This window comes from Pseudomonas spirodelae (genome assembly GCF_034653255.1).
In the GTDB taxonomy this organism is placed as follows: domain Bacteria; phylum Pseudomonadota; class Gammaproteobacteria; order Pseudomonadales; family Pseudomonadaceae; genus Aquipseudomonas; species Aquipseudomonas spirodelae.
Genome location: NZ_JAYEET010000036.1, coordinates 56,434 through 170,907 on the forward strand (window position 1 = coordinate 56,434; position 114,474 = coordinate 170,907).

At 60.2% G+C, this 114,474-nt stretch carries 100 protein-coding genes and 2 riboswitches; of the genes, 41 read left to right on the forward strand and 59 right to left on the reverse strand.

Annotated elements, in window-relative coordinates; translation table 11 throughout:
* Window positions 1-170: 170 nt before the first annotated feature.
* The gene (locus SOP97_RS11060) at window positions 171-1,526 is read left to right on the forward strand and encodes an 8-oxoguanine deaminase (RefSeq protein WP_322949219.1); all 1,356 of its coding nucleotides are present in this window, start codon (window positions 171-173) and stop codon (window positions 1,524-1,526) included.
* Between the two features lie 204 nt (window positions 1,527-1,730).
* Here SOP97_RS11060 and glsB read toward each other — a convergent pair whose 3' ends face one another.
* The 5 genes from glsB to SOP97_RS11085 form a co-directional block, all read right to left on the reverse strand.
* A complete protein-coding gene (glsB, locus tag SOP97_RS11065; RefSeq protein ID WP_322949220.1) occupies window positions 1,731-2,639 on the reverse strand; it encodes a glutaminase B in 909 nt (302 codons plus the stop codon).
* Window positions 2,640-2,717: 78 nt separating this feature from the next.
* Window positions 2,718-3,020: a P-II family nitrogen regulator gene (locus SOP97_RS11070; protein WP_322949221.1), complete on the reverse strand. Its 303-nt coding sequence runs from the start codon at window positions 3,018-3,020 to the stop codon at window positions 2,718-2,720.
* Between the two features lies 1 nt (window position 3,021).
* On the reverse strand, window positions 3,022-3,963 hold the full coding sequence (locus SOP97_RS11075) for a sodium-dependent bicarbonate transport family permease (protein ID WP_322949222.1): 942 nt from the start codon (window positions 3,961-3,963) through the stop codon (window positions 3,022-3,024).
* Window positions 3,964-4,263: 300 nt separating this feature from the next.
* Window positions 4,264-6,087 (reverse strand): sodium-extruding oxaloacetate decarboxylase subunit alpha, encoded by a 1,824-nt coding sequence (gene oadA, locus SOP97_RS11080; protein ID WP_322949223.1) that lies wholly within the window; start codon window positions 6,085-6,087, stop codon window positions 4,264-4,266.
* Between the two features lie 15 nt (window positions 6,088-6,102).
* Window positions 6,103-7,518, reverse strand: coding sequence for an acetyl-CoA carboxylase biotin carboxylase subunit (locus SOP97_RS11085; protein ID WP_322949224.1), 1,416 nt, complete (start codon window positions 7,516-7,518; stop codon window positions 6,103-6,105).
* A 188-nt stretch (window positions 7,519-7,706) separates the two neighbouring features.
* Here SOP97_RS11085 and SOP97_RS11090 point away from each other — a divergent pair, with 188 nt between their 5' ends.
* Complete coding sequence (locus tag SOP97_RS11090) at window positions 7,707-8,669, forward strand: LysR family transcriptional regulator (protein ID WP_322949225.1); 963 nt, start codon at window positions 7,707-7,709, stop codon at window positions 8,667-8,669.
* Here SOP97_RS11090 and SOP97_RS11095 read toward each other — a convergent pair.
* From SOP97_RS11095 to hexR, 3 genes are all read right to left on the reverse strand, one after another.
* Window positions 8,611-8,835 carry a PA3496 family putative envelope integrity protein gene (locus tag SOP97_RS11095; protein WP_322949226.1) on the reverse strand — a complete coding sequence of 75 codons (225 nt, stop codon included), beginning with the start codon at window positions 8,833-8,835 and terminating at the stop codon, window positions 8,611-8,613. The genes SOP97_RS11090 and SOP97_RS11095 overlap by 59 nt on opposite strands.
* Before the next feature lie 150 nt (window positions 8,836-8,985).
* On the reverse strand, window positions 8,986-9,300 hold the full coding sequence (locus SOP97_RS11100; RefSeq protein ID WP_322949227.1) for a hypothetical protein: 315 nt from the start codon (window positions 9,298-9,300) through the stop codon (window positions 8,986-8,988).
* 80 nt (window positions 9,301-9,380) lie between these two features.
* Window positions 9,381-10,247, reverse strand: a complete 867-nt coding sequence (gene hexR, locus SOP97_RS11105) for a transcriptional regulator HexR (protein ID WP_322949228.1) — start codon at window positions 10,245-10,247, stop codon at window positions 9,381-9,383.
* Between the two features lie 110 nt (window positions 10,248-10,357).
* Between hexR and zwf the strand changes: the two genes are divergently transcribed.
* Window positions 10,358-11,845, forward strand: a complete 1,488-nt coding sequence (zwf, locus tag SOP97_RS11110) for a glucose-6-phosphate dehydrogenase (RefSeq protein ID WP_322949229.1) — start codon at window positions 10,358-10,360, stop codon at window positions 11,843-11,845.
* Between the two features lie 77 nt (window positions 11,846-11,922).
* Here the strand turns inward: zwf and SOP97_RS11115 are convergent, their stop codons facing one another.
* A complete protein-coding gene (locus SOP97_RS11115) occupies window positions 11,923-13,179 on the reverse strand; it encodes an MFS transporter (protein WP_322949230.1) in 1,257 nt (418 codons plus the stop codon).
* 414 nt (window positions 13,180-13,593) lie between these two features.
* On the opposite strand from SOP97_RS11115, the gene SOP97_RS11120 reads away from it, so the two are divergent.
* From SOP97_RS11120 to SOP97_RS11130, 3 genes are read left to right on the forward strand one after another with little or no spacing between them, the layout of a single operon-like run.
* Entirely contained in the window at window positions 13,594-14,484 is an 891-nt protein-coding gene (locus SOP97_RS11120) for an SH3 domain-containing protein (protein ID WP_322949231.1), read from the forward strand.
* Between the two features lie 11 nt (window positions 14,485-14,495).
* Window positions 14,496-16,376: a hypothetical protein gene (locus tag SOP97_RS11125; RefSeq protein ID WP_322949232.1), complete on the forward strand. Its 1,881-nt coding sequence runs from the start codon at window positions 14,496-14,498 to the stop codon at window positions 16,374-16,376.
* Window positions 16,373-17,419 carry a hypothetical protein gene (locus SOP97_RS11130; protein WP_322949233.1) on the forward strand — a complete coding sequence of 349 codons (1,047 nt, stop codon included), beginning with the start codon at window positions 16,373-16,375 and terminating at the stop codon, window positions 17,417-17,419. The genes SOP97_RS11125 and SOP97_RS11130 overlap by 4 nt, the downstream gene beginning before the upstream one ends.
* 220 nt (window positions 17,420-17,639) lie before the next feature.
* On the opposite strand, the gene SOP97_RS11135 is transcribed toward SOP97_RS11130, so the two are convergent.
* Window positions 17,640-20,522: an EAL domain-containing protein gene (locus tag SOP97_RS11135; RefSeq protein WP_322949234.1), complete on the reverse strand. Its 2,883-nt coding sequence runs from the start codon at window positions 20,520-20,522 to the stop codon at window positions 17,640-17,642.
* Between the two features lie 222 nt (window positions 20,523-20,744).
* Between SOP97_RS11135 and uvrD the strand changes: the two genes are divergently transcribed.
* The 4 genes from uvrD to SOP97_RS11155 all read left to right on the forward strand — a co-directional run bounded on the left by uvrD (window position 20,745) and on the right by SOP97_RS11155 (window position 25,605).
* On the forward strand, window positions 20,745-22,934 hold the full coding sequence (gene uvrD, locus SOP97_RS11140) for a DNA helicase II (RefSeq protein ID WP_322949235.1): 2,190 nt from the start codon (window positions 20,745-20,747) through the stop codon (window positions 22,932-22,934).
* Between the two features lie 32 nt (window positions 22,935-22,966).
* A complete protein-coding gene (locus tag SOP97_RS11145; protein ID WP_274088074.1) occupies window positions 22,967-24,076 on the forward strand; it encodes a TRAP transporter substrate-binding protein in 1,110 nt (369 codons plus the stop codon).
* Window positions 24,077-24,254: 178 nt separating this feature from the next.
* Window positions 24,255-25,097, forward strand: coding sequence for a Tim44 domain-containing protein (locus SOP97_RS11150; protein ID WP_322949236.1), 843 nt, complete (start codon window positions 24,255-24,257; stop codon window positions 25,095-25,097).
* Window positions 25,098-25,236: 139 nt separating this feature from the next.
* Complete coding sequence (locus SOP97_RS11155) at window positions 25,237-25,605, forward strand: VOC family protein (protein WP_322949237.1); 369 nt, start codon at window positions 25,237-25,239, stop codon at window positions 25,603-25,605.
* 3 nt (window positions 25,606-25,608) lie between these two features.
* Here the strand turns inward: SOP97_RS11155 and SOP97_RS11160 are convergent, their stop codons facing one another.
* Window positions 25,609-26,202: a hypothetical protein gene (locus tag SOP97_RS11160; RefSeq protein ID WP_322949238.1), complete on the reverse strand. Its 594-nt coding sequence runs from the start codon at window positions 26,200-26,202 to the stop codon at window positions 25,609-25,611.
* A gap of 130 nt (window positions 26,203-26,332) precedes the next feature.
* Here SOP97_RS11160 and SOP97_RS11165 point away from each other — a divergent pair, with 130 nt between their 5' ends.
* Entirely contained in the window at window positions 26,333-26,743 is a 411-nt protein-coding gene (locus SOP97_RS11165; RefSeq protein WP_322949240.1) for an SMI1/KNR4 family protein, read from the forward strand.
* A 16-nt stretch (window positions 26,744-26,759) separates the two neighbouring features.
* Here the strand turns inward: SOP97_RS11165 and SOP97_RS11170 are convergent, their stop codons facing one another.
* Window positions 26,760-27,428 (reverse strand): GntR family transcriptional regulator, encoded by a 669-nt coding sequence (locus SOP97_RS11170; RefSeq protein ID WP_322949241.1) that lies wholly within the window; start codon window positions 27,426-27,428, stop codon window positions 26,760-26,762.
* 210 nt (window positions 27,429-27,638) lie between these two features.
* The gene (locus tag SOP97_RS11175) at window positions 27,639-28,409 is read right to left on the reverse strand and encodes an SDR family NAD(P)-dependent oxidoreductase (RefSeq protein ID WP_322949242.1); all 771 of its coding nucleotides are present in this window, start codon (window positions 28,407-28,409) and stop codon (window positions 27,639-27,641) included.
* Between the two features lie 122 nt (window positions 28,410-28,531).
* On the opposite strand from SOP97_RS11175, the gene SOP97_RS11180 reads away from it, so the two are divergent.
* The 4 genes from SOP97_RS11180 to SOP97_RS11195 all read left to right on the forward strand — a co-directional run bounded on the left by SOP97_RS11180 (window position 28,532) and on the right by SOP97_RS11195 (window position 32,700).
* The gene (locus SOP97_RS11180; protein WP_322949243.1) at window positions 28,532-29,923 is read left to right on the forward strand and encodes an aspartate aminotransferase family protein; all 1,392 of its coding nucleotides are present in this window, start codon (window positions 28,532-28,534) and stop codon (window positions 29,921-29,923) included.
* Between the two features lie 107 nt (window positions 29,924-30,030).
* Window positions 30,031-31,398, forward strand: a complete 1,368-nt coding sequence (locus SOP97_RS11185; RefSeq protein WP_322949277.1) for a glutamine synthetase family protein — start codon at window positions 30,031-30,033, stop codon at window positions 31,396-31,398.
* 382 nt (window positions 31,399-31,780) lie between these two features.
* Window positions 31,781-32,266 (forward strand): acyl-CoA thioesterase, encoded by a 486-nt coding sequence (locus SOP97_RS11190; protein WP_274088086.1) that lies wholly within the window; start codon window positions 31,781-31,783, stop codon window positions 32,264-32,266.
* Window positions 32,267-32,295: 29 nt separating this feature from the next.
* Window positions 32,296-32,700 carry a DUF3301 domain-containing protein gene (locus SOP97_RS11195; RefSeq protein WP_322949244.1) on the forward strand — a complete coding sequence of 135 codons (405 nt, stop codon included), beginning with the start codon at window positions 32,296-32,298 and terminating at the stop codon, window positions 32,698-32,700.
* Window positions 32,701-32,728: 28 nt separating this feature from the next.
* Here SOP97_RS11195 and SOP97_RS11200 read toward each other — a convergent pair whose 3' ends face one another.
* Window positions 32,729-33,607, reverse strand: coding sequence for an alpha/beta fold hydrolase (locus tag SOP97_RS11200; protein ID WP_322949245.1), 879 nt, complete (start codon window positions 33,605-33,607; stop codon window positions 32,729-32,731).
* Between the two features lie 56 nt (window positions 33,608-33,663).
* A complete protein-coding gene (locus SOP97_RS11205) occupies window positions 33,664-34,629 on the reverse strand; it encodes a CobW family GTP-binding protein (RefSeq protein WP_322949246.1) in 966 nt (321 codons plus the stop codon).
* Window positions 34,630-34,773: 144 nt separating this feature from the next.
* On the opposite strand from SOP97_RS11205, the gene SOP97_RS11210 reads away from it, so the two are divergent.
* Complete coding sequence (locus SOP97_RS11210) at window positions 34,774-35,127, forward strand: NADH:ubiquinone oxidoreductase (RefSeq protein WP_322949247.1); 354 nt, start codon at window positions 34,774-34,776, stop codon at window positions 35,125-35,127.
* A gap of 133 nt (window positions 35,128-35,260) precedes the next feature.
* On the opposite strand, the gene SOP97_RS11215 is transcribed toward SOP97_RS11210, so the two are convergent.
* From SOP97_RS11215 to dksA, 3 genes are read right to left on the reverse strand one after another with little or no spacing between them, the layout of a single operon-like run.
* The gene (locus SOP97_RS11215) at window positions 35,261-35,905 is read right to left on the reverse strand and encodes a DUF1826 domain-containing protein (protein ID WP_322949248.1); all 645 of its coding nucleotides are present in this window, start codon (window positions 35,903-35,905) and stop codon (window positions 35,261-35,263) included.
* Window positions 35,905-37,110, reverse strand: coding sequence for a zinc metallochaperone GTPase ZigA (gene zigA, locus SOP97_RS11220; RefSeq protein ID WP_322949249.1), 1,206 nt, complete (start codon window positions 37,108-37,110; stop codon window positions 35,905-35,907). Before zigA ends, SOP97_RS11215 begins: the two co-directional genes overlap by 1 nt.
* Window positions 37,111-37,124: 14 nt before the next feature.
* Window positions 37,125-37,550, reverse strand: coding sequence for an RNA polymerase-binding protein DksA (gene dksA, locus SOP97_RS11225; RefSeq protein ID WP_322949250.1), 426 nt, complete (start codon window positions 37,548-37,550; stop codon window positions 37,125-37,127).
* 76 nt (window positions 37,551-37,626) lie between these two features.
* Here dksA and folE2 point away from each other — a divergent pair, with 76 nt between their 5' ends.
* The 3 genes from folE2 to SOP97_RS11240 all read left to right on the forward strand — a co-directional run bounded on the left by folE2 (window position 37,627) and on the right by SOP97_RS11240 (window position 39,307).
* The gene (folE2, locus tag SOP97_RS11230) at window positions 37,627-38,517 is read left to right on the forward strand and encodes a GTP cyclohydrolase FolE2 (protein ID WP_322949251.1); all 891 of its coding nucleotides are present in this window, start codon (window positions 37,627-37,629) and stop codon (window positions 38,515-38,517) included.
* Window positions 38,518-38,579: 62 nt separating this feature from the next.
* Entirely contained in the window at window positions 38,580-39,074 is a 495-nt protein-coding gene (locus SOP97_RS11235; RefSeq protein ID WP_322949252.1) for a GNAT family N-acetyltransferase, read from the forward strand.
* Window positions 39,071-39,307, forward strand: a complete 237-nt coding sequence (locus tag SOP97_RS11240) for a hypothetical protein (protein ID WP_322949253.1) — start codon at window positions 39,071-39,073, stop codon at window positions 39,305-39,307. Before SOP97_RS11235 ends, SOP97_RS11240 begins: the two co-directional genes overlap by 4 nt.
* Before the next feature lie 113 nt (window positions 39,308-39,420).
* Here SOP97_RS11240 and SOP97_RS11245 read toward each other — a convergent pair whose 3' ends face one another.
* Window positions 39,421-41,349 (reverse strand): DUF2207 domain-containing protein, encoded by a 1,929-nt coding sequence (locus SOP97_RS11245; protein WP_322949254.1) that lies wholly within the window; start codon window positions 41,347-41,349, stop codon window positions 39,421-39,423.
* Between the two features lies 1 nt (window position 41,350).
* Window positions 41,351-41,917, reverse strand: a complete 567-nt coding sequence (locus SOP97_RS11250; RefSeq protein WP_322949255.1) for a LemA family protein — start codon at window positions 41,915-41,917, stop codon at window positions 41,351-41,353.
* A 143-nt stretch (window positions 41,918-42,060) separates the two neighbouring features.
* Here SOP97_RS11250 and SOP97_RS11255 point away from each other — a divergent pair, with 143 nt between their 5' ends.
* The 3 genes from SOP97_RS11255 (at window position 42,061) to SOP97_RS11265 (ending at window position 45,144) form a co-directional block, all read left to right on the forward strand.
* On the forward strand, window positions 42,061-43,935 hold the full coding sequence (locus tag SOP97_RS11255; RefSeq protein WP_274088098.1) for a DUF294 nucleotidyltransferase-like domain-containing protein: 1,875 nt from the start codon (window positions 42,061-42,063) through the stop codon (window positions 43,933-43,935).
* Entirely contained in the window at window positions 43,932-44,636 is a 705-nt protein-coding gene (locus SOP97_RS11260) for a 3'-5' exonuclease (protein ID WP_274088099.1), read from the forward strand. The genes SOP97_RS11255 and SOP97_RS11260 overlap by 4 nt, the downstream gene beginning before the upstream one ends.
* Window positions 44,637-44,982: 346 nt before the next feature.
* The gene (locus SOP97_RS11265; protein WP_274088100.1) at window positions 44,983-45,144 is read left to right on the forward strand and encodes a DUF2986 domain-containing protein; all 162 of its coding nucleotides are present in this window, start codon (window positions 44,983-44,985) and stop codon (window positions 45,142-45,144) included.
* An 82-nt stretch (window positions 45,145-45,226) separates the two neighbouring features.
* On the opposite strand, the gene SOP97_RS11270 is transcribed toward SOP97_RS11265, so the two are convergent.
* Window positions 45,227-46,894: a BCCT family transporter gene (locus SOP97_RS11270; protein WP_274088557.1), complete on the reverse strand. Its 1,668-nt coding sequence runs from the start codon at window positions 46,892-46,894 to the stop codon at window positions 45,227-45,229.
* A 270-nt stretch (window positions 46,895-47,164) separates the two neighbouring features.
* On the opposite strand from SOP97_RS11270, the gene SOP97_RS11275 reads away from it, so the two are divergent.
* Window positions 47,165-47,914 carry a substrate-binding periplasmic protein gene (locus tag SOP97_RS11275; protein WP_274088556.1) on the forward strand — a complete coding sequence of 250 codons (750 nt, stop codon included), beginning with the start codon at window positions 47,165-47,167 and terminating at the stop codon, window positions 47,912-47,914.
* A gap of 138 nt (window positions 47,915-48,052) precedes the next feature.
* Here SOP97_RS11275 and SOP97_RS11280 read toward each other — a convergent pair whose 3' ends face one another.
* The 10 genes from SOP97_RS11280 to cbiE all read right to left on the reverse strand — a co-directional run bounded on the left by SOP97_RS11280 (window position 48,053) and on the right by cbiE (window position 59,892).
* Window positions 48,053-48,475 carry a DUF1850 domain-containing protein gene (locus tag SOP97_RS11280; RefSeq protein ID WP_274088555.1) on the reverse strand — a complete coding sequence of 141 codons (423 nt, stop codon included), beginning with the start codon at window positions 48,473-48,475 and terminating at the stop codon, window positions 48,053-48,055.
* A complete protein-coding gene (locus tag SOP97_RS11285; RefSeq protein ID WP_274088554.1) occupies window positions 48,472-50,499 on the reverse strand; it encodes a TRAP transporter permease in 2,028 nt (675 codons plus the stop codon). Before SOP97_RS11285 ends, SOP97_RS11280 begins: the two co-directional genes overlap by 4 nt.
* A gap of 248 nt (window positions 50,500-50,747) precedes the next feature.
* A complete protein-coding gene (locus SOP97_RS11290; RefSeq protein ID WP_274088553.1) occupies window positions 50,748-51,701 on the reverse strand; it encodes a TAXI family TRAP transporter solute-binding subunit in 954 nt (317 codons plus the stop codon).
* A gap of 449 nt (window positions 51,702-52,150) precedes the next feature.
* Complete coding sequence (locus tag SOP97_RS11295; protein ID WP_274088552.1) at window positions 52,151-53,503, reverse strand: sigma-54-dependent transcriptional regulator; 1,353 nt, start codon at window positions 53,501-53,503, stop codon at window positions 52,151-52,153.
* Window positions 53,504-53,734: 231 nt separating this feature from the next.
* A complete protein-coding gene (locus tag SOP97_RS11300) occupies window positions 53,735-55,507 on the reverse strand; it encodes an ATP-binding protein (RefSeq protein WP_274088551.1) in 1,773 nt (590 codons plus the stop codon).
* Between the two features lie 78 nt (window positions 55,508-55,585).
* Window positions 55,586-56,773: a C17 cyclopropane fatty acid synthase CfaB gene (cfaB, locus tag SOP97_RS11305; protein WP_274088550.1), complete on the reverse strand. Its 1,188-nt coding sequence runs from the start codon at window positions 56,771-56,773 to the stop codon at window positions 55,586-55,588.
* A gap of 79 nt (window positions 56,774-56,852) precedes the next feature.
* Window positions 56,853-57,113, reverse strand: a complete 261-nt coding sequence (locus SOP97_RS11310) for a hypothetical protein (protein ID WP_411912052.1) — start codon at window positions 57,111-57,113, stop codon at window positions 56,853-56,855.
* Window positions 57,114-57,141: 28 nt separating this feature from the next.
* Window positions 57,142-57,837 carry a (2Fe-2S) ferredoxin domain-containing protein gene (locus SOP97_RS11315; protein WP_274088549.1) on the reverse strand — a complete coding sequence of 232 codons (696 nt, stop codon included), beginning with the start codon at window positions 57,835-57,837 and terminating at the stop codon, window positions 57,142-57,144.
* Between the two features lie 127 nt (window positions 57,838-57,964).
* On the reverse strand, window positions 57,965-58,693 hold the full coding sequence (locus SOP97_RS11320; protein ID WP_274088548.1) for a cobalt-precorrin-6A reductase: 729 nt from the start codon (window positions 58,691-58,693) through the stop codon (window positions 57,965-57,967).
* Window positions 58,690-59,892 (reverse strand): precorrin-6y C5,15-methyltransferase (decarboxylating) subunit CbiE, encoded by a 1,203-nt coding sequence (cbiE, locus tag SOP97_RS11325; RefSeq protein WP_274088547.1) that lies wholly within the window; start codon window positions 59,890-59,892, stop codon window positions 58,690-58,692. Before cbiE ends, SOP97_RS11320 begins: the two co-directional genes overlap by 4 nt.
* Window positions 59,893-59,950: 58 nt before the next feature.
* A riboswitch (cobalamin riboswitch) is annotated at window positions 59,951-60,126 on the forward strand.
* Between the two features lie 100 nt (window positions 60,127-60,226).
* Between cbiE and cobG the strand changes: the two genes are divergently transcribed.
* Genes cobG through cobJ form a run of 4 tightly spaced genes read left to right on the forward strand, consistent with a single transcriptional unit; the run spans window position 60,227 to window position 64,636 of the window.
* A complete protein-coding gene (gene cobG, locus SOP97_RS11330; protein ID WP_322949256.1) occupies window positions 60,227-61,570 on the forward strand; it encodes a precorrin-3B synthase in 1,344 nt (447 codons plus the stop codon).
* A complete protein-coding gene (locus SOP97_RS11335; protein ID WP_274088545.1) occupies window positions 61,563-62,189 on the forward strand; it encodes a precorrin-8X methylmutase in 627 nt (208 codons plus the stop codon). Before cobG ends, SOP97_RS11335 begins: the two co-directional genes overlap by 8 nt.
* Window positions 62,186-62,938: a precorrin-2 C(20)-methyltransferase gene (locus tag SOP97_RS11340; RefSeq protein WP_274088544.1), complete on the forward strand. Its 753-nt coding sequence runs from the start codon at window positions 62,186-62,188 to the stop codon at window positions 62,936-62,938. Before SOP97_RS11335 ends, SOP97_RS11340 begins: the two co-directional genes overlap by 4 nt.
* 36 nt (window positions 62,939-62,974) lie before the next feature.
* Window positions 62,975-64,636, forward strand: coding sequence for a precorrin-3B C(17)-methyltransferase (cobJ, locus tag SOP97_RS11345; RefSeq protein WP_322949257.1), 1,662 nt, complete (start codon window positions 62,975-62,977; stop codon window positions 64,634-64,636).
* 111 nt (window positions 64,637-64,747) lie between these two features.
* On the opposite strand, the gene SOP97_RS11350 is transcribed toward cobJ, so the two are convergent.
* From SOP97_RS11350 to SOP97_RS11365, 4 genes are all read right to left on the reverse strand, one after another.
* Window positions 64,748-66,193 (reverse strand): SulP family inorganic anion transporter, encoded by a 1,446-nt coding sequence (locus SOP97_RS11350; protein ID WP_274088542.1) that lies wholly within the window; start codon window positions 66,191-66,193, stop codon window positions 64,748-64,750.
* Window positions 66,194-66,320: 127 nt separating this feature from the next.
* A complete protein-coding gene (gene cobF, locus SOP97_RS11355; RefSeq protein ID WP_274088541.1) occupies window positions 66,321-67,085 on the reverse strand; it encodes a precorrin-6A synthase (deacetylating) in 765 nt (254 codons plus the stop codon).
* The gene (locus SOP97_RS11360) at window positions 67,082-67,768 is read right to left on the reverse strand and encodes a vWA domain-containing protein (protein WP_274088558.1); all 687 of its coding nucleotides are present in this window, start codon (window positions 67,766-67,768) and stop codon (window positions 67,082-67,084) included. Before SOP97_RS11360 ends, cobF begins: the two co-directional genes overlap by 4 nt.
* 2 nt (window positions 67,769-67,770) lie before the next feature.
* Window positions 67,771-68,796 carry an ATP-binding protein gene (locus tag SOP97_RS11365; protein WP_274088540.1) on the reverse strand — a complete coding sequence of 342 codons (1,026 nt, stop codon included), beginning with the start codon at window positions 68,794-68,796 and terminating at the stop codon, window positions 67,771-67,773.
* A gap of 709 nt (window positions 68,797-69,505) precedes the next feature.
* Here SOP97_RS11365 and SOP97_RS11370 point away from each other — a divergent pair.
* Window positions 69,506-70,582 (forward strand): 3-deoxy-7-phosphoheptulonate synthase, encoded by a 1,077-nt coding sequence (locus SOP97_RS11370; RefSeq protein ID WP_411912054.1) that lies wholly within the window; start codon window positions 69,506-69,508, stop codon window positions 70,580-70,582.
* 75 nt (window positions 70,583-70,657) lie between these two features.
* Here the strand turns inward: SOP97_RS11370 and cobN are convergent, their stop codons facing one another.
* Both cobN and cobW read right to left on the reverse strand, forming a co-directional pair.
* Window positions 70,658-74,392, reverse strand: a complete 3,735-nt coding sequence (cobN, locus tag SOP97_RS11375; RefSeq protein ID WP_274088537.1) for a cobaltochelatase subunit CobN — start codon at window positions 74,390-74,392, stop codon at window positions 70,658-70,660.
* 6 nt (window positions 74,393-74,398) lie between these two features.
* Window positions 74,399-75,454: a cobalamin biosynthesis protein CobW gene (gene cobW, locus SOP97_RS11380; protein ID WP_274088536.1), complete on the reverse strand. Its 1,056-nt coding sequence runs from the start codon at window positions 75,452-75,454 to the stop codon at window positions 74,399-74,401.
* Window positions 75,455-75,555: 101 nt separating this feature from the next.
* A riboswitch (cobalamin riboswitch) is annotated at window positions 75,556-75,749 on the reverse strand.
* A gap of 89 nt (window positions 75,750-75,838) precedes the next feature.
* On the opposite strand from cobW, the gene SOP97_RS11385 reads away from it, so the two are divergent.
* Both SOP97_RS11385 and cobM read left to right on the forward strand, forming a co-directional pair.
* Complete coding sequence (locus SOP97_RS11385; protein ID WP_274088535.1) at window positions 75,839-76,276, forward strand: cobalamin biosynthesis protein; 438 nt, start codon at window positions 75,839-75,841, stop codon at window positions 76,274-76,276.
* On the forward strand, window positions 76,273-77,028 hold the full coding sequence (gene cobM, locus SOP97_RS11390) for a precorrin-4 C(11)-methyltransferase (RefSeq protein WP_322949258.1): 756 nt from the start codon (window positions 76,273-76,275) through the stop codon (window positions 77,026-77,028). Before SOP97_RS11385 ends, cobM begins: the two co-directional genes overlap by 4 nt.
* A gap of 7 nt (window positions 77,029-77,035) precedes the next feature.
* On the opposite strand, the gene SOP97_RS11395 is transcribed toward cobM, so the two are convergent.
* The 22 genes from SOP97_RS11395 to rpmH form a co-directional block, all read right to left on the reverse strand.
* On the reverse strand, window positions 77,036-77,266 hold the full coding sequence (locus SOP97_RS11395; RefSeq protein ID WP_274088533.1) for a hypothetical protein: 231 nt from the start codon (window positions 77,264-77,266) through the stop codon (window positions 77,036-77,038).
* 14 nt (window positions 77,267-77,280) lie between these two features.
* Window positions 77,281-79,131 (reverse strand): glutamine--fructose-6-phosphate transaminase (isomerizing), encoded by a 1,851-nt coding sequence (gene glmS, locus SOP97_RS11400; protein ID WP_322949259.1) that lies wholly within the window; start codon window positions 79,129-79,131, stop codon window positions 77,281-77,283.
* Window positions 79,132-79,141: 10 nt separating this feature from the next.
* Window positions 79,142-79,909, reverse strand: a complete 768-nt coding sequence (locus SOP97_RS11405; RefSeq protein WP_322949260.1) for a DeoR/GlpR family DNA-binding transcription regulator — start codon at window positions 79,907-79,909, stop codon at window positions 79,142-79,144.
* Between the two features lie 175 nt (window positions 79,910-80,084).
* Complete coding sequence (gene glmU, locus SOP97_RS11410) at window positions 80,085-81,443, reverse strand: bifunctional UDP-N-acetylglucosamine diphosphorylase/glucosamine-1-phosphate N-acetyltransferase GlmU (protein WP_322949261.1); 1,359 nt, start codon at window positions 81,441-81,443, stop codon at window positions 80,085-80,087.
* 137 nt (window positions 81,444-81,580) lie between these two features.
* Complete coding sequence (locus SOP97_RS11415; RefSeq protein WP_274088529.1) at window positions 81,581-82,006, reverse strand: F0F1 ATP synthase subunit epsilon; 426 nt, start codon at window positions 82,004-82,006, stop codon at window positions 81,581-81,583.
* A gap of 82 nt (window positions 82,007-82,088) precedes the next feature.
* Window positions 82,089-83,465: a F0F1 ATP synthase subunit beta gene (gene atpD / locus SOP97_RS11420; protein WP_274088528.1), complete on the reverse strand. Its 1,377-nt coding sequence runs from the start codon at window positions 83,463-83,465 to the stop codon at window positions 82,089-82,091.
* Between the two features lie 30 nt (window positions 83,466-83,495).
* Window positions 83,496-84,356, reverse strand: a complete 861-nt coding sequence (atpG, locus tag SOP97_RS11425) for a F0F1 ATP synthase subunit gamma (protein WP_274088527.1) — start codon at window positions 84,354-84,356, stop codon at window positions 83,496-83,498.
* A 50-nt stretch (window positions 84,357-84,406) separates the two neighbouring features.
* A complete protein-coding gene (gene atpA / locus SOP97_RS11430; protein ID WP_274088526.1) occupies window positions 84,407-85,951 on the reverse strand; it encodes a F0F1 ATP synthase subunit alpha in 1,545 nt (514 codons plus the stop codon).
* Window positions 85,952-85,972: 21 nt separating this feature from the next.
* Window positions 85,973-86,509, reverse strand: a complete 537-nt coding sequence (locus SOP97_RS11435; RefSeq protein WP_274088525.1) for a F0F1 ATP synthase subunit delta — start codon at window positions 86,507-86,509, stop codon at window positions 85,973-85,975.
* Window positions 86,510-86,523: 14 nt separating this feature from the next.
* Complete coding sequence (locus SOP97_RS11440) at window positions 86,524-86,994, reverse strand: F0F1 ATP synthase subunit B (RefSeq protein ID WP_090240971.1); 471 nt, start codon at window positions 86,992-86,994, stop codon at window positions 86,524-86,526.
* Window positions 86,995-87,064: 70 nt separating this feature from the next.
* The gene (atpE, locus tag SOP97_RS11445; protein ID WP_002555987.1) at window positions 87,065-87,322 is read right to left on the reverse strand and encodes a F0F1 ATP synthase subunit C; all 258 of its coding nucleotides are present in this window, start codon (window positions 87,320-87,322) and stop codon (window positions 87,065-87,067) included.
* A 115-nt stretch (window positions 87,323-87,437) separates the two neighbouring features.
* Entirely contained in the window at window positions 87,438-88,307 is an 870-nt protein-coding gene (atpB, locus tag SOP97_RS11450) for a F0F1 ATP synthase subunit A (RefSeq protein WP_274088524.1), read from the reverse strand.
* A gap of 16 nt (window positions 88,308-88,323) precedes the next feature.
* Window positions 88,324-88,731, reverse strand: coding sequence for a F0F1 ATP synthase subunit I (locus SOP97_RS11455; protein WP_274088523.1), 408 nt, complete (start codon window positions 88,729-88,731; stop codon window positions 88,324-88,326).
* Between the two features lie 157 nt (window positions 88,732-88,888).
* A complete protein-coding gene (locus SOP97_RS11460) occupies window positions 88,889-89,761 on the reverse strand; it encodes a ParB/RepB/Spo0J family partition protein (protein ID WP_274088522.1) in 873 nt (290 codons plus the stop codon).
* A 10-nt stretch (window positions 89,762-89,771) separates the two neighbouring features.
* The gene (locus tag SOP97_RS11465) at window positions 89,772-90,560 is read right to left on the reverse strand and encodes a ParA family protein (protein WP_274088521.1); all 789 of its coding nucleotides are present in this window, start codon (window positions 90,558-90,560) and stop codon (window positions 89,772-89,774) included.
* A gap of 13 nt (window positions 90,561-90,573) precedes the next feature.
* Window positions 90,574-91,221, reverse strand: a complete 648-nt coding sequence (rsmG, locus tag SOP97_RS11470) for a 16S rRNA (guanine(527)-N(7))-methyltransferase RsmG (RefSeq protein ID WP_322949262.1) — start codon at window positions 91,219-91,221, stop codon at window positions 90,574-90,576.
* Complete coding sequence (gene mnmG / locus SOP97_RS11475) at window positions 91,221-93,113, reverse strand: tRNA uridine-5-carboxymethylaminomethyl(34) synthesis enzyme MnmG (protein ID WP_322949263.1); 1,893 nt, start codon at window positions 93,111-93,113, stop codon at window positions 91,221-91,223. Before mnmG ends, rsmG begins: the two co-directional genes overlap by 1 nt.
* A 661-nt stretch (window positions 93,114-93,774) precedes the next feature.
* Window positions 93,775-95,142, reverse strand: a complete 1,368-nt coding sequence (mnmE, locus tag SOP97_RS11480) for a tRNA uridine-5-carboxymethylaminomethyl(34) synthesis GTPase MnmE (protein ID WP_322949264.1) — start codon at window positions 95,140-95,142, stop codon at window positions 93,775-93,777.
* Window positions 95,143-95,216: 74 nt separating this feature from the next.
* Window positions 95,217-96,968 carry a membrane protein insertase YidC gene (gene yidC, locus SOP97_RS11485; protein WP_322949265.1) on the reverse strand — a complete coding sequence of 584 codons (1,752 nt, stop codon included), beginning with the start codon at window positions 96,966-96,968 and terminating at the stop codon, window positions 95,217-95,219.
* Between the two features lie 2 nt (window positions 96,969-96,970).
* Entirely contained in the window at window positions 96,971-97,216 is a 246-nt protein-coding gene (gene yidD, locus SOP97_RS11490; protein ID WP_322949266.1) for a membrane protein insertion efficiency factor YidD, read from the reverse strand.
* On the reverse strand, window positions 97,209-97,610 hold the full coding sequence (gene rnpA / locus SOP97_RS11495; RefSeq protein WP_322949267.1) for a ribonuclease P protein component: 402 nt from the start codon (window positions 97,608-97,610) through the stop codon (window positions 97,209-97,211). The genes yidD and rnpA overlap by 8 nt, the downstream gene beginning before the upstream one ends.
* Window positions 97,611-97,624: 14 nt before the next feature.
* Entirely contained in the window at window positions 97,625-97,759 is a 135-nt protein-coding gene (rpmH, locus tag SOP97_RS11500; protein WP_090240950.1) for a 50S ribosomal protein L34, read from the reverse strand.
* A 522-nt stretch (window positions 97,760-98,281) separates the two neighbouring features.
* Here rpmH and dnaA point away from each other — a divergent pair.
* The 11 genes from dnaA to SOP97_RS11555 all read left to right on the forward strand — a co-directional run.
* A complete protein-coding gene (gene dnaA, locus SOP97_RS11505) occupies window positions 98,282-99,763 on the forward strand; it encodes a chromosomal replication initiator protein DnaA (RefSeq protein ID WP_322949268.1) in 1,482 nt (493 codons plus the stop codon).
* A 32-nt stretch (window positions 99,764-99,795) separates the two neighbouring features.
* Window positions 99,796-100,899: a DNA polymerase III subunit beta gene (gene dnaN / locus SOP97_RS11510; protein ID WP_090240948.1), complete on the forward strand. Its 1,104-nt coding sequence runs from the start codon at window positions 99,796-99,798 to the stop codon at window positions 100,897-100,899.
* 7 nt (window positions 100,900-100,906) lie between these two features.
* Entirely contained in the window at window positions 100,907-102,010 is a 1,104-nt protein-coding gene (gene recF / locus SOP97_RS11515) for a DNA replication/repair protein RecF (RefSeq protein WP_322949269.1), read from the forward strand.
* Between the two features lie 4 nt (window positions 102,011-102,014).
* Window positions 102,015-104,432, forward strand: a complete 2,418-nt coding sequence (gene gyrB, locus SOP97_RS11520; RefSeq protein WP_274088511.1) for a DNA topoisomerase (ATP-hydrolyzing) subunit B — start codon at window positions 102,015-102,017, stop codon at window positions 104,430-104,432.
* Between the two features lie 628 nt (window positions 104,433-105,060).
* The gene (locus SOP97_RS11525; RefSeq protein WP_170050583.1) at window positions 105,061-106,671 is read left to right on the forward strand and encodes a type I restriction-modification system subunit M; all 1,611 of its coding nucleotides are present in this window, start codon (window positions 105,061-105,063) and stop codon (window positions 106,669-106,671) included.
* Entirely contained in the window at window positions 106,668-107,972 is a 1,305-nt protein-coding gene (locus SOP97_RS11530; RefSeq protein ID WP_170050584.1) for a restriction endonuclease subunit S, read from the forward strand. The genes SOP97_RS11525 and SOP97_RS11530 overlap by 4 nt, the downstream gene beginning before the upstream one ends.
* 10 nt (window positions 107,973-107,982) lie before the next feature.
* Window positions 107,983-108,867, forward strand: coding sequence for an OST-HTH/LOTUS domain-containing protein (locus SOP97_RS11535; RefSeq protein ID WP_322949270.1), 885 nt, complete (start codon window positions 107,983-107,985; stop codon window positions 108,865-108,867).
* A 3-nt stretch (window positions 108,868-108,870) separates the two neighbouring features.
* Window positions 108,871-112,155 carry a type I restriction endonuclease subunit R gene (locus SOP97_RS11540; protein WP_322949271.1) on the forward strand — a complete coding sequence of 1,095 codons (3,285 nt, stop codon included), beginning with the start codon at window positions 108,871-108,873 and terminating at the stop codon, window positions 112,153-112,155.
* Between the two features lie 13 nt (window positions 112,156-112,168).
* Window positions 112,169-112,879: a YgjP family zinc-dependent metalloprotease gene (locus tag SOP97_RS11545; RefSeq protein ID WP_322949272.1), complete on the forward strand. Its 711-nt coding sequence runs from the start codon at window positions 112,169-112,171 to the stop codon at window positions 112,877-112,879.
* Window positions 112,880-112,956: 77 nt separating this feature from the next.
* The gene (locus SOP97_RS11550; protein ID WP_322949273.1) at window positions 112,957-114,105 is read left to right on the forward strand and encodes a hypothetical protein; all 1,149 of its coding nucleotides are present in this window, start codon (window positions 112,957-112,959) and stop codon (window positions 114,103-114,105) included.
* A gap of 57 nt (window positions 114,106-114,162) precedes the next feature.
* Window positions 114,163-114,474: transposase (locus SOP97_RS11555; RefSeq protein WP_322949274.1), on the forward strand; the 312-nt coding region annotated here is incomplete at its 3' end.

Below are 114,474 nucleotides of genomic sequence, written 5' to 3' on the forward strand. Positions count from 1 at the left end.
TCGCTCGCTGACCTTCTGGTCAGAAATTCTGAGCCTGGTCTTGCCGCCGATAAATGATGGCGCTATCGTCTGCGCCACGCCGGCCGATGAGCCACGCGCGCACCTGGATCAGCAGACAGGGTAAACACTGAGCTGGCTAACCTGAACCCACCTTCAGAGGAGCCAACTCAATGGCTGCTACCCGTATCTGGATCAAAAACCCCCTCGCGATTTTCACCGCCAACACCCTCGACGCCGCCGGCGGCCTGGTGATTGAAAACGGCGTCATCAGTGAACTGCTTAAAGCAGGCCAACAGCCGAGCAAGCCCTGCGATCAGACCTTCGATGCCCGTGAGCATGTGGTCCTGCCGGGGTTGATCAACACCCACCATCACTTCTACCAAACCCTGACCCGCGCCTGGGGCCCGGTGGTCAACCAGCCGTTGTTCCCCTGGCTGAAAACCCTGTATCCGGTGTGGGCGCGCTTGACTCCCGAGAAGCTCGCACTGGCCAGTAAGGTCGCGCTGGCCGAACTGCTGCTGTCCGGTTGCAGCACGGCGGCGGATCACCATTACCTGTTCCCCGGCGGCCTGGAAAACGCCATCGACGTGCAAGTCGAAGCCGTGCGCGAACTGGGCATGCGCGCCATGCTCACCCGCGGCTCGATGAGTTTGGGCGAAGCCGATGGCGGCCTACCGCCGCAGCAAACCGTGCAGCAGGGCGAGGTGATCTTGGCCGACAGCCAACGGCTGATTCATCAGTACCACCAGCGCGGCGACGGCGCGCAAATCCAGATCGCCCTGGCGCCCTGCTCACCGTTCTCGGTGACCCAGGACATCATGCGCCAGAGCGCTGAACTGGCCGAAGAGCTGGACGTGCGCCTGCACACCCACCTGGCCGAAACCTTGGACGAAGAAGACTTCTGCCTGCAGCGCTTCGGCCTGCGCACCGTGGATTACCTGGACAGCGTCGGCTGGCTCAGTTCGCGCACCTGGCTGGCCCACGGCATCCACTTCAACCCGGATGAAATCGAGCGCCTCGGCGCGGCCGGCACCGGCATCTGCCATTGCCCCAGCTCGAACATGCGCCTGGCCTCCGGCATCTGCCCGACCCTCGACCTGCAAGCGGCCGGCGCGCCCATCGGCCTCGGCGTCGACGGTTCGGCGTCCAACGATGCCTCGAATATGATTCTCGAAGCGCGCCAGGCTCTGTATATCCAGCGCCTGCGTTACGGGGCCGAGAAGATCACCCCGGAACTGGTCCTGGGCTGGGCCAGCAAGGATTCAGCCAAGCTGCTGGGGCGCAGCGATATCGGTGAATTGGCGGTGGGCAAGCAGGCTGACCTGGCCTTCTTCAAGCTGGATGAGCTGCGCTTCTCCGGCAGCCACGATCCAATCTCGGCATTGCTGCTGTGCGGCGCTGATAAGGCAGATCGAATGATGATCGGCGGCCAGTGGCGGGTAATCGACGGACAGATCGAAGGCCTGGACGTGGCGCAGCTGATCGCCGACCACCGTCAGGCGGCCAAGGAACTGATCGCCGGCTAGCACTCAGAGAAACGTAGGGTGGGTTAGGCGCTGATGCATCACTGTCGGTTAACTCAACTTTGACAGCGCCGTAACCCACCAGAGAGGCTGATACCGCCTGGTGGGTTACGCGGCGCACAAGCATCAAGCGTCGACCTGACAGTGGTTGCGCCGCTAACCCACCCTACGATTTGCACACTCGCAGCAGATCCGAGTCAGCCCCGCCTAGAACACCGACCAACCAATCCGCTCGCTGAGCAACTCCAGCGCTTTAATGCCTGCAAGCGAGTTACCGGCGGCATTCAGTTCCGGCGACCACACGCACACGCTAAAACGCCCCGGCACCACCGCGACGATACCGCCGCCAACGCCACTTTTGCCCGGCAAGCCGACGCGGTAAGCAAAGTTACCCGCCTCGTCATACAGGCCACTGGTGGCCATGATCGCGTTGACCTGTTTGCTCTGCCGCGCCGTAATAATCTGCGCGCCACTGTGTTTGCAAAAGCCACCGTTGGCCAGAAAACCGAACGCCCGCGCCAAATCAGCACAACTCATGCGCAGCGCGCAGTAACTGAAATAGCTGCGCAGCACTGCCTCCACATCGTTATGGAAGTTGCCGAAGGATTGCATCAGGTATGCCGCCGCGGCGTTGCGCGCACGGTGCTGGTATTCCGAGTCGGCGACCCGACTGTCCACCAGCACCTCAGGGTTACCGGCCAGACGCCGAACAAAATCACACATCGACGGCACGGGCGCGGCAAAGCGCGACTGGTTGATATCGCAAATCACCAGCGCACCAGCATTGATAAACGGATTGCGCGGGCGACCCCGCTCAAGCTCCAGCTGCACCAACGAGTTAAACGGCTGACCCGAGGGCTCATGGCCCAGGCGCTGCCAAATAGCCTCGCCGGAATGCTGAATGGCCTGCACCAGGCTGAAGACTTTGGAGATGCTCTGCACAGAAAACGCCGTATCCGCATCGCCGGCGCAATACAGCTCGCCGTCATTGCTGTACACCGCGATACCGAGTTGCTGTGCAGGCACATCGGCCAGCGCCGGAATGTAGTCGGCTACTTTGCCCTGACCAATCAGTGGGCGGACTTGCTCAAGAATTTCATTCAACAGCGCTTGCATGCTCAGGCTCACCACAAGGCCCGAGCGCACCTCGGACGATGGCAGGTAGACGCTTGCCTGAGGCGGCTGATCACACCGCTAGAATTTTTCCGGGCGCAGCACTTCAACCTGAGTGAGGTAGCAGACCATGGCGAAATTCTTGTAGTAGCGAGCCTGCAGATGGTCGGCAATACGCTCAGCCACATCCCGCGCACAGATGACCTCCAGGCGGATATTGCCCTCGGCTTCCCAGCCCGCACTGCGCACGCCACGGCCACCGCGGCCACGCGCATCGGAAATGGTCCAGCCGGGCGCCCCAAGAGCAGGCAGGTCAGCCTCCAGTTTTTTCTCCAGCGCCGCTTCACAAATCACGGTCAGCAGGGTGCGCACATGTGCGTTCATATCAGAACCCCCAGGCAATAAGCTGTTCGGCCAGCATCAGGTACAGCGGGATGCCCAGCAGAATGTTGAAGGGAAAGGTGATGCCCAGTGAAGCGGTCAGCGACAGTGACGGATTGGCTTGTGGCAAGGCCAGACGCAGCGCCGCCGGCACCGCAATATACGAGGCCGACGCAGCCAAGGTCGCCAACACGGCCGTACCGCCCAGCGACAGCCCCATAAAGCGCCCGAGCAACGCGCCGATCAGCGCGCCCAGCAGCGGCATCAGCAGGGCAAAACCCAGCAGGCGCAGACCAAACTGTTTCAGCGCACCGAGTTGCCCGGAGGCAATCAGACCCATTTCCAACAAAAAGAACGCCAGCACGGGCTTGAACATGCTGGTGTAGAGCGGCTCCAGCGGCTTGATGCCCTCTTTGCCGGCGATTGCGCCAATGATCAGACCGCCGAGCAGCAACATGATGCTCTTGCCCAGGAAGATCTCCCGACCCAGTTCGCCCCAGTCGGTATCGCGCGCCAGCCCCTTGGCCAGGAGGATGCCGACCAGAATCGCCGGGATCTCCAGAATCGCCACAAACAGCGGCATATAGCTTTCGAACTCGATGCCCTTGGCCAGCATGTAGGCCACCACCACGGCAAAGGTACCGGCACTGACCGAACCATAGTGCGCCGCCACGGCCGCCGCATTGACCCGGTCAAAGCCCAGGCCGCGCAACACAGCAAACGCCAGCAGCGGTAAGACCACGCCCAGCCCCAGCACCAAACCCGCCTGGCCGAGCAGTTGCCAGCTGGCTTGCTCGGCCAACTCCACGCCACCGTGCAGTCCAATCGCCAGCAGCAACAGGATCGACAGGGTTTCATACAAGGCTGGCGGCAGTTTCAGTTCACTTTTCAGCAGGCCAGCCACCAGCCCGAAGACAAAAAACAGCACAACCGGATCCAGACTCACAGTGCATACCTCTGCCGATTTACCTGCAGATAGACGCCAGACGCGTCCTATCTCCTGCATAAAAGGTCATGCCCCTCCGCAAGCGTGCTGATACTCGCAGTTTGCGCCCAACCAGGCTACAGAGCCTTGCTGAGCGTAACGGGGCATAACCGAAAAAAAGGGAGCCCTAAGGCTCCCTCGGGACTCAGGCACGCGGCCTAAAACCCTTACCAACGCTGCTCAACAGCAGCGCCAGCGATGTAAAAAGAAGCCCCAAAAAAGCCATTCAAATGCCTGTTCAAACAGCCGGGGCTTCTGAGGTTAACCGTCGATTTCCACCAGCACATCACCCGGATTGACCCGGTCGCCTTTGGCCACATGCACCGCTTTCACGGTACCGGCAATCGGCGCCTGCACTTCGGTTTCCATCTTCATCGCTTCGCTGATCAGCACCGCCTGGCCGGCCTTGACCGTGTCGCCGACCTTGACCAGCACCTCGACGATATTGCCCGGCATGCTGGTGCTGACATCACCCGGCGCGCTGGCCTGCTTACGCTTGTTGCCGCTGCCGGCGACAAAATCGTTAAGCGGCTCGAACACCACTTCTTCTGGCATGCCGTCGATGGACAGGTAGAAGTGGCGCTTGCCGTCGCTCTTCACCCCGACACCGGTGATATCGACGCGGTAGCTTTCGCCGTGCACATCCACTACAAACTCGGTCGGTACGCCTTCGCCACTGGCCGGGGCCACACCGCCTGCTTCCGGGATCGGCAGCAGCACTTCCGGGCTCAAGGTGCCAGCAGCGCGCTCTTCGAGGAATTTGCGCCCGATATCCGGGAACATGGCATAGGTCAGCACGTCTTCTTCGGAGTGCGCCAGGCTGCCGACTTCCTCACGCAGCTTGGCCATTTCCGGCTTGAGCAGGTCCGCCGGGCGCACGTCGATCACGTCTTCACTGCCGATCGCCTGCTTGCGCAGCTGCTCGTTGATCTTGCCCGGCGCCAGGCCATAACGGCCCTGCAGGTAGAGTTTCACCTCGTTGGTGATGGTCTTGTAGCGCTCGCCAGCCAGCACGTTGAACACCGCCTGGGTGCCGACAATTTGTGAGGTCGGCGTGACCAGCGGCGGGAAGCCGAGGTCTTCACGCACCCGCGGGATTTCCGCGAACACTTCGTTGATGCGATTCAGCGCGCCCTGCTCTTTGAGCTGGTTGGCCAGGTTGGACATCATCCCGCCCGGCACCTGATTGACCTGCACGCGGGTGTCGACGGTGGTGAACTCGCTTTCAAACTGGTGGTACTTCTTGCGCACGGCATGGAAGTACAGGCCGATGTCCTGCAACAGCGCCAGGTCCAAACCGGTGTCGTACGGGCTGCCCTTGAGCGCCGCGACCATCGACTCGGTGCCCGGATGGCTGGTGCCCCAGGCCATGCTGGAGATGGCGGTGTCGATATGATCGGCACCGGCTTCAATCGCCTTCATCTGGCACATCGCGCCCATGCCAGCGGTGTCGTGGCTGTGGATAAACACCGGCAGATCGACCTCGGCCTTCAGCGCCTTGACCAGCTCAAAGGCCGCATAGGGCGTGAGCAGGCCGGCCATGTCCTTGATCGCCACCGAGTCGATGCCCATGGCTTGCATGGCCTTGGCCTGCTTCACGTAGGCCTCAACCGTATGCACCGGGCTGACGGTGTAACTCAGAGTGCCCTGGGCATGCTTGCCGGCGGCTTTCACCGCCTCGATCGAGACGCGCAGATTACGCACGTCGTTCATCGCATCGAAGATGCGGAACACGTCGATACCGTTGACTGCCGCCTTGGCCACGAAGGCTTTGACCACGTCGTCGCTGTAGTGGCGGTAGCCGAGCAGGTTCTGCCCGCGCAGGAGCATCTGCAGCCGGGTGTTGGGCAGCGCCGCCTTGAGTTTGCGCAGGCGCTCCCAGGGGTCTTCCTTAAGGAAGCGAATGCAGGCGTCGAAGGTCGCACCGCCCCAGACTTCCAGCGACCAGTAGCCAACCTGATCGAGCTTGTCGCAGATCGGCAGCATGTCCTCGGTGCGCATGCGCGTGGCGAGTAACGACTGGTGGGCATCGCGCAGGACGGTGTCGGTGACGGTGATTTTTTTGTGAGTAACGGGCTTGCTCATGTTCTGATCCTTCCCTTACAGGCCGGCGTGGGCAGCAATGGCGGTGGCGATGGCGATGGCCAGGTGCGACGGGTTGCGCTTGATCGAGTACTCGGTCAGCTCAGGGTGCGCCTCGACGAAACTGGTGTTGAACTGACCGCTGCGAAACTCCGGGTTACGCAGAATTTCCTGGTAATAGGCGGCGGTGGTTTTCACCCCTTGCACGCGCATGTCATCCAGGGCGCGCAGGCCGCGAGCCAGGGCTTCTTCCCAGGTCAGCGCCCAGACCACCAGCTTCAGGCACATGGAGTCGTAATACGGCGGAATGGTGTAACCGGTGTAGATCGCCGTGTCGGTACGCACGCCGGGACCGCCGGGCGCGTAGTAGCGGGTGATCTTGCCGAACGAAGGTAGAAAGTTGTTTTTCGGGTCTTCGGCATTGATGCGGAACTGCAGAGCGAAGCCGCGGTGGATGATGTCTTCCTGCTTGATCGACAGTTCCAGGCCCGAGGCGATGCGGATCTGCTCGCGGACGATGTCGATGCCGGTGATTTCCTCGGTGATGGTGTGCTCCACCTGCACCCGCGTGTTCATCTCCATGAAGTACACCTCGCCCTCGGCGAGCAGGAACTCCACGGTGCCGGCGTTCTCGTAACCCACCGCCTTGGCCGCACGCACCGACAGGTCGCCGATATAGGCGCGCTGCTCGGGGGTCAGCTGCGGGCTGGGGGCAATTTCAATGAGTTTCTGGTTACGCCGCTGGATCGAGCAATCACGCTCGAACAGGTGCACCACATTGCCGAAACTGTCACCGAGGATCTGCGCCTCGATGTGCTTGGGATTAACGATGCATTTTTCCAGGAACACTTCCGCCGAACCAAAGGCCTTGGTGGCTTCGGAAATCACCCGCGGGAAGGCTTGTTCGAGCTCTTCGCGGCTGTTGCACCGACGAATGCCGCGACCGCCGCCGCCGGAAGTGGCCTTGAGCATCACCGGATAACCGATGCGATCACCCTCACGCAGGGCTTCGGCGATATCCGCCACGTTGCCTTCGGTGCCCGGCGTCACCGGCACACCGGCCTTGATCATGCTGCGCCGCGCTTCAGTCTTGTCACCCATGCGGCGGATCACTTCGGCGCTCGGGCCGATAAACTTGATCCCGCGCTCGGCGCAGATTTCCGCCAGTTCAGCGTTCTCGGAGAGAAAGCCATAACCCGGGTGCAGCGCGTCGCAGCCGGTTTCCACGGCCAGGTTGACCAACTTGCGCGGGTTCAGATAACCCGCCAGAGGGTCCTCACCAATGCCATGCGCCTCGTCTGCACGTTTGACATGCAGGGCATGGCGGTCGGCATCGGAATACACCGCGACCGAACGAATATTCATTTCGGCACAGGCTCGCACAATGCGTACGGCAATCTCACCGCGGTTGGCTATCAGGATTTTCTTGATCACGAGCCAGCATCCTCGATCACGTGAACAGGCAACCGACAAAGCGGTCTACGTGTGACCGCAACAGCAACGGCGGTCAGGCGCTCAAACTACGCCGAGCAGGTGAATAACCAAAATCAATATTTATTGGGTTTAGTATTAGCCAAGACTTATAGTTGGCCGCAGAACCACCAGCCATATGGGTAATAAGTGTGCGTAAGTCTTTGCTGCGTATGACATTTCGTCAGCTTCGGGTATTCCGCTCAGTGTGCAGCCACCTGTCTTACAGCCGCGCAGCCGAGGAGATGGCCCTGACTCAGCCCGCCGTCAGCCTGCAGATCCGCCAACTGGAGGAGCTGATCGGCCAGCCACTGTTTGATTACGTCGGCAAGAAGCTCTACCTGACCGAAGCGGCCGAAGCCCTGCAACGCGCCAGCGCGGATATTTTTGGCCGCCTGGAAAGCTTCGACATGCAGCTGTCCGACCTGCAGGGTTCACTGCAAGGGCAATTGAGCCTGGCGGTAGAATCCAGCGCCAAGTACTTCATTCCTCACCTGTTCGCCGCTTTTCGCCGTCAATACCCGGAAGTTAACTTACAGCTAGTGGTCACCAATCACAGCCAGGCGATCAAGCGCCTGAACGCCAATCGCGATGATTTGCTGATCATGTCGCGGGTGCCCACAGATATGAATCTGGAGTTTCTGCCGTTCCTGAACAACCCGATCATCGCCGTGGCGCCGCCCGATCACCCCCTGTGCAACCAGGGCGCCTTAAGCCTGCCAGACCTCACACCCTTCCCGCTGCTGATCCGCGAGGCCGGCTCCGGCACCCGCCAGGCCTGCGAAGAGTATTGCCACCAGAAGCGTGCGCACTTCGCCCAGACCCTGGAAGTCGGCTCTATAGAAGGACAGTGTGAAGGGGTGATCGCCGGCCTCGGCCTGGCGCTGCTGCCGCGCCACGCGGTGCGCCGCGAGTTGGAGTGCGGCGCCCTGCGTGAGCTGCCAGTGGCCGAGCTGCCGCTGCTGCGCAGCTGGTGCCTGGTGCACCCGCGCGGCAAGTACCTGTCACCGGTGGCCCAGGCGTTTTTCGCCTTCGTGCGCGATCAACGCAGCCTGATCAACGCCCTGGCGGAGCGTTTCGCTGAGCCGTCGCCTGCTTCCCAGCCAGGTAGTTAGCGGCAATCAGCTCGGGGTAATCCACCCACTGCTGCTGTAAGCGGCGCTGCTCGGCATGCGCCTCGATGGCGCGCCGGTATTCCATGCGGCGTTGATCGAGGATCTTGCGCCGTGCTTTGGCGTCGCTAGTTTCATGAGCCTGCGGTTTATCCAGATAGCCAGACATAGGGGCAACTCCCAAGCTGAATAAGGGAGTACCAGCATCGACTCTGGATATGACGGTTTGGCAACGATGCAGTGAAGAACAAATGAATAAGAACTGCATATAAAAATGGCGCCTATAAAGGCGCCACTGTCTGACTCAAGCACTACTAACTCAAGCGGGTAATACTGGAATTTGCATACCTACCTTGGCGGACGCAAAGTCTAAATTGCCCGAGCCAGCCGCAGCCTGATAACCGGCGCCGATTAAGTCCTTAATGAAAAGGCCGTTATACATAAAACAAAATACGAGATTGCTCAGCCCTGCCGTCATGACAGCCAGTACAAATTGGATAGCCGCCCATTTCAAGTCACCGCGAAACAGCGCCGGAAAAAATCCAAAAAATAATGTCGTCCAGCTAAAGCCAACTGGCGCCAGCTTCATTTGTCCAGTCAGGGGATTTTTGAACGTTAGGGTGGTAAATGCCATGTGCTTCTCCTTGGCCCGGTTTATTCGACAGCACGCTGGGCCCAACATGCCGTCTGGTTTACATTCTAAAAAGCGGTCACTCAGTCTTCGTTGCTTTTATGCGACTTCGGCGACAGGCGCAGGCTGCGCAAGCTGCGTTTGACGCTCTTGAGGTGGTTAACCAAGCCTGGGCCGCGGGCCATGGCGACGCCCATGGCGAGTACGTCGATCACCACCAGGTGGGCGATACGCGAGGTCAGCGGGGTATAGATCTCGGTGTCTTCCTGCACGTCGATGGCCAGGTTGACCGTGGCCAAATCGGCCAGCGGGGTTTGGCTTGGGCACAGGGTGATCAGCGTCGCGCCGGTCTCACGCACCAGGTTGGCGGTGATAAGCAAATCCTTGGAGCGCCCGGACTGCGAGATGCAAATCGCCACGTCAGTCGGCTTCAAGGTCACCGCACTCATCGCCTGCATATGCGGGTCGGAATAAGCCGCGGCCGTCAGCAGCAGACGGAAGAACTTGTGCTGCGCATCCGCCGCCACCGCGCCGGACGCACCAAAACCGTAAAACTCCACGCGCTGGGCGTTAGCGATAGCCGCAATGGCCTTTTGCAGCGCCTGGGTGTCGAGCTTCTCGCGCACCTCGATCAGGGTGTGCAGGGTGGTGTCAAAAATCTTCAGGCTGAAGTCGGCGACCGAGTCATCTTCATGAATCGCAAACTGACCAAAGCTGGCACCGGCCGCCAGGCTCTGCGCCAGCTTGAGTTTCAGGTCCTGAAAGCCGGTGCAGCCAATCGCCCGGCAGAAGCGCACGATAGTCGGCTCGCTGATGCCAACACTGTGCGCCAATTCGGCCATGGAGCTGTGCATGACTGACGCAGGGTCGAGCAGAACATGTTCAGCGACTTTGAGTTCTGATTTGCGAAGTAGATCGCGCGACTGGGCAATGTGTTGCAACAGGTTCACAGGTTTAGGCTCGACATTTGGCTAACGAATCCATCAAGCACGCCGCATCTGAGTATTGACTCGGTTATGATCGGCGTACGACGGTTGTAGTGGTCTTGTAGTTATACTACATGACCGCCTCTCCCGCACTGCTAAACCAAGTCGGAGTTCCCACCTTGAGCATTCCCTGCGACATGCTGGTGTTTGGCGGCACCGGCGATCTGGCCCTGCATAAACTGCTGCCAGCGCTCTACCACCTGCACCGCGCCGGTCGTCTGCACGTCGATACACGTATTCTTGCCCTGGCCCGCAGCGCCCACAGCCGTAGCGCTTATCAAGCCCTGGCTGAGCGCCATTGCCGCGCTCAAGTGGCGCGTAACGACTTCGACAACGAGACCTGGGCCAGCTTTGCTGCACGCCTCGACTACTTTGCGATGGACGCCAGCCAGAGCGCCGACTTCGGCCGCCTGGGCAAACGCCTGGGTGAAGACCCTGAGCGCGTGCGCATTTACTACCTGGCCACCGCGCCCGACCTGTTCGAAGACATCGCCTCGCACCTGAAGGTCGCCCGTCTGGCCGGGCCCAAGGCGCGCATCGTGCTGGAAAAGCCCATCGGCCACTCACTGCAGTCAGCCCAGGCAATCAACGCGGCCATCGGTGCGGTGTTCGATGAGTCGCGGGTGTTCCGCATTGATCACTACCTGGGCAAGGAGACCGTGCAAAACCTGATGGCGCTGCGCTTTGCCAACGCGCTGTTCGAGCCGATCTGGCGCACCGGGCATATCGACCATGTGCAGATCAGCGTGTGTGAAACCCTCGGCGTAGAAAACCGCGGCGCCTACTACGAAAAAGCCGGGGCCATGCGCGATATGGTGCAGAACCACCTGCTGCAGTTGCTCTGCCTGGTGGCCATGGAGGCGCCCGTGCGCTTCGACGCCGAAGCAGTACGCAACGAAAAGGTGAAAATCCTCGAAGCGCTGAAACCCATCACCGGCCTGGACGTGCAGGACAAGACCGTGCGCGGCCAATACACCGCCGGCAAAATCGGCGGCCAGGAAGTGCCGGCCTACTACTTCGAAAAGAACGTCGATAACGACAGCGATACCGAAACCTTCGTTGCCGTGCAGGCCGAGATCGACAACTGGCGCTGGGCCGGCGTGCCGTTCTACCTGCGCACCGGCAAGCGCCTGGGGCACAAAACGTCGGAGATCCTGATCCAATTCAAGCCGGTGCCGCACCAACTGTTCGGCGAAGGCGAAGCCAATCGCCTGCTGATCCGCTTGCAACCGGAAGAACGCATCAGCCTGCAACTGATGGGCAAAAGCCCCGGCAAAGGCATGCACCTGCAACCCGTGGAACTCGACCTCAATCTGGCCGACGCCTTCCACAAGCAGCGCCGCTGGGACGCCTACGAACGCTTGCTGCTGGATGTGATCGAAGGCGACTCAACACTGTTTATGCGCCGCGACGAAGTTGAAGCCGCATGGAACTGGGTCGATCCGATCATCAAGGGCTGGCACCAGCACTACCAGAGCCCGCGCCCTTACCCCGCCGGCAGCGACGGCCCGGAACAAGCCAGCAACCTGCTCGAACGCCACGAACGGCAGTGGATGGAATAGCCCAACGGTTTTAGCCCGTAGGATGGTTGAGCGCAGCGATACCCATCACCCGCCATCACGGTCATTGCCGTGATGGCTTACTGAACCTGAGCTGCAACCGCTGGCCGCGCCCGGCGGAAATACAGCAGCACCAGCGGCAATGCCAACAGCCCCAAGCTCCCGGCACATACAAACAACGTCTGATAACCCAATAACGTGGCCAGCAAACCACTGGTTGCGCCCACCAGGCCGGCCAGCAACAGCTGCACACTGGCCTGCAAGGTAAAGTCGGCGCCCTCATGCTCGGGCCGGCACTGGTGCATCATGACCGCGAACAAGGCAACCGTAGACATGCCATCCGCGGCTTGCTCGAACAACGCCACGGAGTACACCAGCGCACTGTTGCCACCGGCATTTACCAGTAGGGCCATGGCCGCAATCCCAACAGCCTGCAACAGTCCGAACCCGAGCAGCGCACGCAGCGCGCCGATCCGTGCATACAGCAGCCCCCCGATAAACGCACCAGCGATGCCAACCAAGCTACTGATCAAGGTCAGCTGGCCCAACTCGGCATTACTCCAGCCCTGATCCACCAGCATCGGCTTGATCATTGGTGAACCCAGCGCATCACCCAGCTTGAAGCTCAGCAGCACCGCCAGCCAGAACAGCATGCCGGGCTGCAGCAACAAGCCGCGATAATGCCGCAGTAATAGGCCTGGCCCGGCCGGCTCTGCCTGCGCGGGCTGAAACGGCAGTTCGCGCCGCTCGTTAAAGCGCCAGATCGGCACAGTCATCAGCACCAGCAGCGCCGCGACCAGCCCCAGACTGAGGTGCCAACCCAAGGTATCCATCGCCAGTAATAGACCGCTGCCGCTGACCAGCATGCCGACCTTATAACCACCGACCTGCAAACTGTTACCCAGCCCGCGCCAACGCTCCGGCAACAGCCTCACAGCCAGGCCATCGGTAGCAATGTCCTGGGTCGAGGCGGCCAGATTGACCAGCAGTAACAGGCCAATCAGCGGCAAAAAGTAGCTGTCGAACAGCCGCTCGGGATTGATCAGCGCCAAGCCCGTGACGATGGCAATAACAGCCATCTGCAACGGCAGAATCCACCCCCGGCGATGACCCAGCCGCGGCGACGCCAAGCGATCCACCCACGGCGCCCAGAGCACTTTGAGCAGCCAAGGCAACGCCAGCAACTTGAGCAGACCGATCAACGCCAGATCAACACCGTGCTGACGCAACAGCACGGGTAACGAATGCGCCAGCAGCCCCGAGGGTAATCCCTGAGCGCAGTAGAGCGAGGCCAATAGGATCAAGGTGGTATTGGCTGGGCGACGTTTGGGCAGCATCAGCAGGTGGGTCTCACAGAACAGGCAGCGAAATGAGTGGGTAGCAGACCTTTATTAGCGCTCTCGCCTACAAGTACTGCCTGACAAAAACGCAGCATCTTTTCATGCATAAGCACCATCCTGCAAAGCAGTTTAGTAATGCCATTTTTCTACCCTGGAAATGCTTACAAGACCTTCACGGTAACTGCAGTCAGGTGCGCAGAAAGCTGAAACAGCTGCCGAGTATCGATACGAAAATCCAGCCCGAACAAGACAAAAACGCCATATATCGTCTCTAAGCCATTGTTATGCCATCAATCTTTATGTGTAATCGACGCACTCAGGGAAGAGTTGCTTCTACAACCCAATTTGGTCGTACCTCTAGTGTCCCTGAGTCAAATGGCTTCGACTCGAAATTACCTAGGGATCTGTCCAATGGGCTTCGTCAAAAAAACCAGTGTGCTGCTGCTCGGCAGCGCCATCGTTCTTGCTGCAGGCTGCGCCAACCTCTCCGAGAACCAGTGGGTCAACAAGGAAAACATCGGCACTTTGGTTGGTGTCACGGCTGGCGTGCTAATCGGCAGCCAGGTCGGTAATGGCAGTGGTCGTACCGCCGCTATGATTGCCGGCGCTCTAGCGGGCGGATATTTAGGCAAGACCATCGGCGCCAAGCTAGATACTCGCGACCGCGAAGCGCTTGCCCAGCAGACCCAGCAGGCCCTGCAAAACGCTCAGGACGGCCAGAGCAGCCAGTGGACCTCTGCCCATAGCGGCGCCACCGCCACCATCACACCGGTCAAAACCGAGACTGTGCAGCGCCAAGTGGCCGTAAAACGCAGCCCCAAGGTGCAGCCCGTAGCCAATATGACGCTGATCAACCAACCTTACCGTGCGGTGAAGTCGGCCAACGTGCGCAATGCTCCTAATCTTAACGCCGAGAAAGTCGCTGGGCTGCCGGTCGATACCACCTTTACCGCCATCGGCCGTACCGATAACGACTGGATCATGGTTGGCCGTCGTGGTGTCACCATCGGCTACGTCTATGCCCCACTGGTCGAGCAGGTCAAAGCCCGCCCGGCGCAAACCAGCGCAGGCACTGCGGTGGCTGATGTTGCTACCGACCTCGACAGCCTCGACTTAGCCACTGCCTCAAGCAAGGGTATCGACCTCGACGCTATCGATCTCGATGCCGTACCGCTTGAACAGCAAGTCACCGCCCAAGCCACCTGCCGCACGCTCAACTACGACGTAACGGCCAAGGGCAGCAGCGAACAGCAGACAGTCAAAGCCTGCCAGGCGGCTGACGGTGCCTGGGAGCTGATCTAATGAAGCTGCGTATGAGAAGTCTACTAACCCTGAGCTTGCTCACGTTGGCGGTAACGGCAGAGGCCGCCAGCCATCGCCTGGCCTATTCGAAAGCAGAAAACGTCGAGGTCTTTGTCGACCATGCCGACGGTCAGCCTTGGTGCAGCCCTCACTTGCAACTGCGCTTCGCCTTTACGGCGGCCGCCAGCACTGAGGCGGTACAACGCCTGCTACCCAAACTGGGCGGTTTGATCGGCACCCAGTGCGCCAATGCCAGCCAACTCAGCTGGCACACCGTCGATAGCCAGGGTCAGCGCCTTGCCAGCGGCAGCGCAACCCAGGCCGGTAACTGGCAGGCGGTTGTGGCTGCCCCGGCCCCTGCACCTGCTGCGTCAGTACCTGCAGCCGCGCTCGCCACTGCACCGGCAGCCAGCCCTCAGGCTGCAGGCCAAGTCCCTGCGACTTCTAGCGTACCTTCCGCCCCGCCAGCAGCAGTGCCCAATACTGTCAGCGAAGGTGCGGCCGAAGCGGTGGTCGCGGCGGCCACTGCACCCGCCGCGGCAGTTGCAGCCACTCCCCCCCCAGAGCCTGCAAAAGTGCCGCCTGCTGCGCCTGTTGTGCCAGCACCGCTCTCGGTGGATTTCACCGTATCTGGCTGGCAACCACCTTTGCAGCGCGACGTACTGGCCAAGGCCAACTTCCTCAGCGAAATCGCCGACCAGAACGGCTGTCGCTTCCGCCTAGCCTTCGCCCTCGAAGACGGTGTGGAAAACGTCAGCGCCACGTCCAAGACAATTAACTGCGGCCCAGACGGCTACGCCCAAGGTACTGGCACGCTGACGATCAACCGTCGTGACGGCGCACTGCTGCATCAGTTCAATGGCAGCTACCTGGCCGGCTTAGAGTTCAGCGGCAAAGCCCCCAGCCTGCCCATCGTCGGCTTCGACGAACGCAAAAACCTGTTACTGCTGCTGCACAGCGAACCCGCCAGCAAGGTTCATTACCTGCTGCGTGTGGGTTACACCAGCTACCGGAATAACTGGAGCGCGGGCAGCACCGCACTTGTCGCGCTCACCGAGAACCGCGAGCTGTTCCGCGACTTGGAAAACATACGCAGGACCATTGACCTGGCCACCACCCGCCTGGACCAGAGCGCGCCTGCAATCAACGACATTCGCTTTTACGCCCTGCGCGATTTGCAGCAAGGGCTGCATGAAGGCAAGCGTGATTACTGGATGTATGAAATCAACCTAGGGCGCAACTACCGCAGCAAACAGTGGGAGTACAACCCCCAGCGCGCCGAAAACCACCTGTTCGCCTTCGAACGTAAAGAAGCCGAGCAACTGCGCCAAGCTGAACTACAGCGGCAGGCCGAAGAACAGCGCCAACGCGAACTGCTTGGCCAGCAAGCTGAACAGCAGTTGCAGCTGTATCGCCAACTGCGCCGAGAAACCCGCAAGCCCCAAGAGCTTTACCAGCGCATCAGCCGCGACGCCAGTTACTCGCCCTTCGATGGCGGCAGCTATACCCGTATGCTGAAAGGTGGCGCCAGCGACTACAGCCAGATTGTTTACATCAGCGGCAAGACCGAGGGCGGTTGGGCTATCGACTATCCCTACCAGGCCGTTCTCAACACGGAGGAGAGCGAACAGGACGCCGACAAAGGTTGGTTCCTTGTCAAAGGTAAAGCTCAACTGGACACTAGTCGCCAGGATGATCAACAGCTTCCGCTGACCCTGATCACCGCTAACACCCTGCAGATCTGTAGCGAAAGTGAATGCGCCGACTTGCGCGACCCGCTAAAGCTACTGCGTCACGAAATCGGTGATCCCGAGTGGACCCCGGAACAGGCCAAAGAACTGGTCAAGCAAGCCTGGCCAGAGCGCGCCGAGCTGCAAGGAGATGATGTATGAACAAGCACCTTCCTCTGATCGTCGGTGCTAGTGCCACGGTAATCCTGGCCGCCGGCTATTTTGGCCTGAGCGCCTACAGCAGCAAGCAGGCTCAGAAGCACTTGGAAGACTGGGTGTATGAAGTCTCGCTGGATGAAAAACTCAGCTGGCGCTCAGTCTCTGCCAGCCCTTTCGGGGGCAGCGTCAGCATTCGCGATGTGGAGCTGGAACTGGGCAAGAATGAGCCCGCCCTGCGCGCCGCCGAGCTGATCATCAGCGAGCGCATCAGTGATGAAAACCAAAGCCGCCTGCGCCTGCAACTCAAAGGTATAGAGGCCGACACGACAGCCATCAACGGTTTGCGCGGCCTGGGTGCATTGGCCAGCAGAAATATTGATCGCGAACTGGCGCGCGCAAGTCACAGCTTCGAACCCGCACTCAGCAGCGGGCTGGCAACGCTTAAGCCTTTTGATATGGAGCTATTCGTTGACGTCGACGACGATGCCGGAACCGTAGAAGCCGAAATTGCCATCGCTTTGCCGGAACTGTTCGACAGCCGTATGAGCTACAGCCTGAGCAAACAGCGTGATCTCAACCGCAAGCTGAAACGCCTGGAGGACGATCTTGACGGCGAGGACAACCCATACCGTCTCATTGCCAAGCTGCAAGAGTTGGCCGAGAGCATCGAGCGGGCCGAACTCGCCAACGTTCGCGTTAGCCTGCAGGACCGCGGCATGCTCGAACGCAGCATTGCGCTCTACCAGCGCTACAACACACCGCTAGACCCAACCGCCGGTAGTGCCGACAGCCAGCGCAGCGAGCACTACGCAAAGATGGTCGAGCGCACCGTGAAGAACTGCCAGCGTGACAGCAAGGACCTACCGAAGAGCATGGATAACAGCTGCGACCTGCTCGAGGACGTCCTGATGGAAAAAGTCAGTGGCATCGTGCTGAGCATTGAGCCTACCGAAAGTGTGCGCCTCAGTGATCTCGCCAAGCTGGACAACGCCAGACAAGGCAAGCGCGTGCTGGAACGCCTCAACCCTGAGCTCGAAAGCCTGTAAGCATCACCTGCTGCGAACAGGCCTTCGGGTCTTGTTTGCAGCGGGTTTACCGTCGAATGACGCCTAAGCCTCAACAGTATTATTTGTGGCTTGAGAAAATCGGCCGCTTGTCCGCTGCAGGAACAGCGGCTTTATCGACTTGGCCATAGCGCCCCGCTTAATCACCACTTTCTATCAGACTATTTTTAACGCCTAGCCAAAGTAGGCAGTTAACCGGTCTTCAAACACCATCGTCCTGCTCACGCAGCAACTGCGCAAACTGCTCGGCTGGCACGGGCTTGCTGATCAGGTAGCCCTGAACCTCATCGCACTGGTGGCTTTTAAGAAAGTCCAGCTGCGCCTGGGTTTCCACACCTTCGGCGACCACCTTGAGTTCCAGGCTGTGGACCATGGCGATGATCGCGCGGGTGATCGCGGCGTCTTCGCTGCCGGGTGTGAGGTCGCGGATAAAGGTTTGGTCGATCTTCACGTAATCCACCGGGAAGCGCTTTAGGTAGCTCAGCGAGGAGTAGCCGGTGCCGAAGTCGTCAATCGCCAGTTTGACCCCCAAATCGCGCAGCTGCTGGAAGGTGCTGATCACGCTTTCGACGTTATCCAGCAGCTGACTTTCGGTCAGTTCCAGCTCGAGAAACTGCGGGTCCAACCCGGTTTCCTTTAGCACCTGACGCACCAGGCTTAGCAGGTTGCCTTGACGCACCTGATGCACCGAAAGGTTCACCGACACGCGAATCTGCGCCAAGCCTTCATCGCGCCATGCACAGGCTTGTTTACACGCCTGACGCAAGACGAACTCGCCAATCGCACCAATTAACCCGGTTTCTTCGGCAAGGCCGATAAAGTCGCTCGGCGGCACCAGCCCCAGCTGCGGATGACGCCAGCGCACCAAGGCTTCGGCGGCATGCAGGCTGTCATCCGCCAGGCCTAGTTTGGGCTGGTAGAACACCTCCAACTGGCCTTCCTGGATGCCTTTGCGCAACTGATTTTCCAGCTGCAGGCGCTCCAAGGTGCAGGCCTGCAGGTTGTCGGTGAAGAACTGGAAGGTGTTACCCCCCAGATGCTTGGCATGCTGCGTGGCCATATTGGCCTGACTGATCAACGCGGAAATTTCCCGCGCGTTGTCTGGCAGCAGACTGATCCCCAGCGAGGCACTGACCACCAGCTCATGGCCGCCCACCGTCATGGGCACACGCAGTTTACTGAGCAGACGACTGGCCAGGCGCGCCAGGCTAGAGAGGCTGCCGTAGGCGTCGATGAGAATGGCAAACTCATCACCCGACAGGCGCGCCAGGGTGTCGGCCTCCGGCACCGCCTGAGTCAGGCGGCGACTGACCTGCCGGAGCAGCTGGTCCGCCACTTCATGACCGAGGCTGTCGTTGAGCAGTTTGAAACGGTCCAGATCGATGTGCAGCAAGGCGATGCTGCGCCCATTCTGCCGCGCACGCTGGCTGGCCTCATGCAACCGCTGCTTGAACAGGCTGCGATTGGCCAGGCCCGTCAACTCGTCATAGTGCGACAGATAGCGCAGGCGCTCCTCGGCCTCGCGCCGCGAGGACAGGTCTGCGAAGAAACCGACGATATGACTGACACTGCCGCGCGCATCGCGCACCACATTGAGTTGCAGCCACTGCGGATACAACTCGCCGTTCTTGCGCGTTTCAATCAGCTCACCGCGCCAGGAACCACGGCTCTCTAGCTCCAGGCGGATCATCTGGTATTGCCGGCGGCTATCGCCACTGTTCATCAAGCTGATCGCGCTTTTGCCGACCACCTCGTCCTGGCGATACCCGGTGACTTCGCTGAAGGCCTGATTGACCGATAGCAGGCGGTAGTCAGGGTCGAGAATCACGATGCCTTCACTGGCGGCTTCGAACACCGTGGCAGCCAGTTGCTGCTGCTGTTCGTGCAGCTTGCGCGCGGTGATGTCGCTGCGCGTACCCAGCATGCGCAGCACGCGCCCCTTGGCGTCGCGCTCAACAGCGCGGCCACGGTCGGCGATCCACACCCAATGGCCTTGTGCATGTTTGATGCGGTATTCGACCTGGTAATCGTCACTGCGCCCCTTCATGTGTTCGACCAGTGCGCGGCGCAGCACCGGCAGATCGTCCGGGTGCAGACGCGGCTTGAGGTCGCGCAGCATCACCTGCACATCCTGCGGCTCCAGGCCGAAAATTTCCTTGAGGCGCGAGTGGTGCACCTTATCGCTCTGCAGGTCCCAGTCCCACAAGCCCAGCTCGCTGGCCTCAATGGCCAGGGTCAGGCGTGCGCGGCTCTTGCTCAGCGCGTAGGTGGTTTCATCCAACTCAAGCGTGCGCTCAGCCACGCGCATTTCCAGGTCATCATGGGCATGGCGCAACTCACGCTCGGCGCGGCGGCGCTGCTCCACTTCATGCACCAGCTCGCTGTTGAGCCCCTCGGCCTGGCGCTTGGCGTGTTCCAGGTTGCTGATCAACGCCTGATTATGGAAGCTCTGCAGCAAGCTGCGCTGTACCAGGCGGTTGACCTGCCAAGCGAGCACCAGCAAGGTCAGCAGCAGGATACTGGCGAGCAGGCCCCAGCCCTGTTGCAGCGCATTGTTGCTAAACAGCAGATAGCCCATCGAGGGCAGCAGGCAGGGCAACGCAAAGGTCAGAAAAGCCGAAAAACTGATGGCGTAAGCCACGCTAGCCGAGAGAATCGCCGCCGCAATCAGGCCGTAGACCAAGGCCTGCAGGTAAAACACATCGGCAGGCACCAGGGCAATGGCAGCAAACGCTAGGGTCAACCCGGACGCCCCGGCCCCCAACAGGAATAGGCGTCGCCAATAGCGCTCGGCCTGGCGGCTGGGCAAGGCATGGTTGAACGCACGCACCTGCACCAGTCGCAGCATGGCCAGAATCACCAGCCAGACCGACCAGCCCACGAGCAACAACGGCGGCAGCACACCCCACAACAGAAACGTGCACGCCATGCCGCTGAGCAGCATAAACAGAGTTGGCACCCGCGAGCCCTGGTAGAGCATGCGGGTGCGCTCGGCAGCAATATCAGTGGCAAACAGCTGAGTCACTTCCGGGCCGGAAATCGCTGTTAAGCCATTTAAATCAGTTAATGGAATAGCCGAAGTCATAGGCGATTTTCTTATAATGGTTGCCTAAATATCGGCGCAGCATACCCGAGCTAGACGCATCGCCCAAGCCAGATGTGCGTTCACTCACAGGGTAAATAGCTGACTTTTACCGCGTCCGGCCATAGCCCGACTGCGCCCGCTGAGCTGACTCACCAGTCGTCCAAAATAATCGACGCAACAGCCTGGTTTGCCCTGCCCAGCTGCGCCCCCTAGAATGCCGCGATGCAAAATGACCTTGATCAGCGACTCACCTCCCTCAACCCAGCCCAACACCATGCGGTTACCACGCCGCCTGGTCATCAATTGGTGCTGGCCGGTGCCGGCTCCGGCAAAACCCGCGTGCTGGTGCACCGCATTGCCTTTCTGATTCAGCGGCTGGACGTCTCGCCACACAGCATCCTGTCGGTGACCTTTACCAATAAGGCCGCCGCCGAGATGCGCCATCGCATCGAAGATGTGCTCGGGCAGAACCCGGCTGGTATGTGGGTCGGCACTTTCCACGGCCTGGCCCATCGCCTGTTGCGCGCGCACTGGCAGGAAGCCGGCCTGGCGGAAAACTTCCAGATCCTCGATTCCGACGACCAACAGCGCATCGTTAAGCGGGTGATCCGCGACCTCGGCCTCGACGAGCAGCGCTGGCCGCCCAAGCAGGCGCAGTGGTTTATCAACGGGCAGAAGGATGAAGGCCTGCGGCCGAAGAATATCCAGCCCGGCGGCGACCTGTTCCTCGCCACCATGCTGAAGATCTATGAAGGCTACGAGGCGGCTTGCGCGCGCGCCGGGGTGATCGACTTCTCCGAACTGCTGCTGCGCGCCCTCGACCTGTGGCGCGACAAGCCGGGCCTGCTGGAGCATTACCAGCGGCGCTTCCGGCATATCCTGGTCGACGAATTCCAGGACACCAACGCTGTGCAGTACGCCTGGCTGCGCTTTCTCGCCAAAGGCGGCGAAAGCCTGATGGTGGTCGGCGACGATGATCAGTCGATCTACGGCTGGCGCGGGGCTAAAATCGAGAACATTCAGCAGTTCGACAGCGATTTCGCCGGGGCGGAAATCATCCGCCTGGAGCAGAACTACCGCTCCACCGCGAACATCCTCAACGCCGCCAACGCGCTGATCGCCAACAACCAGGGCCGGCTCGGCAAAGAGCTGCGTACCGATGTTGGCGACGGCGAGCCGATCAACCTGTATGCCGCGTTCAACGAGCACGACGAAGCGCGTTATGTGGTGGAAACCATCGAGGACGCGTTGCGCAAGGACGGCCTCAAGCGCAGCGAAATTGCCATTCTCTACCGCTCCAACGCTCAGTCGCGGGTGCTCGAAGAGGCCCTGCTGCGCGAGAAGATTCCTTACCGCATCTACGGCGGCCAACGCTTCTTTGAACGTGCTGAGATCAAAAACGCCATGGCCTACCTGCGTCTGCTCGATGGCCGTGGCAACGATGCGGCGCTGGAGCGGGTGATCAACGTGCCGGCGCGCGGCATCGGTGAAAAAAGCGTCGAGGCGATCCGCGAATACGCCCGCGCCCATGATGTGTCGATGTGGGGCGCCATCAACCTGATGGTCGCCGCCAAAGCCCTGCCAGCCCGCGCCTCGGGTGCCTTGGCCGGGTTTATCGAATTGATCAACAACCTGTCAGCCAAAGCGCTGGACATGTCCCTGCACCTGATGACCCAGACGGTGATCGAGCAGAGTGGGTTGATTGCTTATCACCAGGCCGAAAAAGGCGAAAAAGCCCAGGCGCGCATCGAAAACCTTGAGGAGCTGGTCAGCGCCGCGCGCACCTTCGAGAACAACGAAGACGACGAGCTGAGCCCGCTGCAGGCCTTCCTCAGCCATGCCTCGCTGGAAGCCGGCGACACCCAGGCCGCAGAAAACGAAGACAGCGTACAGCTGATGACCCTGCACAGCGCCAAAGGCCTGGAGTTCCCCCAGGTGTTTCTGGTGGGCATGGAAGAAGGCCTGTTCCCGCATAAGATGAGCCTGGAAGAGCCTGGCCGTCTGGAAGAAGAACGCCGTCTGGCCTATGTCGGCATCACCCGGGCCATGCGCAAGCTGGTGATCACCTACGCCGAAACTCGCCGCCTGTACGGCAGCGAGACCTACAACAAGGTGTCGCGCTTTGTCCGTGAGATTCCGCCGCAGCTGATTCAGGAAGTGCGCCTGAGCAACAGCGTCAGCCGGCCGTTTGGCGCGGTGAGCCGCAATATGGGCGGCGACAATATGTTCGCTGGCAGCGCCGTGCCGGACACCGGCTTCAACCTCGGCCAGCGCGTGCAGCATTCGCTGTTTGGCGAAGGCACCATCCTCAATTTCGAAGGCTCCGGCGCGCAGGCGCGGGTGCAGGTTAATTTCGAGAGCGAAGGCAGTAAGTGGCTGATGCTCAGCTACGCCAAGCTGGAAGCGCTGTGACCAACCGTCCATTCAATTCATAAGGAACCCCAATGATCCGCCGCCCCCTGCTGCTCGCCAGCGCCCTGCTCGCCGCCCTTGGCCTGAGCGGTTGCAAGGAAGAAGCCGCCACCTCGCAGGCAGCAGCAACCACAGCTGCCGCCGGGTCGCCTGCCGCAGAAAACTTCCAGTGGAAGATGGTCACCGCCTGGCCGAAGAACTACCCCGGCCTAGGCACGTCAGCCGAGCGCTTGGCCGAGCGGGTCAAGACCATGAGCAATGGCCGCCTGACCATCAAGGTGTATGCCGGTGGCGAGCTGGTGCCGCCGCTGGAGGTGTTTGACGCGGTGTCGCGCGGCACCGCCGAGCTGGGCCATGGCGCGGCGTATTACTGGAAGGGCAAAGTACCGGCTGCACAGTTCTTTACAGCGGTTCCATTCGGCCTGTCGACGCCAGAAATGAACGCCTGGTTAAGCAAAGGTGGCGGTCAGGCATTGTGGGAGGAAGCCTATGCCCCGCACGGCGTGAAGCCGCTGGCCGTGGGCAACACCGGCATGCAGATGGGCGGCTGGTACAACAAGGAAATCAACTCGCTGGATGACCTCAAAGGCCTGAAGATCCGCATGCCCGGCCTCGGCGGCGAAGTGCTGAGCAAGCTCGGCGCCACCACCGTCAACCTGCCCGGTGGCGAAGTGTTCACCGCCCTGCAAACCAACGCGATCGACGCCACCGACTGGGTCAGCCCCTATAACGACCTGGCCTTTGGCCTGCACAAGGCGGCCAAGTTCTACTACTACCCAGGCTGGCAGGAGCCGCAGGCGGTGCTGGAACTGCTGATCAACCAGAAGGCCTTCGATAGCCTGCCGGCTGATCTGCAGGCGATCCTCACGGAAGCCACCCGCGCGGCGAACCAGGACATGCTCGACGATTACGTCTACAACAACGCCCTGGCCCTGGATCAGTTGAAACAGCAGGGCACCCTGCTCAAGCGCTTCCCTGATGAAGTGCTAGCCGCCATGCAACATGAAAGCACCGTGGTGCTGGGCGAGCTGGCCGGGCAAAACGAACTGAACGGGCGTATTTGGGCCTCGATGCAAGCCTTCCAGGCCCAAGCCAGCCTGATGCATCAGCTGTCGGAGAAAGAGTTGTACAACTGGCGCTAACGCCCTGTATCTCAAGCCTTACAAGCGCAGCCCCTGGGTTGCGCTTGCGGTTTCGCCACAGCTCATTCGTCACTTCAGCGCAGCAAGGCAAAAGCCGGAAACATTCTATGGCTAGCCAGCGCTAACCACGCCGGGCAAGATGCCGCGCGTAGATCCAATAACCAAGAGACAGCCAATCATGCAGCGTTTCCTTAGCATTGCCCTGGCCATGTGCCTCAGCGTCGGCCTGACCATGAGCTTCGACGCCGAAGCCAAGCGCTTTGGCGGCAGCAAATCCTTCGGCTCCGCGCCAAGCCATCAAGCACGTCAAGCGCCAGCCCAGCAATCGGCTGCTCCGGCAGCTGCAGGTCGTCAACCGGCTGCAGCCAGCGGCGCATCGCGCTGGTTAGGCCCATTGGCCGGTATCGCAGCGGGTGGTTTGCTGGCGTCGATGTTTATGGGTGACGGCTTTGAAGGCCTGCAGATCATGGACATGCTGATCTTCGGTTTGATCGCCTTCCTGCTGTTCCGCTTCCTCGCCGCCCGTCGTCGTCAGGCCGGTCCTGTGACCGCCAACGGTGCGCCGATGCAGCGTGAAATGCCTGCAGCCCCTGCCTCGATCTTTGGTGGTAGCAGCGCCGCTGCGGCGATCAAGCCGGTGATCAATGCGCCAGCCTGGTTTAACGAGCAGAGCTTTGTCAGCGCCGGTCGTGAGCACTTCCTCAGCTTGCAGCAGCACTGGGATGCTAACGAAATGGACAAGATCGCCGAATTCGTCACTCCGCAGCTGCTGGAGTTCCTCAGCCGCGAACGTGCTGACTTGGGTGATGGCTTCCAGTCCACCTATGTCGACGATCTCGACGTGCAGCTGGATGGCGTCGATGACCTCAGCGACAAAACCGTCGCCACTCTGACCTTCACCGGCGTGGCCAAAACGTCGCGCTTCGACCAGGGCGAAGCGTTCAGCGAAAGCTGGCGCCTGGAGCGTGCGGCCGGTGATAACCAGCCGTGGCTGGTCGCGGGTATCCGCCAGAACGGCTAATACCGACTGCAACACCGAAAACCCGGGCATGCCCGGGTTTTTTCTGCACGCTCATTCAGCAAACAGATGGGCTAGCGCCGGATTCACTCTGAGCGCAAGCTGAGCACTGCCTGAGCATCACCACCACGAGGATTGAGCAATGATCGGATACGCAATGGTCGGCACCGCCGATATGGAAAAAGCCAAAGCCTTCTACACCCCGCTGCTGGCCGAAATGGGTGCCAAAATCGTCATGGATATCGGCCGCGCCGCCTTCTATGGCGTCGCCCAGGGTCAGCCGATGTTTGCCGTATGCGTGCCCTATGACAAGCAAGCACCTAACCCGGGTAACGGCAACATGATCGCCTTGCCCGGCGGTTCCCGCGAAGGGGTCGACGCGCTATATGCCAAGGCCATCGAACTCGGCGCAACCAGCGAAGGCGAACCCGGCGAGCGCATGCCTGGCTTCTATGGCGCTTATTTCCGCGACCACGATGGTAACAAGCTGGCCTTCTTCCATATGGGCTAACGCTTAGCCCGGATCAACAGGTGTGCCCGGCGGCTTGGCCGCCGGGATCGGTTGCAAGGCCTTATCGCTCCAGGCCTGAATCTCTTCACTGCGCTTACGGCTGTTGAGCTGCGCCCGATCAATCACTTCCTGGTAATCCGCCAGCCAGCTACGTGAGCCGGGCAGCATATTGGCCAGGTCGCGCATGCCCACCTTCAAACCTTGCATCACCTGCTGATAGTCACGCTCTTGAGCCTGCAACACCTTGCTCACTTGAACGATGCTGTCAGGGTTTTCTGCGCGCTCGAACAAACCGGTTAGCTGCGAGGCTTGCTGACTGGCCAGCAACGCTTCCTGATTACTCAGGGCGGTTTGCTGCACCGACAAGCGCTGCTCAAGCGTTAAAACCTGCTGCTCCAGTGCCTCAATACGCGGAGCATCATCGACGCTGAACAGGCTGTAGACATTCAGCCCGGCCGAAATAAGCATAAGGGTGCCGAGCAACCCGGCAACGCCAATAATGAAAAGGCGATTACGTTTGCCTGCCGCAGTCAGCAACTGCAGCCGCTGCTCCTCACTGATGACGCCGTCTTCAGACGCTTGCGTTGGGCTTTTCATGGCAAGACCATTGAGTGACGTTAAAAATTGACGACCACCTGAGCTGGACGATAGCACTTTGCCAGCTTTTTGCTTAGACCCGTCTAGGGTATAAGACGCTCCCGTATTACCTGCAAAAGAGACAACGCCCGTGGAAGAAGTCATCGAACAACTGCGCGAACTCAACGAACCCGTGCCAGTGCCGCTGGAACTTCCGGAAGAAGAAGTACTGGTGGAGATCCAGGAACAGATCCTTATCCACCTGCCCTACGCCCTGCGCGAATACCTGCTGCAAGTCAGCGACGTGATCTACGGCCGCCTGGAGCCCGTGACCGCCGCGGACCCGCAATCGCACACCTACCTACCGGAAGTCGCCGCCACCGCCTGGTCCCTCGGCGTACCGCGCGAGTTCGTGCCGCTGTGCGAAGACCACGGCAACTACTACGTGGTCGAAGAAGACGGCACCGTGCTGCTGTGGGAAGCCGACACCACCGAAATCAACGAAGACGAAACATGGGAGTCGGTCTGGCACTGGGTACGCGACGTGTGGTTGGAAAGCTAAGGCGTCACGCCGCCCGTCAAGCGCGCTCAGGCCGCTTGGCGGTTTGCTCCAGATCCAGCAGGTTAAGCAGAAAGCGTGCGAAGTAGTTCAGGTCTTGCTCCATGGCCTCACGCGCTGCTTTTCCGTCGCCCGCTTCGATGGCACTGAAGGCGTCTTCATGGAAGTCGTTGAGGCGCAGCGACAGGTCAGCTTCGGTGAACAGTCGATTGAAGAACGGCCCCACCTGCAGCCACAGCGACTCGATGCTGCGCAGCAACACTGGGTTACCGCAGGCGCTGTAAAGGTGCAGGTGGAACTGGCTGTTGGCATCCAGATAAGCCTGCACCTGGCGCTGCTCAATGGCCTGATCCATACGCGCCACACAACCGCGCAGCTCGGTCAGGTCAGCAGGGGTCAGCCGTGGCGTGGCCAGTTCAACGGCCAGGCCTTCGAGGGCTAGGCGCACCTGAAAGATCTGCTGGTAGCGCTCGCGGGTCATTGGCGGTACGCGCACCGAGCGCTGCGGCTCGCCTTCCAATGCGCCTTCGGCAACCAAGCGCTGCAAGGCGGCGCGTACCGGCATCGGGCTGGTGCCCCATTCGGCGGCCAAGTCGCGGATTTTCAAGCGCTCGCCGGGCTGAAAACGCCCAGCCAGCAGGCCTTCACGAATACGTTGGTAGAGTTGATCTTGCAGGTTGTCGGCCATGGTTCAGCAGCATCCTTGTGCCGGGGGTGCGGGAAGTTGGGCGAGGGTTAGCGAGCAATTATGCATGGGGTTCTCCGATGTTTAGAAAATGGTCTGAGTGGCTCTGCTAGAGGCAGGCTAGGCGCAGGGGTGCTTGAAAAGCGCAGTTGACTGCAGTCAATGAGCATTTTCGAGTACCCCTGCAACAACGCCTGACCGACGCAGAGGCGCTCAGGGGGCTTTGTTTTCGATTAGGCAGTTACCACCGTCGACCACGATCACTTCGCCGGTGATATAGCTGGCCTCGCGCGATGCCAAAAAGGCCACCGCCGCCGCTACTTCCTCAGGTCGTCCGGCGCGGCGCATCGGTGTGTACTCGGCGGCATGGCGCTCTTCCTCGGTGCTGGAACCCGTAGCAATCCAACCCGGCGCCACGCTGTTGACCGTGATGCCCTGCTTGGCCACTTCCAGCGCCAGGCCCATGCTCAGGCCGAGCATGCCGGCCTTGGCGGCGCTGTAGGCCGCCTCGCCAGGGTTGCTGCCGCGGGTGCCGGTGGTCGAGCTGATATTGACGATGCGCCCGTAGCCACGCGCACGCATGCCCGGCAGCACCGCGCGGGTGAGCAGAAAGGCAGTGCCGAGGTTGCGCGCGATGGATAGGTTCCAGGTCGCCAGGTCCATATCCGCCAGCTCGGCGAACGGCTCGGGGCTGCCTTGCATGGCCATGCCGGCGTTGTTCACCAGAATATCGATCTGCCCCCACTGCGCCTGCGCCCAGTCGAGCAATTCGGCGACCTGCTGTTCATCGGTCAGGTCCGCCGCCTTGGCCCGTGCGTCTATACCTTCTGCACAGAGTTCAGCAGCGCGTTGCTCGACCCGCGCACTGCTGGCGGTCAGCAGCACGCGCGCACCGGCACGGCCCAGGCGACGAGCAATCGCCAAGCCGATACCCGACTCACTGCCCGCACCGCTGATCAGCGCAACTTGTTGTTCAAAGACCATTGCTCAACATCCTGTGATCACAAATGTGGCGTTAATCTAGCAATAAAGCCCGATCAAACCAACGCTTGAGTTTTCTGTGATCACAAAATAGCATGTGCGGATATTCGAACGAGGTGTTCAACATGACTGCCAGTGGTATCAGCCCATCCGCCGTAGCAACCTTTGCCCAGCGCGAGCGCGAACGTTTTATTGCGCGCAACCCGAAATCCGTGGCCCTGGCCGAGCGCGCGCGCAACTCACTGTACGGCGGCGTGCCGATGCACTGGATGGCCGACTGGTCGACGCCGGTGCCGCTGTTCGTCGAACGCGCCAAGGGCGCACGCTTCTATGATGTCGACGGCCACGAATACATCGATTTTTGCCTGGGCGACACCGGCACCATGTTCGGCCACTCGCCGGACCCGATTGCCAAGGCCATCGCCGAGCAAGGCAACAACGGCCTGACCACCATGCTGCCGGGTGAAGACGCGGTGGTCTGCGGCGAGCTGCTGGCCGCGCGCTTCGGCCTGCCGTTCTGGCAGGTCACCGCCACCGCCACGGATTCTAACCGCTACGTGCTGCGCTGGGCCCGCGCGATCACCCAGCGCAAGACATTACTGGTGTTCGACGGCTGCTACCACGGCACCGTGGACGACGTGATGGTGCGCTGCATCGACGGCGAAACCGTGCCACGTTCTGGCCTGCTCGGCCAAGCCTATGACCTGACCGAGTACAGCCGCTCGATCCCGTTCAACGATGTGGCGGCGCTGGAAGCCGCGCTGGCCCAGGGCGATGTCTGCGCCCTGCTCTGCGAGCCGGCGATGACCAATATCGGCATGGTCCTGCCCGAGCCGGGCTTTATGCAGCAGTGCCGCGAGCTGACCCGCAAGTACGGCGCGCTGCTGATCATCGACGAGACCCACACCATCTCCACCGATATGGGTGGCTGCACAAAATTGTGGAACCTCGACCCGGACTTCTTCGTGGTCGGCAAGCCGATTGCCGGCGGCGTGCCGTGCGGCATCTTCGGTTGCAGCGCGGCGATGGCCGAGGCCATGACCGCAGCACGCAAAAAAGCCAGCGAGAACAGCCACGGCCACGGCCACAGCGGCATGGGCACCACCCTGTCGGCCAATGCCCTGGCCATGCACTGCATGCGCGCCAACCTGGAACAGGTGATGACCCCGGCCGCCTACGCACACATGCTGCCGCTGGCCAAACGCCTGGCCGATGGCTTCCGCACGCTGATCAGCAAGCACGACCTCAAGTGGTCGGTGACCGAACTGGGCGCGCGCAGCGAATTCCAGTTCTGCCCGGTATCGCCGAAGACCGGCGCCGAGGCCGAGGCGGCGTTCCACGACGAACTGCAGATGGCCCTGCACCTCTATCTGATCAACCGCGGCATCCTTATCACCCCGTTCCACAACATGACCCTGTGCTGCCCGAGCACCACGGCGGCGGATGTGGACCAGCTGATCGGCATGCTCGACCAGGCTCTCACTGAGCTACTGGCCATCCCCGGCGCCCGCGAGTAACCCCGCCGACAGATACCGTAGGATGGGTTGAGCGCAGCGATACCCATCAGAGTGCATCGATGGGTTACGCCGCTTCGCGGCTAACCCATCCTACCCAGGACACCGCCATGCAATGCGCCGATATTCAGGAAGCCCATGACTTCCTCGCAGCCCACCCCGAAGTGCGTCTGATTGAGCTGATGCTGATCGACGCCAACGGCATCCCACGCGGCAAGTTGCTGCATCGTGACGAACTGCTGGCCATCTACGAGAACGGCCGACCGCTGCCCAGCTCGATCCTGGCGCTGACCATCCAGGGCGAGGACGTGGAGGAAAGCGGCCTAGTCTGGGAAGTCGCCGACGCCGACTGCTGGACCTACCCGCTGCCCGGTAGCCTGACCCTGCAACCCTGGCGCACCACGCCGACCGGCCAGCTGCAGGTGAGCATGCACCCGACACAGGGCCTGCCGGCCGCACCGGCCGATCCACGGCATGTGCTGATCCGCGCCATCGACCGGCTGAAGGGCGACGGCTACCACCCGGTAATGGCGGTGGAGCTGGAGTTCTACCTGCTGGATAAACAGTGCGACGCCAACGGTCGCCCACAACCGGCGCTACAAGCCAACGGCGTGCGCCCGCAAGCGCCTCAGGTCTACGGCGTGTACGAGCTAGAGCAGTTGCAGCCGTTCCTCGATGACCTCTACAGCGCCTGCGAAGTGCAGGGGCTGCCGGTGCGCACGGCGATTTCCGAATACGCCCCGGGCCAGGTCGAGCTGACCCTGGAACACCGCTTCGACGCGCTGCAGGCGATCGATGAAGGCGTGCGCTACAAACGCCTAGTCAAAGGCGTAGCCAATAAGCACGGCCTGCAGGCCTGTTTTATGGCCAAGCCGTTCGGCGATCAGGCCGGTAGCGGGATGCACATGCACGTCAGCCTGGCCGACGCCGACGGCAACAATCTGATGGCCTCGGAACACCCACATGGCACGCCGCTGCTCAAGCACGCCATCGGCGGCATGATGGCCACGCTGAATGATGCCCTGGCGATTTTCTGCCCCAACGCCAACTCCTACCGCCGCTTCCAGGCCAACAGCTACGCGCCGCTGGCCAAGAGCTGGGGGGTGAACAACCGCACCGTGTCGTTCCGCGTGCCGGGCGGCCCAGCCAAGAGTCGGCACGTTGAGCATCGCATCTGTGGTGCCGACGCCAACCCATACCTGGCAGCGGCGGCCATCCTTTCCGGCATTTACCACGGCATCACCAACCAGATCGACCCGGGGGAAGGAATCATCGGCAACGGCTACGAGCAAGCCCGCGAAACCCTGCCGACCGACTGGCTCACCGCCCTGCGCGCCCTGGAAAATTCGGCCTGGGCCAAACAGGCGCTGGGCGAGGAGTTCCTCAAGGTGTTTCTGGCGATCAAGTGGGCCGAGTTCCGCCAGTTTATGGGCGAAGTCGGCGAACAGGACTGGCGTTGGTACCTGACCCACGCCTGATCAGCAGCAAACCGGTATCCGCCGGTGTCGGCTGCATTTACATATCGCCAACACACTGCGCCCACCCGCAGGAAACCGCGGGTGCAGGCGCACGGCTTGGGCTTTCGCCAGGTCTCGCTTGCAGGCCCGGCGAGCTGGAGCACAGCCTGCAACTGCAGGCCTGAATAGCCGTCAGATTGGCGAACCGCGTGGCTATGCCGAGCATACCGCTTACCTGCCACCTGCGCAGGCGCTGGAAACCACAATGCCCTAAGCCGCAGCGGTGCCAAGCAGCCGTTGCGCGGCAAGGCGCTTGCTTATGGTTTGTCGCAACCAGTACCGTGACGGGCGTGCAGCGCGTCACAGCGCCTACACGCTCCATCAGCCCGCCACAGAGTGCCCTATGCAAGCCGGAACCGCCCAGCTGTCGATGACCGTCCTGATGACCCCGGACATGGCCAATTTCTCTGGCAATGTTCACGGCGGCACCCTGCTCAAATACCTCGATGAAGTCGCTTACGCCTGCGCCAGCCGCTATGCCGGTTGCTACGTGGTGACCTTGTCGGTGGATCAAGTGATTTTCCGCGAGCCGATCCATGTCGGTGAGCTGGTGACCTTCCTCGCCTCGGTCAACTACACCGGCCGCACCTCGATGGAAATTGGCATCAAAGTGATCACGGAAAATATCCGCGAGCGTTCGGTACGCCATACCAACAGCTGCTTTTTCACCATGGTTGCGATGGATGAGCAGGGTAAGCCCGTGGTTATTCCGGCCTTAACCCCCGACACCCCGGACGGCCTGCGCCGCCAGCGCCAAGGCCTGCAACGCCGGCAGATTCGCCATGAACTGCAACAGCGCTATCAGGCGCTTAACCAAGCAGAAGGCTAAGCCATTAGCCTGCTGCTGCCGGAGCCTGCATGATCGACCTCTTCGATGTGTTTCTCGTGATGCTGTTCGCCACTGTCTGCGCCTGGCTGTGGCACGCCCATGGCCTGCGTGAACACGCGCTGGCGCTGGTAAAGCAGCACTGCGCCAAGGCCGACATCGAGTTGCTTGATGAAAATGTCGCGCTGCGTCGGCTCGCGCTATTGCCCGATGCACGGGGCCGCAAACGCCTGGCACGGGTGTATGGCTTCGAGTTCACAGTGACCGGCGAGCAACGGCATATCGGCAGCATCACCTTGTTCGGCAAGCAATTGGGACGGATCGAACTGGCCCCGCATCCATTTCGCGAACCGCCCGCGCCCAGTGCCCAGGTGATCGAAATGCAGCAATGGCGCAGCCAGCGGCACGACGCCGATGACAACACGCCGCGCCACTAAGAGCGCTTATCCTCGCCGCGACTGATGACTAATCACGCTGCAATAAAAAGTGCACCACGCGAGCGGCGCTGTCGGCCGGTTGCTCTTGCATAAAACAATGCCCGCCCGGCACCACATGGGCACTGACATGGCCATTGCTGGCACACCAGCGCGCCACCGACTTAGCCACAAAGGGGTAACTGTGCTGCCCGTACAGCACCTGAGTCGGCGTTGTCACGTTGCCCAGCGAGGGCCACAAGCGCTTGGGGTATGAGCTGAAAATATCCGCTTCGCGGCTCGGCCGGCATTTCAGCTCGACGCCCTGTTCGCCGTCTTTCAAGGCGTGCTGGATATAGGCGGCAAAGGCTTCTTCGGTCCAGCCACGAAACATCCCCCGGCCGTGCAACGCCGCGTGTGCAGCCGCGCGGTCTGGCCAACTGCTGCGCCGCTTGAGCGCCTTGCTGGCGAGAGTGGTGCGCCGGCTCAAACCGACCACATCGGACAACGCCATCACCCCGATCATCGCCGGGCTGAATAACACCGGATCGAGCAACACCGCACGCTGGAACAGCTGCGGTTGCTGGGCCAGCATCAGGCTGCTCAGTACCCCGCCAAAACTATGGCCCACGGCAAACACCGGCACATCGCCATAGCGCTCACGCCCCAGCGCAAACGCCTCCAGCGCCAGCTCGGCACTGCGGTTCCAACCATGAAAGCGCCCGCCATGATCACTCTCGCCATGGCCCTGTACGTCGCACAGCCACAGGTCGAAGTCTTCGCTGAGCCGTTGCAACAAGGGCGTATAAACCCGCCCGCAATAACCATTGCCGTGCAAAAAATGCAGCAGCGGCTTGCCCGAAGGCGGCGTATGCCAACCGCGCAGGGTGAAGCCCGCCGAGCAGTCATGGGACCAGGGAAGCAATTGCATGGGCGCTATCCAGAAAAAAGTGGTCGCAGTTTATCAACACCCACTGGCCTTTCGCCTCAGGGCAGCACGCATTGCGCAAACGCAGCCTGCAGCGCCGGCACATCCTGCGCCTCGCTAAAGATCAGCTCCAGCCGCGAGTCCTTGCGCCATTCGCTGGTTTGCCAGTGCAGGGCCTGGCCGTTCAGGGCGTTGGCGGATAGCCAGCCGGCGCTGCTGTGCAGCACCAGCTTGGCGCGGCGCCAGGGCAGGCCGCTTAGCCACTGCTGGACGCGCAGCAGCTCAAACTGCTGGCTGGGATGCCAGCGCCAGCCGATGCTCCAGCCTTCGACCTGTTGCTGAATCTGGCAGATTGGCTCATTCGGACTGCGCCACAGCTGCGGCAATGGCGCAGCTGCCGTGGGCAGATTATCCAGCGCGCCGCCGCTCTCGGCCTGGGCGCTAAAGCCAGGCAGCGCTGCCAGTGGCAGTGCGCCCTGACGGGTCCAGTAAATCGGGCGTGCCGGCAGCTGCGTTTGGATGCGCGCCTTGGTTGCATCATCCAGCCCTTCGGCCTTGTTCAGCAGCAACAAGCCCGCGCTGCTCAGGGTTACCTGCTGGCTGTCCGGCAACGCAACACCTGCCGCCAGCACATGAGCGTCGAGCACCAGCAGCGGCTCTTGTACCGCCAGCACGCCAGCCCAGGGCGCTTCGCGCAACTGTGCGAGTAATTGCAGCGGATGGCCGAGGCCGGAGGGTTCGATCAGCAGGCGATCCGGTTTGGCTTTGCGCAACAGGCGGCCAAGGCCAACCTGAAACGGCACGCCGTTAACGCAGCACAGGCAGCCGCCCGCTACTTCGCCCAGGGCCACGCCATCGTCGTCAGTGCTCAGCAGCACGGCGTCCAGACCGATCAGACCGAACTCATTGATCAGCACCGCCCAGCGTTCATGCGTCGGCCGCTGCGCGAGCAGATTTCGGATCAGGCTGGTTTTGCCGGCACCGAGCGGCCCGGCAATCAGATGGGTGGGGATATTTTTCAGCATGATCGGCGCGTGCCACTGTCCATCAGGAAGTAGATTTCGGTTGTAGCCATTCTAACGGCCTACAGCACCGGAGGATGCGGCCCTACGCAGACTGATTAAAAACAGCGTGCTAGAGTCGCCGGCATATTTTTGGAGGGTCAATTGATGCGCGCTTTTTGGCTGCTGAGCCTGTTTTCACTGTCCGGCCTGGCCTGGGGCGAAGCCTGTGTGGTGCATAGCCAGGCTGAGCGCCTGGATGTGAAGGTCTGCCAGCAGAACCGCAGTATTCCGCCCAACCTGTTCCGCACCGGCTTCTGCCAGCCGCAGCTAAAGGGCCAGAAGGTGGCCGTGGAGTTTGTCGAACAGTGCCCGATGGGGGCCTTCGGCGTGTGCCGAAATTCCACGGTGGGCGGCACGCCTTACAAGCAGGATGTGCATTATTACGGCGTGGCCAGCGATGCCAATTACCTCAAGCTCTTCTGCGAAAAGCAGAGCAAGGGCGTGTGGATGGCGCGCTAGCCGTCATCAAAGCGTCACCCTGTCTATGTTCTAGTGGCCTTGAGTACCCCTCCCCTGCATACCGGGTCACGCGCCGGTGTGCCTTTCTGGTACTTAAGGCTGCTTTATTCGCAGCCTATTTTTTTGCCTGAATTCAGGCCAACCAATCCAGCGTCAGCAACAAGCGCCGCTCACCTGCCGGCGGCTGCGGTGAACGGTGGATCAAGCCACCGCCCTCGTTACCAATCCATTTCTCGCCCTTGGCCAGCAGCACATGGCCGGTATCGGCGCGCTTGATCAGCACAGCATCGTTGGGCTCGGCAGCCGGATCGCCAAGACGACGGCGCGCCATACCGCCTTCCGCCAGCCACTCACTGCCCACCCCGGCGTAGCTGGTGATCAGCCGTACCGGCACATGATCAACGTGAAAGCGCGGGCACATGGCCTTGTCGAGAATGCGCAGGCGCAGGCCGATGCGTTTGGCGTCGAACAGGCAAGTAAAGGCGCTGACCAGCCAGCTAACATCCTGCAAAAAGGCCACCTGCCCCGGCAGATCGCTGTAACCATCGACCAAGCCACTGAGGTGCGGCTCACTCTCCGGGCTGGCCAGCTCCAGCACCATGGAGTGCCCCAGCGGCTCGCCCTGAGCCAACAAAGCGTTGGCGAAATCGCTGATCTGCACCGGCAGCTGGCGTTGCCATACGGCCAAGTTGACCTCCTCGCGCAGCACCTCGCCGAGCACCTCAATCTGCTCGCTGCTGACCTGCTGCAATGGCTGGCGCAGCACAGGCGCCAGCATCAGGCGGCCTGCTCATGCCAGGGGCCAAACGGGTCGGGTAGCGCTCGCCAGGCGTCCACGCCAAGGGCCATTTCCGCATCGGTCAGCAGGCAGGCATCCAGCTCTGCGGTCAGTTGCACGAAGTCGATGTTCTGGCCGATAAACACCAGCTCCTGGCGGCAGTCGCCGGTCTGCGCTTGCCAGTTTTTCATGATCGCCTGCAGGCCTTCCTCGTCCTCTGGCCACTGGCTTTTCGGCACAAAACGCCACCAGCGCCCGGCAAAGCCGTGACGCATCAAACCACCCGCCTGGGACCAGCTGCCGGCCTCCTGATACTTGCTGGCCAGCCAGAAGAAACCCTTGCTGCGCAGCAGGCGGCCGTTGCTCCATTCGCGGTTGATGAAATTGAAGAAACGCTCGGGATGCAGCGGTTTACGCGCGCGGTAGGCGCTGGAGGCGATGCCGTATTCCTCGGTTTCCGGCACATGCTCACCGCGCAGCTCCTTGAGCCAACCCGGGGCCTGGGCGGCGCGCTCGAAGTCGAAACGGCCGGTGTTGAGGATCTTTTCCAGCGGCACCGCGCCCATGGCCATCGGCACGATTTCGGCGTGGGTATTCAGGCCCTTGAGGATGGCCATCAGCTCTTCGCGCTCATGGCTGCTGATCAGGTCGATCTTGCTGATCAGCAGCACATCGGCGAATTCCACCTGCTCGATCAGCAGGTCGGTGATTGAGCGCTCATCTTCTTCACCCAGAGTTTCGCCACGGCTGGCCAGGCTCTCGGCCTCGTGGAAATCGCGTAGGAAATTCACCCCGTCGACCACCGTCACCATGCAGTCCAAGCGTGCCACATCGGCCAGGCTCTGGCCGTCTTCACCCCGGAAGGTGAAGGTCTCGGCCACCGGCAGCGGTTCGCTGATCCCAGTGGATTCGATCAGCAAGTAATCGAAGCGGCCATCTCGGGCCAGACGACCGACTTCTTCCAACAGGTCTTCGCGCAGGGTGCAGCAGATGCAGCCGTTGCTCATCTCTACAAGTTTTTCATCGGCGCGGTTCAGGCTGACATCACGCTGAACTTCGCTGCCATCGATATTGATCTCGCTCATATCGTTGACGATTACCGCCACTTTCAGGCCCTGGCGGTTTTTCAGAATGGCGTTAAGCAGGGTGCTTTTACCGGCACCGAGAAAGCCGGACAGCACGGTTACGGGAAGGCGATTGGTCATGGTTTCAGGCTCCATCATTGTTCGGTATGTCGCAGGTGTTTTTCGCGTTGTTCCTGGCGCTCTTTGGCTTCGATGCACAGGCTTGCGGTGGGCCGCAGCAGCAGGCGCTTAAGCCCGATCGGCTCGCCGGTCTCGCGGCACCAGCCATATTCGCCATGGGCCAGGCGGTCGAGTGCTTCGTCGATCTTGTCGAGCAGCTTCTTTTCCCGCTCCAGCAGGCGCAGTTGCCACTGGCGCTGCTCTTCAGCGCTACCAATGTCGGCGGGGTCGCTGCTGGTTTCGCGCTCGCGCAGGCCTTCGAACTCTTCGGCAATCCGCGTTTGCAGTTCGCCGCGCTGGTTGAGCAGCAGCGTGCGGAAAAACTGCTGCTGCGCGGCATTCATGTAGTCATCCGCCGACTGGGCGAGCAGCTCGGCGTGGGTGAGCGGTGTTTCGATCATCGTCAGGATTCGCTGGTTTTGTAATTTACTTGTTATAACATAACATTCAAGCCCACAACCAAGCGGCAGATTTCCGATGAACGCACTGACCTTGCCGGACATAGCCGCGCAAATACCTGCCCACGCACAGGCTCTGGACTGGGTTGGCATGCAGGGCATAGCGCTGCCAATCAACCTGGCCGGCCAGCGCATCAATGCCCGCGCCGATGCTGGGGTCAGCCTGGATGATGGCAATGCTCGCGGTATCCATATGTCACGCCTGTACCTGGCGCTGCATGCGCTGGAGCACAACGCGCTGAGCCCGGCGACGCTGCAGCAACTGCTGGGCGAGTTTCTCGACAGCCATCAGGGCATGTCGCAGCAGGCCTCCATCACCTTGCGCGGTGAGGCGCTACTTAGCCGTCCGGCGTTGGTCAGCCCTCTCGCCGGCTGGAAGCCCTACCCCTTCGAAGTGCGTGCACGCCAGGATTCATGGGGGTTTCACGTGGAACTACAGGTAGAAGTGGCCTATTCATCGACCTGCCCCTGCTCCGCCGCATTGGCGCGCCAGCTGATTCAGCAGCGCTTTATCGAGGACTTCGCCGACCAACCGCTGGATCACGCGCAACTGCTGGCCTGGCTCGGTTCACCACAGGGCATCGTCGCCACACCGCACAGCCAGCGCAGCTACGCCACCCTGCAGGTACGTCTGCACAGCGACTGCGCGGGGTTGCCACTGATTGAGCTGATCGACGCCGCCGAACAGGCCCTCGGCACCGCCGTGCAAACCGCCGTCAAGCGCGCCGACGAGCAGGCCTTCGCCCTGGTCAACGGGCAAAATCTGATGTTCTGCGAAGACGCCGCGCGCCGCCTCCATAGCGCCCTGCTGCTACAGCCCGAGCTAAGCGCCTTTCACCTGCGCGTGGTGCACGCCGAAAGCCTGCATGCCCACGATGCGGTGGCTGCTAGCGCCTGCAACTGGCGCTAGCAGCGATTTACCTGACCCGCACCCGGCGCTAACCTGCCAGGCAACTATTGCAGGTAACCCGAATGAACGCTCCCCTGCCCGCAGCACTCAACCTGCGGTCCTACCAACCGCACGATCTGCCTGCCCTGGTCGCGCTGTTTCAGGCTTCGGTCAGCCAGCTGACCGCCCAGCACTACGACGCAGCGCAGCGTCAGGCCTGGGCTCCGGCGGCTGCGGATATGTCTGCCTGGCAAACACGCTTTGCTTCACTTGAGCTTGTTATCGCCGAAGATGGCCTGGTTATCGCCGGTTTTATCGGCTTTAGCCTGGATGGGCATATCGACCTGCTGTACTGCGCGCCCGCTTATGCCCGCCAGGGTGTGGCCAGCGCCTTGTATGCCGCAGCGGAGCAACGCCTGCAGGCGGCGGGTGCCTGCGAACTGTTTACCGAGGCCAGCCTGGTGGCGCAGGCGTTCTTTGCCCGCCAGGGATTTTCTGTGCAGCAGGCACAGACGGTGACGCGCGGCGCTGTTATTTTGCCGCGCATGCTGATGCGCAAAACTCTGGAGCTGCGATGAACACCGTGACGATAATCGTGCTGGCCGCCGTTGTGCTGGCCGCCTGCGCCCTGGCGCTGTGGAGCTGGCACAACCAGCGCAAGCTGGAAAAACTGGATGAGCGGATCAACCGACAGAGCGAACTGATCGAGCAGCTCGACAGCGTGCTGGAAAACCCACAGCTCAGCGAAGCCGAGCAACTGGCGAAAAGCGAAGCCTTGCTGGCCAAACTGCAGGAAACGCGCAAGCCCTAGCGTCGCGACAGCAGCCAAAACCTGTAGGAGCGGCGAGGATGCCTAATCCATGCGTGCGAGTCGCGGGCAAGCCCGCTCCTACAACAGCATGCGCCGCCAAGCCGAAGCGGGCTCTACCAACCGCCGCCGCCCCCGCCACCACCGCCACCACCTGACGAGCCGCCGCCGGATGAACCACCACCGCCTGAAGAACTGCTCGACGGTGGTGATGAGGCCAGTGCCGTGGCGCTGCTTAGCCCAGCAGCCAGGGCCGCGCTCATCGCCAGCGGTGTGCTAAAGCTGCTGCGGCTGTGATACCAGTCGGGTTGATAGTCACGCTGCGCCGGGTCGATCAGGCCGCTGGCCAGCGCTGCGCTAAAGCGCGCGCTCCATTTGTCTTCCACGCCCAGGGCCATGGCATAGGGCAGGTGTTTCTCGTACAGCGCGATGCTCATCGCCGGGGCATTGCCGGCCAATGCCAGCACATCGCTCTCCGCCAATTGCAGGTAGTCGCGATAGCCTTCCAGCTGATCCAGCAAACGCCGCCCTTCGACCGACGGTGCCGGCAGCAGGTAATAAAACAACACCACCACCAACACATACACGCAGAGCAGCAGCAAGGCCGGCACCGACGCCGCATTGCTGAGCATCCACAGGCCAACCGGCACCGGCCAAAAAAACATCAGCCCCACCAGGCCCAGGCCGATCTGCTTACCCACGCTGGGCTGATGCCAGGCCATGTACAGCACAAACAGCGACGGCACGCCAAAACCCACGGAGAACACCACACCCGCCAAGTCGGTGGTCATATCGTCTTCGCTGCGCGCGCCGGTTAGCACCATGATCAGGCAGCCGACAATCGCCCACACCAAGCCCCAGGTCCAGATACCCCGGTTATTGCTGAACCAGGCCTTGCCCTGTTTTTTCAGCTGGGTTTTCAGTCCGGCTACGGCGTCAGCCAGGCGCGGCTCATAGTCACTGCCAATTTCCAGGGCGATGCCTTCCTTATTGGCCGGGAACAGGCGTTTACGCAGTTCGCGATCTGCCTCGCTGAAATCAGCACGCTCACCCGTACCACGGGCCAGGGTAAAACCACCGTCGCGCGGCTTGTCTTCGATATGCAGGTGCTTGCGGATGGCCATATCGGTGAGCCACACACTAAACGCCCGCGCATCCTGATAAGCCCCCTGCAAACCGCGATGCCAGAGGTAGCCGGCCTGCACCGCACTCATGCCCTGCGGGGCCTCGAACAGCGGAATGATCAGGCCTTTCTCAGGGTCGCGGCCAACCCGATCCCAGGCGCGCAGGTAGAACACCAGCAGACCGACTAACAGCAGCGCACCCAGACACAGGCCGAGGTTATCGCGCAACAAGGCACCGCCTCGTTCGACCATGCCCGGCCGAGTAACCAACCCGGCTTGCCAATCCACAGCGACCGTCAGGCCCTGGTAGGCCGCCAAGCACTGCGTGGTTATCAGGCGCAGGTAATCATCGCGTTGTTCGACCACTTCATAGGCCTTGTCCTGGCTGCCCCAGCCACCGGTGTAGGCGGCACGCTGACCGATCCGCGCGCCCCTCGGCAACAGCACCTCCACCGAGGCGTGCTGAATCGGGAAGCTCCAGCCATTGCCGGTGACGTTCCAATACAGCTCGTCAGTATTGAGGTGGTGCAACAGCTGGCGCTCAACGCGGTAGCGTAGCTCGTATTGATAGCGCCCCGGTTGCAGCAGGTGGTCCGCCGAGCCGAGGTAATAACGCACCCAGCTACCGTTCTGCTCGACCCGCGCCCGCTCCGCCTGACCATCGCGGCTCACCCCAAGCAGGGTGATCGGGCTGCTCTGCAACAAACCCAGCGGCAAGCTGTAACTGACCGGCAAATCGCGGTAGATGCCGCGCTTGATCTGCTCACCCTCGGCCTGCACGGTGATCCGCTCGGTCACCAGCAGGTTGCCGTCCGCCTGCACCTGCAGGGTCACGGCAAAGTCTTCAATTACCTCGGCCGCAGCAGTCCATAGCGGCAGCAGGCACAGGCTCAACAGGGCAAAACGCAGCACTCGCAGCATGTCAAAACTCCATGTTTGGCGACTGGGCGTCACGCGGGTCATCCAGGCTGAAGTACTCCGCCGGGGTGAAGGCAAAAGGCCGCGCCACTAGGTTGCTCGGTACCGATTCCACCAGCACATTCAACTCGCGCACCGCGCCGTTGTAATAACGCCGGGCCATCTGGATATGGTTCTCGACCTCGGTGATGGTGCGTTGCAGGTCGAGAAACTGGCCATCGGCCTTGAGCGCCGGGTAGTCCTCGACCAGGGCAAACAGCTGGCGCAGCTGCGTGCTCAGATGCGCCTCCACCGGCGCCCGTTCAGCCAACGGCGAATCGGCCAACTGCAGCGCGCGCAGGCGCTCCTGCACCAGCGCCTGCAGCGTGCCCTGCTCATAGTTCATGTACTGGCGCACGCACTCGACCAGCGCCGGAATCAGGCTGGCGCGGCGCTTGAGCTGCACATCAATGCCGCTCCAGGCCTCGGCCACCCGTGCGCGGTTGAATACCAGGCGGTTGTAGTAATAAATCCCCAGGCCAGCCACAACCAGCAACAGCGCCAACACCCACCAAAGCCCTAACTCTTGCATCACCCCTCCCTGATTAGTCATCTGCCCGCCAATTCACCCTAGCCGGCACTCAACGGACGCGCCGGCCGACCTGCTTAGGCCAGCAAGGCGGACATCACCGCGCGATGCTCGTATCCTGTAGTGCCACAACGCGCGAGGCACCCATGCAGATCGAACTCCTGGAGATCCGCGATCACCTCAATCGCTACCCGCCCTTTGATGCCCTGCCCGAGGACAGCCTCGACGCCATCGCCCGCCAGGTCGAGGTGGCCTACTTCAAGGCCGGCACCGACATCCTCCTATACGGCGCAGACATCCATGACCTGCATTACGTGCGCAGCGGCGCGGTGGAAATCTACCGGCGCAATGGCGAGTTATACAACCGCCTGAGTGAAGGCGATATCTTCGGCCAGGCCGGCCTGCTGCGTAGCAACAAGGTGCGCTTCCCGGCCCGCGCGATTGAAGACAGCCTGATCTACTTTATTCCGGCCGCCCTGTTCGCTCAGATGTGTGAGCAACACGACAGCTTCGCCGATTTCGTTGAGGCCGAAGGCCAGTCACGCCTCAAGTCGGCTGTGGAGAGCCAGGGCAAGGCCAGCGACCTGATGCAGATCAAAGTGCGCACGCTGATCTCGCGTCAGCCCGTCTGCGCCAGCCAAGACACCCCGGTGCAACAGGCCGCACAGCTGATGACCGAGCAAAGCGTTTCGTCGTTGGTACTGCTCGACGGAGATGCGCCCGGCGCCGCCATGGTCGGCATCCTAACGGATCGCGACCTGCGCACCCGTGTGCTGGCCGTTGGGCTGGATGCGGCCACGCCGGTCAGCCAGGTGATGTCGCCCGATCCCATCACCATCCAGGCCGATGACAGCGTTTTCGAAGCCATGTTGAGCATGTTGCGCCATAACATTCACTACCTGCCGGTGGTGCAAAGGCGGCGCCCGGTGGGGATGATCAACCTCTCCGATATCATCCGCTACGAGTCGCAAAGCAGCCTCTACCTGGTCAACTCGATCTTCAATCAGCCGGATGTCGCCGGCTTGCAGGGACTGCTGCCGGACTTGCGCGGCACCTTCGTGCGCATGGCCAACGAAAATGCCACCGCGCACATGATCGGCAGCGCCATGGCTGGCATTGGCCGCGCCTTTAGCCAACGCCTGCTGGAGTTAGCGGAGCAGAAACTCGGCCCGCCGCCGGTGCCCTATTGCTTCCTCGCCGCCGGCTCGATGGCCCGTGATGAACAACTGGTGGTGACCGATCAGGATAACGCGCTGATTCTCGATGACCGCTTCGACCCCGACCTACATGACGGCTACTTTGCCGAGCTGGCGAAATTCGTCAGCGATGGCCTGGCCGCCTGTGGCTACAGCTACTGCAAGGGCGGGATCATGGCCACTAATCGCCAATGGCGGCAGCCACTCAAGGTATGGCGCGGCTATTTCAGCCAGTGGATCGACCGGCCCAACCCGCAAACCCTGCTTAACAGCTGCATCTTCTTTGACCTCGACGGCGTACACGGCGAGGTCGAGCTGGCGGAAAACCTCAAGGAACTGCTCGCCGAAAAAGCCAGCAATGCCCCGGCCTTTCTCGCCGCCCTGGCGCGCAACGCCCTGAACCGCACGCCGCCACTGGGCTTCTTTCGCACCTTCGTGATGGAAACCGACGGCCAGCAGAAACACATCATCAACCTCAAAGGCCGAGGTACAGCGCCGCTCACCGACCTGATCCGCGTGCACGCGCTGGCCTGCGGCAGCAAGGCGCAGAACTCACTGGAACGCCTGGACGCTATCGCCAAAACCAAATTGCTACAGCCCGAAGCGATCAGCCAACTGCGCTACGCCCTGGAATTTCTCAGCCTGGTGCGCATCCGCCATCAGGCCAATGCGCTGGCGGAAGGCCGCGAGCCAAACAACTACATCGAGCCGGAAAAAGTCTCGGCCAGTGACCGCCATAACCTCAAGGAAGCCTTTCAGATACTCAGCAACGCGCAGAAATTCCTGCGCTTCCGCTATCCCGCACAGCCGGGCAAAAGCTTATGAGTACGCTCGCTGCGCCGCTGGACTGGGCGGCGCGCTTTGCTGAGCTGGCTACCAGCGCCAAAGACCCGCGCCTGCAAGCCTTCTACCAAGCAGGCTGCGTCGCCGCCGACACCCCACTGGAACAGGTGCCGCTGCTGGCCCTCGATGTGGAAACCACTGGGCTCGACGCCAACCAGCACGCCATCGTCAGCCTTGGCCTGCTGCCCTTCAACCTGCAGCGCATCCGCTGCGGCGAAGCACGTTACTGGGTGGTCAAACCGGCCAGTGAATTGAGCAGCGAGTCGGTGACCTTCCACCACATCACACACTCCGACATCCGCCATGCCCCGCGCCTGGGGCAGATTCTCGACGAACTGCTGACGGTGATGGCTGGCAAGGTGATGGTGGTGCACTACCGCAGCATCGAGCGCAGCTTTCTCGATCAAGCGGTGCGTGAGCATCTGGGCGAAGGCCTGCAATTCCCGGTGATCGACACCATGCAGCTGGAGGCCCGCCTGCACCGCCAACCGAACTGGTGGGAGCGCTTGCTGCGGCGCCAGCCGGTGTCCATTCGCCTGGCCGATAGCCGCCTGCGTTACAACCTGCCGCCCTACCAGGCGCACCACGCCCTGACCGATGCCCTGGCCACCGCTGAGTTACTGCAGGCGCAAGTGGCAACGCACTATTCGGCGGATACGCCGATTGGGCAATTGTGGAGTTGAGACCGCACATCTGTAGGAGCGGTGGGAGGAGCTTTAGCCGCGACTGCAGCAGTCGTAGGATGGGTTGAGCATCGCGATACCCGTCATTTGGCTATTCCGTCGATGTGTATTTACTTGCACCCCATCGGGCGCGTTACTTGATTCGCTACACTTCACTCTTCAGGCCAACCTGCGGCTATTACTGCACGTCGCTCCGTTGCTCTTGCTGAGCACAAAAGAAAGTAACCAAAGAGAATGTGCCTCTGCATCCGGGTTTCGCTCCGGTATTGCTCCGGGGACTGGCAGAGCCGGCCTCTTACTAAAAACGTATGACTAGTTTTCAAACATTTATCACCGAGCAGAACACATGAACCGTCGCAAAAAAATCAAACAGCTATTACAAGCACATGCCAAAAAAGCCAGTGCCAAATTGGCGCCAAAACGTAAGTCTGCATACATCAGTAAAGCCGACCGTTTGAAAGCAGAAGCCGAAGCCACTCAAGACTTAACCATCACCACTGATAATTGATTTATGCCTATCAGGCTGCAGTGTCCCTCGCGCACAAAAAACGCGCCCGAAGGCGCGCTTTTGTACGGCTTAACAACCGTGCTTAGCGCGGTTCGCTCATCAAACCTTTGACGATCGAAATACAGCCCACCAACAGCACGATGGTGAACGGTAAACCGGTCGATACCGCCATAGCCTGCAAGGCCACCAGCCCGCCGCCGAGCAGCAGGGCGATGGCAATCACACCTTCGATAATCACCCAGAACACCCGCTGCGGCACCGGCGCGTTGACCTTGCCGCCAGCGGTGATGGTGTCGATGACCAGGGAGCCGGAGTCCGACGAGGTGACGAAGAACACGATCACCAGCACGATGCCGATAAACGAGCTAATTGCTGACCACGGCAGCTCGGCCAGCATGGCAAACAGTTTCAGCTCCAGCGCGGCATCCTGCACGCCGGTAAAGCCGTCGCCGACCAGCTGACTGATACCGGTGCCACCGAAGGCCGTCATCCACAGCACCGACACCAGGGACGGCACCAGCAGTACGGCAATCAGGAATTCACGCACGGTACGACCACGGCTGACTCGCGCGATAAACATGCCCACAAACGGCGACCAGCTGATCCACCAGGCCCAGTAGAAGGCCGTCCAGCCCTGGCTGAAGTTGGCGTCTTCGCGGCCAATCGGGTTGGACAGCGCCGGCAGATATTGCAGGTAAGCGCCGAGGTTATCAAAGAAGCCCGTCAGGATAGCCAGCGTCGGGCCGGCGATGATCACAAACAGCAGCAACAGGATGGCCAGGCCCATGTTGATCTCGGACAGACGCTTAACGCCCTTGTCCAAACCCGCCAGTACCGACAGCAGGGCAATCGCGGTAATGCCGATGATCAGCAACACCTTGCTGGCATCTGTCGCGGCAATGCCGAACAGTTGGTCCAGCCCTGCCGCTGCTTGTTCGGCACCCAGGCCGAGGGACGTAGCGAGGCCAAACAGGGTGGCGAATACCGCCAGAATGTCGATGACATGCCCCGGCCAGCCCCACACCCGCTCACCGAGAATCGGGTAGAAAATCGAGCGAATCGACAGCGGCAGGCCTTTGTTGAACGAGAACAACGCCAGCGCCAGCGCGACAATCGCGTAAATCGCCCACGGGTGCAGGCCCCAGTGGAAGATGGTCGCCGCCATGCCCATACGCGCCGCGGTTGCGGTATCACCAGCGGCCGCGCCCAACGGTGCCCAGTCGGTGCGCACACCATCCTCACCCACGCTGACGCCACCCAGCGCCGCCGAGAAGTGCGACATCGGTTCGGCTACGCCATAGAACATCAGACCGATGCCCATACCCGCAGCGAACAGCATGGAAAACCAGCCGGTGTAGGTGTAATCAGGCGTGGCCTGCATGCCGCCAATCCGTACCTTGCCCAGCGGCGAGACGATCAAGCCCAGACAAAGCAGCACAAAGATGTTGGCAGAGCCGAGAAAGAACCAGGCCAGGTTGCTGGTAAGCCACCCACGCAACGCACTGAATAACGGCTCGACCTGATTTTGCAGGGCCAGGGTCAGCACTACAAACAGCACCACAGTAAGCGCCGAGATGGTGAAGACTTTGCCGTGGATATCCAGGGCAAATGAGAACTGCCCTTTGATGTTGTCCTGACCGATCACGTAGTCCGTGTCGATCAAATTGGCATCGCCGGTGGGAGCCGGGATGCCTTCCAGAGTTGCCGCTTCTGGTTGCGGGGTCGTGTCAGACGAAGGTTTTTGACCCATGGGGGACTCCTTTGACGTGTGGCACGCTTTACGCGCACGAGGACGGGATTGCCCTACTCGTACAGCCGCCATGCCAGCGACTGCGGGGTACAGGGTAACAGCCATGGCCTTTGCGTGCCGGCGCATAGCCAGTATTGGCGGCCTATCGCGGTGTTTTCAGATGCTAATTTATAGTTCAAATGGGCTCTCTCAGCGGTAAAGCTCCCCCTCGGCCAGGCAATTAGCTATCGTTGGGCTAAGGCCTTCCGGTCACTGCGCGAGATGCCGTCCATGAGACTCCTGCTGTCCTTGCTGGCTTGCCTGTTGCTCCAGCTGCTGTCGTCGGCACAGGCGGAGACCTTCAAGGTCGGCGTCGAGCTGCAGCCATATATGCCTTACTCAGACGTGCAGAATGGGCAATACCTGGGTTATGGCCGTGACCTGCTCGACGCCTTTGCCGCGTATCAGGGCCATGTATTTGTTTACCAGCCACTGCCAGTGCGACGCCTGCTCAGCGACTTTCTCGACGACCGGGTGAATTTCAAATACCCGGATAACCCGCGCTGGAACGCCGACCAGAAGCAGGGCCACACCCTCTATTATAGCCAGGCGGCAGCACCGGCCATCGACGGCGTACTGGTCAAACCGCAGTACCTCGGCAAGGGCAAGGCGCGGCTGTACCGCATGGGTACCCAGCGCGGCTTCACGCCATGGCCCTACCTGGAGGACATCAAGAACGGGCGGATCATTCTGATCCAGGCCAATCAGATCGACTCGCTACTGGCCATGGCGATGAGTGACCGGGTTGACGGCGTTTACCTCAATCCGCAAGTGATCCGCCATCAGCTGTACAACAGTAGAAAGAATGAGTCCCTGGTGTTCGACCCCGACCTGCCCTATCAGGATGATCACTACTTCCTGTCGAGCATCAAACACCCAGAGGTGATTAAGCAGTTCGATGCTTTTCTCAGCAACCAGGCCGAATGGGTGCAAAAGCTCAAAGAGCGTCACGGCATCACTGACCCGCTCAGCAGCGACTAAGAAGCCGCTGCCGCTTTACAGCGGGGTAACGCCGGTTCATTTGCGCCGCGCACATAAACAAAACCCCCACCGGCTACGCCAAATGGGGGCTCTCCTCTACAACACACCAGGGCTTGTGACCCGGGAGCGGACGCGGGGTTAACCGTCGTCCTGGCCTGCCGCCGAAACGGCCGGGGAGCTTTGCTCACAGCTCCAAAGTTCCAACGCCGGCTGGGTCGCTTGTGGCGGGCCGAGCCATTCACTCATTGAGTGGCAACGCTGGTTGAAACACAGTTGGTAGTCCCCTGCTTCGGGGGTTCGCCCCAAGCGCAGTGGTTGCAAAGGCGGTAGCTGACGCTGGTAGTGCCAGCTGCCCTCACGCAGTTCGGCGCCGTCTGGAATCTCCATACCGGCCCCGGAACCCTTGACCCGCGCCTCGCCGAGCAACAACCCCTCGGGCGTGACGCGGTAGTCCTCTTCCCAGCGAATTTTCTCGATGGTGTGCTTCCAGGCCAGGGTGAAGTCGGGCGTGGGCACTTCGGCCCACACCACACCCGCCAAGCCTAGGCACAAGCCAATCATGCAGCCGCCACCTGCGCATGACGTGCACGCCACAGGTGCTGGGCGATAAACACGGCGGCCAGAGCAAAGCCGATCTCATCACTCATCGGTGTCGCCAAAATCAGGCTGGCACCGGCGGCAAAGCCCAGCGCACGCTCCCACCACGGCATTTTGATCTGCAGGAAGCCAGTGAAGATCGCGCCCCAGATGCCAATAGCCAGCGCGGCCTTGAACACCACATAGAGCGTCGCCAACAGGCTATCGCCCTGCAGCATCAGCGCCGGCTCGTACACCGCCATGAACGGCACGATAAACCCGGCCACGGCAATGCGAATCGCCCATAGGCTGATCTTCAGGCCGCTTTCCTTGGCGATCGGTGCGGCTGCGAAACAGGCCAGCGCCACCGGCGGCGTGAGGTCGGCCATGATGCCGAAATAGAACACGAACATGTGCGAGACAATCAGCGGCACACCCAGCTCCAGCAGTGCTGGCGCGGCAATCGAGCTGGTGATGATGTAGTTGGGAATGGTCGGAATGCCCATGCCCAATACCAGGCAGGTGAGCATGGTGAGGATCAGCGAGAGGAACAGGTTATCCTGACCAATCGCCAGAATGTAACCGGCAAAGGTCGACGCCACGCCCGTCAGGGAGACCACGCCAATGATTACCCCGACCAGGGCGCAGGCAATGCCCACTGGCACCGCATGCCGTGCACCTTCCACCAGCGCATGCAGGCAGATGGTCAGGGTGTCGCGGCCGCCCTTGATAAACCAGCAGATCGCCACCAACAGCGCCACTACGCCAAACACCACGCCGATGCCCAGCTGGAAGAATCCGGCGCAGAGCACGCCGAGGGCGATCCAGAAGGCAAAACGCATGACCTTGGACGACACCCGCAGGATGATTGCCGAGCCGAGAATCACGATGGCCGTCAGCGCCAGACCAACCATCCCGGAGAACAGCGGCGTGCGCCCGGAGAACAGCAGGTAGATCAGAATCAGCAGCGGAATCAGCAGGTACCAGCGCTGCTTGATCGCCGCCCAAGGGTTCGGGCACTGGTCCTTCGGTAGCCCGCGCAGGTTGGCGCGTTTGGCTTCCAGATGGACCATCCAGAACACCGAGCCGAAGTACAGCAAGGCCGGTACTAACGCCGCCTTAGCTACTTCAAAAAACGGCACGTTGATGGTCTCGGCCATGATGAACGCTACCGCGCCCATGATCGGCGGCATGATCTGGCTGCCCATCGAGGACGTCGCCTCAACGCCACCAGCAAACGCCGGCTTGTAGCCGAAGCGCTTCATCAGCGGGATGGTGAACTGGCCGGTGGTGACCACGTTGGCCACGCCCGATCCAGTGATGGTGCCCATCAGTGCCGACGACACCACCGAGACCTTGGCCGGGCCACCGAGCTTGTGGCCGAACAGACCCATGGCGAAATCGGTGAACAGCTTGATCATCCCGGCCTGTTCGAGAAACGCACCAAACAGGATAAACAGGAAGATGTAGGTCGCCGAAACATAGGTCGGCGTGCCGTACAGCCCTTCGGTGCCGAAGGACAGTTGGTTAACGATCTGATCAAGGTCATAACCGCGGTGCATCAGGTCGCCCGGCAGGTACTGGCCGAACAGGCCGTAGACCAGAAACAGTGCGCAGATCAGCGGCAGCGCGATGCCCATAACACGGCGCGCGGCCTCGAAGACCAAGACGATCAACAGCAGGCCGATGGCCATATCGCTCTGGGTCAAATCACCGGAACGCTGGATCAGATCGGCTTCGAAATACCACTGGTAGGCCGCCGTGGCCATGCCGGCCAGGCCCAATAGCCAAGCCATCGGCTGCCAGGGCTGACCCTTGCCGCGCAGCGGAAAGCAGAGAAACACCACCATCAACAGAAAGCCCACGTGGATTGCACGCAGAATCTGGCTCGACACCGGGTGAAAGGCGGCGGTGATGATCTGGAAAATGGAGAACAGCAGCGCGACATAAAACAGCGCTTTTGGCCAATCGCCGGGGTTGGCAGCAAGGCCTTGGTTTTGCTCACTCATGAGGCGGATGCCCTCGTTACAACATCAATCGCACAGAGTCGCCAACAAAACTTGCCGTGACGCGCACAGCGGTTTTATTCACAACTCTACTGAAAGTGAAGCCTGGGTAGGATGGGTTAGCCGCGCAGCGGCGTAACCCATCAAACGTTGCTGAAGCGTCTCTCCAGACTTGAGCCGTGCAGCATGGGTATCGCGTTGCTCAACCTGCGCGGCCCGACCCATCCTACCCAGCCAACCCTTCAACAGCCTTACAGCGCGCCGGCTTCTTTGTAGAAGCGCTCAGCACCTGGGTGCAGCGGGATCGGCAGGTTCTTCGCAGCCGTTTCCAGCTTGATGTCCTTGGCCGCGGAATGGGCGTTACCCAGACGCTCCAGGTTGTCGAACATCAGCTTGGTCATCTGATAGGCCACTTCTTCGGACACATCCTCATGGCTCACCAGGATATTGGTGATGGCTACAGTCGGCACATCGGCATCCTGACCGTCATAGGTGCCGGCTGGGATCGACGCGGGCTGGTAAGCCGCGTTGCCGATCTTGGCGGTCACGTCAGCCGGTACCGAGACAAAGGTGATTGGCAGAGTGGCCGCCAGGTCACGAATAGCCGCCATGCCCAGGCCAGAAGACTGCAGGGTGGCATCCAGCTGACGGTTCTTGATCAGCTCAACCGACTCGGCATATGGAAGGAATTCAACCTTGGCCATGTCGTCATAGCTCAGGCCGGCGGCCTTGAAGATGGCGCGAGCATTGAGCTCGGTGCCGGACTTCGGTGCACCGACGGAGATGGTCTTGCCCTTGAGGTCAGCCAGGGTCTTGATCCCGGACTCCTTGCTGGCGACGATCTGGATGTAGTTCGGGTAAGTGCCGGCAATCGCTCGCAGTTTTTTCAGCGGCGCCTTGAAGCCAGCCTCTTCCACACCATTCCAGGCATCAGCCACGGAATCACCCAGGGCCAGCGCCAGCTCACCACGACCGGCTTGCAGCAGGTTGAGGTTTTCCACCGAGGCTTTGGTCGCCTGTACCGAGGTCTTGGAGCCTTCGATGCCGTTGCTGTACAGCTGCGACAGGCCCACACCAATCGGGTAGTACACACCACTGGTGCCACCGGTAAGGATATTGATAAAGGTCGGTGCGGCGAGTACGGCGGTGCTCGCGGTAAAGGCTGCGGCAGCAGCAAATAGGCTAAAACGTTTGGTCATTCGCATGGAAGAAACTCCGTCGTTGTTATGGCTTTATGCAGAGGTTTTCACTGTAGACGCTATAGGGCACTAGGGCCGTGCAGAGCCTGGGTTCGCAGAGTGACGGAAAGAGGCAATGCCTGCACACGACCGGGGTCGCGTGCACAAGAGAGAGGATGGTGCTGCCGGGGAAGCTGGACGTGCAGATTTAACGTGGCAGTTCATAGGGTTCATCTCTTGCCTTTCTTATGAGTGCCAGCGCATTCGAGTGCGCGGCTGGCAAGAGCTATAGCAGATGCCGTGCCAGCGAAAGGAAAGCCCGCGCTAGAGCGGTTACATTGCGCGGCACGGCCAACCTAGCCGTGATAACAAGCGGAAATCCGCCACTACAAAAACCTGGATAAGCGAAATTCCGCCGACGATGTCTCAGGGGGATGCGTCAACCGCCCTACATCCTGACTACAGGCAACGGCCTATCAATCCTCGTCGCTGCTCCCGGCGGGTCGATAGCTGCTGCGCAGCAGGCCATGGCGCTGCATCTTTTCGTTGAGGGTGCGGCGTGGCAGCTGCAGCAGCGCCATGACCTCGGCGATATTGCCCTGGCAGTGCTGCAGGGCACGGTGCAGGCATTGCGCCTCGAAGGTTTCCATCTGCTCGGCCAACGACTGCACCGGCAGCGCGTCCGTAGGCTCTACCCCGCCACTGATGCCCAGGGCGTGACGCTCGGCGGCGTTGATCAGTTCACGTACGTTGCCCGGCCAGTCATGCGCGAGCAGGCGGGTCAATTCGGCGGGTGCCAGGGCCGGGGTTTCACGGCCATGGCGTTGCGCAGCCTGATGGGCGAAGTGCTCAAACAGCAACGGAATGTCCTCGCGGCGTTCGCGCAGCGGCGGAATACGCAAGGTGGCGACGTTCAGGCGGTAGTACAAATCCTCACGGAAGCGCCCGGCTTTGACCTCATCGAGCAGGTCCGGCTTGACCGCGCTGATCACCCGCAGGTCGACCTGGATGCTGCGGTTGGAGCCCAGGCGCTCCAGGGTTTTTTCCTGCAACACGCGCAGCAGTTTGACCTGCTGCGCCAGCGGCAGGCTTTCCACCTCATCGAGAAACAGCGTGCCGCCGTCGGCATGTTCGATACGGCCGATGCGCTTGCCCTGGGCGCCGGTAAACGCGCCGCTTTCATGGCCGAACAACTCACTCTCAAACAGGTGCTCGGGAATCGCCGCGCAGTTCAGCGCGACAAACGGCTTGCCGGCGCGGTTGCTGAAATCATGTAGGCAGCGCGCAACCCGCTCCTTGCCGCTGCCGGTGTCGCCGCGAAGGAGGATATTCACCGAGGTGCCGGCCAGTTCGAGGATCTGCCGACGCAGGGTCTCCATCGGCCGCGAGACGCCGAGTAGCTGCGCCTCAATATGGTCCTTGAGGGCAAACTGCTGGCGCAGCTGGCGGTTCTCGCAGACCAGGCGGCGCTTGTCCAACGCGCGGCGCACGCTGTCGAGCAGACGCTCCGGGGTAAACGGCTTTTCGATAAAGTCGTACGCGCCCTGGCGCAGCGCCTGTACCGCCATCGGCACGTCGCCATGCCCGGTGATCAGAATCACCGGCAGCTCACGGTCGCGCTCCAGCACGCTGTCGAGCAGCTGCAGGCCATCGGTGCCGGGCATGCGCACATCGCTGATGATGATCCCGGGGTAATCACGGTCGACCAACGCCAACGCAGCCTGCGCCGTCGCACAGCTGTGCACGCTGAAACCAGACAGCTCCAGCCACTGCTGCACCGCCTCGCGGATCGCCACTTCATCATCGACGACTATTACCTGCCCAGTCATATCCCCTCCTGATCAATCGGCGGCAGTGTAGGGTGGATGAGCGCCGTAAAACCACACACTTGAATACAACCCGTAGGGTGGGTTAGCCGACTGTCGCGATTGCCCGGCTCTGCACCGGGCCTGGGGCGGCAAACCCACCGGCTGCGTCACACGCGCCATCGTCTGGTGGGTTACGAGGCGCACGAGCATTGCGCGCGCTAAACGAGCACCTATCCGCGCCGCAAACCCACCCTAGCGATTTACCAGCTCTCGCGCATTGGGCGCAGCCGGCAGGCGCAGGGTAAACACCGCGCCCTGCTCGCCATTGGCCGCCTCCAGGCTGCCGCCCAGCTCGCGCACAATGCCGTAAGACACCGCCAAACCGAGGCCCAACCCGCTGCCCACCGGCTTGGTGGTGAAGAATGGCTCGAAGACATGCGCGAGCACATCCGCGGCAATCCCGCCGCCGCTGTCGGCGATGCTCAGCAGGCACTGCCCGTCCCGCTGCTCGATACGGATATGCAGCTGCCGCGACTCGACAGATGCCATGGCATCCAGGGCGTTGTTGAGCAGATTGAGCAGCACCTGCTCCAGGCGAATCGCATCACCTAACACCCGCGCATCGGTGTCGATCTCACTGTGCAGCTGTACTTGCTCGCTGCGCAGGCGCGGCGCCAGCAGTTGCAACGCCTGCTCCAATACATCACTCAGGCGCAGCCGTTCGCTGAGGCCGGCCGGGCTTTTGCGCGCGAAGGTTTTCAGGTGGCCGGTAAGGCCGGCGATGCGTTGCAGCAAGCCATCGATACGCTGCAAGCCTTCACGCACATCGTCCTGGCGGCCGCTGTCGAGCAGCAGGCGCAAGCTGCCCAGCTGCATCTGCATGGCGGTCAGCGGCTGGTTGATTTCATGGGCCATGGCCGCGGACATCTGCCCCAGTGCGGCCATCTTCGCCGCATGCACCAGGCCTTCCTGGGCTTGGCGCAATTCGGCGGTGCGCAGCGCCACCTCACGCTCCAGGCGCTCACGGATGCCCGCTTGCAACCGCTGGTTCTTGCGCCGCTGGGCCAGGTAGAGCAGCAGAAAGGCCAGGGTCATCCACACCCCGGCGGCGGCCAGGCGGTAGCTGCGCACACTGTTGACCAGGCTTTTCGGCTCGTGCAGCAGGTGCAGGGTCCAGCCTTCGTCACCGAGGGCCTGACGCTGCCAGAGGTAATCGCGCGGGCCATCCGGGCCTTCGACCCAACGCCATTGGCTATCGCTATCAATCTGCCGGCGCAACTTACTGCTTAACGGCTTCAGCGCCTGTTCGGCGTATTTGCGCACTTCCACCAACTCGGCGCGGGCTTGCTCGCTCACCCCATCAAGGGCAAGAAAGCGCCAGGCCGGGCGGTTGCTGAGGATCACCACCGAGTAGCTGTCGGCCACCAGCAACACGCCCGGCTGGCTGACCCATTCGCGCTGCAGTTCTTCCAGCTCCAGCTTGACCACCAGCACACCGAGCACCACGCCCTGCTCATTACGCACCGCATGGGAAAGGAAATAACCGGGGATGCCGGTGGTCACGCCCACCGCGAAATAACGCCCGGAGGACTGGCGCACAGCATCCTGAAAATACGGGCGAAACGCGTAGTTGTTGCCGACAAAACTGCTCCAGTCGCGCCAGTTACTGGCCACCAGCGTTTCGCCCTGGGTATTGAGCAGATACAACACATTGGAGCCGGCGGCGCTATTGAGCTGCTCCAGACGCTCGTTGAGTTTGCGGCGCAGCAAACGGTCATCCGGGGCACGCAGCAGCGACTTGATATCGCTGTCCAGCGCCAGCACCTCGGGCACCGAGCGAAAGCGCTCGACCAGGGTGTGGATCGACTGCGCATACAGCTGCAACTGCCCGCGCGCCTCCAGGCTGCGCTCCTGCCAGGCACGCTGCTCGGCATAACGCCCGGCCAGCCAGATGCTCGCCAGCAAACCCAGCAGGATCAGCAAGACAATCAGGGCAACGCGGTAACGCAGCAAAAAGGCAGGCATGTACGGCTCGCAATGAGGCAGAGCCGGCATGGTAACAAAGCCACCGCCAGCGGTTAGGTCTGCCGGCGCGGGCGGCGTTCACTGACGGTATAGATCAGCACGGCTCAATGGCAGGTCGTGGCTGCCATCGGCGCGGGGTTTAACTGCCAGAACCTGGTGTAGGGCCATCCAGCCACGGCTGAAACCATAGGCACAACCCGCCAGATACAAGCGCCAGATGCGCAAGACCTGCTCTGGCACCATCTGCGCCGCCTGCGCCAGTTGCGCCTCCAGGCGAGTACTCCAAAACGCCAAGGTGCGCGCGTAATGCAGACGCAGGTTTTCCACGTCGACCACTTCCAGGCCGGCGTCGCTCAGGCAGCAGGTCACGCTGGCCAGGTGGGGAAGCTCACCATTGGGGAAGACGTAGCGCCCGATGAAGTCACCGGCACCGCGCGCCACCGGACGACCATCGGTGTATTTGGCCGTAATGCCATGGTTCATCACCAAGCCAGCGGGCTTCACCGCCCCGAACAGGCGCTGGCAATACAGCGGCAAATTGGCGTGACCAACATGCTCGAACATACCGACACTCACCACTTTGTCGAAACGGCCGTCCTGCGGCAGGTCGCGGTAGTCCATCAACTCAAGCGTCACCTTCGCGCCCAGCCCCTGCTCGATTACCCGCTGGCGCGCCCAGTGCAGTTGTTCACGGCTAAGGGTAATGCCGAATACTTGCGCCCCGTATTCACGGGCAGCGAAGCGCGCCAGGCCACCCCAACCGCAGCCGACATCCAGCAATTTATCCCCCGGCTGCAAGCGTAACTTACGGCACAGGTGGCGGAGTTTGGCGATTTGCGCCTGTTCGAGCGTTTCCTCGCCGGTTTCGAAGTAAGCACAGGAATAGACCATTTCAGGGTCCAGCCACAGCGCATAGAAGTCGTTGGAGAGGTCATAGTGGTAGTGAATCGACTCAGCGTCAGTGCGCTTGTCATGGGCCGCTCTGACGCTATGCCGAGCAGGCTCATCGCCCAGCAGCGCCTGGCTCAACGCATCGCACACTTCAATGGCCTCGCTGATCGAACCTTCCAGCGCCAGCCGGCCTTCAACGTAGGCGCCGCCCAGCAGATCAAGGCTTGGATGAGCGAGTTGCGTCATCAGCTTAGGGTCTTTTACAACCAGCGTGACTAGCGGCTGCGGACCTAGATCCAGTTGCTGGCCATCCCATAAGCGCACCCGCAAGGGCAGTTGCAGATCACGCAGCGCAGACGGTAGGTACGTAGGCATAGGAACCTCCTCTTTTCACACCAATGAAAAGGTTAGTTCAGGTGACTCCGTTGTCAGGATAGCGCTTCCAGCGAGAAAACTATTCGGCCCCGGCTTGCAGCAAACCGTCGCTCAACCACTGGCGTAACCAGCTCACGGCCTGTATCGGCGCCTGCTCGCCCAGATGAGCCAACTCGCCGCACAGCTCCGCAAAGCGCCAACCCTGCTCGATCATGCCCTGCAACGCCGTGGTTTCATCGGCCGCCAGGCTCAAGGGCGCAACGTAGATGGCATCAAACGCCAAGGTAAACGCCCACTCCAGCCGCGCCAGCTCACTCAGCGGCGCAGCCTGGGCCGCCACTAAATAGCCGTCGATAAAGTCCGCGCACTCAATCCTGATCGATGCGCAACTCGGGTACCGCGCGGCCGGCCACCAGGCGCTCGTCGACCAGGCGGATCACCGCCGCCTCGTCACGGATACCGAACCACTCGCCCTGTGGATAAAGGCTCGCGGTCGGCCCCCCGTCGCAAGGGAACTGGCATTGACTGCGGGTGATATGCACACCGCCCTCGCACTCCAGCTTGCCGGCGGCCTTGAGGCGCTGACGCAGGGTTTTCCACAGGCCCAGCGCGCCCTTACGCGTGCAGCGCGGGCCGTTGCACAGCAGTAGGCGCTGGGCGTGCGGCGGAATCTGCGACCAGGCGTGCTGCGCCGGCACGGCGGCTACATCGCTGCAGGCCAAGTGCAGTTGCGTGCGCTCAAGCAGCGCGGCCAGGCCGTCGAGCCAGGCGTCTTCCATCGCCGTGCAGACCACAAACACCGACGCGCCATCAGTGCGTTCGGCGATCTGCTCACGTAGCCAGTCACGGTGGGCAGCATCGGCACGCGGCTCTAAATCCACCACAAGTAATGGCCGCGGCAACTCATCCAGCGCCTGCCAGAACGGCTGCAGATCCTGTTCGCTGTCATGCAGGTGCGCCTCGCCCAACAGCGCAGCAAGCCGCTGCTGCAAACGCTCAGCCGACGCGCCACGGCTAAGACCGGGACCGATAAACAACACGTGGGCGTATGGAGTGGGGTTCATCGCGACCTCCTCAAAAGGGCCGGCAGTCTAGCAGTCCGCCATAGCGCAGAGGCCATCCGGGCGATTTCGGGTTGTAGCAACGGAGCTGTGTACCCGACGTGGGAGGGGCTTTAGCCGCGATGACGGCTCAAACCAGGCGCCGCTGAAGCGCACCCCACAGGTCCTCCAACTGGGCAAACTCGCGCTCTACCGCTGGCAACTCGGGCCGGCGCAGCAACAGCACCGGCAAACCCAGTTCGCGCGCCACCTGTAACTTCGGCTCGGTGGACGCGCTGCCGCTGTTCTTGCTGATCAGCACATCAGTCCCCAGGCGAGCGAACAGCGCGCGCTCCTCGTCCAGCGCGAACGGCCCGCGCGCGCCGATGATTTCCGCACGCGGCACCGCTTGTTGCGCCGTCAGACAGCGAACGGTCCAGTGCTGGTGCAGGGGAATCTCGTGCAGGTGCTCCAACGGCTCACGGCCGAGGGTAAACAGCGGGCGCTGGAAATGTTCTAACGCAGCTACCAGCTCAGCCCAGTCGTCCACCTCACGCCAATCATCACCAGCGCCAGCCTGCCAACCGGGGCGACGCAGCGCCCAGCAGGCAACGCCGCTCAGCTCTGCAGCACGGGCAGCATTGGCGCTGATCTGCGCGGCATAAGGGTGAGTCAGGTCCAGCAGCAACTCGATGCCCTGCTCGCGGATAAACGCCGCCAAGCCTTCGGCCCCGCCAAAGCCGCCAACGCGCACCTGGCAGGGCAAGTCATCCGGCACCCGGCCCAAACCCGCCAGGCTGTAGATGCTTTCAGGGCCAAGGCGGCGCGCCAAACGCAAGGCCTCGGTGGTGCCGCCGAGCAGCAGAATGCGCGGGCTCACGGCTTGCGTACTTGCAGCAGAGTGATCGGCAGGGCGCTGCGCCAGGTGTCGAAACCGCCCAGCGGCTGCGCCTGGGCCACGCTGATGCGGGTCAGCTCACCGCCCACCTGCTCACGCCAGGCCACCAACGCCGCTTCGCTTTGCAGGGTGACGGCATTAGCCACCAGCCGACCGCCCGGTTTCAGGTTGGCCCAGCACTGCTCCAGCATGCCGGGAATGGTCACCCCGCCACCGATAAAAATCGCATCCGGCGCGGCCAAATCAGCCAATGCTTCGGGCGCGCGACCGGCGACCAGTTGCAGGCCGGGCACGCCAAGGGCGTCGCGGTTGTGCTGGATATGCGCCTGACGCCCAGCGTCGGCCTCAATGGCGATGGCCAGGCAGCTGGGGTGTGTGCGCATCCACTCGATGCCGATGGAGCCGCAGCCGGCGCCAACATCCCAAAGCAGTTCGCCGGGTTTTGGAGCCAAACGCGCCAGGGTGATCGCGCGTACATCGCGCTTGGTCAGCTGGCCGTCGTGCTGATAAGCGTCATCCAGCAAACCCGGCGTCAGCGGCAGCAAACGCGCCTCGGCGCCCGCCACACAGTCAACCGCCAGCAGATTGAGGTCAGCCACCCGCACCTGCACCCAGTCACTAGCCAAGCCGTCGATGCGCCGTTCCTGAGCGCCGCCCAGGTGTTCCAGTACGGTCAGCCGGCTGGGGCCAAAACCGCGCGCACGCAGCAATTCGGCCACCGCCGCCGGGCTGTCGCCGTCATTGCTCAACAGCAGCAGCCGCGCGCCGGGGAAAATCTGCGCCTGCAGCGCCGCCAACGGCCGCGCCACCAGCGACAGCACCGTCACCTCCTGCAGCGGCCAACCCATGCGGGCGGCGGCCAGGGACACTGACGAAGGCGACGAGAACACCCGCAGCTCTTCAGCCGGCAACTGCCGCGCCAGGCTCGCGCCAACCCCATAAAACAGCGGATCACCGCTAGCCAGCACACAGACTGGCGTACCGCGTCGCGCCAGCAGCGGCTCTAGGCTGAATGGGCTGGGCCACAGCTCGTGCTGCCCCGGTAACGCGGCCGGCAACAGCGCCAGTTGCCGCGCCGCGCCGACAATGCACTGCGCCTCGCTCAGCGCCTGGCGCGCCGCCTCACCCAGGCCGGCGTAGCCGTCTTCACCGATCCCAACCAGGGTTAACCAGGCCGTCATAGCCACTCCTCTGTACCCGCCTGACGAGCAAGGGTGTCTGCGCGTTAGACAAAGCGGGCATAATACAGCCTTCGTCGGTGCCCTAACGGGCCTAAGAGGGAACACGGTTAAACCGTGGCTGCCCCCGCAACTGTAAACAGCGAGTCTGCCGCAACTGCGCCACTGGGAAACTGGGAAGGCCGCGGCAGATGATGACCTGTCAGCCAGGAGACCTGCCGACGACGCTAGTCGCGAGTGCCAACATCGGGCGGGGTGTACCGATGCCATTGAGTTCCCCTGTGCCAGGGTGAACTCTGCTGGTTCGGTCGCCGCGTCTTTGTTGTTGGTGAATCCGTTGCGCGACCATTCCACCACCATAGATCCGTCACTACCACGCCCCAGCGCGTGCCCCGGCCTGCTGCGTATCGTTCAGGCGCTGGACGGTGGTATCTGTCGGGTCAAGCTGGCCGGCGGCGTACTCAGCAGCAAACAGGCACGCGCCATCGCCGAGGCGGCCGAACGCTGCGCCAGCGGTGTGCTGGAGCTGACCAACCGCAGCAATCTGCAGATTCGTGGCGTGTTGGCTGGTCAGCAGGCCGAGTTGATCGAGCGCCTGCTCGCTGCCGGTCTCGGCCCCAGCAACCCGGCAGCGGATGATGTGCGCAACTTGCTGCTCAGCCCCGCCGCCGGCCTTGACCCGCATGCCCTGCTCGACACCCGGCCGCTGGCCGCCACGCTGCTCGATCTGCTGCAAAACACCCCAGCACTGCATGCGCTTTCGGCCAAATTCGCCATTCAGCTCGACGGCGGCGAAGCCCTGACGATGCTGCAACACCCCCACGATATCTGGCTTAGCGCCCTGTCCGGCTCGCCAGCTCGACTGGCCTTTGGCCTGGCTGGCTGCCCGACTGACAAGCCACTGGGTGTGGTCGACATTGAGCAAGCCGTGCCGCTGGTGGAGCAACTGCTCAGGCTGTTCCTCGATCTGGCTGGGAGCGAACACAGCCGGATGCGCCAGTTGCTCGGTGTGATGACGCCCAGCCAGCTGCTGCAACAGCTGCAAGCGCGTCTGCCCTTTAGCGTGCAAACGGCTCCGACCGATTGGCCGCGCACACCCGTCAGCCAGGGTGCGGCAATCGGCATTTATCCGCAGCAGCAGGCGGGCCTGTGCATGGTCGCTGCCAGCGCGCGTCTGGGCCGAATCGATGCTTCGCAACTCAACGCCCTGGCGGATCTGGCCGAGCAATTTGGCGATGCCAGCCTGCGCCTGACACCCTGGCAGGGTCTGCTGCTACCAAATATCCCCGAGCAATCGGCAGACTACCTGCTGCACAAACTGGCCGAACTGGGCCTGCTGATCGATGCGCAGGAACCACTTAGCAATCTGATCGCCTGCACCGGCTCAGCCGCCTGCGCCAAGGGCCTGGCCGACAGCAAAGCCGACGCCTTGCTGCTCGCCAAGCGCCTGCGCGCCAGCACAGCGCGGCCGCAGGTGCATCTCAGCGCCTGCACGCGCTCCTGCGCCGCCGCGCATACCGCGCCCTTTACCTTGCTGGCCAGCAGCGCCGGGCATTACCAGCTCTATCAACGCACGTCCGAGGTGGCCGGTTTCGGCCAGCTGCTGGCCAGCGCCATGACTATCGACGAGGCCGGCGACTGGTTCGCCGCCCACTGCGCAACAGGAAACAGCGATGCTTGAGTACATCCGCGACGGCCAGGAAATCTACCGCCAGTCCTTCGCCACCATCCGCGCCGAGGCGGACCTCAGCAACATCCCGGCCGATCTGGAAAAGCTCGCCGTGCGCGTCATCCACGCCTGCGGCATGGTCGATGTGGTGCAGGACCTGCGCTTCTCCCCCGGTGCCGGGGCCGCCGGCCGCGCCGCGCTGGCCAAGGGTGCGGCGATTCTCTGCGATGCGCGGATGGTCGCCGAAGGCATCACCCGCCCGCGCCTGGCCGCCAACAACCCGGTGATCTGCACCCTGCATAACGACGGTGTGATTGAGCAAGCACGCGCACTCGGCAATACCCGTTCGGCCGTCGCCTTGGAACATTGGCGCGAGCACCTGGAAGGCAGCGTGGTGGTGATCGGCAACGCCCCCACCGCACTGTTCTACCTGCTGGAAATGCTCGATGCCGGCGCGCCAAAACCGGCGTTGATCATCGGTATGCCGGTGGGCTTTATCGGCGCGGCAGAATCCAAGGACGCCCTGGCCGCCGACAGCCGCGGCGTGCCCTATGTGATCGTGCGCGGCCGCCGTGGCGGTAGCGCCATGGCGGTAGCGGCGGTCAACGCCCTGGCCACGGAGGTGGAGTGATGAGCGTACAAAAAGGCCGCCTGCTAGGCATCGGCGTCGGCCCCGGCGACCCCGAGCTGATCACCCTCAAGGCCCTGCGCCTGCTGCAATCGGCAGCGGTGATTGGCTACTTTGTGGCCAAGGCCAAAGCCAACGTCGGTCAGGGCGGCAACGCCTTCGGCATTATCGAAGCGCACCTGACCGACTCCCAGCAGCGCCTGCCGCTGGTCTACCCGGTGACCACAGAAAAGCTCGCCGCGCCGCTAAGCTATGAGGATGTGATCAGCGACTTCTACGACACCTGCGCCGTGCAAATCGCTGCACGACTGGATGCTGGCCACGACGTAGCGGTGATCTGTGAAGGCGACCCGTTCTTCTACGGCTCCTACATGTATCTGCACGACCGTTTGGCCGGCCAGTACGACGTGGAAGTGGTGCCCGGCGTGTGCTCCATGCTCGGCTGCGCCTCGGTGCTCGGCACCCCGCTGGTATACCGCAACCAGAGCTTGAGCGTGCTCTCCGGCGTGCTGCCAGAAGATGAACTCAAGCAGCGCCTGCGCGATGCCGAAGCCTCCGTGGTGATGAAGCTCGGGCGCAACTTCGAGAAAGTCCGCCGCGTGTTGCAGGAGCTGGGCATCGACCAGCGCGCGCATTACGTTGAGCGCGCGACCATGGGCAACCAACGCATCGTGCCGCTGGACGAGGTGGAAGCGATGTCCTCGCCGTACTTCTCGATGATCGTCATTCCCGGCGAGAAATGGCGCGGTTGATCCGCCCACCGCGCCCCGCCCACTATGGAACACCTTATGACCGCCGCTCCCGCCATCATCATCCTCGGCCCCTCCGCCCTGCCCTGCGCGCGGCGTATCCAGGTGCTTTATCCACAGGCGCAGATTCACGGCCTGAGCGGTCGAGTGGCGGATGTCGAGCGGCTGTATGAAGACTTCGGCGACAACCTGCGCACGCTATATCGCGACGGCACGCCGATCATCGCCCTGTGCGCCGCCGGCATCGTCATCCGCAGTCTGGCTGCCGTGCTCGGCGAGAAGGACCGCGAACCACCGGTGCTGGCCGTGGCCGAAGATGGCAGCGCCGTAGTGCCGCTGCTCGGCGGGCTGGGCGGGGTCAACCGGATGGCGCGCGAAGTTGCGGCACACCTAGAGGTCAGCGCGGCGATCACCACCAGCGGCGAACTGCGCTTTGGTACCTGCCTGCTGGAGCCGCCAGCCGGTTATGTATTGGCCGATCTGGAACAGGGCAAAGGCTTTGTCAGCGACCTGCTCAGCGGTCAGGCCGTGCGTATTGAAGGCGACGCGCCCTGGCTGACCCAGGCCAAACTGCCTGTGGATAACAGCGCTGACCGGGTGATCCATATCAGCCCGCACAGTCGCGCCGCCAACGTTGATGAGCTATTGATTCACCCGCAACAAGTCGCAGTGTGGATCGAACGCGCCAGCGCCGATTTGCTTAACGAGCTGCAGCAGGCGCTGCATGCCAGCAACCTGGCGCCGCACAGCCTGGCCTGCCTGCTGGCCGCGCCGGAACTGATGGCCAAAACCGAACTGCACGCCGCCGCCACGCAGCTCAAGCTGCCGCTGCGCTTTATCGACGACGCTACGCAATTGCCGCCGCTACACAGCCAGCACGCCAACCTGCGCCTGCTGCTGGCCGCTGCACCCATCGACGCCAACCAGCTTGGTCGCCCGCGTGGTCGTCTGACGGTAATCGGTCTCGGCCCTGGTGCCGCTGAATTTATGGTGCCCGCCGCGCGTCAGGCGCTGGATGAAGCCCAGGACCTGCTCGGCTACGAAACCTATATCAATATGGCCGGCCCGCTGCGCCCGGAGCAGGTGCGCCACTGCACCGATAACCGTGAAGAAATGCAGCGCGCCAGGCATGCCTTCGAGCTGGCCGCCAGCGGCCGACGCGTGGTGGTGGTGTCGTCCGGCGACCCGGGTGTATTCGCCATGGCCGCCGCCGTGCTGGAAGCCCTGCACGAATCCACCAAAGCCGAATGGCAGCGCGTCGATCTACAGATATTCCCCGGCGTCTCCGCAGCGCTGGCCACCGCCGCCAAAGCCGGCGCGCCGCTGGGGCATGACTTCTGCCTGATCTCCCTGTCGGACAACCTCAAGCCCTGGGCCATTATCGAAAAGCGCCTGGCGCATGCCGCCGCCGCCGACCTGGTGATGGCCTTCTACAACCCCATCTCCAAAGCCCGCCCCTGGCAGCTCGGCAGTGCGCTGGAGATCATCCGCCAACAACGCACGCCAGAAACCCTGGTGGTGCTCGGCCGCGACATCGGCCGCCCCGGCGAAACCCTGCGCAGCCTGACGCTAGGCGAACTCACGCCAGAGATGGTCGATATGCGCACCCTGGTGATCATCGGCTCCAGCCAAACCTGCCGCTTCCCGCGCGCCGAGGGTGGCGAGTGGGTGTATACGCCGCGCAGTTATCCACAGCTGTAGCAAATGTAGGATGGGTTGAGCGTGCGATACCCATCAGGGATTTTGACGTGACATAGATATTGGGTAGGGCACAGCGATGGGTATCGCTGCGCTCAACCCATCCTACGAGCATCAATCCTGATGCGTACCCGAGCGTTTAAGCAGTTGCTTGCAGCGTTCGGACAGGTGCAGTACGCGCAGGTGTTTGCCGGCTTTGCTGTAGCGTTCGCGCAGGGTTTTTAGCGCGGCGATGGCCGAGTAGTCGACAAAGCTCAGGTGCCGACAGTCCAGGGTGACCTCGGCCGGGTCATTGGCCGGGTCGAACTGGTTGAGAAAGGCCGTGGTCGAGGCGAAGAACAGCGTGCCGTGCAGGCTGTAGAGTTTGCTGCCGTCGGCCTGCAGATGGCTCTCGGCGTAGAGTTCGCGGGCGTGCTGCCAGGCGAAGTTGAGCGCGGCGATGATGATGCCGCAGAGCACGGCGGTGGCCAGGTCGGTGAACACGGTGATGGTGGTCACGGCGATGATCACCAACACATCGTTGCGCGGCACCTTGTGCAGCACCCGCAGCGAGGCCCAGGCGAAGGTCTGCTGCGACACCACGAACATCACCCCAACCAACGCAGCCAGCGGGATACGCTCGATCAGCGGCGAGAGAAACAGCACGAACAGCAGGATCATCACCCCGGCCACCACGCCAGAAAGGCGGCCACGCCCGCCGGAGCTGAGGTTGATCACGGTCTGCCCGATCATCGCGCAGCCGCCCATGCCGCCGAACAACCCGGAGGCCATATTGGCCGCGCCCAGGGTCACGCACTCACGGTCCGGGTAGCCACGGCTCTCGGTGATCTCGTCGGTCAGGTTCAGGGTCAGCAGGGTTTCCAGCAGGCCGACCAAGGCCATCAAGATCGCATAGGGGGCGATGATGCGCAGGGTTTCCAGGGTCCAGGGCACTTGCGGCAAGGCAAACTCCGGCAGGCCGCCGGCAATCTGCGCCATATCGCCCAGGGTGTGGGTCGGCAGGCCGAGCAGGTAAACCGCCAGGCCCACACCGAGAATCGCCACCAGCGCTGGCGGCACGCTGCGGGTCAGGCGCGGCAGCAGGTAGACGATGGCCATGGTCAGCGCCACCAGCCCGAGCATCAGATATAGCGCATGGCCGCTGAGCCAGGCCTCACCCTCCTTGAAATGCTCCAGTTGGGCCAGGGCAATGATGATCGCCAGGCCGTTGACGAAGCCGAGCATCACCGAGTGCGGCACCATGCGGATCAGCTTGCCCAGGCGCAGCAGGCCGAAGGCGATCATCAGCAATCCGCCAAGCAACACGGTAGCGAGCAGGTACTGCGCGCCGTGTTGCACCACCAGCGCGATGATAACCACGGCCATCGATCCGGCAGCACCAGACACCATGCCCGGCCGCCCGCCAAACAGGGCAGTCAGGGTGCAGATGATAAAGGCGCCGTAGAGCCCCATCAGCGGGTTGAGCTGGGCGACCAGGGCGAAGGCGATGCACTCGGGCACCAGGGCGAACGAGGTGGTCAGCCCAGCCAGGACATCGGTGCGTAGACGTTGTACTTTCATAAATGGCCCAAAAGCCATGCCCTGTAAGGCGTGGCGAGATAACAAGGGCCGCGGATTTTACGGCCTCAAGGGTGATCCGGCCAGTTGTTGCTGGTATGCAGGACAGACGGCGCGTTTATCGGCCGGTTTAAGCGCCGAGCTTGCGCAGCAAATAACTATCCATAATCCAGCCATGCTGTTCGCGCAGCTGCGCGCGGCGGATGCGGATGGTGTCGGCGACTTCGCTTAGCGGGCCGGCGATCAGCACTTCGTCCGGAGTGCCGATATACGCGCCCCAATAGATATGCATGGGCTGGTCGACAAAGCGCTGATAGGTGTCCTGGGCGTCGAGCATCACCAGTACGCTGTCCACGCCCTCGGGAAAGCCGCCTTCAGCCAGGCGCCGCGCCGGGGTGATCTGGAAGGCCTGGCCGATGCTGTTAAAGCAGACCTTATGCTTGGCCGCCAAGGCTTGCAGGCTGGTGATGCCGGGGATGACTTCGTATTCGATCTGCTGACTGCTGTTGGCGACGATCTGTTCGACGATGCGCAGGGTGCTGTCGTACAGCGCCGGGTCGCCCCAGACCAGGAAAGCCCCGGTTTCGCCATCGCTCATCTGCTCGCGAATCATGCCCTCGAACACCTGCTGCTTGTCCTGATTCAGGTCGACCACACTGCCGTGATAGTCCGGCACATCGCGCACCCGCTCCGGGCACTCGGCGCTGGCAAAGCGGTAGTCGCGGCCCTGGATAAAGCGCTCGCAGATGGTCTTGCGCAGGCCGATCAGGCTGTCCTTGGCGTTGCCCTTGTCCATCAGGAAGAATACGTCCGTGCGGTTCAGCGCGTTGATCGCCTGCACGGTCAGGTAGTCCGGGTCGCCGGCACCGATGCCGATTATCAACAGGGTTTTCATAAGGCTGTCTCCAGGCTGCCAGCTAACAGCGGCAGCGAATCGATATGTCGGTAATCGGCGCCCAGCTCAGCGGCCAGTTGGCGGGCGCGGCCGAGGCGGATCGGCGCGCTTTCAATGTCCACCAGCAGCGCCGGGCAGACACTTGGCGCTAACGCCGGCCAGTCGCGCAGACGGCCATCGGTGATGATCAACAACCGCTGAGTTTCGCCTGGGTGTAAGCGCTGCCGCCGCGCCTGCCAGTCGGCGGCCTGCTGTAAGGCGGCAAGCAACGGCGTACCGCCGCCTGCGCCCAGCTCGGCGAGCCATTGTTGCAACGCCTGAGAGGCTTTCTGACCCTGCCACAACCATTGCGCCTGGCGGCCGGTGGCGTGCAGCAAGGCCAGCCGCGCACGTTGCCGGCGTGCCTGCTCGAACACTTCACTGAGCAAGCCCTTGGCTTTGCTTAGCGCGCCATGCCGGCGGGTCGAGGCTGAGGCATCGACGATTACCAGCCAAAGTTCAGCCGGCTTGGCGCTGCGCGGGCGCAATACGAGATCCTGTCGAGTACGCGGACGCCCTTTAAGCAGGCTCGCCGGCCAGTCGATACCACCTATCGCACCACTGCGACTGGCACCGTGGCGACCATTGCCGAGTGTGCCGGGAGCGGCCCGGGCATCCGCGCCTGAGGCTGTGCGCGGGCGGATGCTTAGGGCTTTTTTGTCCAGCGTGGCGGTTCACGCCGAACGCCTGCGCTTTGCACTTGGGCGGGTAATTCGCCCCACTGGCCTTCGCCTTGCGGCGCTTGTGGCTGTTCGCTGGACGCGCTGTTGTTTGCCTGAGATTCGGGCTGAGAGTGTGGCGGCTGCGCGGCTGGCGGCGGATTGTGACGGCGACGGTGGCGCAGAACAAAGTCCGCGACTGCGTCTATATCCTCGGCCGCAATCTGCTCGACGCCACGCCAGGCGGCATGGGCCCGAGCCGCGCGCAGCCAGACCAGATCGGCGCGCAAACCATCGACCGCAGCAGCAAAGCAGCGCTGGCTGATTTGCTCCAATGCAGCGTCATCCAGCGGAATTGCCGCCAGCCGCGCACGGGCGCTCTGGCAGCGTTCGCTTAGCTCATCCTGCTGGGTCTGCCAGCGCTGCAGAAAGGCCTGCGGGTCGGCATCGAAGGCCAGGCGGCGGCGGACAATTTCGGCACGCTGCGCCGGTTGCGGCTGCGCATCCATAGCCAGGTTAAGGCCGAAGCGATCCAGCAGTTGCGGGCGCAACTCGCCTTCTTCCGCGTTCATGGTGCCGATCAACATAAAGCGCGCGGCGTGCCGATGGGAGATGCCGTCGCGCTCGATATGGTTGACCCCACTGGCGGCGGCATCCAGCAGCAGATCAACCAGGTGATCGGGCAGCAGGTTGACCTCATCGACATACAGCACGCCGCCATTGGCCTTGGCCAACAGGCCGGGGGAAAACTGCGCGCGGCCCTCGCCCAGCGCAGCATCCAGATCGAGGGTACCGACGATGCGCTCCTCACTCGCGCCCAAGGGCAAGGTGACAAAGGTGCCACTGGCCAGCAGGTCGGCCAAGCCACGGGCCAGGGTCGATTTAGCCATGCCGCGCGGGCCTTCGATCAGCACGCCACCAATCGCCGGATCAATCGCCGCCAGGCACAGCGCCAGTTTCAGGTCGTCTGCGCCGACCACAGCGGCGAGAGGGAAATGGGCGGTATCGGTCATGGCGCAATCCGGCTGGGCAAAGGCCGGCATTGTAACAGCGGGTCGTCGAATCCCATTGCGCTGTTCTGCTATGGCCGGCGGTTGGGCAAGGCGGGCGCGTGGCGAAACTCAGGCGCTAACCCCAGGCATCAGCGAACGAAATGCGGCATACGTCAGTGCAGAACGGATGAAAAAAACATTATCTACACCTGAGTAAAAACCCTCGGCAAGCGCTTTAGCGCGCGCCTAGGGCTTGCAATCGCCCCGCCCCCTGAATTACCTTCAGGACCATTCAACGGAGCTTTCCATGTCGCCAACCCTGATCCTGAACAGCACTCGCCTCGATGCAGCCTGCATCGTCATCGCGCGTGCCCAGGCGTCTGTGATGGCGGCCGCTGCGTATTTTTATGGGTATTGGTTTAGCCATAGGCGCGCCTGATACCCCACAGGCGCCCTAGCAACTCAGGGTCGCCACCAGACAGTTTCTCGAAACCCCCGGTCGGCCTCCCGACCGGGGGTTTTGTTTTTCCGGCTCACATATTTTGCACAGAGGATTTCAGCATGACCGCCTATATCAACTGCATCACCTACCAAACCTATTACCGCTACGACTGGCGATTTACCAGCGGCTGCGCCGCGCAACCGCTCAATCGAACACCCCATCGCCCCAGTTAGCACGCCGCGCGCGGTAACGACCGCGCCGGCCGAGGAAACCAGCATGTCCGTAGCCATTAACACCAGCTCCACCGCTAAATCCGCCGATCTGCACCTGGTCGAAACAAAGACCCGCCGCCAGACCTCGCCACTGCCCAGCGCCGCCCAGTTGCGCGAACAGCTGCCCCTCTCTGCCGCTCTGGCGCGCCAGGTGCAGCAACAACGCCAGGCCATCCGCGCCATTCTCGACGGTCACGACCCGCGCCTGCTGGTAGTCGTTGGCCCCTGCTCCCTGCACGACGATGCCGCCGTACTCGAATACGCTGAGCGCCTGGCCGCCCTCAGCCAACGGGTAGGTGATCGCCTGCTGCTGGTGATGCGCGCCTACGTCGAAAAACCGCGCACCACGGTGGGCTGGAAGGGGCTGGTGTACGACCCGGGGCTGGATGGCAGCGGCGACATGACTGAAGGATTGCGGCGCTCGCGGCAGCTGATGCTGCGCCTGCTGGAACTGGGCCTACCGCTGGCCAGTGAAATTCTGCAACCGCTGGTGGCCGGCTACTTCGACGACCTGCTCGGCTGGGCGGCGATTGGCGCACGCACCAGCGAATCCCAAGTACACCGCGAGCTGGTCAGCGGCCTTGAGATGCCAGTGGGCTTCAAGAACGGCACCGATGGCAGCCTCGGTATCGCCTGCGACGCCATGCGCTCCGCGGCGTATGCCCATCAGCACTTCGGCGTCGATGGTCACGGCCGCCCGGCGCTGGTACAGACCCACGGCAACCCGGACACCCATCTAGTGCTGCGCGGCGGCCATGGCGGGCCGAACTACGACGCTGCCAGCATCGCCACCGCGCGCGCCGAGCTGGAGCGCCAAGGCATAACGCCACGGATCATGGTCGACTGCAGCCACGCCAACAGCGGCAAAAACCCACTGCGCCAGCCCGAGGTGCTACGCAGCATGCTCGATCAACGCCTGGCCGGCGACACGGCCCTGCGCGCGGTGATGATCGAAAGCCACTTGTTCGATGGTGCGCAAAGCCTCGGCGGCGAACTGCGCTACGGCGTGTCGATCACCGATGCTTGCCTCGGCTGGGACGGCACCGAACGCATGCTGGTCAACGCCGCCGTACGCATGCGCGATCTGGTTTAACCCAACCGGTTCGCGGCTAAAGCCCCTCCCACAGAACTAGCTGCTCCGTGGGAGGGGCTTTAGCCGCGAGGTTTTTTAAGACTCTTCGCTGTCGATCAGCAGGTTTTCCAGGGTCTCGCGGTACTCGCCCGGCTCCTGCCAGAGGCCCCTCTGTTGGGCTTCGAGCAAGCGTTCGATGATGTCCTGTAGGGCGCCAGGGTTGTGCTGCTGGATAAAGTCGCGGGTGCTTTTGTCGAGCAGATAGGCATCGGTGAGCAGCGCGTACTGGTGGTCGTCGACCAGTTCGCTGGTGGCGTCGAAGGCGAACAGATAGTCGATGGTCGCCGCTAACTCGAACGCGCCTTTGTAGCCGTGGCGCTTCATGCCCTCGATCCACTTGGGGTTGGCCGCGCGGGCGCGCACCACGCGGTTGAGCTCTTCCTTCAAGGTGCGGATGCGCGGGGTATCCGGCTGGCTGTTGTCGCCGTGGTAGCTGGCCACCTTGGCGCCGCGCAGGGTTTCCACCGCCGCGAGCATGCCGCCCTGAAACTGGTAGTAGTCGTTGGAGTCGAGAATGTCGTGTTCGCGGTTGTCCTGGTTGTGCAGCACCGCCTGCATCTGCTCCAGACGCTCGGCGAACTGCGCCCGCGCCGGGGTGCCTTCGCTGTGTTTGCCGTAGGCGTAGCCGCCCCAGTTCAGGTAGACCTCGGCCAGGTCCTCGCGGGTTTGCCACAGGCGTTCTTCGATGGCGTTCTGCACGCCTGCGCCATAAGCCCCCGGCTTGGAGCCGAACACTCGCCAGCCCGCCTGTTTGCGCGCCTCGGCTTCGTCCAGGCCGCTGTCCTGCAGGGTAAGCGATTCACGCCAGACCCGCGCCGACAGCGGGTTCATGTCCTCCGGCTCGTCGAGATCAACCACCGCCTGCACGGCATCATCGAACAGCCGAATCAGGTTGCTGAAGGCATCGCGGAAGAACCCGGAAACGCGCAAGGTCACGTCCACGCGAGGGCGGCCAAGTTGCGTCAACGGCAGCACCTCGAAGCGTTCAACGCGCTGGCTGCCGGCCTGCCACACCGGGCGCACGCCCATCAGCGCCAGGGCTTGGGCCATGTCATCACCGCCGGTGCGCATGGTCGCCGTGCCCCACATCGACAGGCCGAGCTGGCGCAGGTGGTCGCCGTGATCCTGCAAATGCCGTTCAAGCAGACGATCCGCCGCTTGCACACCGATGCGCCAGGCCGTCGGCGTGGGCAGGTTGCGCACATCAACGCTGTAGAAATTGCGCCCAGTGGGCAGTACATCCAGACGCCCGCGACTCGGCGCGCCACTCGGCCCAGCTGGGACAAACCGCCCGCTCAGCGCCGATAACAAACCGTGCATCTCGGCATCGCCGCAGGCATCCAGCAGTGGCGCAATCTGCTCACGCAAACGCTGCAGTACTTGGCGACTTTGCCCGCCCACGGCTTCGACATCCGCTGACTCAATCAGGCGCAGGGCCAACAGCTCCAAAAGCTCGCGGGTATCGCCGGCACTGCGCCAGGCCTCATCGCTTAACCCAGCCAACAGCGCCGGACGCGGGCCCAGCCAGGGCGCGGCCATATCGCAGTCGAGCGGGTCGAAGCCCAGCTGCAGATCGCTGGCCAAGGCGCGCAGCAGGCTGGCATTGCCGCCCTGGCCATCGCCACGGGGAATGCGCAGCAGCGCCAGCAAGGTATCGCGGCGCAGCGTGCCGGCCGGTGATTCGCCAAATACATGCAGGCCATCGCGGATCTGCGATTCCTTCAAATCGCATAAATAGGCGTCGAGCTGCGGCAGCCAGCTATTGGGATCTTCGTTAAGTTGCAGGCCCAGTTCGCGATCCAGACTGGCCTCGCGCACCTTGAGCAGAATCTCGCCACGCAGTTCGGCGGCGCGGCGCAGATCGAGCTGGCTGGCCTCGTAATACTCGTCGGCCAGACGCTCCAGATCACGCAGCGGGCCGTAGCTTTCGGCGCGGGTCAGCGGTGGCATCAGGTGGTCGATGATCACCGCCTGGGTGCGCCGCTTGGCCTGCGCGCCCTCACCCGGATCATTGACGATAAACGGGTAGATATTCGGCAGCGGGCCAAGAATCGCGCTCGGCCAGCATTGTTCCGACAGGCCGACGCTCTTGCCCGGCAGCCATTCCAGGTTGCCGTGCTTGCCGACGTGAATCACGGCATCGGCAGCAAAAACTCTGCGCAACCAGCAGTAAAACGCCAAGTAGCCGTGCGGCGGCACCAGATCGGGGTCGTGATACACCGCCGCTGCATCCAGCTGATAACCACGCGCCGGCTGGATGCCGACAAAAGTCAGGCCGAAGCGCAGGCCGGCGATCATCAACCGCCCTCCTCGGAACATCGGATCACGTTCCGGTCCGCCCCAGCGTTCACGCACCGCCTGCTGGTTGGCCGCCGGCAGACTGTGGAAAAACGCCAGGTACTCATCCAGCGCCAGGCTCTGCGCGCAGGGTCGTGCGTCGAGGCTGTCCAGATCATTGGTCACGCCGCCGAGCAGCTGGTGGATCAGCGCGGTGCCGCTGTCGGGCAACCCTGCAACCGGGTAGCCCTGCTGTTGCAGCGCCTTGAGGATATTCAGCGCCGCCGCCGGGGTATCCAAGCCAACGCCATTGCCGATGCGCCCATCGCGAGTCGGGTAGTTGGCCAGCACCAGAGCGATGCGCTTGTCGGCGTTGGCCTTGTCGGCCAGGGCGATCCAGTTGCGCGCCAGCTCAGCGACAAAATCCATTCCCGCTAAATGCGGCTGATAACACACCACATCGCTCTGGCTGCGCTCACTGCGCCAGGCCAGGCCCTTGAAGCTGATCGGCTGGGTAATCAGGCGGCCATCCAGCTCGGGCAACACGACATGCATGGCCAGGTCGCGCGAGCCCAGACCTTGGGCGCTGGCTTGCCATTGCTCATGGTTATCCAGCGAGCAAATGGCTTGCAGTACCGGGATATCGCGGCGGAAAGGTCGCTCGCTCGGTGCTTCCGGGTTGGATAAGGCGAACGCGGTGGTGTTGATGATCAGCGCCGTGCCGGTGTCGTCCAGCCAGGTTTCGACCTGGGCCAGGCAGGCGGCCTCCTTGAGGCTGGCCACGGCAATCGGCAGCGGGTTGAGGCCTTGAGCCTGCAGGCGCTGACAGAACACATCGATAAAGCCGGTGTTCGCCGCCTGCACTTGAGTGCGATAAAACAGCAGCGCCACCACCGGCGCAGTCGCTTGCCAATTAGCCTGCCAGTCGGCCAAAACCGCGCGGGCCTGCTGCGGGTGATAGAGGCCCACGCGCGGCAACAGCTGCGGCTCGCCCCAGACATAGTCACGCTGCAGCCACTGGCTGGCGATGCAATTGAACAGCTGCCGCGCATTCTGCGCGCCGCCCTGACGGAGGAACTGCCAGAGCCGCTCGGCCTCAGCCAGCGGTACAGTGCTCAAGCCCATCAGCTCAGGGTCGGGATTGTCGCAGCCGGGCACCATGATCACCCGCGCACCGCGCTCGGCCAGCTCAACCAAACGCTCGATGCCGTAGCGCCAGTAACTGACGCCGCCGTGCACGGCAATCAGGATCACCTTGGCGTGTTGCAGCACCTGCTCGACATAGAGGTCCACCGAGGCGTGATTGCTCAACTGCGCCGGGCTGGCCAGACGCAGGCTGGGATAATCCTCGGGTAACTGCCGCGCCACCTCAGCCAACAGCGACAACTGTGAATCGCCGGTGCAGAGAATCACCAGCTCGGCCGGTGTCTGGCCGAGGTCGGCGATGCTGTCGACCGGTACTTGGCTGCCGGGCTGGGTGCGGATTAGATGCATGGGGGCTTAGTTCGCCAATGCCGCCTGCAATTCAGCGCTGATGACAGCCTGATCAAGATGCTGACCAATCACGATCAAGCGGCTGACCCGCACTTCGTCAGCCTGCCAGGCGCGGTCGAAGTGTTTGTCGAAGCGCTGGCCAACACCTTGCAGCAACAAACGCATCGGTTTGCCGGGAATCGCCGCGAAACCCTTGATGCGCAGGACGCCATGCTTGGCTACTGCGTCCTTCAATGCGCCCAGCAAGCGTGCTTCCTCGGCCTCCGGTAGTTCCACGTGGAACGAGTCGAATTCGTCGTGATCGTGCTCTTCATGGCCTTCCAGGTCATGGTGGGTCTTGCGGCCTTCGATGTGCAGCTCGGTTTCGCAGTTGAGGCCCAACAGCACGTTCAGCGGCAGTTCACCGCCATGGGCTTCGATGATTTTCACTGCCGGCGGCAACTCTTCCGCCACTTCGGCGCGCACCGCCGCCAGGGCGGCGGCGTCGAGCAAGTCGGCTTTATTGAGGATCACCAGGTCAGCGCTGGCCAACTGATCTGCGAACAGCTCATGCAGCGGCGATTCGTGGTCGAGGTTTGGGTCAAGCTTGCGCTGCTGATCGACCTGGTCAGGGAAAGCGGCGAAGGTACCGGCGGCCACGGCTGGGCTGTCGACCACGGTGATCACCGCATCAACGGTGCAGGCGTTACGGATTTCCGGCCAGTTGAACGCCTGCACCAGCGGCTTGGGCAGGGCCAGGCCGGAGGTTTCAATCAGGATATGGTCGAGTTCACCACGGCGCGCCACTAACTCGCGCATCACCGGGAAGAACTCTTCCTGCACGGTGCAACACAGGCAACCGTTGGCCAGCTCATAGACGCGGCCATTAGCCTCTTCTTCGCTGCAACCGATGGAGCACTGCTTGAGGATTTCGCCATCAATACCCAGCTCGCCGAACTCGTTGACGATCACCGCGATACGCCGACCGCCCGCGTTTTCCAGCATGTGGCGCAGCAAGGTGGTTTTACCGGCACCGAGAAAGCCGGTGACGATGGTGACGGGAAGTTTGCCGAGGGTTTGCATGGCGAGTCCTGCGTGACGTCGAAAGAAAGACGAGCAGGAGGCGGCACAGACATGACAGCCACGGGGCGTCAGCCAACACCACCGGATCACCCCGCCCGGTTGTCGAAAGCGTGACGAGGCAGGTCTCCTGGCTCACGATCTGCGCGCTGCGCGACCCTTCACCTTCCCGCCTGCGGCAGTGGTGTATCGAAGGGCTTTCGACCGTTCACAGTTGCGGGGGCAGCCAAGGCATTCACCTTGTTCCCTCTTAGCTTCAGCGGCAGAGCCGCGAAGAACCTCGAACGCGCCAAGGCTACGCAGACCATGACGGCCGGTCAATCACGGTTGACCGCTAAGAGCCGCCATGATCAGCTACGCCGCCGCAGAAACCGAGCGCCGTAGATCATGCCCAGCCCTGTCGATAATTGCCCCGCCGCTATTCAAGTGGTCGCCGGGCTCGGCTGTCGCAGCGGCTGCAGTATGGAAGATTTGCTCAGCCTGCTGCTGCACAGCTTGCAGGCACATGGCCTGACTGTGGATAACTTGGCGGGGCTGGCGAGCATCGCGCACAAGCGTGACGAGCCGGGTCTGCAGGCACTGGCCAATCGCCTCGGCCTGCAGCTGAGCCTTTTCAACTCGGCAGAACTGCAGCCCTATCAACCAGACGTGCAAAGCTCGCCGATTACCCTGGCCGCCACCGGCAGCCCGGCAGTCGCGGAACCCTGCGCCCTGGCGCTGGCCGAACGCCTGGGCGGCCAACCGGCCCGACTGCTTGGCGAAAAAACCCGCAACGCCAGTGCCACCTGCGCGCTGGCGTCGATTGCACCCAAGGATGTGTCATGACCGTCTACTTTATCGGTGCCGGCCCCGGCGACCCCGAGCTGATCACCGTCAAAGGCCAGCGCCTGCTACGCAGCTGCCCGGTAATTCTCTACGCCGGCTCGCTGGTGCCGGCAGCGGTGCTGGAAGGCCATAACGCTGAGCAGGTGGTGAACACGGCTGAGCTGCACCTGGATGAAATTATCGAGCTGATTGCCCAGGCGCACAGCAAAGGCCAGGACGTGGCCCGCGTGCATTCCGGCGACCCGTCGCTATATGGCGCGATTGGCGAACAGATCCGCCACCTGCGTCGGCTGGAAATTCCCTTCCAGATCATTCCCGGCGTTACGGCGACCGCTGCTTGCGCCGCCCTGCTGGAAAGCGAGCTGACCCTGCCCCAGGTGTCGCAGACACTGATTCTCACGCGCTACGCGAGCAAATCGAATATGCCCGAGGGCGAGGCGCTGGGCGACCTGGCCCGTCACGGCGCGACCATGGCCATTCACCTCGGCGTGGTACATCTGAGCAAAATCGTCACTGAGTTGCTGCCGCATTACGGCGCGGATTGCCCGATTGCCGTGGTGCACCGGGCCAGCTGGCCGGATCAGGATTGGGTCAGCGGCACCCTCGCCACCATCGAAGAACAGGTGTGCGCCAAGGGATTTCGCCGCACCGCGCTGATCCTCGTCGGCCGTGTGCTGCACGCCGAACAGTTCGCCGACTCGGCGCTGTATAACGCCGAGCATCGCCACCTGTTCAGGTCAGCGGACGATTAACAGGCTGCTAGAGATGAATCTCCGCAGCCTTGATCCCCAGTAACCGCAGCTCTTCGATCAAACCATTGAGGTCAGCGAAGGACTCCACCTGCTCCTGGTCATCAACCAGAAAGAAGCTGGTGCCTGCGCCTTTCTTCAACATCACAATCCATTCCCGGGTATTGGCCGGGTTGACGATGATATGTGTATCAAAGACCCCACCCTGAGCCTGCTTATTCTTTATATCTTCACGTTTCATCAGCTCGCCCCTGCTTATTCAACCGTTACCGATTTCGCCAGATTACGCGGTTGGTCGACGTCGGTGCCCTTGAGTACGGCCACGTAATAGGACAGCAGCTGCAGCGGAATGGTGTAGAGAATCGGTGCCAGGGCATCGTGGATATGCGGCATGTTCACCACGTGGGTGCCCTCGCCATTGCTCATGCCCGCCTGCTCATCGGCAAACACCAGCAGCTCGCCGCCACGGGCGCGGACTTCCTGCAGGTTGGATTTGAGCTTTTCCAGCAGTTCGTTGTTCGGCGCCACGGTCACCACCGGCATGTCGCTGTCGACCAACGCCAACGGGCCATGCTTGAGCTCGCCAGCCGGGTAGGCTTCGGCGTGAATATAGGAGATTTCCTTGAGTTTGAGCGCACCTTCCATTGCCACCGGATACTGCGCGCCACGGCCGAGGAACAGGCTGTGGTGCTTCTCAGCGAACAACTCGGAGACCTTCTCCACCACGCTGTCCATGGCCAAGGCTTCACCGAGGCGGGTCGGCAGGCGACGCAACTCTTCCACCAGCTCGGCTTCCAGGGTTTTATCCAGGGTGCCGCGCACCTGACCGAGGGACAGGGTCAGCAGCATCAGCGCGACCAACTGGGTGGTGAAGGCTTTGGTTGAGGCTACACCGATTTCCGGGCCTGCTTGGGTCAGCAGGGTCAGATCGGACTCACGCACCAGCGAGCTGATGCCGACGTTGCAGATCGCCAGGCTGGCCAGATAGCCACCCTGGCCGGGTGCATGCTCCTTGGCATTGCGCAGGGCTGCCAGGGTGTCGGCGGTTTCGCCAGACTGGGAGATGCTGACAAACAGGGTGTCCGGCTGCACCACCACCTTGCGGTAACGGAATTCGCTGGCCACTTCGATTTGGCAGGGAATCCCGGCCAGGCCTTCCAACCAATAGCGCGCGACCATACCGGCGTGGTAACTGGTGCCGCAGGCCACAATCTGCACGTTTTTTACTTTGCCGAACAACTCGGCCGCTTGCGGACCAAACGCCTGCACTAATACATGATCTGTGCCCAGACGGCCTTCCAGGGTGCGCTGCACGACCTTGGGCTGCTCGTGGATTTCCTTAAGCATAAAGTGGCGGTACTCGCCCTTGTCGGCGGCTTCCGCACCCTCGTGGTATTGCACGCTCTCGCGCGTCACAGGCTCACCGGAGGCATCCCAAATCTGCACGCTGTCGCGCTGGATTTCGGCGATATCGCCTTCTTCCAGGTACATAAAGCGGTCGGTGACCTGACGCAGGGCCAGCTGGTCGGAGGCGAGGAAGTTCTCACCCAAACCCAAACCAATCACCAGCGGGCTACCGCTGCGCGCCGCGATAAGACGGTCAGGCTGCTTGGCACTGATCACCGCCAGGCCGTAAGCGCCGTGCAGTTGCTTAACCGCCAGTTTGAGGGCGGCGGTCAAATCAGGCTGAGATTTGAGGGTGTGATCGAGCAGATGGACGATCACTTCGGTATCGGTGTCGGAGCTGAACGTGTAACCGAGGCCTTTGAGCTGAGCACGCAGTTCTTCGTGGTTCTCGATAATGCCGTTGTGCACTACCGCCAGTTCACTGCCGGAGAAATGCGGGTGGGCATTACGCTCGCTTGGCGCACCGTGGGTGGCCCAACGGGTGTGGGCGATACCCAGGCGACCCGCCAGCGGCTCCTGGCGGAGTGCCGCTTCCAACTCACTGACCTTGCCGACACGGCGACTGCGGTACAGTTCGCCCTGATCGTTAAGCAACGCCACACCGGCGCTGTCGTAACCGCGGTATTCCAGGCGCTTGAGGCCTTCAACCAGCACGGCGGTGATATTGCGTTCGGCGACTGCGCCTACGATGCCACACATATTCTTCTCCTTAAGCCTCGACGCTGGCGCAGATCAGCTTGATCCCACGCGCGGTCAATTGTTCACGGGCCTGGTTATCCAGGCGCTCGTCAGTAATCAGGGTATGGATGCCGCCCCAGGGCAGCTCCAGGTTGGGAATCTTGCGGCCGATCTTGTCGCTCTCGACCATCACCACCACTTCGCGGGCCACCTCCGCCATCACCCGGCTAAGCCCGAGCAACTCATTAAAGGTGGTGGTGCCACGGTTCAGATCGATGCCATCAGCACCAATAAACAGCTGATCGAAATCATAGGAACGCAGCACTTGCTCGGCGACCTGGCCCTGGAAGGATTCCGAATGCGGGTCCCAGGTGCCACCGGTCATCAGCAGTATGGGCTCATGCTCCAGTTCGCTGATGGCACGGGCGACATTCAGCGAATTGGTCATCACCACCAAGCCAGGTTTATAGCCCAGCTGCGGGATCATTGCCGCCGTGGTGGTGCCGCTGTCGATGATGATCCGTGCATGCTCGCGAATGCGCGCCACCCCAGCACGGGCGATGGCCTGTTTGTACTGCGAGATCGGCTGAACGTCGCTGATCAGCTCCTGCGGAATGGGCACCGCACCGCCGTAGCGACGCAACAGCAGGCCGCTCTTTTCCAGCGCCGCGAGGTCTTTGCGAATGGTCACTTCAGAGGTGGCGAAGGCTTTCGACAGGGCGTCGACACTCACTTCACCTTGCTCGGCGAGCAGGGCAAGGATGGTGTGGCGACGTTGTGGCGTGTTGCGTTTCGACATTAAAGGTTTCGATTCGAAAGATAGCGGTGCGAATCAAAACCTAACGAAGCTTTTGCGTCAAGCAGGAAAGTGATGAATGGCCGTCGGATGGGTTAGCCACAGGCGTAAGCCATCACCAGGCAGCATGGGTATCGCTACGCTCAACCTGCGCGGCCCGACCCATCCTACGTCCGCCTCACTTCTTGGTTGGGCGCTTCCAGCCTTCGATATTGCGCTGCTTGGCGCGGCCGACGGCTAAGGTGTTATCCGGTACGTCGCTGGTAATCACCGAACCTGCACCAGTGGTCGCACGGTCGCCTAAAGTTACCGGTGCAACCAGGGCGCTGTTGGAGCCAATAAACACGTCTTCGCCCAGCACGGTTTTAAACTTGTTGGCGCCATCGTAATTACAGGTGATGGTGCCGGCGCCGATATTGGTACGTGCGCCGATTTCAGCGTCACCCAAATAACTCAGGTGACCCGCCTTAGCGCCTGCACCCAGCTTGGCGTTCTTCAGCTCAACAAAGTTACCCACATGAGCCTTGGCGCCCAACACGGAACCCGGACGCAGACGGGCGAACGGCCCGCAATCGGCGCCCTCGCCTACTTCGGCACCTTCCAGATGGCTGTTGGCTTTAACGATGGCGCCTTTACGCAGGGTACTGTTCTTGATCACACAGTTCGGGCCGATCTGCACGCCATCTTCAATGACCACCTGACCTTCAAGGATTACGTTGATATCGATGGTGACATCGCGACCTACCGTGACTTCACCGCGCAAATCAAAACGCGCCGGGTCGATCAGGGTCACACCTTGCAGCATCAAGCGGCGCGCCGCGCGGAACTGGTAGTGACGCTCCAGCTGCGAAAGCTGGATGCGATCGTTGGCGCCCAGCACTTCCATCTCGTCAGCCGCCTGTTCGGTGGCGACCACCAGGCCATCGGCTACGGCCATGGCGATTACGTCTGTCAGGTAGTACTCACCCTGGGCGTTGCTGTTGGACAGACGACCGAGCCAATCGCCCAGTTTCTTCCCCGGTACGGCGAGGATGCCGGTGTTGCCTTCGCTGATTTTCCGTTGCTCGGTGCTGGCGTCCTTGTGCTCGACAATGGCCTTCACCACGCCAGCGGCATCACGGACGATGCGGCCGTAACCGGTTGGGTCGTTCAGATTGACCGTCAGCAACCCAAGCTGCTGCTCGCTGACCTGTTGCAACAGACGCTGCAGGGTTTCAACTTCGATCAGCGGTACGTCGCCATAGAGAATCAGCACGCGCTCGGCGCTCAAGGCCGGTAGCGCCTGGGCTACGGCATGGCCGGTGCCGAGTTGTTCGGTTTGCAGGACGAAATTCAGATCATCCGCCGCCAATCGCTCGCGCACCAATTCCGCGCCATGCCCGATCACCACATGTATGCCGTTCGGCTTTAGCTGGCGAGCCGTGTCGATGACATGACCGAGCATGGCTTTACCGGCAACCGGGTGCAGCACTTTGGGCAAGGCCGAACGCATACGGGTGCCTTGGCCGGCGGCGAGGATGACGATATCGAGCGACATAGAAGAGGGTCCTGGGCAAGCGCCGGTTGTTCCCTGTGGATAACTCCACGACACAACCAACTGAAAAGATGAAATGACAGGCAAGAAAAAGGGTAGCCAAGGCTACCCTTTTACTCGTTTGCGATGAAGCAGCGAAATTAACCGCCGAACTTCTTGCGCAACTGCTGAACGGTACGCAGCTGAGCCGCGACCTCAGCCAAGTGAGCGGCGGCGGAACCGTAGTCGAACTCCGCGCCTTTCTCATTCAAGGCTTTCTCAGCAGCCTGCAGGGCCAGCTGAGCAGCAGCTTCATCGATATCGGCAGCACGCTGCACGGTATCGGCGAGCACTTTGATCATGCTCGGCTGGACTTCCAGGAAGCCACCAGAGATGTAGAACACCTCGGATTCGCCACCCAGCTTGACCAGACGAATCGGACCCGGCTTGAGGTCGGTGATCAGCGGCGCGTGGCCTGGAGCGATACCGATATCACCCAGGTTGCCGTGCGCAATCACCATCTCGACCAGACCGGAGAAGATCTCGCCTTCTGCGCTGACGATGTCGCAATGGACTGTCATAGCCATGTCTAACCTCACTATCGATCTGTTTGCACACGATGAGGTGGGCAAACAGACCGTAAGCGCCCGTTACCGAGCGCACGGGTGATTACAGTTTCTTCGCTTTCTCGACAGCTTCTTCGATGCTGCCAACCATGTAGAACGCCTGCTCTGGCAAGTGATCGTAGTCACCTTTCAGAATACCGCTGAAACCAGCGATGGTGTCCTTCAGGGAGACGTACTTACCTGGCGAACCGGTGAAGACTTCGGCCACGAAGAACGGCTGGGACAGGAAGCGCTGGATCTTACGAGCACGGGATACCAGCTGCTTATCTGTTTCGGACAGTTCGTCCATACCCAGAATCGCGATGATGTCCTTCAGCTCTTTGTAGCGCTGCAGCACGTACTGAACGCCGCGAGCGGTGTCGTAGTGCTCCTGACCGATAACCATCGGGTCCAGCTGGCGCGACGTCGAGTCGAGTGGATCGACCGCTGGGTAGATACCCAGGGAGGCGATGTCACGGGACAGTACAACGGTGGCGTCCAAGTGGGCGAAGGTGGTCGCCGGGCTTGGGTCGGTCAGGTCGTCCGCAGGAACGTAGACGGCCTGGATCGAGGTGATCGAACCGGTCTTGGTCGAAGTAATACGCTCTTGCAGAACGCCCATTTCTTCGGCCAGGGTCGGCTGATAACCCACTGCGGAAGGCATACGGCCCAGCAGTGCGGATACTTCAGTACCGGCCAAGGTGTAACGGTAGATGTTGTCCACGAAGAACAGCACATCACGGCCTTCGTCACGGAACTTCTCGGCCATGGTCAGGCCGGTCAGTGCTACGCGCAGACGGTTGCCTGGTGGCTCGTTCATCTGACCGTAAACCAGGGCTACCTTGTCGAGAACGTTGGAGTCCTTCATCTCGTGGTAGAAGTCGTTACCCTCACGAGTACGCTCACCCACACCGGCGAACACGGAATAACCGCTGTGCTCGATGGCGATGTTACGGATCAGTTCCATCATGTTTACGGTTTTGCCTACACCGGCACCACCGAACAGACCGACTTTACCGCCCTTGGCGAACGGGCAAACCAGGTCGATAACCTTGATGCCGGTTTCCAGCAGCTCGTTGGAGCCAGCTTGTTCGGCGTAGGTTGGCGCAGGACGGTGAATGCCCCAACGCTCTTCTTCGCCAATCGGGCCAGCCTCGTCGATTGGGTTGCCCAGCACGTCCATGATACGGCCCAGAGTTTTCACCCCAACCGGTACCTGGATACCTGCGCCAGTGCTGCCGACATTCAGGCCACGCTTGAGGCCTTCGGTCGAACCCATTGCAATGGTACGTACCACGCCGTCGCCCAGCTGCTGCTGAACTTCAAGAGTGGTTTCGGCGCCGACTACTTTCAGCGCTTCATAAACATTCGGCACTTGATCACGCGGGAATTCCACGTCGATAACGGCGCCGATGATTTGAACGATACGTCCGCTACTCATCTTTGGTTCCTCTGAATATTTGAACCGTGCTTAAACCGCGGCAGCGCCGCCGACGATTTCCGAAATTTCCTGGGTAATCGCTGCCTGACGTGCTTTGTTGTAAACCAACTGCAGGTCTTTGATGATATCGCCAGCGTTATCGGTGGCGTTTTTCATCGCGATCATCCGGGCCGCTTGTTCAGCCGCGTTGTTCTCAACCACTGCCTGGTACACCTGCGACTCCACGTAACGCACCATCAAGCCGTCCAGCAGCTCTTTGGCGTCGGGTTCGTACAGGTAATCCCAGTGGTGCTTGAGTTCTTTATCCGGATCGGCCACCAGCGGAATCAACTGCTCCACTGTCGGCTTTTGCGTCATGGTATTGATGAACTTGTTCGAGACCACGGACAAACGATCGATGCGACCATCGAGGTAGGCATCGAGCATTACCTTGACGCTACCAATCAGATCATTGATCGATGGTTCTTCGCCCAGGTGGCTGATCGCAGCAACGATGTTGCCACCAAAGTTGCGGAAGAACGCCGCGCCTTTGCTGCCAACAACGCAGAGATCAATCTCCACGCCTTGCTCGCGATTGCTCGCCATGTCTTTGACCAGAGCCTTGAACAGGTTGGTGTTCAGACCACCACACAGACCACGGTCCGAGCTCACCACCACATAACCGACGCGCTTAACATTGCGCTCGATCATAAACGGGTGACGGTATTCCGGGTTGGCGTTGGCCAGATGACCAATCACCTGACGGATACGCTCCGCGTAGGGACGGCTAGCAGCCATGCGCATTTGTGCTCTGCGCATTTTGCTGACCGCCACCTTTTCCATGGCGCTGGTGATCTTCTGCGTGCTTTTGATGCTCGCAATCTTGCTGCGAATCTCTTTTGCGCCTGCCATTTGACACCTATCGGGTTAGCAAGCGGGGACCTCGCGGTCCCCACTGCGGCTTACCAGGTTTGGGTGGCCTTGAACTTCTCGATACCGGCTTTCAGCTGGCCATCGATGTCGTCATTGAAGTCACCCTTCTCGTTGATCTTCGCCAGCAAAGCGGCGTGATCCCGGTTGAAGTAAGCAATCAGGGCCTGTTCGAATGCGCCAACTTTGGCAACTTCGATGTCGACCAGGAAACCACGCTCAGCGGCATACAGCGATACGGACATGTCAGCGATCGACATTGGCGCATATTGCTTCTGCTTCATCAGCTCGGTAACGCGCTGACCATGCTCAAGCTGCTTACGGGTGGCTTCGTCCAGGTCAGAAGCAAACTGGGCGAATGCTGCCAGTTCACGGTACTGAGCCAGAGCGGTACGGATACCACCGGAGAGCTTCTTGATGATCTTGGTCTGTGCAGCACCACCCACGCGGGATACCGAAATACCGGCGTTGACCGCAGGACGGATACCCGAGTTGAACATGGCCGATTCCAGGAAGATCTGACCGTCGGTGATCGAGATCACGTTGGTCGGAACGAACGCGGAAACGTCGCCAGCCTGGGTTTCGATGATCGGCAGAGCGGTCAAGGAACCGGTCTTGCCAGTCACGGCGCCATTGGTGAACTTCTCAACGTACTCTTCGGAAACGCGCGATGCGCGCTCCAGCAGACGGCTGTGGAGATAGAACACGTCGCCTGGGTAGGCTTCACGGCCTGGCGGACGGCGCAGCAGCAGGGAAATCTGGCGGTAAGCCACTGCTTGCTTGGACAGATCGTCATAAACGATCAGTGCGTCTTCACCGCGGTCGCGGAAATATTCGCCCATGGTGCAACCGGCGTACGGTGCAATGAACTGCAGCGCAGCGGATTCGGAAGCGGATGCCGCGACAACGATGGTGTTAGCCAACGCGCCGTTTTCTTCCAGCTTGCGCACCACGTTAGCGATGGTCGATTGCTTCTGACCAATGGCAACGTAGACGCACTTAATGCCGCTGTTCTTCTGGTTGATGATGGCGTCGATGGCCAGAGCGGTTTTACCGATCTGACGGTCACCGATGATCAGCTCACGCTGACCACGACCAACCGGGATCATGGCATCGACCGACTTGTAACCGGTTTGCACCGGCTGGTCGACCGACTTACGCCAGATCACGCCCGGCGCAACCTTCTCAACAGCGTCGGTAGCGACGTTGTTCAGTGGGCCTTTGCCGTCAATTGGGTTGCCCAGTGCGTCGACAACGCGACCCAGCAATTCCGGACCAACCGGAACTTCCAGGATGCGGCCCGTGCACTTGGCGCTCATGCCTTCGGCCAGGGAGGTATAAGCCCCCAGAACCACTGCACCCACGGAGTCTTGCTCCAGGTTCAGTGCCATACCGTAGACACCGCCCGGGAACTCGATCATTTCGCCGTACATAACGTCGGCGAGACCGTGAATACGCACGATACCGTCAGATACGCTGACGACAGTGCCTTCGTTACGGGCTTGAGAGGCGACATCGAGATTCTCGATACGCCCCTTGATGATTTCACTTATTTCGGAAGGATTGAGTTGCTGCATAGCTCTGCTGCCCCTTCAAACTCAAGATTTCAATGCTTCGGCCAGCTTCGCGATTTTGCCGCGAACTGAGCCATCGATAACCAGGTCGCCGGCGCGGATAACGACACCACCGATAAGGGTGGCATCCTCCGCGGCGTGCAGACGCACTTCTCGGCCGAGCCGTGCACTGAGAACCTTGGCGAGTTTGTCTTGCTGTTCATCGCTCAATGCGAAGGCACTGGTGACATCCACGTCGATCGACTTTTCCTGCTCGGCTTTGTAAAGCTCGAACAGTTCAACGATCTCTGGCAACAGGGCCAGGCGATCGTTTTCAGCGACGATGTGAATGAAATTGCGTACCTGGGCGTCGAACTTGTCACCACACACGTCATTAAACGTGGTGGCCTTGTCTGTACTCGTCAAACGCGGTGCTTTGAGCAGGCTTTGCATGGTGTCGTCTTGCGACACCGCTGCAGCCAGGCCGAGCATGGCTGACCAAGAGGCCAGTTGCTGGTGGGCCTGAGCATACTCAAAGGCAGCCTTGGCGTAAGGTCGGGCCAACGTGGTCAGTTCTGCCATGATCGCGCCCTCGCTTAAATTTCGGCTGCCAGTTTGGAAACCAGCTCCGCATGCGCGTTTTGGTCGATAGATGCGCCCAGAATCTTCTCGGCACCGCTAACGGCCAGGCTACCCAGTTGGGCACGCAGCGCGTCTTTGACACCGTTGATTTCCTGTTCGATCTCGGCCTGAGCCTGAGCCTTCACACGGTCAGCTTCGACGCGAGCCTGTTCACGGGCTTCGTCGACGATCTGGGTACCGCGTTTCTTGGCTTGCTCAATGATCTCGGCTGCTTGACCTTTGGCTTCGCGCAGTTGCTGACCCACTTTCTCTTGGGCCAACTCCAGGTCACGAGCCGCACGGCTAGCAGCATCCAGGCCGTCTGCGATCTTCTTCTGACGTTCTTGCAAAGCCGTAATGACCGGAGGCCACACGTACTTCATGCAGAACAGCACGAAGATGAAGAAGGCAACGGACTGGCCAATCAGGGTTGCATTAATGTTCACGCCAACACCTCGCTCGTTCGTTGTCCGTCAAACCAATTACTTGAAATCCCATTGCTGGGATTCCAGAGTATTAGCCTGCGAGTTGACCAACGAAGGGGTTCGCGAAGGTGAAGAACAGTGCGATACCAACACCGATCATGGTCACGGCGTCGAGCAGACCAGCGACGATGAACATTTTCACTTGCAGCATTGGAACCATTTCCGGCTGACGCGCAGCGCCTTCCAGGAACTTGCCGCCCAGCAGGCCGAAACCAATGGCGGTACCCAGGGCACCCAGGCCAATCAGCAGTGCTACAGCGATAGCGGTCAGACCAACTACAGTTTCCATCTTTCCTCCCGACTTTTTATGTCGTATTGGTTAAGGTTTTCTAAGGGTAAAGCGGTAAAACAAAACCGGTGCTTCTGTGCCCTTGCGGGCGTCCACTATGAGCGCCTAGGCGTTCTTAATGGTTGTCTTCGTGCGCCATCGACAGGTAGACGATGGTCAGCATCATGAAGATGAACGCTTGCAGGGTAATGATCAGGATGTGGAATACCGCCCACGCCCACTGCAAGGCAACGCCCAAGGCACTCAGCCAGAGCAGACCGCTGCCGAACATCACAGCGATCAGAATAAATACCAACTCGCCGGCATACATGTTGCCGAACAGACGCAGAGCCAGGGAAATAGGCTTGGCGATCAGGGTGACGAATTCCAGCAGGAAGTTGACCGGGATCAGCAGTGCCTGCACAAACAGGTTCTTGCTACCGAATGGGTGCAGGGTCAGCTCGCCGATGAAGCCGCCAATGCCCTTGACCTTGATGCTGTAGAAAATGATCAGCGCGAACACCGACAGGGCCATGCCCAGAGTCGCGTTCGGGTCAGTGGTGGAAACGGCGCGGAATGGGATGTGCGCATCGCCACTGATCAGAATCGCCAACTGCGGAATCCAGTCGACCGGAATCAGGTCGATGGCGTTCATCAGGAAGACCCAGACGAAGATCGTCAGAGCCAGCGGTGCAATCACAGCGCTGCGACCATGGAAACTGTCTTTGACGCTGGTATCAACGAAGTCGACCAGCACTTCAACGAAGTTCTGCAGGCCGCCAGGTTGACCGGACGTGGCCTTCTTCGCTGCCATGCGGAACAGCAGGACGAAAAGTAAGCCAAGGGCAACTGACCAGCCGAGGGTATCGACGTGGAATGCCCAAAAGCCCATTTCTTTTGCTTCTTGCGCGGTGTGGGCAAAGCCCCAATCACCATTCGGCAGTTGCCCGTATGTCAGGTTCTGCAGGTGGTGCTGGATATAGCCCGAAGCTGTTTGTTCTGCCATGGTTGCCTCAAACGCCTTAAGGTCTCGAAAGTCTTTTTTTCATTAGCAGCGGTGCGAACCAGTTGACCAGTTGGGTCAGGAAGAACACGCCAAATACCGCCAGCGGCTCTAAAGGCTTCACACCTGCAAAGGTCAATGCAAACAGCACTGCCGTTAAAACCAGTTTGCCCGCCTCACCGGCATAAAAAGACCGGACGATGGCTTGAGCAGCCCGCGCTCCACTGAACTGGAACGCCTTGTGGGCGAAATACACATTCGGTAGCCAAGCAATCAAGCCGCCACACAACCCAGAGTAACCCGCTACGGTGCCTAGCCACAGCCACAACACCAGAGCCAGAAGCAGCACAACCAAGAGCTGCACAAGCAGTACCGGAAAAACAGCTAACTGATGGAAGGGCAGGCGATTCGGCGTGCGAACGTCCATCGGATTTTCCTGAAAGCTGAACTCGGGCGCCGGCACCTTAAATCAATAACTTGGCATAGTTTGTGCCGACGAAATGCGCGCAGAGTATAGGGGCGGTTCACCCCCCATTCAACAGCTGGGTAGTGATTTCCGACTAGTCGCTACACGTGCAATTGTTTCAACGAATGTGAGCGAGCACGCCTTGCAGTTCATCCAGCGAGCTGTAGCTGATCACCAACTGACCTTTGCCTTTCTGCCCATGCTTGATCTGCACCGGCGAGCCCAGGCGCTCGGCCAGCCGCTGTTCCAGGCGGATGATGTCCGGGTCGGCTTTGACCTCGGTAGCGGGCTTGTCTTGGCTGTTCAACCACTGGCGAACCAGCGCTTCGGTTTGCCGCACAGTGAGGCCGCGTGCGACAACGTGTCGCGCACCTTCGGTCTGCTGTTCGGCCGGTAAACCGAGCAAAGCGCGGGCATGGCCCATCTCCAAATCGCCATGGGCCAGAAGGGTTTTAATCTCTTCTGGCAAGGCAATCAGGCGCAGCAGGTTGCTGATGGTTACTCGTGATTTACCCACAGCGTCGGCGACTTGCTGCTGGGTCAGTTGGAACTCCTGCTGCAAACGCTGCAACGCCATCGCTTCTTCAATGGGGTTGAGGTCTTCACGCTGGATGTTCTCGATCAGCGCCATGGCGATGGCCGCTTCATCCGGCAGTTCGCGGACCATGGCCGGGATCTTGTCCAGACCGGCTTGCTGGCTCGCGCGCCAACGGCGTTCACCGGCGACGATTTCGAAACGCCCGTCGCCAATCGGCCGCACCACGATCGGCTGCATCACGCCGTGGGCTTTGATCGACTGCGCCAGTTCTTCCAGAGCGGTGGGGTCCATGTCACGACGTGGCTGGTATTTGCCGCGTTGGATTAAATCCAGTGGCACGTACTGCAGTTCACGGCTGTCGACCTGCGCCGCCTCGTCCTTCAATGCGCTGACGCTGGAACCGCCCAGTAGGGCATCCAGACCGCGTCCCAGTCCTCGTTTTTTCACAGCCATGGGTATTTCCTTATGCGGTTACGCCGCGCGCTTTAACACGCTGGCGGCGGACCAATTCGCCGGCCAACGCCAGGTAGGCAATGGCCCCGCGGGAACTTTTGTCATACACCAGCGCCGGCATACCAAAGCTTGGCGCCTCGGCCAGTCGCACATTGCGCGGGATTACGGTTTGGTAAAGCGTGTCAGGGAAGTGCTGCTTGAGCTGCGCCGAGACATCGTTGGTCAAGCTGATGCGCGGGTCATACATGGTGCGCAGCAGGCCTTCAATTTTCAGGCTTGGGTTGAGCAACTCAGCGATGCGCTGGATGCTGTTGATCAAGTCACTCAAGCCTTCAAGCGCGTAATACTCACACTGCATGGGGATGATCACGCCATCGGAAGCCACTAGGGCGTTGATGGTGAGCATCGAGAGTGCCGGCGGGCAATCGATGAGAATGTAATCGTAATTCTCACGGATCGGTGCCAGCGCATTCCGCAGCCGGCTTTCTTTCATATTCATTTCCAACAGCGACACTTCGGCAGCGGTCAGGTCGCGGTTGGCCGGCAGCAGTTGATAACCGCCATGTTCGGAGAACTGCATGGCATCAACCAGGTTGCATTCACCGATCAGCACATCGTAGATCGAGTGCTCAAGCGCATGCTTATCCACACCGCTGCCCATGGTGGCGTTGCCTTGTGGATCAAGGTCAATCAGCAATACGCGACGCTTGGTCGCGACCAGGGAAGCCGCCAGGTTGACGCAGGTGGTGGTTTTACCCACGCCGCCCTTCTGGTTAGCGATTGCGAATACCTTAGCCATGCTGCCGTTCCCCCTAAACCGAGCGGCGCAGTATCAGCAGATGGCGCTGACCTTGGCAACCGGGAACCTTGAGTACATGGGTGGCGGTGAGGCGGAAATCCGCAGGCAGGGCCTGCAGTTCATCATCCGGGTGCACGCCTTTCATCGCCAGCCATTGGGTATTGCCATCGCCCAGATGGCGGGTCCAGTTGCTGAAATCTTCCAGTGAACTGAACGCCCGCGAGCAAATCCCGCTGAATGGAACAGCTGGGGTGAATTCCTCAACGCGGCTGTGGATAACTTGCAGGTTGGCCAGTTTCAACTCGAGCTTCACCTGAGTCAGGAAGCGCGTCTTCTTACCGTTTGAATCGAGCAGGGTGAACTGGCGCTCGGGAAACAGAATGGCCAGAGGAATACCCGGCATACCACCGCCGCTGCCGACATCCAGCCAGTTATCCCCAGCCACTCGCACATATTCGACCACAGACAAGCTGTCGAGCAGATGGCGCGAAACCATTTCGTCCGGATCGCGCACAGCCGTGAGGTTGTAGGCCTTGTTCCACTTGATCAGCAATGCCAGATAGGCGAGCAACTGCTCATGCTGTTCGACGCTGAGTTCGACACCCAGTTCGCGGGCGCCTTCGCGCAACTCTTCGGCGTGACGTGTAGTGACCAACGACATCAAACGTTGTGCTCCAACTGCTGACCGGCAGTGCGTTTTTTTAGGTGAATCAGCAGCAAAGAAATCGCTGCCGGGGTAACGCCGGGAATCCGCGAGGCCTGGCCGAGGGTTTCTGGACGGCTGTTGCCAAGCTTGTGCTGGATTTCCTTAGACAGCCCGGAAATCCCTGCGTAGTCGATATCCAGCGGTAACGCGATGTTTTCACTGGCGCGCAAGCGGGAAATTTCGTCCTGCTGACGCTCGATATAACCGGCGTATTTGGTCTTGATCTCGACCTGTTCGGCCACCTGCGGGTCCTGCGCACCGCCGCCGGTGATAGTTACTAGCCCGGCGTAATCAATTTCCGGGCGCGCGAGCAGGTTGAGCAGGTTGTATTCGTGGGTCAGCGGGGTGCCGAAATGCGCGGCAATTGCATCGCCTTGCGTCGTGCCCGGGCGCACCCAGGTGCTTTTCAAGCGCTGTTCTTCCAGCTCGATGGCTTCGCGTTTGGCGGCGAACGCCGCCCAACGCACATCATCGACCAGACCCAGCTCGCGGCCTTTCTCGGTCAGGCGCAGGTCGGCGTTGTCTTCGCGCAGGATCAACCGGTACTCGGCGCGCGAGGTGAACATGCGGTACGGCTCCTGGGTCCCCAGGGTAATCAGGTCATCGACCAGCACGCCGATGTACGCCTCATCGCGACGCGGGCACCAGCTGTCTTTGCCTTGGGCGCGCAGTGCGGCGTTAGCACCGGCGAGCAAACCCTGCGCACCGGCTTCTTCGTAACCGGTGGTGCCGTTGATTTGCCCGGCGAAAAACAGCCCGGCAATCACTTTGGTTTCCAGGCTGTACTTCAAATCGCGCGGGTCGAAGTAGTCGTACTCAATGGCGTAGCCGGGGCGGACGATATGCGCGTTTTCCATACCGCGGATGCTGCGCACGATCTGCAATTGCACATCGAACGGCAGCGAGGTGGAAATACCATTTGGATACAGCTCATGGGTATTCAGGCCTTCGGGCTCGATAAATACCTGATGGCTGTCCTTGTCGGCAAAACGGTGAATCTTGTCTTCGATCGACGGGCAGTAACGCGGGCCGACGCCTTCGATTACACCGGAATACATCGGTGAACGATCGAGGTTGGCCGCAATGATTTCGTGGGTACGCGCGTTGGTGTGGGTAATCCAGCAACTGACCTGACGCGGTTGTTGTTCAGCGCGACCGAGGAAAGACATCAGCGGCGTTGGGGTATCACCCGGCTGCTCGGTCATCAGCGAAAAATCCACCGAACGGCCATCGATGCGGGGCGGTGTTCCGGTTTTCAAGCGGCCGACGCGCAGCGGCAACTCGCGTAAACGCTGCGCCAGGGCAATCGAGGGTGGATCACCGGCGCGACCACCGGAGTAATTCTGCAGACCAATGTGGATAAGTCCGCCAAGGAAGGTGCCGGTGGTCAACACCACGGAATCCGCGAAGAAACGCAGGCCCATTTGCGTTACCACGCCTTTGACTTCGTCGTTTTCGACGATCAGGTCATCGGCTGCCTGTTGAAATATCCACAGGTTGGCTTGGTTTTCCAGGGTTTCACGAATGGCTGCTTTGTACAGCACGCGATCAGCCTGAGCACGAGTGGCACGAACAGCTGGGCCTTTGCGGCTGTTCAGTACACGGAACTGGATACCACCGCGGTCTGTGGCTTCAGCCATAGCACCGCCAAGGGCGTCGATTTCCTTGACCAGATGACTTTTGCCAATCCCGCCAATGGCTGGGTTGCAACTCATCTGCCCAAGTGTTTCCACGTTGTGAGTCAGCAGCAGGGTTTTTACCCCCATGCGTGCAGCTGCCAGTGCAGCTTCGGTACCGGCATGACCGCCGCCGATGACGATCACCTGAAAACAGGAAGGGAAATCCACCACGCACCTCGTGCCTGTTGAGAAATGGGGGGCTTTTTGGATTGAAAAGCGGGAAAGGCGGCAAGTATAGGCAGTTCGCCAGTGTGAAAGAAGCCTTTTGCACAAAAAATAGCCAGCCGACCTGAGGGCCTTTTTAACCAAGCGGTTAATAAAGATTAAAAGAATGAATTTTTATAGAGCTTTGTTTTTATGTTTATTAATGAGCAACGGCTTTTCTGTGGATAGATTGCTACAGACCAATAAAATCAATATGTACAGAGTTTTGAAAGGTTGTGCCAATCCTGCATTCAGCCTGTTCAATTGCCGTACGCAAGCTGTGGATGAAAGTGATGGTTATCCACAGGGGCGTTTATCCTCCGTTTTATCACAGGGTTATGAGCAGGGCTTAGGCCGAGTTTTCCACAGGGCTTAGCCACAGAAATAAATCGTTGGGGATGTACCTTTCGCCCACACAAACGCCTACCGCGAACGGCATGCATAAGAAATTTGTGGGCAAGAGGCTTAGGAAGGGTCAGTTACAGACGGAAGATATGAACGACGAAAAACAGCACGTTGAGGCGTGTTCCTTCAGCAATATCGTGCCGTTGATGGGACGATATTGCTGAAATAGGCGCTGTTTAAGGCGAGAAGAGAGGGTATCCGTCGCTAACCGACGCGGTGACTACTTGCCGATACAGAAGCTGGAAAAGATCCGCCCCAGCAGGTCATCGGAGCTAAAGGCCCCGGTGATTTCACCTAAGGCCTGCTGCGCCATACGCAGGTCTTCCGCGAGCAGTTCTCCGGCACCAGCAAGGGTCAACTGAGCATGGCCATGCTCAAGGTGAGTGGCGGCCTTGCGCAGTGCCTCCAGGTGACGCCTACGGGCGCTGAAGCTGCTCTCTGAGGTCTGTGCATAACCCATGCAGGCCTTCAGGTGTTCACGCAGCAGGTCCAGGCCTTGAGTCGACTTGGCCGACAGGCTGATGGTGACGTGGCCGTCATTGCAGACTTCCAGTACCACCGACTCGCCCGACAGGTCGGCTTTATTGCGAATCAGGGTGACCTTCGCTGGATCAGGGCGCTGATCAAGGAATTCGGGCCACAGAGCAAAGGGATCGTTCGCTTCCGGAGCTGTGGCATCGACCACCAGCAGGATGCGATCGGCTTCCCCAATCGCCTTGAGCGCACGCTCTACACCAATCCGCTCGACCTGATCCTCGGTATCGCGCAGGCCAGCGGTGTCCACTACGTGCAGTGGCATGCCATCGATGTGGATATGTTCGCGCAGGACATCGCGTGTGGTGCCGGCGATCTCAGTAACGATGGCCGCTTCGCGCCCAGCCAGGGCATTGAGCAGGCTGGATTTACCGGCGTTGGGCCGACCGGCGATAACCACCGTCATGCCATCGCGCAGCAGCGCACCTTGCCCGGCTTCACGCAGCACGCCAGCGAGGTCGTTGCGTACGCCTTCGAGCAGGCTGAGTACATGCCCATCGGCGAGAAAGTCGATTTCTTCTTCAGGAAAATCGATAGCCGCTTCGACATAAATCCGCAGGTTGATCAGGCGTTCAGTCAGGCCGTGCACTCGTCGGGAGAACTCGCCCTGCAGTGAGCGCAAGGCATTGCGTGCGGCTTGTTCAGAGCTGGCCTCGATCAGGTCGGCAATGGCTTCGGCCTGAGCCAGGTCGAGTTTGTCATTGAGGAAGGCCCGTTCACTGAATTCACCCGGTCGCGCCAAGCGCGCGCCGAGTTGTACACAGCGGCGTAACAACAAGTCGAGTACCACGGGGCCGCCATGCCCTTGCAGCTCCAGTACATCTTCACCGGTAAAGGAGTTCGGTCCCGGGAAGTACAAGGCTAATCCTTCATCCAGCACCTGTTCGGCATCGGCAAAGAAAGGGCCGTAATGTGCGTAGCGTGGCTTTAAGTCGCGCTGGCAAATGGCCGCGGCAAGCTGGCCGGCCATAGGACCGGATACACGCACGATGCCAACCCCGCCACGCCCTTGGGCAGTAGCGACGGCAGCAATGGTTTCAGTCACGGTTGGCATGCGGTTCTCCTGAGTCGACATAGCAAAACGCCCCTGAAAAGGGGCGTTTGTTACAGCTTAGAAGCGCCTACGGCTTAGGCATCTGCGGCCTTGGCTGCGGCTTCGATCTTGCGCGTAATGTACCACTGCTGCGCAATGGACAAGACGTTGTTGACCACCCAGTACAGAACCAGACCTGCAGGGAACCAGAGGAAGAAGAAGGTGAAGATGATTGGCATCATTTTCATAACCTTGGCTTGCATCGGGTCCGGCGGAGTCGGGTTGAGCTGCTGCTGAATAAACATGGTGGCCCCCATGATAATCGGCAGGATAAAGAACGGGTCTTTGATCGACAGGTCAGTTATCCACAGCAACCAAGGGGCTTGGCGCATTTCAACGCTTTCCAACAAGGTCCAGTAGAGCGCCAGGAATACGGGCATCTGTACCAAAATAGGCAAGCAACCACCCAGCGGATTGATCTTCTCCTTTTTGTACAGCTCCATCATGCCCTGGGACATTTTTTGCCGATCGTCGCCAAACTGCTCTTTCAGCGCAGCCAGCTTAGGTGCGACAGCCCGCATACGTGCCATGGATTTGTAGCTGGCGGCAGACAGTGGGAAGAAGATCAGCTTGATGATCATGGTCAGAACGATGATCGACCAACCCCAGTTACCCAGCAGGCTGTGGATATGTTCCAGCAACCAGAAGATCGGCTGAGCCAGGAACCACAGAATGCCGTAGTCGACAGTCAGCTCAAGACCAGGTGACAGGGTTTTCAGATGGCCTTGTAGCTTCGGGCCGGCATACAGAATTGCACTGGTTTCACCCTGAGCGCCGGGAGCAACCTGAATGGCCGGGCCGGTAAAGCCGACAATGTAGTTGCCTTGGCTGTCTTTACGGGTCTGTACTTGGTTAGTGCTGTCTTTGCTTGGAATCCAGGCAGTGACGAAGTAATGCTGTAGCCAGGCAACCCAGCCTCCTTGAACGGTTTCTTTGAAGGCTTGTTTATCGATGTCTTTCATCGACACTTTTTTGTACGGCTCTTCGCTCGTCCACAGGGCACCACCGAGGTAGGTTGCTGTGCCAGTTGCCGTAGTAGACGATGGATCACCACTGCCATCGCGCTTGAGCTGGGCAAACATGTTGCCGCTCCAAGCTTGAGCGCTCTGGTTATCGATCAGGTAGCTGACGTCTATCTGGTAGGAGGACGGGTCCACGCAACCGGGTTTCTTCAGCAACTGCTCTTTGGCCGAACATTCAGCGTTCAGGCCGCGCTTGAACGTGAAACGCTTGATGTAATTAATGCCGTTTTCGCTGAGCGTGAGATCAACTTGCAGTTGATCCTGACCATCGGCCAACTCATAACTTTTTTGCGCGCTGCTCCACAGGGCACGACCGCTGGATTTGTCCGGCGCATTGCTGCCGATCAACCCGCTTTGTGCCAGGTAAGTGCGCTCGCCGCCGTTATCGAACAGCTGGAACGGTACGTCTGGACGGTCTTGACGACGCGGGTACTGCGGCAGACGCAGTTGCACCACATCACCACCGCGCGGGTCGATGGCCAGATCCAGCACATCGGTCTTCACCCGAATCAGCTCATCGTTGGCTGCGGTGGAGACAGCACTGATTGCGCTTGGCTCAACGGCAGTCGTTGTGCTCGGAATATCGTCGCCGCCAGCTGAGTTTGAGTTCGCAGTGGTTGTATCTGGCAAGCCAGGTACCGTGCTGCTAGTCGTGGCAATTTCAGTCGGCAGGGCAGTTTGACCGTAATCCTGGTTCCACTGAAGAACCATCATATAGGACACGATTGCCAGGGCGACGATCAGGATCGAGCGTTGAATATCCATGATTATTCGGCCATCGAAGAGGAACGGGAGGTTTTCGCGGGGGGAACCGGGTCGTAGCCACCGGGATTCCACGGATGGCATCGGCCCAGCCGACGCAGAGTCAGCCAGCCACCGCGCATGACACCATGGTGTTCAATGGCTTCAAGCGCGTAGCAAGAACAACTGGGGTAAAAACGACAGTGGCTGGCCATCAAGGGGCTGATGGCGTAGCGGTAAAACTGGATAGGAAGCAAAACCAGCTTAAGCATGGGGACTGTCGTTCCCCCCGGGTGTTGCATCGGCTTCCGGGCTAGGCTTGCTGCGTTCGAGGCGTTTCCAAAGTTTGCCAAACTGGCGTGCCAGCTCAACCTTGTCCAGATCACCAAGGCCTTTTCGCGCCACCACCACGATGTCCCAACCGACCAAATTATCTTGGTTCAGACGGAACGATTCGCGGATCTGGCGTTTCAGGCGATTGCGTTCAACCGAGAGCTTGACGCTCTTCTTGCCGATCACTAGCCCCAAACGGGGATGACCAAGCTCATTGTTGCGCGCTAGCAGCAGGACATTTTTGCCCGGCGCTTTGCCGTTAGGGGAGTCGAAGACTGCCTTGAATTGTCGGGGAGTTAGCAGACGCTTTTCCCGACTGAAGTCTCGACTCACCACAATACCGAAAATTAGACGGCGAGACGCTTACGGCCTTTGGCACGGCGACGCTGCAGAACAGCACGGCCGCTCTTGGTAGCCATACGAGCGCGGAAACCATGAGTGCGAGCGCGTTTGATAGTGCTGGGTTGGAAAGTACGTTTCATGATGCGGTACCTGGGTGGTCGACTACGGGCCGGAATGGCCCCCGTTTTAAGAGACCGGGGATTCTAGAGAAACCCGAGGGTCAGGTCAATTTCAAACCATGCTTTCCTGCATAAAGAAATATAGAGAAGAGAATATTTAAAGATCTTTTGTAGTGTTAGTAACTCTTAGTGAGCCACTTATCTGTGCATAAGTACCTGAAGCGCAAGCGATTCGGGCTGTTCAGCCAAGGGTAAGTCTGTCGAAAAGGCGTGTTGCAACTGTGCGGAAGCAGCGCACAAGCTGGGGACGGAATGCCATTTTACCCACAGGGGGGTTTTCCACTGGGTTTACCCCTGGCTTATCCCATGAGCTTGTATAAGGTTATCCACAGACCTTATTACCCTCCTTAATCGAGCCTTATGCGTAGTTAACAGACTGATTTTCCTTGTGGATCGGCAAGCTTACATGTGGATAACTCAAGCCCTGACAGCTACAATGGCGCCTGTTTTTGTGCCTCGCGCCTTTCGATTTAGGGGATGTCCGTGTCTGTGGAACTTTGGCAGCAGTGCGTCGAGCTTCTGCGCGATGAGCTGCCTGCTCAGCAATTCAACACTTGGATCCGTCCGCTGCAGGTCGAAGCCGCTGGCGACGAACTTCGCGTTTATGCGCCCAATCGTTTTGTGCTCGACTGGGTCAATGAAAAGTACCTCAGCCGCTTGCTGGAGTTACTCGCTGAACGGACCAACGGTTTGGCGCCTGCGCTTTCCTTATTAATAGGCAGCAAACGCAGTTCAGCGCCGCGAGCGGCTGTTGTCAGTTCGCCGCCGGTAGTGCCCAGCACACCTGCTCCTCAACCTGCTGAAACTCCTAAGTCGACCGCCACAGCGGCGCCTGTAGCGACAGAACCTTCGCGCGCCAGTTTTGATCCTATGGCTGGCGCTGCCAGTCAGCAGGCGCCTGCGCGTACTGAGCGTTCGGTGCAGGTTGAAGGCGGGCTGAAACACACCAGTTACCTGAATCGCACCTTTACCTTTGACAACTTCGTCGAAGGTAAATCCAACCAACTGGCGCGCGCTGCGGCCTGGCAGGTAGCGGATAACCCCAAGCACGGTTACAACCCGCTGTTCCTTTATGGCGGAGTGGGTCTGGGTAAAACCCACTTGATGCATGCGGTGGGCAACCACCTGCTGGCGAAGAATCCGAATGCCAAGGTGGTTTATCTGCATTCCGAGCGTTTCGTGGCGGACATGGTCAAGGCGTTGCAGTTGAATGCAATCAACGAATTCAAGCGCTTCTACCGTTCGGTGGATGCCCTGCTGATCGATGACATTCAATTTTTCGCCAAGAAAGAGCGTTCCCAGGAAGAGTTCTTCCACACCTTTAACGCTTTGCTTGAAGGGGGTCAGCAGGTGATTCTCACCAGCGACCGTTACCCGAAAGAAATCGAAGGGTTAGAAGAGCGTCTCAAATCGCGCTTCGGTTGGGGCCTGACAGTAGCAGTCGAGCCGCCTGAGCTGGAAACTCGCGTCGCCATTCTAATGAAGAAGGCTGACCAGGCTAAAGTTGATCTGCCACACGATGCAGCCTTCTTTATTGCACAGCGCATTCGCTCCAACGTGCGCGAACTGGAAGGTGCTTTGAAACGTGTGATTGCCCACTCGCACTTCATGGGCCGCGACATTACCATCGAGCTGATCCGTGAGTCGCTCAAGGACCTGCTTGCTCTACAAGACAAGCTGGTAAGCATCGACAATATTCAGCGCACGGTCGCCGAGTACTACAAAATCAAGATTTCCGATCTGCTGTCCAAGCGTCGCTCGCGTTCGGTTGCGCGTCCACGGCAGGTGGCCATGGCCTTGTCGAAAGAGCTTACCAACCACAGCCTGCCGGAAATTGGTGACGCCTTTGGCGGTCGCGATCACACGACGGTATTGCATGCTTGTCGTAAGATTGCTGAACTTAAGGAATCCGACGCGGACATCCGCGAGGACTATAAGAATTTGCTGCGTACGCTGACTACCTAACTACGCAACTCCACTAGGCAAGGGACTAGACCATGCATTTCACCATTCAACGCGAAGCCTTGTTGAAACCTCTGCAACTGGTCGCCGGCGTCGTGGAACGCCGTCAGACCTTGCCGGTTCTCTCGAATGTTCTGCTGGTGGTTGAAGGCCAGCAGCTGTCATTGACCGGTACAGACCTTGAGGTTGAACTGGTCGGGCGCGTCACGCTGGAAGAGCCTGCTGAGTCCGGTGAAATCACCGTTCCGGCACGCAAGCTAATGGATATTTGTAAGAGCCTGCCGAGCGATGCTCTGATCGACATTCGTATTGATGAGCAAAAGCTGCTGATCAAAGCGGGGCGCAGCCGCTTCAGCCTGTCGACCCTGCCCGCCAATGACTTCCCGACTGTTGAGGAAGGCCCTGGTTCGCTGACCTTCAGCCTGGTGCAAAGCAAATTGCGTCGTTTGATCGAGCGCACCAGCTTTGCCATGGCTCAGCAAGACGTGCGTTATTACCTCAACGGTATGCTGCTGGAAGTGCAGACCGGGATCCTTCGAGCAGTGGCCACTGATGGTCACCGTCTGGCAATGTGCTCGATGGACGCTGCCATCGAGCAGGTTGAACGGCACCAGGTCATCGTGCCGCGTAAAGGTATTCTCGAGATGGCTCGTCTACTGACTGAGCAGGACGGCAGCGTGAGCATCGTCCTCGGTCAGCACCACATCCGCGCCACCACGGGTGAATTCACCTTTACCTCGAAACTGGTCGACGGCAAGTTCCCTGATTACGAGCGTGTGTTGCCACGCGGTGGCGACAAACTGGTTGTCGCTGATCGCCAGGGGCTGCGTGAAGCCTTTAGCCGTACTGCGATTCTGTCCAACGAGAAGTACCGCGGTATTCGTTTGCAGCTGGAGTCTGGCTTGTTAAAAATTCAGGCCAATAACCCTGAGCAGGAAGAAGCCGAAGAAGAGATTGCTGTCGACTACAACGGCAGTGCGTTGGAAATCGGTTTTAACGTCAGCTACTTGCTCGACGTATTGAGCGTGATGACCACCGACCAAGTACGTTTGATTCTTTCTGATGCCAACAGCAGTGCCCTGGTTCAGGAAGCCGACAACGATGATTCGTCTTATGTCGTTATGCCGATGCGTCTGTAACTGCTGAATGTCTCTTACTCGCTTCACTGTCACCGCGGTGCGTAATCTGCACCCGGTGACCCTCTCCCCCTCCCCGCGCATCAATATCCTTTCCGGCGACAATGGCAGCGGCAAAACAAGTTTGCTCGAAGCCATTCATTTGCTGGGGTTGGCCCGCTCCTTTCGCAGCACTCGCCTGCTTCCGGTTATTCAATACGAGCAGCCTGCCTGCACCATCTTCGGTCAGGTGCAGATGTCTGATGGTCGGCAAAGCAGCCTGGGTGTTTCTCGGGATCGTCAGGGTGAGTTTCAGATTCGTATCGACGGGCAAAATGCACGTAGCTCAGCGCAACTCGCAGAAACCCTACCGCTTCAGCTGATTAATCCCGATAGCTTTCGTTTGCTTGAAGGTGCGCCGAAGATCAGAAGGCAGTTTCTTGATTGGGGTGTGTTCCACGTGGAACCTCGTTTTTTACCCGCCTGGCAGCGGCTGCAGAAGGCCCTGCGTCAGCGAAACTCATGGCTGCGGCATGGTACACTTGACGCCGCTTCACAGGCGGCCTGGGACCGTGAATTGTGCCTGGCCAGCGACGAAATTGACGGTTACCGGCGTGCCTATATCCAGGCCCTGAAACCGGTCTTTGAGCGCACCCTGAATGAATTAGTCGAGCTTGAAGGTTTGACCCTCAGTTACTACCGCGGATGGGATAAAGAGCGTGAGCTCAACACTGTGTTGGCCTCTACCCTTCCCCGCGATCAGCAATTAGGGCATACCCAAGCCGGCCCTCAGCGTGCCGATTTACGGCTACGGTTGGGGGCGCACAATGCCGCCGAGATACTCTCACGCGGCCAGCAGAAATTAGTTGTATGTGCCTTGCGCATTGCGCAGGGCCATTTAGTCAATCAGGCCAAGCACGGCCAATGTATCTATCTAGTGGATGACTTGCCGTCAGAACTGGATGAACAGCACCGCCGTGCGTTGTGCCGATTGTTAGAAGACTTGCACTGCCAGGTGTTTATCACCTGTGTAGACCATGAATTGTTGAGGGAAGGCTGGCGCACGGATACGCCAGTTGCCATGTTCCACGTGGAACATGGTGGCATTACCCAGACCCACGACCACCGGGAGTGAAGGCATGAGCGAAAACCAAACGTACGACTCCAATAACATTAAGGTCCTTAAGGGCCTGGATGCCGTACGCAAGCGGCCTGGTATGTACATCGGCGATACCGACGATGGCAGCGGTCTGCATCACATGGTGTTCGAGGTGGTCGACAACTCGATTGACGAGGCGTTGGCTGGGCATTGCAGCGAAATCACCATCACCATCCACCCGGATGAGTCGATCAGTGTGCGCGACAACGGTCGCGGTATTCCGGTGGATATCCACAAGGATGAAGGCGTTTCCGCGGCTGAAGTGATCATGACCGTGCTACACGCCGGCGGTAAGTTCGACGACAACAGCTATAAGGTTTCCGGTGGCCTTCACGGCGTAGGTGTTTCCGTTGTGAATGCATTGTCCAGAGAGTTGGTGATGACCATTCGCCGCGCTGGCAAGATCTGGGAGCAAACCTACGTACACGGCGTTCCGCAGGCACCCATTGCTCCTGTGGGCGATAGCGATACCACCGGTACGCAAATCCACTTCAAACCCTCTGAAGATACCTTTGCCAATATCCATTTCAGCTGGGATATCTTGGCCAAGCGTCTGCGCGAATTGTCGTTCCTCAACTCCGGCGTAGGTATCTTCCTTAAGGATGAGCGCAGCGGTAAGGAAGAGTTGTTCAAGTATGAAGGCGGTCTGCGTGCCTTCGTTGAATACCTCAACCAAAACAAAACGGCAGTAAACCAAGTTTTCCACTTCAGTATTCAACGTGAAGATGGCATTGGTGTCGAAGTGGCGCTGCAGTGGAACGACAGCTTCAACGAGAACCTGCTGTGCTTCACCAACAACATCCCGCAGCGTGACGGCGGTACCCACCTGGCGGGCTTCCGCTCGGCGCTAACCCGTAACCTGAATGCCTACATTGAGCAGGAAGGCCTGGCCAAGAAGCACAAGATCGCCACTACCGGTGACGATGCCCGTGAAGGCCTGACTGCGATTATTTCGGTTAAGGTTCCAGACCCAAAATTCAGCTCGCAGACCAAAGACAAGCTGGTTTCCAGCGAAGTCAAAACGGCGGTCGAGCAGGAGATGGGCAAGTACTTCTCTGACTTCCTGTTGGAAAACCCCAACGAAGCCAAGCTCGTGGTCGGCAAGATGATCGACGCCGCGCGTGCCCGTGAAGCTGCGCGTAAAGCCCGTGAAATGACTCGCCGTAAAGGTGCGCTGGATATCGCCGGCCTGCCAGGCAAACTGGCCGACTGCCAGGAGAAAGACCCTGCCCTTTCCGAACTTTATATCGTGGAAGGGGACTCCGCGGGCGGTTCTGCTAAGCAGGGCCGTAACCGCAAGACGCAGGCGATCCTGCCGCTCAAAGGCAAGATCCTCAACGTTGAGAAAGCCCGTTTCGACAAAATGATTTCCTCCCAGGAAGTCGGCACCCTGATCACTGCCCTGGGTTGCGGTATCGGTCGCGATGAATACAACATCGACAAGCTGCGCTATCACAACATCATCATCATGACCGACGCCGACGTCGACGGTTCGCACATCCGTACCCTGCTGCTGACCTTCTTCTTCCGTCAGCTGCCGGAGCTGGTTGAGCGTGGTTACATCTACATTGCCCAGCCGCCGCTGTATAAGGTTAAGAAGGGCAAGCAGGAGCAGTACATCAAAGACGATGAGGCCATGGAGGAATACATGACTCAATCGGCTTTGGAAGATGCCAGCCTGCACGTCAACGAAAGCGCCCCAGGCCTGTCCGGCAGTGCGCTGGAAACCCTGGTCAACGATTACCGCCTGGTGATGAAGACCCTCAATCGCTTGTCGCGTTTGTACCCGTTGGAGCTCACCGAGCACTTCGTCTACATCCCACGTGTTGAAGCCGAGCAATTGGCGGATAAAGAGGCCATGCAGCACTGGCTTGGCCTGCTCGACGCGCGCCTGAAAGGCATGGAGAAGTCGGGCCTGGTGTACAAAACCAGCCTGCACGAAGACCAGGAGCGTCATGTATGGCTACCGCAGGTTGAGTTGGTATCGCACGGCGTCTCCAGCTACATCATCTTCAACCGCGACTTCTTTGCCAGTAACGACTACAAAACCGTTACCACCTTGGGTGATCAGCTCAACAGCTTGCTGGAAGATGGTGCCTACGTGCAGCGTGGCGAGCGTAAGAAGGCAGTCACCACCTTCAAAGAGGCGCTGGCCTGGCTGATGGCTGAAAGCACCAAGCGTCACAGTATCCAGCGCTATAAAGGTCTCGGCGAAATGAACCCGGATCAACTCTGGGAAACCACTATGGACCCCGAAGTGCGCCGTATGCTCAAGGTGCGTATTGAAGACGCGATTGCTGCCGATCAGATCTTCAACACTTTGATGGGGGACGCTGTAGAACCGCGTAGAGACTTTATCGAAACCAACGCACTGGCGGTTTCCAACCTAGACTTCTAGCTTTTTGTCGACGGGCAGGTTAATTGTCATGATTGTGCGAGTTATTGTCATGACAAAATCTGTCACTACCCCGGCCTAGCGCCGGGGTTTTTCATTCTGGATCAGTGCTTTAGATGCAGCCTAGTAGTGTCCAGGAAGCGACGTATGTAGTGAAGCTACAGGGACAGCCCGGAAAATCTCGTTTTGAGAGTGAAAAAATATGGGAGATTTTTGGAGCGAATGGAGCGCGGCAATTTAAGCCGATCAAAACAGCGTCGCCCATCAGCCTTCAAAAATGGTGATATGGGTAGTCGAGTGCGACTGGCTTGCGGCTTCATCAAAACGAACTGCATGCTGAGCCACCCTGCCACCCTGCCACCCTGCCACCCTGTGTAGGTGGGCAAAGTTAATTGCCCATTCGGCCAAAGTTAAGCGGTTCGGTCAAAGTTAATGACCCACTGCCCTGCCAAGAAACCCCGGTTGACCGAAAGGTCTGCCGGGGTTTTGTCATTCATGGGAGGTTGATTTTTCGGGCTCCAAATGGCGACGACTTGTACAATCGAGCCCACTTTTTTCTGATGTGCCCATGTGTCATGGCAGCAATCGCCAGGTGCTGGGCGTCGTGCTTTTTATAGGGATTGATTTACCCATGGCTGACAAGCTGTCACTCGAAACGCTGGAGTCCTGGCTTTGGGAATCCGCGAACATTCTGCGCGGTTCCATCGACTCCTCCGACTTCAAGAACTACATCTTTGGCCTGCTCTTCCTCAAGCGTTACAACGACGTGTTCGACGAGCGTGTCACCAAGTTGATGAAGGACGAAAGCCTGAGCTACAGCAATGCCCAGGAAGAGATCGAGGACAAATGGGGCAAGTTCCCTATCAGTGCCCGCTGGTTCGATCTGATCTCGCGCACCGAGAACATTGGCGAAGCCTTAGATAAGGCTTTTGCCACCATCGAGGCCAACAACCCTGAGCTGCAACATGTACTGACTGCTACGCAGTATGGTGACAAACGTGTGCTGGCGGATGCCACATTGCAGCGCCTGCTGCGTCACTTTAACCAGTACAAGCTGGGCAATGACGACCTGTATAAGGCCGACATGCTGGGCGATGCCTACGAGTATCTGATCAAGCAGTTTGCTGACGATGCCGGCAAGAAAGGTGGTGAGTTCTATACGCCCAAGGCCGTGGTGCAATTGGTGGTTGAGCTAATTGACCCACAACCCGGCCACAGTGTGTATGACCCCACCTGTGGTAGTGGCGGCATGCTGGTTGAGAGCGCTCACCACGTGTCCCACCTTCCCAATGGCACCCTGATGGGCAAGCCTAATGTGCTGCTGTTCGGACAGGAAAAGAACCTGGGCACTTGGGCTATCGCTAAGCTCAACCTTTACCTGCACAACATGCATGCTGCTATTGAGCGCGGCGACACTTTGGTCGAGCCTAAGCACCTTGACGGCGATTATCTGAAGACCTTTGACCGGGTAATTGCCAACCCGCCGTTCTCGGCCAAGTCCTGGTGGGCACCGCTGGAGCTGAGCAACGAAAACGAGCAAGACAGTGGCAAGAAGCCCAAGGCCCCCAACTACAAGCAGGTCAGCGACCCTTATGGTCGGTTGATCTATGGCATCCCGCCACGGAGCTATGCCGACCTGGCTTTTGCTCAGCATATGCTGGCCAGCCTCAAGGCCGATGGACGCATGGGGATTATCCTGCCGCACGGAGTGCTGTTCCGCAGTGGTGAGGAAGGCAAGATTCGTGAGGGGCTGTTGTTCGGCACCGACGCCGCCAGCGGCAACCAGCCGGGAGACCTGATTGAAGCCATCGTAGGCCTACCCCCGGCGTTGTTCTACAACACCCCTATTCCGGCTTGCGTACTAATTCTGAACAAGCAGAAGCCGACGGCGCTCAAGGGCAAAGTCATCATCATTGATGCGAGCGCCGACTTTGGTAATGACAAGGTGCAGAATAGTCTGCGCGTTGAAGACGTCGCCCGTATCGTTAGCTCTCACAAGGCCGCGTTCGAGCAGCAGACCGAGGTAGAGAACTACTGCCGTGTCGTCACACTAGACGAAATCCGCAGCAACGACGGCAACCTCAACATCGCCCGATATATAGATAACGGCGAGACTGAAGAGACCGTCGATCTGGTCGAGACCTTGGCGGAACTAGCGGCATTGGTTGAGGAAGAGGAGCGGATTGACAGGCGTCTGAGCGGCTATCTGGCTGAGTTGGGGCTGCTGGAGGCTGAGGCATGAGTTTGGTGGGGAAGCCGGGGTACAGTGAGACCGCTCTCGGCTGGATGCCTACTGATTGGACGGCAACAACCCTCGGGGACGAGGTGGTATCAATTGTTGGCGGAGGAACCCCTTCCAAGGAGGTTGCCGATTATTGGGGGGGCAATATTCCGTGGGCAAGCGTCAAGGACTTGGTCGGTTCTCGATTGAGTAAAACCCAAGACTACATAACACCTCAAGCCATCAAGGGTAGCGCTACCAATCTGATACCAGCCGGTACGTTGATTACGCCAACCAGGATGGCGCTGGGCCGTGTCGCTATTTTCGACTGCGATGTTGCCATCAACCAAGACCTGAAAGCCATTTTTCCTAAGCCATCACTGAGGAAAGAGTTTCTTTTTTACTGGTTTCAGGATAACGCCGAGCGAATTGAGGCTGCGGGCACAGGTTCTACAGTCAAGGGGATTCGACTAGAGACGCTGCGTGAATTCGGATTGGCACTTCCTTCTCTTTCTGAACAGCAAAAAATCGCAGCCATCCTCACTTCGATGGACGACAAGCTCGACGTGATTGCTCGTCAGATCGAAGCCACCCAGACACTCAAGCAGGGCCTGATGCAAACCCTGTTCAGCCGGGGCGTGGGCACCCAAGATGTCAGCGGCCAGTGGGTGCTTCATTCGGAATTGAAAACTGTGCTGTCGCTGGACATTCCTGCCGCATGGGATGTAGTGCGGCTCGGCGATATTGCCCCGCTAATTCGACGACCAGTAGAAGTCCGTCCAGATGCGACTTACCCCGAGCTTGGACTACGTTCTTATGGAAAAGGGACATTCCATAAGCCAGCGCTGCTGGGCTCTGAGGTTGGTAACAAGCGGTTATTTGAAATCAAAGCTGGAGACCTCCTGTTTTCAAATGTGTTTGCATGGGAAGGTGCCGTAGCAGTAGCAAAGCCCGAAGATGATGGTCGTTATGGTTCGCATAGGTACATCACATGCAACGTGGACAAATCTCTGGCCGATACTTCCTATATCTATAGATACTTGATCACACCAGCTGGAATCACCTCGCTTTCGTTGGCCTCTCCAGGTGGGGCTGGTCGAAACAAAACGCTTGGATTGAGCGCGTTGGCCAACATCACTATTCCTCTGCCGCCGTTAGCTGAGCAGCAGAAAGTTAGTCAGATTCTCGATGGCGTTGACGCCAAACTTCAGGTGCTTGAAGCGAAGCAATGTGCTGTTAAATCCATTAAGCGCGGCTTGATGCAAAAACTGCTAACCGGCGAATGGCGGGTCAAGCTCGACAGCTCTACCGGTACAACCTGAGTCTTTCTTCATGGACGAAATCATCCCCCTGCCCTCGGATCCTGTGCCTGACCTTCAGCGCACCGTGCAGCGCAAGCTCGGGCGCTGCATGTTGCAGTTGCAGCAGTATGAGCGGTTGCTGAAGGCTATGGTGGCCCATAGCGAGTTGAGTGGCCCTCCGGAACGACTTCAGGCGATTCGCGACGAGAAGGTTGCCTGTGCCCATAAGAAAACCTTGGGCACCTTGGTGGGGATGCTGACCGAAAGCTATCTCAAGCTGCCGGACTTAGCTGGTGAGCCAGAGCAGGCTGAACCTATTGATCAGGTATGGGTTAGCTTTCGATGTCAGATGGAATTACCTGAGGAGCACTACGCCGAAACCAAGGCAGCACTCAAGGAGCTGGTCGACCTACGTAATGAGTTGGTACACCACTTTCTTCAGCGATTCGACCTTTGGAGTGTCGATGGCTGCATAGCCGCCGAGTCTTATCTCGATGAAAGTAACGAAACGATTGACGGCCATTACCTGACGCTTCGCGATTGGGCTAAATCCATGGATGAAGCCCGGCAGCAGATGGTGTCGTTTATGCAGACCCCGGAGTACAGGGATTTCGTTATCAACGGTATTGGGCCGGATGGCACCGTACATTGGGCTGGCAGCGGTATAACTAATTGCTTGCGTGAAGCGGAAACCAAGCTGGCTCAGGCTGGGTGGACACCACTTTTCGAAGCCATTCACTGGATTGCCAAGACCTATCCCGAGCAGACGCCCAAGCACTATGGCTGCGGAAGCTGGCGTCATGTCATCCATGCGTCGCAGCAGTTTGAAATTCGTAAGCAAAGCCAAGCCGATAATGGCGCTACGGTGGTTTGGTATCGCAGTCGTCCGAGGGAAACCTCCAAGGAACAGGAGTAAGCAATGAGCCAGTCACCAGAGAAAGTCGGGGTCGAGCTGCCCGCTATCAACTGGCTGATTAAGTTGGGCTACATCCATCTGCCCGGTAGCCAGGTACAGGTTGAGCATCGTCACCTGGCTCCGGTACTGGACGATGTGTTGCAGGCTCGGCTGTTGATCCTCAACCCATGGCTGGCGAGCGCGCCTGGCGGCATCAGTGCAGCGCTGATCGAGCTACGCAAACGCGTCAATGATGAGCTGTTGCCCGCCAACAAGACTTTCTGGGAACAGGTGGTGCATCGTTCGGATATCCAGGTGAAGGACGTCGAGGGTAAGCCGCGCAGCGTGCGCTTCTTCGACGCCAGCGATGCCAGCAACAACGACTTCCATGTGGTCGATCAGTACGTGGGGCGCAATGCGGATGGGGATATTTTCCGGCCTGATCTGCTGCTGTTTGTGAATGGCTTGCCGCTGGCTATCATCGAATGCAAAGCCAGCCATCACCGCCTCGATGAAGCCCTGGGCCAATTGGATGGTTATCAAAGCACCTTCCCAACCCAGTTTGTATTCAACCAGGTCTGTGTTGGGTTGAATCGGCGTGAAGGGCTATATGGCGCGATTCTGACCAAACCTGCGTATTACGCCCGCTATCGGTTGCAGGCGCAGGAGACTGCGGCTATTGCTGCCCTTTTAGGCGATGCTCCCAGTGAGCAAGAAAACGTGCTGTGGGCACTGTTCGAGCCGAGCCGCTTCCTGCAACTGATCACCCATTTTGTGCTGTTCGAAACCCGCGACGGCAAGACGGTGAAGAAACTGCCGCGCTATCAACAATGGCGGGCCGTGCGCAAAACGGTGGATCGGCTGTGCGCGCCGAAACCTATGGGCGGCGTTGTTTGGCATACTCAGGGTAGCGGCAAGTCCCTGACCATGGCTCTGCTCGCGCGCATGCTGCGGGCCGATAGCACTGGGTTAAACAACCCTACCGTGTTGGTGCTGACCGACCGTAAAGACCTCGATAAGCAGATCTTCGACACCTTCCATGCGGTGGGCATCAATGCCATTCAGGCCGTGTCGGTTGATGGCCTGCTGAAGATGCTGTCCAACGACTACGGCAGCGTGTTCACCAGCACCGTGCAGAAGTTCCAGGAGAACGATCAGCCCACTGAGAAGGCTGCCGAGACGCCAGACGAAGAAGATGATGCCCTGCAAGCGACCCGCCACCGGCGGATTCGTGAGGAGAAGGACTTCTTCATCGTGCATGAGCGCAATGTCCGCCACCTGGAGGTGGATGAGAGCGGTGTTCCGGTTAAGGCCAAGTGGGAAGAAATCAGCCGGGAAAAGGTGCACTTCCGAGTGCTGAGCACCAAGCCAAATTTCTATGTGCTGGTCGATGAAGCTCACCGTAGCCAGTACGACTTCCTCGCAGCCTTTATGCGCGCCAGCTTGCCGAACGCAAGGTTTATTGCGTTTACCGGCACACCTTTGCTGCAAGAGGACAAACACACGCTGGGCGAGTTTGGCGGTGGCGAGTACATCGACGAATACCGCCTGCATGAAGCGGTAGCGGATGGCGCAACTCTGCCGATCAAATACCAGGATGCCTGGGTAGCGCTTTCGGCTAATGCTGATCTGGATGCCGCGTTCAAAGAGCAGTTTTCTGACCAGAGTGAAGTTCGCCAGCACGAGCTGAAGCGTGAGCTGCTGCGCCGCTGGCGTCAGGCCGGTGACCGTATGGAGCAGGTCGCCGAGCATCTGGTCGAGCATTTTCTCGGTAGCGTAAAGGCCAAAGGTTTGAAGGCCATGCTGGTATGCGATGGCCGCGATATGGCGGTGCGCTACAAGGATCTGCTCGATGCAATCATGGTCGAGCGGGCACAAAAAGGGCTGCCGACCTTTGATAGCAAGGTGGTTATTTCCCTGGCCAGCATCACCTCTTCCCGTACGGGCGCTTCTGCCATGGAAGAGGCGGCAGCGTACGAGATAGAGGCCGACAAAATTCGCAGCATTGAGGAGCGGGTCAAGGCCGAGGTGAAAGCCGGAAAGACTCCGGTTGCAATGCCTTCCGAGCAGATTGGTAACTTTGTCAGCAAGCTATTTCCCCTCCCCTACGGTGAAGAGACTAAGGGGCTAGATGGTAAGCCGCAGGCGAACAACGTCGGGCTGATCATCGTTTCAGACATGCTGCTGACGGGGTGGGATGCCCCGATTGTTGGCACCATGTACCTCGACAAGCCGCTTAAGGAACACACTCTGTTGCAGGCTATTGCACGGGTGAACCGCACCTTGCCCGGCAAAAATGCCGGTTACATTGTGGATTACCACGGAGTGGTCGATCACCTTGATCATGCGCTGAAGATTTATGGCGGAGACGTGAAGCCTTCGCAGGTCTGGGAAGGTGTCGAAACCGAACTGCCCAAGCTGCAAGCCACACTCGACCGCGTCCTAAAGCTGCTGCCGAAAAAGCATGACCCGGTGGCGCAGCGTGAGGCCTACAAAGACGATGCCGAGCGTTTCCTTGATCCTGCAACCCGACTGGACATGGTCGAAGAGTTCCTCGACCTAGTGAAGCAGTTCAACCGCTCAGTGGACATCATCCTGCCGGATGTTCGCGGTGTTCCTTTCAAGCCCTACTTCACCCTGTTAGGTGAGATACGTCTGATGCTGCGGGACAAACTGCCAGGCAGTACCTACAAAGAGCGCATCACCAAGCTGGAGTCCGCAATGCTGCAACAGCTGCTGGATGAGTACATCGCGGCCAGCCCGGCGAAGAGCCTGCTGGGTCATGAGGTGTCGATTCTGGATGCCAGCGATATGGAGCGTTTGAAGAAACTGGCCAGCCCCGGTAGCCGCGCCCTGGTGATGAAAAACCAGCTGAAGCAGACCATCGTCACCGGCAAGGACAAAGACCCAGCATTCTTCAACAAGATCGCAGAGGAGCTGGCAAAGCTGCTTGAGGAGGAAAAGGCGGGTCGCATTACCCAGGCCAAGTTCCTGGAGCAGCTGGAGCTGTTCAGCCAGCGGATTCAGGACAAGGACAACACCGGTTTTAACAAGCCTGCGCATTCAGCGGTGTATCACTACCTTGCAGAGTTACTGGCTGAAGACACGGCAAGAGTGGCGACGACCAAGCTGTTTGAAGATGAAATGCTGAGTCGTGCGCTGGCGACTGAAAACTGGAAGAAAATGCCGGATACGCACCCAGATTTTAAAGATCACCTTCGCGGGGTATTGATGCCCCTGGCTGGCTGGGAACGCTCAGTAGCGCGTGATCACGCTAAGCGAATCTTCGATATCCTGCTGAAAAACTAACGCGGCGTTACCCATGCCAGTATTGAATTACGGCCAAACAGCTATCGAGTGGTACTTTCAGCTCGATAGCAAACTCAAGCGCCATTACGTGACCGTAGAACGTGGGCGGGCCGTTCTATTGCGCGGGCCGCTGGTGGGTGAGCCTGAGCAAGAAGCTCTGGTGCTGCGTCGTGCACGCTGGATTCGTGAAAAGCTGGCACAGGTGAATCAGCCCCTGGCCAGCGAGCCCATTGTGACGGGTAGCCGCCTACGCTATGCCGGGCGTACGTACTTCACCGAGGTGCGGCATACGCCGGATATCCCCAAGCCCCGACTCACCTTCACAGCCTCGCGCTTTATCGTGGATAGCCCGGATGGGGCAAGCATCCTGCCCGATGTGCTGATGCCATTGCTTGAGCGGTTCTACCGGGATCGTGCTCATGAGAAGTTGTTGGTACGAGTCCGTCACTGGCAGCGAGAAACCGGGCTTCAGGCAAATGGTGCTCGAATCCGCCACTTCCAAAGCCGCTGGGCCAGCTGCGATGCGAACAACACCCTGGAGTTTCATCCTCGGGTGATGGAGCTACCGGCCAGCGTGCAGGACTATGTCATTGTCCATGAGCTGTGCCATACGGTGGAAAAGAACCACACCAAAGCATTCTGGGCGCTGGTGGCCAGCCATATGCCGGATTGGCAGAGGCAGCACCAGGTGTTGGAGCGGGCTGCTTTTGGGGATGCGGTTTGATCTTCAGATAGCCTTTTTGACCATGCGCTAAGCAGATTGGGTTTAGACCTCTGAAATAGTTTTGACTAGGGATGCTCATGGAAGAGAAAACAGCGTGGGAGTCGGCGGTCGAGGTTGAGGCTAAAACAGACTCTGAGCGTTATTTGGCAAAGCTGGCCCGCAGAGCATTCCTCAGTCTTTGGAGCTATTCCAATGTGCACACCGATGAGGGGCGTACGCAGGGAAAAGGCGATGGCAAAGAGTTGTGTGATCTCTTGGTTGTCTTTGGCAATCATGTCCTGATTTTTTCTGACAAAGCCTGTGCGTTTCCCAAGCATCCAGATACACAGGTCGCCTGGGGGCGCTGGTACAAAAGCGCAGTTGAAAAATCAGTACGCCAGCTCACGGGGGCAGAGAGTTTTTTAAAATCTCATCCAGGGCGTATTTTTCTGGATAAAGATTGCTCAGTTCCTTTCCCCTTCCAGTTGCCTGATCCAGCCGCCGCAACATTTCATCTAATTGCGGTGACGAGAGGGTCTCATGCTGCTGCTCATGCGTTTTGGGAGAAGCAAAGCTCTGGCAGCTTGATGATTGATACCAGCCTTGATGGACGTGCGCATTTGCAGGCCCCGTTTCGTATCGGCTGGCCTGTGGGGAAGAAGCGGTTTGTCCATGTGCTGGATGAAATGGCGTTGGACATAATCCTTGAGGAATTCGATACCGTTCCCGACTTAATCGCGTACTTTAAGGCCAAGGAACGCTTTTTAACCTCCGTGCCGATAGTCACTGTTTCGGGTGAAGAACAACTGGTTGCTCGTTTTCAAATGAGCTTCGAGGGAGGGCAGCATGTCCTACCTGAAGTCCCAGATGGGGTTGATTTCGTAGCCCTCATGGAAGGTGACTGGGAGCAGTATTGCGTCAGCCAGGAGCGGGCTGCTCGCTGCCAGGCAGATGCGGGTAGCTATATGTGGGATGCGCTTATCGAGTATCAGAGCGGTTTCATTCGGTCTGGTCAGGCGGGATCCCCATTCTTCGAGAGCGCTTCAGTTGATGACCACGAACGTGTGGTGCGAGCGATGGCGAGCGAGACGCGCTTTTCCAGGCGAATACTTTCGGAGGCATTTAGGTATGCACTGAACCAGTCTAACCCTGGGCATAAATTTGCCAGAATTATGCCCAGTGCTACCTACCCCAATCGCTTGTATGTGTTTCTGACGCTCCCAAGGGGGCCCCCGGTGTCAGGCTAGTTGTCGCCTGAGCTGATTTATCAAAACGATAGATCGGGGGCGTCAAAGAGAGCTGTAATGTCGAGCTATTCACCTGAGCGTAAAGCGGCCCTTATCCGTAAATTACTGCCGCCGCAAAACATGTCCGTGGCCGAGTTGTCGCGCCAAGAAGGCATCTCCCAAGCCACCCTGTATGCTTGGCGCACAAAGCTCAAAGCAGGAGGCGCGGTAGTGCCCGGAGACAAGAACAACGCCGATGACTGGCCGGCCGAAGCTAAGTTTGCGGCTGTGCTACATGCCGCTGCCTTGAGCGAGATCGAGCTCAGCGAATACTGCCGCAGCAAGGGCTTGTACCCCGAGCAAATCAGCGCGTGGCGCCAAGCCTGCATC

Coding starts and splice junctions, on each gene's coding strand:
- yidC (WP_322949265.1), bottom strand. CDS start 96,968: ATGGATATTCAACGCTCGATCCTGATCGTCGCCCTGGCAATCGTGTCC.
- atpE (WP_002555987.1), bottom strand. CDS start 87,322: ATGGAAACTGTAGTTGGTCTGACCGCTATCGCTGTAGCACTGCTGATT.
- SOP97_RS11415 (WP_274088529.1), bottom strand. CDS start 82,006: ATGGCTATGACAGTCCATTGCGACATCGTCAGCGCAGAAGGCGAGATC.
- SOP97_RS11200 (WP_322949245.1), bottom strand. CDS start 33,607: ATGCAATTGCTTCCCTGGTCCCATGACTGCTCGGCGGGCTTCACCCTG.
- SOP97_RS11270 (WP_274088557.1), bottom strand. CDS start 46,894: ATGGGTCAAAAACCTTCGTCTGACACGACCCCGCAACCAGAAGCGGCA.
- SOP97_RS11190 (WP_274088086.1), top strand. CDS start 31,781: ATGCAAGCCGGAACCGCCCAGCTGTCGATGACCGTCCTGATGACCCCG.
- SOP97_RS11435 (WP_274088525.1), bottom strand. CDS start 86,509: ATGGCAGAACTGACCACGTTGGCCCGACCTTACGCCAAGGCTGCCTTT.
- SOP97_RS11155 (WP_322949237.1), top strand. CDS start 25,237: ATGATCGGATACGCAATGGTCGGCACCGCCGATATGGAAAAAGCCAAA.
- SOP97_RS11100 (WP_322949227.1), bottom strand. CDS start 9,300: ATGGCATTTACCACCCTAACGTTCAAAAATCCCCTGACTGGACAAATG.
- glmU (WP_322949261.1), bottom strand. CDS start 81,443: ATGTCGCTCGATATCGTCATCCTCGCCGCCGGCCAAGGCACCCGTATG.
- SOP97_RS11525 (WP_170050583.1), top strand. CDS start 105,061: ATGGCTGACAAGCTGTCACTCGAAACGCTGGAGTCCTGGCTTTGGGAA.
- SOP97_RS11395 (WP_274088533.1), bottom strand. CDS start 77,266: ATGAAACGTGAAGATATAAAGAATAAGCAGGCTCAGGGTGGGGTCTTT.
- zigA (WP_322949249.1), bottom strand. CDS start 37,110: ATGACCAATCGCCTTCCCGTAACCGTGCTGTCCGGCTTTCTCGGTGCC.
- SOP97_RS11185 (WP_322949277.1), top strand. CDS start 30,031: ATGCAATGCGCCGATATTCAGGAAGCCCATGACTTCCTCGCAGCCCAC.
- SOP97_RS11265 (WP_274088100.1), top strand. CDS start 44,983: ATGAACCGTCGCAAAAAAATCAAACAGCTATTACAAGCACATGCCAAA.
- cobN (WP_274088537.1), bottom strand. CDS start 74,392: ATGCATCTAATCCGCACCCAGCCCGGCAGCCAAGTACCGGTCGACAGC.
- SOP97_RS11180 (WP_322949243.1), top strand. CDS start 28,532: ATGACTGCCAGTGGTATCAGCCCATCCGCCGTAGCAACCTTTGCCCAG.
- atpA (WP_274088526.1), bottom strand. CDS start 85,951: ATGCAGCAACTCAATCCTTCCGAAATAAGTGAAATCATCAAGGGGCGT.
- SOP97_RS11545 (WP_322949272.1), top strand. CDS start 112,169: ATGCCAGTATTGAATTACGGCCAAACAGCTATCGAGTGGTACTTTCAG.
- SOP97_RS11550 (WP_322949273.1), top strand. CDS start 112,957: ATGGAAGAGAAAACAGCGTGGGAGTCGGCGGTCGAGGTTGAGGCTAAA.
- SOP97_RS11365 (WP_274088540.1), bottom strand. CDS start 68,796: ATGACCGATACCGCCCATTTCCCTCTCGCCGCTGTGGTCGGCGCAGAC.
- cobJ (WP_322949257.1), top strand. CDS start 62,975: ATGACCGCCGCTCCCGCCATCATCATCCTCGGCCCCTCCGCCCTGCCC.
- atpG (WP_274088527.1), bottom strand. CDS start 84,356: ATGGCAGGCGCAAAAGAGATTCGCAGCAAGATTGCGAGCATCAAAAGC.
- SOP97_RS11205 (WP_322949246.1), bottom strand. CDS start 34,629: ATGCTGAAAAATATCCCCACCCATCTGATTGCCGGGCCGCTCGGTGCC.
- SOP97_RS11335 (WP_274088545.1), top strand. CDS start 61,563: ATGCTTGAGTACATCCGCGACGGCCAGGAAATCTACCGCCAGTCCTTC.
- mnmE (WP_322949264.1), bottom strand. CDS start 95,142: ATGCCAACCGTGACTGAAACCATTGCTGCCGTCGCTACTGCCCAAGGG.
- SOP97_RS11070 (WP_322949221.1), bottom strand. CDS start 3,020: ATGAACGCACATGTGCGCACCCTGCTGACCGTGATTTGTGAAGCGGCG.
- SOP97_RS11240 (WP_322949253.1), top strand. CDS start 39,071: ATGAACACCGTGACGATAATCGTGCTGGCCGCCGTTGTGCTGGCCGCC.
- SOP97_RS11130 (WP_322949233.1), top strand. CDS start 16,373: ATGAACAAGCACCTTCCTCTGATCGTCGGTGCTAGTGCCACGGTAATC.
- SOP97_RS11115 (WP_322949230.1), bottom strand. CDS start 13,179: ATGCTGCCCAAACGTCGCCCAGCCAATACCACCTTGATCCTATTGGCC.
- SOP97_RS11135 (WP_322949234.1), bottom strand. CDS start 20,522: ATGACTTCGGCTATTCCATTAACTGATTTAAATGGCTTAACAGCGATT.
- SOP97_RS11300 (WP_274088551.1), bottom strand. CDS start 55,507: ATGCCTGCCTTTTTGCTGCGTTACCGCGTTGCCCTGATTGTCTTGCTG.
- SOP97_RS11530 (WP_170050584.1), top strand. CDS start 106,668: ATGAGTTTGGTGGGGAAGCCGGGGTACAGTGAGACCGCTCTCGGCTGG.
- rsmG (WP_322949262.1), bottom strand. CDS start 91,221: ATGTCGTTGGTCACTACACGTCACGCCGAAGAGTTGCGCGAAGGCGCC.
- SOP97_RS11160 (WP_322949238.1), bottom strand. CDS start 26,202: ATGAAAAGCCCAACGCAAGCGTCTGAAGACGGCGTCATCAGTGAGGAG.
- atpD (WP_274088528.1), bottom strand. CDS start 83,465: ATGAGTAGCGGACGTATCGTTCAAATCATCGGCGCCGTTATCGACGTG.
- SOP97_RS11255 (WP_274088098.1), top strand. CDS start 42,061: ATGCAGATCGAACTCCTGGAGATCCGCGATCACCTCAATCGCTACCCG.
- cobW (WP_274088536.1), bottom strand. CDS start 75,454: ATGCAAACCCTCGGCAAACTTCCCGTCACCATCGTCACCGGCTTTCTC.
- SOP97_RS11290 (WP_274088553.1), bottom strand. CDS start 51,701: ATGCGAATGACCAAACGTTTTAGCCTATTTGCTGCTGCCGCAGCCTTT.
- SOP97_RS11295 (WP_274088552.1), bottom strand. CDS start 53,503: ATGACTGGGCAGGTAATAGTCGTCGATGATGAAGTGGCGATCCGCGAG.
- SOP97_RS11125 (WP_322949232.1), top strand. CDS start 14,496: ATGAGAAGTCTACTAACCCTGAGCTTGCTCACGTTGGCGGTAACGGCA.
- SOP97_RS11095 (WP_322949226.1), bottom strand. CDS start 8,835: ATGTCTGGCTATCTGGATAAACCGCAGGCTCATGAAACTAGCGACGCC.
- SOP97_RS11460 (WP_274088522.1), bottom strand. CDS start 89,761: ATGGCTGTGAAAAAACGAGGACTGGGACGCGGTCTGGATGCCCTACTG.
- SOP97_RS11175 (WP_322949242.1), bottom strand. CDS start 28,409: ATGGTCTTTGAACAACAAGTTGCGCTGATCAGCGGTGCGGGCAGTGAG.
- SOP97_RS11060 (WP_322949219.1), top strand. CDS start 171: ATGGCTGCTACCCGTATCTGGATCAAAAACCCCCTCGCGATTTTCACC.
- SOP97_RS11405 (WP_322949260.1), bottom strand. CDS start 79,909: ATGTCGAAACGCAACACGCCACAACGTCGCCACACCATCCTTGCCCTG.
- glsB (WP_322949220.1), bottom strand. CDS start 2,639: ATGCAAGCGCTGTTGAATGAAATTCTTGAGCAAGTCCGCCCACTGATT.
- SOP97_RS11245 (WP_322949254.1), bottom strand. CDS start 41,349: ATGCTGCGAGTGCTGCGTTTTGCCCTGTTGAGCCTGTGCCTGCTGCCG.
- SOP97_RS11465 (WP_274088521.1), bottom strand. CDS start 90,560: ATGGCTAAGGTATTCGCAATCGCTAACCAGAAGGGCGGCGTGGGTAAA.
- cbiE (WP_274088547.1), bottom strand. CDS start 59,892: ATGACGGCCTGGTTAACCCTGGTTGGGATCGGTGAAGACGGCTACGCC.
- SOP97_RS11170 (WP_322949241.1), bottom strand. CDS start 27,428: ATGGCCGACAACCTGCAAGATCAACTCTACCAACGTATTCGTGAAGGC.
- SOP97_RS11540 (WP_322949271.1), top strand. CDS start 108,871: ATGAGCCAGTCACCAGAGAAAGTCGGGGTCGAGCTGCCCGCTATCAAC.
- SOP97_RS11145 (WP_274088074.1), top strand. CDS start 22,967: ATGATCCGCCGCCCCCTGCTGCTCGCCAGCGCCCTGCTCGCCGCCCTT.
- SOP97_RS11120 (WP_322949231.1), top strand. CDS start 13,594: ATGGGCTTCGTCAAAAAAACCAGTGTGCTGCTGCTCGGCAGCGCCATC.
- atpB (WP_274088524.1), bottom strand. CDS start 88,307: ATGGCAGAACAAACAGCTTCGGGCTATATCCAGCACCACCTGCAGAAC.
- folE2 (WP_322949251.1), top strand. CDS start 37,627: ATGAACGCACTGACCTTGCCGGACATAGCCGCGCAAATACCTGCCCAC.
- SOP97_RS11210 (WP_322949247.1), top strand. CDS start 34,774: ATGCGCGCTTTTTGGCTGCTGAGCCTGTTTTCACTGTCCGGCCTGGCC.
- SOP97_RS11285 (WP_274088554.1), bottom strand. CDS start 50,499: ATGAGTGAGCAAAACCAAGGCCTTGCTGCCAACCCCGGCGATTGGCCA.
- SOP97_RS11535 (WP_322949270.1), top strand. CDS start 107,983: ATGGACGAAATCATCCCCCTGCCCTCGGATCCTGTGCCTGACCTTCAG.
- dksA (WP_322949250.1), bottom strand. CDS start 37,550: ATGATCGAAACACCGCTCACCCACGCCGAGCTGCTCGCCCAGTCGGCG.
- yidD (WP_322949266.1), bottom strand. CDS start 97,216: ATGCTTAAGCTGGTTTTGCTTCCTATCCAGTTTTACCGCTACGCCATC.
- gyrB (WP_274088511.1), top strand. CDS start 102,015: ATGAGCGAAAACCAAACGTACGACTCCAATAACATTAAGGTCCTTAAG.
- cfaB (WP_274088550.1), bottom strand. CDS start 56,773: ATGCCTACGTACCTACCGTCTGCGCTGCGTGATCTGCAACTGCCCTTG.
- uvrD (WP_322949235.1), top strand. CDS start 20,745: ATGCAAAATGACCTTGATCAGCGACTCACCTCCCTCAACCCAGCCCAA.
- cobM (WP_322949258.1), top strand. CDS start 76,273: ATGACCGTCTACTTTATCGGTGCCGGCCCCGGCGACCCCGAGCTGATC.
- recF (WP_322949269.1), top strand. CDS start 100,907: ATGTCTCTTACTCGCTTCACTGTCACCGCGGTGCGTAATCTGCACCCG.
- SOP97_RS11250 (WP_322949255.1), bottom strand. CDS start 41,917: ATGCAAGAGTTAGGGCTTTGGTGGGTGTTGGCGCTGTTGCTGGTTGTG.
- zwf (WP_322949229.1), top strand. CDS start 10,358: ATGACCGCCTCTCCCGCACTGCTAAACCAAGTCGGAGTTCCCACCTTG.
- oadA (WP_322949223.1), bottom strand. CDS start 6,087: ATGAGCAAGCCCGTTACTCACAAAAAAATCACCGTCACCGACACCGTC.
- SOP97_RS11150 (WP_322949236.1), top strand. CDS start 24,255: ATGCAGCGTTTCCTTAGCATTGCCCTGGCCATGTGCCTCAGCGTCGGC.
- SOP97_RS11455 (WP_274088523.1), bottom strand. CDS start 88,731: ATGGACGTTCGCACGCCGAATCGCCTGCCCTTCCATCAGTTAGCTGTT.
- SOP97_RS11195 (WP_322949244.1), top strand. CDS start 32,296: ATGATCGACCTCTTCGATGTGTTTCTCGTGATGCTGTTCGCCACTGTC.
- SOP97_RS11280 (WP_274088555.1), bottom strand. CDS start 48,475: ATGATTGGCTTGTGCCTAGGCTTGGCGGGTGTGGTGTGGGCCGAAGTG.
- SOP97_RS11315 (WP_274088549.1), bottom strand. CDS start 57,837: ATGAACCCCACTCCATACGCCCACGTGTTGTTTATCGGTCCCGGTCTT.
- SOP97_RS11350 (WP_274088542.1), bottom strand. CDS start 66,193: ATGAAAGTACAACGTCTACGCACCGATGTCCTGGCTGGGCTGACCACC.
- SOP97_RS11275 (WP_274088556.1), top strand. CDS start 47,165: ATGAGACTCCTGCTGTCCTTGCTGGCTTGCCTGTTGCTCCAGCTGCTG.
- SOP97_RS11215 (WP_322949248.1), bottom strand. CDS start 35,905: ATGCTGGCGCCTGTGCTGCGCCAGCCATTGCAGCAGGTCAGCAGCGAG.
- rpmH (WP_090240950.1), bottom strand. CDS start 97,759: ATGAAACGTACTTTCCAACCCAGCACTATCAAACGCGCTCGCACTCAT.
- SOP97_RS11385 (WP_274088535.1), top strand. CDS start 75,839: ATGCCCAGCCCTGTCGATAATTGCCCCGCCGCTATTCAAGTGGTCGCC.
- cobF (WP_274088541.1), bottom strand. CDS start 67,085: ATGAAAACCCTGTTGATAATCGGCATCGGTGCCGGCGACCCGGACTAC.
- glmS (WP_322949259.1), bottom strand. CDS start 79,131: ATGTGTGGCATCGTAGGCGCAGTCGCCGAACGCAATATCACCGCCGTG.
- SOP97_RS11235 (WP_322949252.1), top strand. CDS start 38,580: ATGAACGCTCCCCTGCCCGCAGCACTCAACCTGCGGTCCTACCAACCG.
- dnaN (WP_090240948.1), top strand. CDS start 99,796: ATGCATTTCACCATTCAACGCGAAGCCTTGTTGAAACCTCTGCAACTG.
- SOP97_RS11260 (WP_274088099.1), top strand. CDS start 43,932: ATGAGTACGCTCGCTGCGCCGCTGGACTGGGCGGCGCGCTTTGCTGAG.